Origin of the sequence: Levilactobacillus zymae, from assembly GCF_032190635.1 — a bacterium.
GTDB classification, from domain to species: Bacteria; Bacillota; Bacilli; order Lactobacillales; family Lactobacillaceae; genus Levilactobacillus; species Levilactobacillus zymae_A.
In genome coordinates this window covers 2534102-2645371 of the sequence record NZ_JAVLAS010000001.1, presented here as the reverse complement: position 1 = coordinate 2645371, position 111270 = coordinate 2534102, and the positions used below count along the sequence as shown (strand labels likewise).

The 111270-nt window shown below is 52.8% G+C and carries 89 protein-coding genes and 1 pseudogene (1 of these 90 running past the window's edge); 57 read left to right on the top strand and 33 right to left on the bottom strand.

Going from position 1 to position 111270, the window contains the following annotated elements; all coding sequences use genetic code 11:
• Positions 1-15086, top strand: a 15086-nt coding sequence (locus RI501_RS12490) for a DUF5776 domain-containing protein (protein WP_313823086.1), incomplete at its 5' end; no start/stop codon positions are given.
• 249 nt (positions 15087-15335) lie between these two features.
• On the opposite strand, the gene secY2 is transcribed toward RI501_RS12490, so the two are convergent.
• The gene (secY2, locus tag RI501_RS12485) at positions 15336-16571 is read right to left on the bottom strand and encodes an accessory Sec system protein translocase subunit SecY2 (protein ID WP_313823084.1); all 1236 of its coding nucleotides are present in this window, start codon (positions 16569-16571) and stop codon (positions 15336-15338) included.
• Positions 16572-17257: 686 nt separating this feature from the next.
• On the opposite strand from secY2, the gene RI501_RS12480 reads away from it, so the two are divergent.
• Positions 17258-18349, top strand: coding sequence for a hypothetical protein (locus RI501_RS12480; RefSeq protein WP_313823082.1), 1092 nt, complete (start codon positions 17258-17260; stop codon positions 18347-18349).
• A 288-nt stretch (positions 18350-18637) separates the two neighbouring features.
• Here the strand turns inward: RI501_RS12480 and RI501_RS12475 are convergent, their stop codons facing one another.
• Both RI501_RS12475 and RI501_RS12470 read right to left on the bottom strand, forming a co-directional pair.
• On the bottom strand, positions 18638-19486 hold the full coding sequence (locus RI501_RS12475; protein ID WP_313823078.1) for an aldo/keto reductase: 849 nt from the start codon (positions 19484-19486) through the stop codon (positions 18638-18640).
• Between the two features lie 112 nt (positions 19487-19598).
• Positions 19599-19757: a hypothetical protein gene (locus RI501_RS12470; RefSeq protein ID WP_313823076.1), complete on the bottom strand. Its 159-nt coding sequence runs from the start codon at positions 19755-19757 to the stop codon at positions 19599-19601.
• Positions 19758-19933: 176 nt separating this feature from the next.
• On the opposite strand from RI501_RS12470, the gene RI501_RS12465 reads away from it, so the two are divergent.
• Positions 19934-22285, top strand: a complete 2352-nt coding sequence (locus tag RI501_RS12465; RefSeq protein WP_313823073.1) for a cation-translocating P-type ATPase — start codon at positions 19934-19936, stop codon at positions 22283-22285.
• A gap of 90 nt (positions 22286-22375) precedes the next feature.
• On the top strand, positions 22376-22903 hold the full coding sequence (locus RI501_RS12460) for a DUF1836 domain-containing protein (protein WP_313823071.1): 528 nt from the start codon (positions 22376-22378) through the stop codon (positions 22901-22903).
• A 178-nt stretch (positions 22904-23081) separates the two neighbouring features.
• On the opposite strand, the gene RI501_RS12455 is transcribed toward RI501_RS12460, so the two are convergent.
• Positions 23082-24875, bottom strand: a complete 1794-nt coding sequence (locus tag RI501_RS12455) for a glycerophosphodiester phosphodiesterase (protein ID WP_313823069.1) — start codon at positions 24873-24875, stop codon at positions 23082-23084.
• A gap of 409 nt (positions 24876-25284) precedes the next feature.
• Between RI501_RS12455 and adhE the strand changes: the two genes are divergently transcribed.
• The 7 genes from adhE (at position 25285) to RI501_RS12420 (ending at position 33101) form a co-directional block, all read left to right on the top strand.
• Positions 25285-27900, top strand: a complete 2616-nt coding sequence (gene adhE, locus RI501_RS12450) for a bifunctional acetaldehyde-CoA/alcohol dehydrogenase (RefSeq protein ID WP_313823067.1) — start codon at positions 25285-25287, stop codon at positions 27898-27900.
• Positions 27901-28404: 504 nt separating this feature from the next.
• A complete protein-coding gene (apf, locus tag RI501_RS12445; RefSeq protein WP_313823065.1) occupies positions 28405-29007 on the top strand; it encodes an aggregation-promoting factor in 603 nt (200 codons plus the stop codon).
• Positions 29008-29335: 328 nt separating this feature from the next.
• Positions 29336-29467 carry a hypothetical protein gene (locus RI501_RS12440; protein ID WP_313823063.1) on the top strand — a complete coding sequence of 44 codons (132 nt, stop codon included), beginning with the start codon at positions 29336-29338 and terminating at the stop codon, positions 29465-29467.
• Between the two features lie 337 nt (positions 29468-29804).
• Positions 29805-30470: an aggregation-promoting factor gene (apf, locus tag RI501_RS12435; protein WP_313823062.1), complete on the top strand. Its 666-nt coding sequence runs from the start codon at positions 29805-29807 to the stop codon at positions 30468-30470.
• A gap of 257 nt (positions 30471-30727) precedes the next feature.
• Positions 30728-31051: an aggregation-promoting factor C-terminal-like domain-containing protein gene (locus tag RI501_RS12430; protein WP_396442527.1), complete on the top strand. Its 324-nt coding sequence runs from the start codon at positions 30728-30730 to the stop codon at positions 31049-31051.
• Positions 31052-31247: 196 nt separating this feature from the next.
• Complete coding sequence (locus tag RI501_RS12425) at positions 31248-32438, top strand: acetate/propionate family kinase (protein ID WP_313823059.1); 1191 nt, start codon at positions 31248-31250, stop codon at positions 32436-32438.
• Between the two features lie 162 nt (positions 32439-32600).
• The gene (locus RI501_RS12420) at positions 32601-33101 is read left to right on the top strand and encodes a hypothetical protein (RefSeq protein WP_313823057.1); all 501 of its coding nucleotides are present in this window, start codon (positions 32601-32603) and stop codon (positions 33099-33101) included.
• 207 nt (positions 33102-33308) lie between these two features.
• Here the strand turns inward: RI501_RS12420 and RI501_RS12415 are convergent, their stop codons facing one another.
• The 3 genes from RI501_RS12415 to RI501_RS12405 all read right to left on the bottom strand — a co-directional run bounded on the left by RI501_RS12415 (position 33309) and on the right by RI501_RS12405 (position 36817).
• Positions 33309-34109, bottom strand: a complete 801-nt coding sequence (locus RI501_RS12415) for a hypothetical protein (RefSeq protein WP_313823055.1) — start codon at positions 34107-34109, stop codon at positions 33309-33311.
• 183 nt (positions 34110-34292) lie between these two features.
• A complete protein-coding gene (locus RI501_RS12410) occupies positions 34293-35921 on the bottom strand; it encodes an ABC transporter permease (RefSeq protein WP_313823054.1) in 1629 nt (542 codons plus the stop codon).
• A 5-nt stretch (positions 35922-35926) separates the two neighbouring features.
• Positions 35927-36817, bottom strand: a complete 891-nt coding sequence (locus tag RI501_RS12405) for an ABC transporter ATP-binding protein (protein ID WP_313823053.1) — start codon at positions 36815-36817, stop codon at positions 35927-35929.
• Between the two features lie 564 nt (positions 36818-37381).
• On the opposite strand from RI501_RS12405, the gene RI501_RS12400 reads away from it, so the two are divergent.
• From RI501_RS12400 to RI501_RS12390, 3 genes and pseudogenes are all read left to right on the top strand, one after another.
• Positions 37382-38032, top strand: a complete 651-nt coding sequence (locus tag RI501_RS12400; RefSeq protein ID WP_313823051.1) for a TetR/AcrR family transcriptional regulator — start codon at positions 37382-37384, stop codon at positions 38030-38032.
• Positions 38025-38678: an HD domain-containing protein gene (locus tag RI501_RS12395; RefSeq protein ID WP_313823049.1), complete on the top strand. Its 654-nt coding sequence runs from the start codon at positions 38025-38027 to the stop codon at positions 38676-38678. The genes RI501_RS12400 and RI501_RS12395 overlap by 8 nt, the downstream gene beginning before the upstream one ends.
• 158 nt (positions 38679-38836) lie before the next feature.
• A pseudogene (locus RI501_RS12390) lies at positions 38837-40244 on the top strand (MFS transporter).
• A gap of 123 nt (positions 40245-40367) precedes the next feature.
• Here the strand turns inward: RI501_RS12390 and RI501_RS12385 are convergent.
• Both RI501_RS12385 and RI501_RS12380 read right to left on the bottom strand, forming a co-directional pair.
• Positions 40368-41564, bottom strand: a complete 1197-nt coding sequence (locus RI501_RS12385; RefSeq protein WP_313823047.1) for an MFS transporter — start codon at positions 41562-41564, stop codon at positions 40368-40370.
• Positions 41565-41627: 63 nt separating this feature from the next.
• The gene (locus RI501_RS12380) at positions 41628-42965 is read right to left on the bottom strand and encodes a gluconate:H+ symporter (protein WP_313823045.1); all 1338 of its coding nucleotides are present in this window, start codon (positions 42963-42965) and stop codon (positions 41628-41630) included.
• Between the two features lie 879 nt (positions 42966-43844).
• On the opposite strand from RI501_RS12380, the gene RI501_RS12375 reads away from it, so the two are divergent.
• From RI501_RS12375 to RI501_RS12315, 13 genes are all read left to right on the top strand, one after another.
• Entirely contained in the window at positions 43845-45482 is a 1638-nt protein-coding gene (locus tag RI501_RS12375) for a mannitol dehydrogenase family protein (protein ID WP_313823043.1), read from the top strand.
• 31 nt (positions 45483-45513) lie between these two features.
• Positions 45514-46392 (top strand): aldose 1-epimerase family protein, encoded by an 879-nt coding sequence (locus tag RI501_RS12370; protein ID WP_313823041.1) that lies wholly within the window; start codon positions 45514-45516, stop codon positions 46390-46392.
• 228 nt (positions 46393-46620) lie between these two features.
• The gene (locus RI501_RS12365; RefSeq protein ID WP_313823040.1) at positions 46621-47613 is read left to right on the top strand and encodes a D-isomer specific 2-hydroxyacid dehydrogenase family protein; all 993 of its coding nucleotides are present in this window, start codon (positions 46621-46623) and stop codon (positions 47611-47613) included.
• 148 nt (positions 47614-47761) lie between these two features.
• Positions 47762-49294: a gluconokinase gene (gntK, locus tag RI501_RS12360; RefSeq protein ID WP_313823038.1), complete on the top strand. Its 1533-nt coding sequence runs from the start codon at positions 47762-47764 to the stop codon at positions 49292-49294.
• Positions 49295-49654: 360 nt separating this feature from the next.
• Positions 49655-50557 carry a phosphogluconate dehydrogenase (NAD(+)-dependent, decarboxylating) gene (gene gnd / locus RI501_RS12355; protein WP_313823036.1) on the top strand — a complete coding sequence of 301 codons (903 nt, stop codon included), beginning with the start codon at positions 49655-49657 and terminating at the stop codon, positions 50555-50557.
• 325 nt (positions 50558-50882) lie between these two features.
• Positions 50883-51647, top strand: coding sequence for a GntR family transcriptional regulator (locus tag RI501_RS12350; RefSeq protein ID WP_313823034.1), 765 nt, complete (start codon positions 50883-50885; stop codon positions 51645-51647).
• Positions 51648-51661: 14 nt separating this feature from the next.
• Positions 51662-52732, top strand: a complete 1071-nt coding sequence (uxuA, locus tag RI501_RS12345) for a mannonate dehydratase (protein WP_313823032.1) — start codon at positions 51662-51664, stop codon at positions 52730-52732.
• A gap of 11 nt (positions 52733-52743) precedes the next feature.
• Complete coding sequence (locus tag RI501_RS12340) at positions 52744-53706, top strand: sugar kinase (protein WP_313823030.1); 963 nt, start codon at positions 52744-52746, stop codon at positions 53704-53706.
• Between the two features lie 216 nt (positions 53707-53922).
• A complete protein-coding gene (locus tag RI501_RS12335; RefSeq protein WP_313823028.1) occupies positions 53923-54930 on the top strand; it encodes a LacI family DNA-binding transcriptional regulator in 1008 nt (335 codons plus the stop codon).
• A 409-nt stretch (positions 54931-55339) separates the two neighbouring features.
• Positions 55340-56809: a glycoside-pentoside-hexuronide (GPH):cation symporter gene (locus RI501_RS12330; protein ID WP_313823026.1), complete on the top strand. Its 1470-nt coding sequence runs from the start codon at positions 55340-55342 to the stop codon at positions 56807-56809.
• A gap of 75 nt (positions 56810-56884) precedes the next feature.
• Complete coding sequence (locus tag RI501_RS12325) at positions 56885-58459, top strand: tagaturonate epimerase family protein (RefSeq protein ID WP_313823024.1); 1575 nt, start codon at positions 56885-56887, stop codon at positions 58457-58459.
• Between the two features lie 32 nt (positions 58460-58491).
• The gene (gene uxaC / locus RI501_RS12320) at positions 58492-59958 is read left to right on the top strand and encodes a glucuronate isomerase (protein ID WP_313823022.1); all 1467 of its coding nucleotides are present in this window, start codon (positions 58492-58494) and stop codon (positions 59956-59958) included.
• A gap of 342 nt (positions 59959-60300) precedes the next feature.
• Positions 60301-61548: a hypothetical protein gene (locus tag RI501_RS12315; protein WP_313823020.1), complete on the top strand. Its 1248-nt coding sequence runs from the start codon at positions 60301-60303 to the stop codon at positions 61546-61548.
• A 150-nt stretch (positions 61549-61698) separates the two neighbouring features.
• On the opposite strand, the gene RI501_RS12310 is transcribed toward RI501_RS12315, so the two are convergent.
• Both RI501_RS12310 and RI501_RS12305 read right to left on the bottom strand, forming a co-directional pair.
• Positions 61699-62604: a LysR family transcriptional regulator gene (locus tag RI501_RS12310; RefSeq protein ID WP_313823018.1), complete on the bottom strand. Its 906-nt coding sequence runs from the start codon at positions 62602-62604 to the stop codon at positions 61699-61701.
• 27 nt (positions 62605-62631) lie between these two features.
• The gene (locus RI501_RS12305) at positions 62632-63279 is read right to left on the bottom strand and encodes a histidine phosphatase family protein (protein ID WP_313823017.1); all 648 of its coding nucleotides are present in this window, start codon (positions 63277-63279) and stop codon (positions 62632-62634) included.
• A 193-nt stretch (positions 63280-63472) separates the two neighbouring features.
• On the opposite strand from RI501_RS12305, the gene RI501_RS12300 reads away from it, so the two are divergent.
• The 6 genes from RI501_RS12300 to ptsP are packed head-to-tail and all read left to right on the top strand — an operon-like array spanning position 63473 to position 68438.
• On the top strand, positions 63473-64246 hold the full coding sequence (locus RI501_RS12300) for a PTS mannose/fructose/sorbose/N-acetylgalactosamine transporter subunit IIC (protein WP_313823015.1): 774 nt from the start codon (positions 63473-63475) through the stop codon (positions 64244-64246).
• A gap of 14 nt (positions 64247-64260) precedes the next feature.
• Positions 64261-65166 (top strand): PTS system mannose/fructose/sorbose family transporter subunit IID, encoded by a 906-nt coding sequence (locus RI501_RS12295; protein ID WP_313823013.1) that lies wholly within the window; start codon positions 64261-64263, stop codon positions 65164-65166.
• 21 nt (positions 65167-65187) lie between these two features.
• Positions 65188-65601: a PTS sugar transporter subunit IIA gene (locus RI501_RS12290; RefSeq protein ID WP_313823011.1), complete on the top strand. Its 414-nt coding sequence runs from the start codon at positions 65188-65190 to the stop codon at positions 65599-65601.
• Positions 65602-65618: 17 nt separating this feature from the next.
• Positions 65619-66101 (top strand): PTS sugar transporter subunit IIB, encoded by a 483-nt coding sequence (locus tag RI501_RS12285; protein ID WP_313823009.1) that lies wholly within the window; start codon positions 65619-65621, stop codon positions 66099-66101.
• 23 nt (positions 66102-66124) lie between these two features.
• On the top strand, positions 66125-66673 hold the full coding sequence (locus RI501_RS12280) for a hypothetical protein (RefSeq protein WP_313823008.1): 549 nt from the start codon (positions 66125-66127) through the stop codon (positions 66671-66673).
• A gap of 40 nt (positions 66674-66713) precedes the next feature.
• Entirely contained in the window at positions 66714-68438 is a 1725-nt protein-coding gene (ptsP, locus tag RI501_RS12275; RefSeq protein WP_313823006.1) for a phosphoenolpyruvate--protein phosphotransferase, read from the top strand.
• A 185-nt stretch (positions 68439-68623) separates the two neighbouring features.
• On the opposite strand, the gene RI501_RS12270 is transcribed toward ptsP, so the two are convergent.
• The 6 genes from RI501_RS12270 to ybaK form a co-directional block, all read right to left on the bottom strand.
• The gene (locus tag RI501_RS12270; RefSeq protein WP_313823004.1) at positions 68624-68797 is read right to left on the bottom strand and encodes a hypothetical protein; all 174 of its coding nucleotides are present in this window, start codon (positions 68795-68797) and stop codon (positions 68624-68626) included.
• A 484-nt stretch (positions 68798-69281) separates the two neighbouring features.
• Positions 69282-70115: a carboxylating nicotinate-nucleotide diphosphorylase gene (nadC, locus tag RI501_RS12265; RefSeq protein WP_313823002.1), complete on the bottom strand. Its 834-nt coding sequence runs from the start codon at positions 70113-70115 to the stop codon at positions 69282-69284.
• Positions 70087-71292, bottom strand: a complete 1206-nt coding sequence (locus tag RI501_RS12260) for an MFS transporter (protein ID WP_313823000.1) — start codon at positions 71290-71292, stop codon at positions 70087-70089. Before RI501_RS12260 ends, nadC begins: the two co-directional genes overlap by 29 nt.
• A 105-nt stretch (positions 71293-71397) precedes the next feature.
• Positions 71398-72171 carry an NUDIX hydrolase gene (locus tag RI501_RS12255; RefSeq protein WP_313822998.1) on the bottom strand — a complete coding sequence of 258 codons (774 nt, stop codon included), beginning with the start codon at positions 72169-72171 and terminating at the stop codon, positions 71398-71400.
• Positions 72172-72241: 70 nt separating this feature from the next.
• Positions 72242-73048, bottom strand: coding sequence for a hypothetical protein (locus RI501_RS12250; RefSeq protein WP_313822996.1), 807 nt, complete (start codon positions 73046-73048; stop codon positions 72242-72244).
• Between the two features lie 3 nt (positions 73049-73051).
• Positions 73052-73555: a Cys-tRNA(Pro) deacylase gene (ybaK, locus tag RI501_RS12245; RefSeq protein WP_313822994.1), complete on the bottom strand. Its 504-nt coding sequence runs from the start codon at positions 73553-73555 to the stop codon at positions 73052-73054.
• 182 nt (positions 73556-73737) lie between these two features.
• Between ybaK and RI501_RS12240 the strand changes: the two genes are divergently transcribed.
• From RI501_RS12240 to RI501_RS12215, 6 genes are all read left to right on the top strand, one after another.
• Positions 73738-74463 carry a GntR family transcriptional regulator gene (locus RI501_RS12240; protein ID WP_313822992.1) on the top strand — a complete coding sequence of 242 codons (726 nt, stop codon included), beginning with the start codon at positions 73738-73740 and terminating at the stop codon, positions 74461-74463.
• Between the two features lie 525 nt (positions 74464-74988).
• Positions 74989-77376: a phosphoketolase family protein gene (locus tag RI501_RS12235; protein ID WP_313822990.1), complete on the top strand. Its 2388-nt coding sequence runs from the start codon at positions 74989-74991 to the stop codon at positions 77374-77376.
• A gap of 360 nt (positions 77377-77736) precedes the next feature.
• Complete coding sequence (locus RI501_RS12230) at positions 77737-78510, top strand: (S)-acetoin forming diacetyl reductase (protein ID WP_313822988.1); 774 nt, start codon at positions 77737-77739, stop codon at positions 78508-78510.
• A gap of 261 nt (positions 78511-78771) precedes the next feature.
• Positions 78772-79323, top strand: a complete 552-nt coding sequence (locus RI501_RS12225) for a hypothetical protein (protein WP_313822986.1) — start codon at positions 78772-78774, stop codon at positions 79321-79323.
• A gap of 35 nt (positions 79324-79358) precedes the next feature.
• Positions 79359-79922 carry a hypothetical protein gene (locus RI501_RS12220; protein WP_313822984.1) on the top strand — a complete coding sequence of 188 codons (564 nt, stop codon included), beginning with the start codon at positions 79359-79361 and terminating at the stop codon, positions 79920-79922.
• Positions 79923-80014: 92 nt separating this feature from the next.
• Positions 80015-80533 (top strand): zinc metalloprotease, encoded by a 519-nt coding sequence (locus RI501_RS12215; RefSeq protein ID WP_313822982.1) that lies wholly within the window; start codon positions 80015-80017, stop codon positions 80531-80533.
• A gap of 219 nt (positions 80534-80752) precedes the next feature.
• Here RI501_RS12215 and greA read toward each other — a convergent pair whose 3' ends face one another.
• On the bottom strand, positions 80753-81241 hold the full coding sequence (gene greA, locus RI501_RS12210) for a transcription elongation factor GreA (RefSeq protein ID WP_313822980.1): 489 nt from the start codon (positions 81239-81241) through the stop codon (positions 80753-80755).
• Positions 81242-81325: 84 nt separating this feature from the next.
• On the opposite strand from greA, the gene RI501_RS12205 reads away from it, so the two are divergent.
• The 6 genes from RI501_RS12205 to RI501_RS12180 all read left to right on the top strand — a co-directional run bounded on the left by RI501_RS12205 (position 81326) and on the right by RI501_RS12180 (position 87928).
• Positions 81326-81733, top strand: a complete 408-nt coding sequence (locus RI501_RS12205; RefSeq protein ID WP_313822978.1) for a hypothetical protein — start codon at positions 81326-81328, stop codon at positions 81731-81733.
• A 547-nt stretch (positions 81734-82280) separates the two neighbouring features.
• Entirely contained in the window at positions 82281-83036 is a 756-nt protein-coding gene (locus RI501_RS12200; RefSeq protein ID WP_313822976.1) for a response regulator transcription factor, read from the top strand.
• Between the two features lie 12 nt (positions 83037-83048).
• Positions 83049-84374, top strand: coding sequence for a GHKL domain-containing protein (locus tag RI501_RS12195; protein WP_313822974.1), 1326 nt, complete (start codon positions 83049-83051; stop codon positions 84372-84374).
• A gap of 1 nt (position 84375) precedes the next feature.
• Complete coding sequence (locus RI501_RS12190; protein WP_313822972.1) at positions 84376-85704, top strand: signal transduction protein; 1329 nt, start codon at positions 84376-84378, stop codon at positions 85702-85704.
• 16 nt (positions 85705-85720) lie between these two features.
• Complete coding sequence (locus RI501_RS12185; protein ID WP_313822970.1) at positions 85721-87040, top strand: signal transduction protein; 1320 nt, start codon at positions 85721-85723, stop codon at positions 87038-87040.
• Between the two features lie 444 nt (positions 87041-87484).
• Positions 87485-87928, top strand: coding sequence for a hypothetical protein (locus RI501_RS12180; RefSeq protein ID WP_313822968.1), 444 nt, complete (start codon positions 87485-87487; stop codon positions 87926-87928).
• 673 nt (positions 87929-88601) lie between these two features.
• On the opposite strand, the gene RI501_RS12175 is transcribed toward RI501_RS12180, so the two are convergent.
• From RI501_RS12175 to RI501_RS12165, 3 genes are all read right to left on the bottom strand, one after another.
• Complete coding sequence (locus tag RI501_RS12175; RefSeq protein ID WP_313822966.1) at positions 88602-89084, bottom strand: hypothetical protein; 483 nt, start codon at positions 89082-89084, stop codon at positions 88602-88604.
• The gene (locus tag RI501_RS12170; RefSeq protein WP_313822964.1) at positions 89017-89865 is read right to left on the bottom strand and encodes a hypothetical protein; all 849 of its coding nucleotides are present in this window, start codon (positions 89863-89865) and stop codon (positions 89017-89019) included. Before RI501_RS12170 ends, RI501_RS12175 begins: the two co-directional genes overlap by 68 nt.
• A gap of 179 nt (positions 89866-90044) precedes the next feature.
• Positions 90045-90314 carry a hypothetical protein gene (locus tag RI501_RS12165; RefSeq protein WP_313822962.1) on the bottom strand — a complete coding sequence of 90 codons (270 nt, stop codon included), beginning with the start codon at positions 90312-90314 and terminating at the stop codon, positions 90045-90047.
• A 218-nt stretch (positions 90315-90532) separates the two neighbouring features.
• Here RI501_RS12165 and RI501_RS12160 point away from each other — a divergent pair, with 218 nt between their 5' ends.
• A complete protein-coding gene (locus tag RI501_RS12160) occupies positions 90533-90952 on the top strand; it encodes a hypothetical protein (RefSeq protein ID WP_313822960.1) in 420 nt (139 codons plus the stop codon).
• Positions 90953-90967: 15 nt separating this feature from the next.
• Here the strand turns inward: RI501_RS12160 and RI501_RS12155 are convergent, their stop codons facing one another.
• Positions 90968-91240, bottom strand: coding sequence for a hypothetical protein (locus RI501_RS12155; protein ID WP_313822958.1), 273 nt, complete (start codon positions 91238-91240; stop codon positions 90968-90970).
• A gap of 303 nt (positions 91241-91543) precedes the next feature.
• Between RI501_RS12155 and RI501_RS12150 the strand changes: the two genes are divergently transcribed.
• Entirely contained in the window at positions 91544-91897 is a 354-nt protein-coding gene (locus RI501_RS12150; protein ID WP_313822956.1) for a hypothetical protein, read from the top strand.
• An 89-nt stretch (positions 91898-91986) separates the two neighbouring features.
• On the opposite strand, the gene RI501_RS12145 is transcribed toward RI501_RS12150, so the two are convergent.
• Positions 91987-92193, bottom strand: a complete 207-nt coding sequence (locus tag RI501_RS12145; RefSeq protein ID WP_313822954.1) for a hypothetical protein — start codon at positions 92191-92193, stop codon at positions 91987-91989.
• A gap of 304 nt (positions 92194-92497) precedes the next feature.
• Here RI501_RS12145 and RI501_RS12140 point away from each other — a divergent pair, with 304 nt between their 5' ends.
• A complete protein-coding gene (locus RI501_RS12140) occupies positions 92498-92728 on the top strand; it encodes a hypothetical protein (RefSeq protein WP_313822952.1) in 231 nt (76 codons plus the stop codon).
• A gap of 2 nt (positions 92729-92730) precedes the next feature.
• Positions 92731-92937, top strand: a complete 207-nt coding sequence (locus RI501_RS12135; RefSeq protein WP_313822950.1) for a hypothetical protein — start codon at positions 92731-92733, stop codon at positions 92935-92937.
• 63 nt (positions 92938-93000) lie between these two features.
• On the opposite strand, the gene RI501_RS12130 is transcribed toward RI501_RS12135, so the two are convergent.
• Complete coding sequence (locus RI501_RS12130) at positions 93001-93195, bottom strand: hypothetical protein (protein ID WP_313822948.1); 195 nt, start codon at positions 93193-93195, stop codon at positions 93001-93003.
• A 199-nt stretch (positions 93196-93394) separates the two neighbouring features.
• Here RI501_RS12130 and RI501_RS12125 point away from each other — a divergent pair, with 199 nt between their 5' ends.
• Positions 93395-93619, top strand: a complete 225-nt coding sequence (locus tag RI501_RS12125; protein ID WP_313822946.1) for a hypothetical protein — start codon at positions 93395-93397, stop codon at positions 93617-93619.
• Between the two features lie 55 nt (positions 93620-93674).
• Here RI501_RS12125 and RI501_RS12120 read toward each other — a convergent pair whose 3' ends face one another.
• Positions 93675-94565: an RluA family pseudouridine synthase gene (locus RI501_RS12120; protein ID WP_313822945.1), complete on the bottom strand. Its 891-nt coding sequence runs from the start codon at positions 94563-94565 to the stop codon at positions 93675-93677.
• Between the two features lie 73 nt (positions 94566-94638).
• On the bottom strand, positions 94639-95094 hold the full coding sequence (locus RI501_RS12115; RefSeq protein ID WP_313822943.1) for a universal stress protein: 456 nt from the start codon (positions 95092-95094) through the stop codon (positions 94639-94641).
• 478 nt (positions 95095-95572) lie between these two features.
• Between RI501_RS12115 and RI501_RS12110 the strand changes: the two genes are divergently transcribed.
• The 6 genes from RI501_RS12110 (at position 95573) to RI501_RS12085 (ending at position 102389) form a co-directional block, all read left to right on the top strand.
• Positions 95573-96292, top strand: a complete 720-nt coding sequence (locus RI501_RS12110; RefSeq protein ID WP_313822941.1) for an ATP-binding cassette domain-containing protein — start codon at positions 95573-95575, stop codon at positions 96290-96292.
• A complete protein-coding gene (locus RI501_RS12105) occupies positions 96279-97034 on the top strand; it encodes a hypothetical protein (RefSeq protein WP_313822939.1) in 756 nt (251 codons plus the stop codon). Before RI501_RS12110 ends, RI501_RS12105 begins: the two co-directional genes overlap by 14 nt.
• A gap of 20 nt (positions 97035-97054) precedes the next feature.
• Positions 97055-97828: a hypothetical protein gene (locus tag RI501_RS12100; RefSeq protein WP_313822937.1), complete on the top strand. Its 774-nt coding sequence runs from the start codon at positions 97055-97057 to the stop codon at positions 97826-97828.
• Positions 97829-97850: 22 nt separating this feature from the next.
• Positions 97851-98627: a hypothetical protein gene (locus RI501_RS12095; RefSeq protein ID WP_313822935.1), complete on the top strand. Its 777-nt coding sequence runs from the start codon at positions 97851-97853 to the stop codon at positions 98625-98627.
• 17 nt (positions 98628-98644) lie between these two features.
• Positions 98645-98827 carry a hypothetical protein gene (locus tag RI501_RS12090; RefSeq protein WP_313822933.1) on the top strand — a complete coding sequence of 61 codons (183 nt, stop codon included), beginning with the start codon at positions 98645-98647 and terminating at the stop codon, positions 98825-98827.
• A gap of 529 nt (positions 98828-99356) precedes the next feature.
• A complete protein-coding gene (locus tag RI501_RS12085; RefSeq protein ID WP_313822930.1) occupies positions 99357-102389 on the top strand; it encodes a YfhO family protein in 3033 nt (1010 codons plus the stop codon).
• A gap of 103 nt (positions 102390-102492) precedes the next feature.
• Here the strand turns inward: RI501_RS12085 and RI501_RS12080 are convergent, their stop codons facing one another.
• The 7 genes from RI501_RS12080 to RI501_RS12050 all read right to left on the bottom strand — a co-directional run bounded on the left by RI501_RS12080 (position 102493) and on the right by RI501_RS12050 (position 110617).
• Positions 102493-103482: a hypothetical protein gene (locus RI501_RS12080; protein ID WP_313822928.1), complete on the bottom strand. Its 990-nt coding sequence runs from the start codon at positions 103480-103482 to the stop codon at positions 102493-102495.
• Between the two features lie 50 nt (positions 103483-103532).
• Complete coding sequence (locus tag RI501_RS12075; protein ID WP_313819825.1) at positions 103533-104462, bottom strand: IS30-like element ISLpl1 family transposase; 930 nt, start codon at positions 104460-104462, stop codon at positions 103533-103535.
• Positions 104463-104691: 229 nt separating this feature from the next.
• Positions 104692-106500 carry an oligopeptide ABC transporter substrate-binding protein gene (locus tag RI501_RS12070; protein ID WP_313822926.1) on the bottom strand — a complete coding sequence of 603 codons (1809 nt, stop codon included), beginning with the start codon at positions 106498-106500 and terminating at the stop codon, positions 104692-104694.
• A 208-nt stretch (positions 106501-106708) separates the two neighbouring features.
• The gene (locus RI501_RS12065) at positions 106709-107659 is read right to left on the bottom strand and encodes an ABC transporter permease (RefSeq protein ID WP_313822924.1); all 951 of its coding nucleotides are present in this window, start codon (positions 107657-107659) and stop codon (positions 106709-106711) included.
• A 14-nt stretch (positions 107660-107673) separates the two neighbouring features.
• A complete protein-coding gene (locus RI501_RS12060; RefSeq protein WP_313822922.1) occupies positions 107674-108633 on the bottom strand; it encodes an ABC transporter permease in 960 nt (319 codons plus the stop codon).
• Positions 108633-109607 carry an ABC transporter ATP-binding protein gene (locus tag RI501_RS12055; protein WP_313822920.1) on the bottom strand — a complete coding sequence of 325 codons (975 nt, stop codon included), beginning with the start codon at positions 109605-109607 and terminating at the stop codon, positions 108633-108635. The genes RI501_RS12060 and RI501_RS12055 overlap by 1 nt, the downstream gene beginning before the upstream one ends.
• The gene (locus RI501_RS12050; protein WP_313822918.1) at positions 109604-110617 is read right to left on the bottom strand and encodes an ABC transporter ATP-binding protein; all 1014 of its coding nucleotides are present in this window, start codon (positions 110615-110617) and stop codon (positions 109604-109606) included. The genes RI501_RS12055 and RI501_RS12050 overlap by 4 nt, the downstream gene beginning before the upstream one ends.
• Before the next feature lie 425 nt (positions 110618-111042).
• Here RI501_RS12050 and RI501_RS12045 point away from each other — a divergent pair, with 425 nt between their 5' ends.
• Positions 111043-111270: the 5' portion of an RrF2 family transcriptional regulator gene (locus RI501_RS12045; RefSeq protein ID WP_313822916.1), read on the top strand. The gene runs 249 nt beyond the window's last position; 228 of the gene's 477 nt are visible here — the first part of the coding sequence; the start codon lies at positions 111043-111045; the stop codon falls past the right edge of the window.

Here is a 111270-nt window from a genome sequence, read left to right as displayed (position 1 = left end):
GTGCATCCGCTGAGCTTTCTGCTTCTACGGCGAGTGAAGCCAGTGACGCCTCGGCTGAGGCCAGTGCCTCGGCTGTTACGTCAGCACAAACCAGTGCTGAGATTTCGGCCTCTCAAGCCGCTTCGATCTCCGAATCTGACGCCAGTGTCAGTGCCAAGTCCGCTTCTGAAGCCAGTCTGAGTGACGCCATCGCGTCCGCGGAACAGAGCTTAAGCGATGCGCACGACTCGTCTTACGATTCGCAAATTAGTGAGTCGAACGCTAGCCTGAGTGCCCAATCCGTCTCCGACGCCAACGAACAATCGATGATGTCGGCTTCTGATCAAAGCGCAAGTAACGCTAGTCTCAGCCAAGTTTCTAACTCGATTGCTAGTCAGCTGTCCGCAGTCAGTGCTTCCGATGCCAGTGTCAGTGAGACCTCGCAAGCCTTGAACAGTCAGGCTTCCGAACTGAGTCAGTCCGAAGCCTCGATGAGCGATGCTTCGCTGAGCCTGATCTCCGCCAGTGAGGCTTCCCTGAGTGACGTCGCCAGTGCTGCGGCGTCCACGTCGGCTAGCCTGAGCGAACAAGCTCAATCGATCGCCAGTCAAAGTGCTGCGGCTTCGGCCTCAGTTGCCAGTCTGAGTGACCGGTCGGCTAGTGATGCCAGTGTTTGGAATGACAACTCCACCTCCCGGACGGTTTCGCAGGCGAGTCAAAGCACCTCGGCCAGCGTCTCGGCGAGTGCTTCTGCTTCCGATTCCGTCGCTACCAGCGTTGCGAATGCTAGTGCGAGCGAGTCCGCCACGGTTTCGGCCGCAGCGAGTGCTGAGGTTTCGGCTTCGCAAGCTGCTTCGTTATCCGATGCCGATATGAGTCTGAGCCAGAAGTCTACGGACCTGGCCAGTCAAAGTGAGTCCTTGGCTTCGCTGGAACAGAGTATCAGTGATGCCTCGACTTCTGAATACGATTCGCAAATCAGTCAAAGTAACGCCAGTCTCAGTGACCTTTCGGCTTCCAATGTCAGTGAGGTTTCGGCGATTTCCGAATCAGCCCTGAGCCTGAGTAATGCCAGTGTCAGTGCTCACCAGAGTCAACTTGACAGTCAGGCTTCGGCCAACAGTCAAGCCTCGGCGAGTGTGAGTCAGACGGTTGCTTCCGCGGCGAGTCAAGCGTCCGAGTTCTCCACGAGCGAAGCCTCGATGAGTGGGGCGTCTCTGAGTCGCATCTCCGCTAGTGAAGCCTCCTTAAGTGATCAATCAGCTTCCAACTCGGTTTCCGCAAACAGCGTCAGTCAGGTCTCCGAATCGTTAGCAAGCCAGAATTCATTAGCGTCCGCATCTGCCGCTAGTCTGAGCGAACGGTCAGCTAGTGATGCCAGCGTGGCGGCTTCCACGTCCCGGACTGAATCCGCGGCCAGTGCTTCGGCTTCGGCCAGCGAATCCGCGACGGTTTCGGCTTCTGATTCTGCCGACGCCAGTGCTAGTCGCTCCGATGCCGAACAATCGGCTTCCGAGTCGGCCAGTCAAAGTGCTGTTGATTCGGCTGAGGTTTCCGCATCGACATCCGCTTCGGATGCCAGTGTCAGTGCCAAGTCCGTCTCTGAAGCTAGTCTGAGCGAATCCATCGCTTCGTTGGAACACAGCTTAAGTGCGGCGTCCAACTCCGATTACAATTCTCAACTCAGCGAAAGTGCCGCGAGCCTGAGTAATCAATCCGTTTCCGACGCCAACGAGCAATCGATGATGTCCGAATCCGAATTGAGTGCCTCGAACGCCAGCCTGAGCAACGCTTCTGTTTCGACGGCCAGCCAGTTATCTGAAATGAGTCAATCGGATGCCAGTGCTAGTGTCGCTTCCGAGTCTGTCGCCAGTCAGTTGTCGGCGGCCTCGACTTCCGAAGCCTCATTGAGTCAGGTTTCCTTAAGTGAAATTTCGGCCAGTGAAGCCTCGTTGAGTGCCCAGTCGATCAGTAACGTCGATTCCGCTAATAGTTTGAGTGAGTACTCCGAAAGCGTCGCGAGTCAGAACTCCGCAACTTCCGAGTCGGCCGCGAGCCTGAGCGCACATTCATTGTCGAATGATAGTATCCTGTCGGCGAACTCGACGTCGCGGACCTCAACGCAGACCAGCCAAAGCGAATCGGCCGACAACTCGGCTAGCGTTTCGGCTTCTGAATCGGCTAGTGCCAGTGCCAGTCGCTCCGATGCTGAACAATCGGCTTCCGAGTCGGCCAGTCAAAGTGCTGCTGATTCGGCTGAGGTCTCTGCATCGACGTCCGCTTCGGATGCCAGTGTCAGTGCCAAGTCCGTCTCTGAAGCTAGTCTGAGTGAATCCATCGCTTCGTTGGAACACAGCTTAAGTGCGGCGTCCAACTCCGATTACAATTCTCAACTCAGCGAAAGTGCCGCGAGCCTGAGCAACCAATCCGTTTCCGACGCCAACGAGCAATCGATGATGTCCGAATCCGAATTGAGTGCTTCGAATGCTAGCCTGAACAGCTTATCCGCTTCGGCGGCCAGCCAGGTTTCTGCGATGAGTGCTTCTGAAGCCAGTCAAAGTGCGGCTTCCGAATCTCTGAACAGTCAGTTATCCGAATTATCGCAATCCGAAGCCTCGATGAGTGACACGTCCAATAGCTTTGCTTCCGAGAGTCAAGCTTCGGCAGTTGCCTCAGCGAATGCCTCAACCAGCCTCATTGCCAGTCAATTATCCAACGTCTCCGAGAGCGAAGCCTCCCTGAGTCAACAATCGCAAAGCATTGCTAAGTCCGAAGCCAGCTTGACCAGTCAGCTGGAGAGTCAGGCGAGTCAGAGTGCGAGTGCGGCGGCTTCGACGGCCAGTGTCAGTGACCGGTCGGTTTCCGACGCCAGCGTCTTGTCGGCCAACTCGACATCGCGGACTTCAACCGCCGCGAGCCAGAGTGCCTCGGCGAGTGAGTCGGCGATCGCTTCCGCCGATGATTCGGCCAAGGCCAGTGCTAGTCGGTCGGAGGTCGTTCAATCGGCTTCTGAATCGGCCGATACCAGCGCGGCAATTTCCGCGAGTGACTCGGCTTCCATCTCCGTTTCTGACGCCAGTGTCAGCGACAAGTCGGCTTCCATCGCCAGTCAAAGTGAGTCCTTGGCTTCGCTGGAACAGAGTATCAGCGATGCCTCGACTTCCGAGTACGATTCACAGATCAGTCAAAGTAACGCTAGCCTGAGCGACCTATCAGTTTCTAACGCGTCTGAACAATCGATGATCTCTGAATCCGAACAGAGCATGAGTAACGCTAGTGTCAGCGAGCACCTGAACTCCGTCACCAGCCAACTGAACTCGGTCAGTGAGGCCGAGACCAGCCTGAGTGCGGCCAGTCAGTCCGCCGATAGTCAACTCTCTGAAGTTAGCCAATCCGAAGCCTCCATGAGTGATTACTCCGTCAGTGAAGCTTCGAAGAGCACGGCATCCGCCGTTCAATCCGCGGCTGATTCGGCTTCCGTTTCGGCTTCTGATTCCGCTACCGTTTCGACGTCGGATCGTTCCTTGAGTGAGTTGTCTGCAAGCAACTCGGCTTCGGCCAACAGTGTCAGCGCGGATCAGTCCCTGCAGGCTAGTCAAAGTGAAAGCTTAGCGGCTTCCACGGCCAGTCTGAGTGAACGGTCGGTCTCCGACGCCAGCGTCTTGTCGGCGAACTCGACGTCGCGAACTTCCACGGCGGCCAGTCAAAGTGCCTCAGCCAGTGAATCGGCGACGGTCTCCGCGGCTGATTCGGCTAAGGCCAGTGCCAGTGAATCGACGGCTAGTCAATCGGCTTCTACATCGGCCGACACCAGTGCGACGATTTCTGCCAGTGACTCGGCTTCCATCTCCGTTTCCGATGCCAGTGTCAGCGACAAGTCCACGATCGAAGCCAGTCAAAGCGAGTCGTTGGCTTCGCTGGAACAGAGTATCAGCGATGCCTCGACTTCTGAATACGATTCACAGATCAGTCAGAGCAACGCTAGCCTGAGTCAACTCTCGGCTTCTAACGCGTCCGAACAGTCTGTGATTTCCGCATCTGAACAAAGTCTTTCCAATGAAAGCTTGAGTCAACTGTCCGCTTCGACGGCCAGTCAGCTTTCTGATAACAATGCCTCGACGGCCAGCCTGAGCGAAGCCGTGAACTCGCAAGGGAGTCGCTACTCCGAAATGTCGGCTTCCGAAGCCTCGATGAGCGACTTGTCGGTCAGCCTGGTTTCCGTCAGTGATGCCTCCTTGAGTAACGCATCAATCAGCAATAACACGTCCGCTGCCAGCCTGAGTGAACAGGTGGCCAGCGGCGCTAGTCAAAGTGCGGAAGCATCGGCCTCCGCCGCTAGCCTGAGTGAGCGTTCCGCTACCGATGAGAGCCGTTTGTCGGCCAACTCCACGGACCGGACCTCTACGGCGGCTAGCCAAAGTGCGTCGGCGTCGACTTCGGCGAGTGTTTCGGCTTCCGTAGCCACGTCGCAAAGTGACGCTTCGCAGGTCGCCAGTCAATCGGCTGCCGACTCCGCAAGCGATAGCGCGATCGTTTCGGCCAGTCAGTCGGCGTCAATCTCCGAATCTGATGCCAGTGTCAGTGACAAGTCCACGATCGAAGCTAGTCAAAGCGAGTCCTTGGCTTCGCTGGAGAACAGTATCAGCGATGCCTCGACCTCTGAATACGATTCACAGATCAGTGCTTCTAACGATAGCCTGAGCGTTGTTTCGGCTTCGGACGCCAGTGAACAATCGATGATGTCTGTTTCCGAGATCAGTGCCTCTAACGCTAGCCTGAGTGACCACTTGGCTTCCGCAGCCAGCGAAGCCTCGGCAGCTTCCAAATCGCTGGTCAGCGCTAGTGACGCATCGACGTCCATCGCCAGTCAGCTTTCCGAAGTGAGTCAGTCTGAAGCTTCGATGAGTGTCACATCCCAGAGCTTCGCGTCAATGAGCCTGGAATCGTTGAGTCAACTGTCAGCAAGTAATTCCGCTTCCACGAACAGCTTGAATTCACAGATTGTGAGTGGCGCTAGTCAGAGCGCGGTAGCTTCTGCCTCCGCCGCCAGTCTGAGTGACCGGTCGGTTTCCGATGCCAGTGCCGCAGCTTCTACGTCACGGACCACGGCGCAAACGTCGGCTAGTCAATCGGCCAGCGAATCCGCCATGACGTCCAGCTCCGTGGCAAACTCGAACAGTGTCACGTCCGCGACGGCCAGTCAATCGGCTAGCCAGTCGGCCAGTGTCAGTGCTAGCGTTTCGACTAGTCAATGGGATTCCGTCACAGCTTCTCTGAACAGCCTCAGCGAGGTTTCTGAGAGTGAAGCTAGCCAAAGCGATGCCTTGACATCGCTAGAAAATAGCTTGAGTGCCGCTTCCAACTCTGAATACAATTCAGAGTTAAGTGAGAGTGCCGCTAGTCTGAGTGCCCAGTCACAAGTCGAAGCCAGTCAGCAATCGCTGATCTCTGCTTCGCAGCTGAGTCTCTCTAACGCCAGCCTGAGCGCCCAATCGAATTCATTAGCTAGTCAGCAGTCCGCGGTCAGTGCTTCCAATGATAGCCTGAGTGCCGCTTCCGAAGCGGTTGCCAGTCAATTGTCTGAAGCCTCGGTCTCCGAAGCTTCCTTGAGTGACATCTCGACCAGCTTGGCTTCGATGAGTACGGCTTCGGCCAGTGCCTCCGCGAGTGTGTCGGCTTCGACTTCGGCCAAGGTTTCCGCCGCCGTTTCTCAAGCGCTGGATTCCCTGAGCGTCTTGTCGGCATCTAACTCGGCTTCGGCCAACAGCGTCAGCGCCGACTTGTCGGCACAGGCTAGTCAAAGTGCCAGTGTTTCGTTGTCAACTGCCAGTCTGAGTGAACGGTCCTTATCCGACGTCAGTCTCTTGTCGGCCAACTCCGCTTCTCGAACCTCTACGGCGGCTAGCCAAAGTGCTTCCGCGTCGACCTCCGCACAAGCTTCGGCCAGTGAATCGACCGTCGCTAGTGTCAGTCGCTCCACGGCGATCGTTTCGGCGAGTGCCTCGGCGGACGCCAGCGCAGCCATTTCGGCGAGTGAATCAGCATCCATCTCCGTCTCGATGGCCAGTGTCAGCGATAAATCCGCAAGTGAGGCCAGTCTGAGTGATCAGATTGCTTCGCAAATTCAAAGTTTGAGTGCGGAATCTAATTCCGACTTGAATTCCCAAATCAGTGAAAGCAACGCCAGCCTGAGTCAACTCTCGGCTTCCGATGCCACTGAGCAATCAACAATTTCCGCATCTGAACAAAGTCTTTCTAACGAAAGTTTGAGTCAACTGTCCGCTTCGACGGCCAGTCAACTTTCTGATAACAATGCGTCAACGGCTAGCCTGAGCGAAGCACTGAACTCGCAAGGGAGTCGCTACTCCGAAATGTCGGCTTCCGAAGCCTCAATGAGTGGGTTATCCGCTTCCGCTTCGGCCAGCGTCTCGGCGAGTGAATCCGCCGCAAGTTCGGCTAAGTTGTCCGCTAGTGATGCGTCCTTGAGTATCTTGTCCGCTAGCAACTCGGCCTCGGCCAACAGTACCAGCGAACGGGTCGCTTCCACGTCTGAAGTAGAAGCCAGCGTTTCGGCTTCGGCGGCCAGTCTCAGCGATCGGTCCTTGTCCGACGCCAGTGAGTTGTCGGCCAACTCCGAATCCCGGACGTCGATGCAGACCAGTCAAAGCCAGTCGGCCAGTGAGTCGGCGAAGGCTTCGGCGATCGCGTCAGCAACGGCCAGCACCTCAGCCGCAGAGGCGAGTGAAGCTAGCGTTGCCTCGGCTAACCAAAGTGCCAGCGTCTCGACGTCACAAGCCGCTTCCATCGTCGAATCGCTGAACAGTATCAGCGACGCGTCCATCAGTGAAGCCAGCGTCAACGCGTCCATGGCCTCCGTGGAACAGAGTGTCAGTGAAGCTTCCGATTCCTCGTTCAACTCTGAAATCGCTAGCGTCTTGACCAGTCTGAGTGCCCAATCACAGTCTGATGCGAGTCAACAATCGGCCGTTGCCAGTGCCCAATTAAGTGCTTCCAACGCCAGCTTGAGTCAACTGTCCACGGTCATCACTAGTCAACAGGCCTCCGTCTCAACCGCTGAAGCCAGCGTCAGTGCGGCTGCTTCGGCTACGGCGAGTGTCAACTCCGAGATCAGTCAGTCCGAAGCGTCCATGAGTCACCAGTCATTGAGTGAGATTTCCGCCGCCGATAGCAGCATCTTGTCGGCGAACTCGATGTCCAGAAACTCGACGCAAACGAGTCAGAGTCAATCCGCTAGTGAATCAGCCCAGGCTTCGACGTCCACGGCCATCGTGGATAGCACCGCGTCGGCTAATGCCAGTCAAAGTGCCACGACTTCGGCAACGACCAGTGCCTCGATTGTGGCTTCGCAAGTCGCATCCATCTCAACGGATGTCGCTAGCGTCAGCGCCAAGTCAGCTGCTGAAGCCAGTGCTAGTCAACAATTAGCTTCACAAGAACAGAGTTTGAGTGATGCGCACGATTCATCGTACGATTCACAAATCAGCAACAGCAATGCCAGCCTGAGTGAACAATCCGTTTCCGACGCCAACGAGCAATCGATGATGTCCGCATCCGAATTGAGTGTTTCGAACATGAGTCTGAGTCAGTTGTCGCAAGCCACGGTTAGCCAGTTATCGACGGTTTCCACGTCGTTGACCAGCCTAAGTGAAGCGGTCGATTCCTTGACCAGTCGGACCTCCGAAGTGTCGGCTTCTGAAGCCTCGATGAGTGACGCGTCACAGAGCTTAATTTCCGAAACCGAGAACTCCCTGAGCGTCTTATCGGCCAGCAACTCGGCCTCCGCGAACAGCCTGAGTGAACAGGTTGCCAGTGGGGCGAGTCAGAGTGCGGACTTGTCCGCCTCGGTTGCCAGTGTCAGTGACCGGTCGTTGTCCGATGCCAGTGTCTTGTCGGCCAACTCCACGTCTCGGACCTCGTTACAGGCCAGTCAAAGTGAGTCGGCGGTTGAGTCGGCTAAGGCTTCGGCCAGCACCGCAACGGAAGCCAGCTTAGCTTCCGTCACGGCTAGCGAATCGGCCTCGACTTCTGCACGTGAGAGTGCGGCGGTTTCCACTTCCGTTGCTGCCTCGATTGAAGAATCGATGACCAGCCTGAGTGACCGTTCCGCCAGTGAGGCGAGTCAAACCTCGCTGATTGCCTCGCAATCACAGAGTTTGAGTGCCGCTAATGATTCGTCTTACGACTCACAAATCAGTGAGAGTGCCGCCAGTTTGAGTGCGGTCTCGCAAAGCGATGCCAGTGTTCAATCGGTCGTTTCCGTTTCTGAAATGAGCTTGTCGAACCAGAGCTTGAGCCAGCAATCTAACTCGATTGCCAGTCAACAATCCGTGGTTAGTGCTTCGACGGTTAGTCTGAGTGCGGCGAGTCAATCCGCGGATAGTCAATTCTCCGAAGTTTCACGATCCGAAGAATCGATGAGCTTAGCTTCGATGGGTGATTCTCAACGGGCCAGTGTTTCCGCTAGTGTTTCGGCCAGCGAATCGGCCTCAGCTTCGGCGAGTCAATCGGCCAGCGTCTCGGCTGATAACTCCGTATCGGATGCTTCATTAAGTATCTTGTCGGCATCTAACTCGGCTTCGGCCAACAGCTTGAGTCAACAGTTGTCCGCCGATGCCAGCCAGAGTGCCACGGCTTCCGAATCGGCCAACAGCTTAAGCGAACGGTCGGCTTCCGATGCCAGCATCCTGTCCGCGGCCTCCGTCACCCGGACGTCCGCCCAAACGTCGGCCAGTGAATCGGCCGCCGCTTCCGCGAGTGCGTCGACCAGTGCTACCGTCGAATCCGCCGCGAGTGCCTCAACGGCCAGTGTCACGGCTTCGATCAGTGCTAGTCAGAGTGCTAGTGAGTCTGCCGTAGCGTCAATCAGCATCGCCACTTCGGCGGCCAGCCTGAGTCAACAACTGGTCTCCGATGCCAGTCAAGTCTCAGCCTGGACCTCCACGACACAAAGCCTAAGCAACGCCTCAGATTCGTCTTACGATGAGTCGATGACCAGCTTAGCCAACAGCCTGAGTGCTCAATCACAAATTAATGCTAGTGAACAATCGGCCATCGCCGACTCTGAACTGAGCGCGTCGAACGCCAGTCTGAGTGCCTTGTCCGAATCGACCGTTAGTCAATTGACGTCCGTTTCCGTTGCGGAAGCGAGTCAAAGTGCCGCTTCCGTCTCGGCGGGCAGCGTCACCTCCGAAGCTTCGCAGTCTGAAGCCTCGATGAGTAATTGGTCGTTGAGTCAAGTTTCCGCGAGTGCCGACGTTTCCGCCGCAAGTTTGAGCGAACGGATCGACAGCAACGCCAGTGAAACTTCTGAAATTTCTGCCTCTGCTTTGAGTTTGAGTGAACGGTCGGCTTCCGCCGCTAGCGGCTTATCCGCCAACTCCGAATCCCGGAATTCCACCCAAACCAGTGAAAGCGAGTCGGCCAACGTTTCGGCCAGCGAATCGGCTTCCACGTCCGTTCTGACCAGTGAAGCCCAAGCTTCTGCCAGTGCTTCGGCCGCTATCGTGGCCAGCGAGAGCGTCTGGGCTTCGCAAACGGCCTCGGCTGAAATGTCCAAAGCCGTAGCCAGTGTCAGTGCCAAGTCCGATAGTGAAGCCAGTCAGGTTTCCGCTTGGACCTCGACGGCACAGAGCCTAAGCGACGCTTCGGATTCGTCCTATGATGAATCGATGACCAGCTTAGCCAACAGCCTGAGTGCCCAATCGCAAGTCGATGCCAGTGAACAATCCGAAATGGCCGATTCACAACTGAGCGTTTCTAATGCCAGTCTGAGTCAGGTCTCCACGGATATCGTCAGTGAGTTATCGATGGTTTCGGCCAGTGAAGCCAGTCTCAGTGACGCCAACGAATCGTTGACCAGCACCAACTCCGAAGTTTCGGCTTCCGAAGCTTCCCTGAGTGATGGCTCCATCAGTCACGGGTCGATGAGTGTGGCTTCGGCTTCCGACTCCGCCTCGACCTCCGCGAGTGTTTCGGCTGACAATTCCGTTTCGGATGCTTCGTTGAGTACCGTTTCGGCGGCTAACTCCGAATCCGCTAATAGTCTCAGTCAACAATCGCAAAGTGACGCCAGTCAAAGTGCGGCGATGTCTGAATCGGCAGCTAGCCTGAGTGACCGGTCGGCTTCCGACGCCAGCATCTTGTCGGCCAACTCGACTTCCCGGACCTCGGAACAAGCTAGTCAGAGTGCTTCGGCCTCGACTTCAGCTGAACAATCGGCTTCCGACTCCGTCTTAACCAGTCAGTCCCGGTCGATTGCTAGTCAGTCTGCTTCGGTCGTCGCCAGCCAGAGTGCTTCAACGTCGGCCAGCGAGTCCGCTGAGGTTTCGCGGTCAATCGCTAGTGTCAGTCAGACCATTGATTCCGGTGAGAGTCAGGCTTCGGCGTTGACCTCTACGGAACAAAGCGTGAGTGACGCTTCCGACTCCACGTACAACTCCGAACTGAGTCAAAGCGCGGCCAGCTTGAGTACCGCTTCGGCTTCTGCGGCTAGTCAACAATCGCAGATCTCCGAATCGCAATTGAGCGAATCGAACGCCAGCTTGAGTCACGTTTCCGAGTCGTTGATCAGTCAGCACTCCGAGATGTCGGCGAGTGAAGCCAGTCAGAGTGTCGCCTCGACTTCCGCGTTGAGTGTGGCCTCCGCCGCTTCGCAATCCGAAGCTTCGATGAGTGAGAACTCGTTGAGTCAGGTTTCCGCAAGCAACTCGGCTTCTGCCAACAGTAACAGTCAACAATCGTTGAGCATCGCGAGTCAGAATTCGGTGGCTTCCACATCTGCCGCCAGCCTGAGTGACCGGTCGGTTTCCGATGCCAGTGTCGTGGCCTCCACGTCACGAACGGAATCGCAAGCCAGTGCTAGTGAATCGGCAACGACTTCCGCGAGTGCTTCGGCTTCGACTTCCGCCGACCTGAGCGTCAGCCAGAACTCGGTTGATCAGTCCGTTTCCGCGGTTGTCAGTCAAAGTGTTCAGACTTCCGTTGACACGTCGTTGAGTATTTCCACTTCCGACGCCAGTGTCAGTCAGAAGTCCGCGAGTGAAGCTAGTCAGAACTCGGTCATCGCCTCGCAAGAGCAAAGCCTGAGCGCTGAATCGAACTCCGACTACGATTCACAGATTAGTGAAAGCAACGCCAGCCTGAGTGAACAATCACAACACGATGCCAGCGAACAATCCGAGATTGCCGACTCACAACTGAGCATGTCGAATGCCAGCCTGAGTGAACAATCTGCCGGGATCGCCAGCGAGCAATCCGCGATCACGTCTGCTGAAAATAGCACCAGCGTGGTTAGCCAGTCCGCTGCCAGCGTGGCCTCCGAGGCTTCCAACTCCGAAGCTTCCTTGAGTCAGGTTTCGGCGGTCGACTCCGCTAGCGTTTCGGCTAGTGTCGTCGCCAGTCAATCCGCCGTTGTTTCCATGAGTGCGGCTTCTCTGAGTGAACTCTCCGCCAGCGAATCGGCTTCGGCTAACAGTAACAGTCAACAATCCATCAGCGATGCCAGTGTCAGTGCCGAGATCTCCGAGTCCGCAGCTAGTCTGAGTGACCGGTCAATCTCCGATACCAGCATCCTGTCGGCCAACTCCACGTCCCGGACGTCGGAACAAACCAGCGCTAGCGAGTCGGCTTCGACTTCCGCCAGTGTTTCGGCTTCGACCTCCGCACAAACGAGTTCGAGTCAAGCTTCTCAAAGCGAGTCCGCCTCGATCAGTGCCAGTGGTAGTGCTTCGGTTTCCGCATCGCAACAAGCGTCAATCGCTTACTCCACGGCCAGTCTGAGTGATCGGTCCGTTTCACAGGCCAGTGAATTGTCCGCAATCAGTGCCAGTGAAGCTAGTCTCAGTGAGGCGAGTGATTCCTCGTACGCTTCCGAGATTAGCGGTAGTGAAGCTAGCCTGAGTGCCCAATCACAATCGGATGCCAGTGAACAGTCCGTCTTGTCCGTCTCGCAGACCAGCGCGTCGAACGCCAGCCTGAGTGCTCACTCGCAATCCGTTCTCAGCGAACAATCTGAGATGTCGGCTTCCGATGCCAGTGTCAGTGCTGCTTCAAGCTCGATGAGTGGGGTGGCTTCCGAAACCTCACAATCCGAAGCTTCGATGAGTCAAACGTCGACCAGCTTCGCTTCCATGAGTGATGCTTCGCAGAGTCAAGCTTCCGCGAGTGCGTCAACCAGTGTCGTTGTCAGTCAATCCGTTCAGGTTTCTGAGAGTGCGGCTTCTCTGAGTCGGGTTTCGGCAAGCAATTCCGTTTCGGCGGATAGCCTGAGCGAACAATCCGAATCTGCAGCTAGTCAGAGCGCCTCAATTGCGGCCTCGACGGCCAGTCTGAGTGACCGGTCAGTTTCCGATGACAGTATCTTGTCGGCTAACTCGACGTCCCGGACTTCGACGCAAGCGTCACAGAGTGAATCGGCGATTGCTTCGGCCAGTGCTTCTGCGAGTGGGTCGGCTTCGGTCAGTGAATCCACGGCTAGCGCCAGTGCGTCAACGGCTTCCGTTGCCAGTCAGAGCGCCTCAGCCAGTGCTTCCGTTTCCGGCGAAGTCTCCGCTTCAATGGCGAGTCTGAGTGAGCGGTCGGTTTCCGAATCCGTTCAAGGGTCGACGATCAGTGAATCGATGGCCAGTCTGAGTGAAGTCTCGCAATCACAAGCCAGTGATAACTCCTTGATCAGTGCCAGTGAGGGTAGTTTGAGTCAAGCCTCGAACACGTCATTGGATTCACAGATCAGTCAGTCCAACGCTAGTCTGAGTGAGACGTCGCAGTCACAAGCCAGTCAATCGGCTAGCTTGGCAGAATCGACGGCCAGCCTGAGTCAACAATCGCTGTCCGATGCCAGCCATCAGTCCGTCATCTCGACATCACAACAAAGTGAGTCGAATGCCAGTCTGAGTGTTCAATCGACATCGACGGCTAGTCAGATGTCCGCAATTTCGGCTTCCGACTTGAGTGTCAGTGATGCGTCGCAATCGGCGGCCAGTCAGGTTTCCGAGTTGAGTCAATCCGAAGCATCCATGAGTGATCTGTCGGAGAGTCAAACTTCCGTCAGTGAGGCTTCCATCAGTGATGCTTCGAAGAGTCAAGCGTCGGCTGTAGCCAGTGCCAATGCCTCGACGAGCGCCATTGCTAGTCAATCCGCGCGGGTTTCCGAGTCCGAATCCTCGTTGAGTCAACGCTCCATCAGCATTACGGCTTCATTGACCAGCTTGAGTCAACGGTCGCTTAGCGATGCCAGTGTCAGTGCGGTTATCTCCGCATCGACGGCCAGCCTGAGTGATCGGTCGGTTTCCGATGCCAGCATCTTGTCGGCTAACTCGACATCGCGGACGTCCACGCAGACGTCGGCGAGTGAGTCGGCTACGGCTTCCGCTGCCGCATCGGCCTCCGATGCCGCGCAAGCTAGTGCTAGTCAATCAACGTCAGCTCAGTCCGCATCAACGGCGGCCAGTCAGAGTGCCAGTGCTTCGGCCAGTGCCTCGACGGTCACGTCGCAAGCCTTCGATAGCTTGAGTGCCCAATCGCAAAGTGAGGCCAGCGAGTTATCGACCATCAGTGAATCGATGGCCAGCCTGAGCGCAGGATCGACCAGTCAGACGTCAGACATCAGTCAGTCGTTGACCAGCTTGAGTGCCGCTTCGCAATCTGAAGCCGCCGTTCAATCTGAAATCTCCGCTTCGCAGATCAGCGAATCGAATGCCAGTCTGGTATCCGTTTCGAACTCCCTGCAGAGTCAGGTTTCCGAGATGAGTGCTTCTGAAAACAGCGTCAGCGCCGCTTCGGGTGCTACGGCTAGTCAATTGTCTGAAGTCAGTCAATCGGAAGCCTCAATGAGTACCCAGTCGGCCAACACATCCGCTTCGGTGAGTGCTTCGGTTGAAAAGTCCGAGAGTGTGGCTTCCGCCAGTGCCTCGGCTTCAACTTCGGCGATGACTTCGGCCAACGAGTCGGCTAAGACCTCTGCGAGTGTCTCGGCTTCAACTTCAGCGATGGCTTCGGCTAATGAGTCGGCTAAGGCCTCTGCGAGTGCTTCAACTTCGGCTATTGTTTCGGCGAGTGTTTCGGCTGAAACCTCTGCTAGTGAAGCCTCAATGAGTCAAGCTTCAATGAGTCAAGTCTCGATGAGTGAGGCTTCAATGAGTGAAGCTTCGATGAGCGAAGCTGCCAACAGCAACAGCTTGTCGGGTCACGCGGGTGATTCTGGTAATACGGGGAACACCGGCAACTCTGGTGGTTCCGGTAATACTGGGACGACCGGTGGCAGCACAGGGACCACGTCGACCACGACAACCGGCACCTTGAAGACCGGGAGCAGCGCCGATACCATTTCGACTGGCAAGTCGAAGATGATCGGTAAGAGTGTGACCGCCGTCAAGAAGATCGGTTTGTACAAGTCCGCCACCTTCTCTAAGAAGGGTCGGATCGTCTGGTACAAGAAGATGCCACGGGGTCGGCAACCACAATTCGTAATCATCGGCACGGCACGTTCCAAGGGCGGTCGTTTACGCTACAAGGTACGCGACGTCAACCACAAGTCCAAGACGTACGGCTTAGTCGGGTACATTACGGCCCGCAAGGCTTACGTTCACGAGACGTACTACGAGTCGCGGTCACGGGCCAAGACCAAGTACACGTTGAAGACCAAGATCAAGAGTGGCGACTTCGTCCTGAAGAACGGGAAATTGAAGGCCATGACGGTCACGGTCATCAATCCGAAGGGCATCAACGCCTACAAGACGACCAAGCAAACCGGCAAGGTCACGCACTATCGTCAAGGTCAGCAACTGAAGATCAAGCGAGTCGTGCACTACCACTTAACCACGCGCTTCCAGTTAACTAACGGGAAGTACATCACGGCCAACAAGCAATGGGTCAAGACGGGGATCGTCAAGACACCAAAGCACGTGACGGTTAAGCGCGGGGCTAACCTGTATAAGGACCACAACCTTCAGAAGAAGACCGGTCACCACTACAAGGCCAAGACAACCTTGAAGGTTCTTGGTTGGGACTTCTCGGATAATGGCACGTTACGTTACCGGGTTGCCGGGGGTTACATTACCGGGAATTCCGTGTACGTTCGGCGGTCATAGTCGATAAGTCACAGGAGCTTCACAGCTAAAAAAGCGATGAGCATCGTCCGTAAGGGAGCGGTGCTCATCGCTTTTTGGTGGTTGGGATGAAGTTGATCGTGAAGTTAGTCACTAAAGCGCGCTTAAACCCGGTTAACGGGCGATATAACGACGTAGAATGCTAGACGGGTAACTTTACCCACAACTGAAAACGGACCGCGAAAACCTCCATTTTTGAAGGTTTTCGCGGTCCGTTTTTTTAGATTAGGGTTAATCAAAAACGCGATAACGGTTTTTAGTTAGTAATGCGTGGACTTGATCGGTGATTCCGGAGGCCATCCCCACGAGGATCATGATGGACCCCAGGAATAACGAGTAGTTGGCGGCCGGTGCGTAGAACAGTCCCACGATCAAGGGACCCACCCCGATGATTAAGATGAAAACGTTCGAGACGGATGTGAGTAACGAGAAGTGGTGCATAATGTAGCGCTCCGTAGCGTCTCCCGGGGCCACCCCGACGATGTAGTCATCGCTTTCCTTGAGGGACTTGGTCTGCCGGGTCGGCTGAATGTTGATGTACCCAAAGGCGTAGTTTAAGACTAGAAGAACGATGCCGTAGACTAGAATACCCTGGGGCGTTCGATAGGAGAACCAACTGGCGATGAACCGTTGTACGTCGGTCGTTGGGCCAATCGACTGGTTAATGAAGTAGCCCGGAAAGGTAAAGATGGAGCTGGAGAACATGAACGGCATCCCCACGGAGGTGAGTAACTTAATGGGGAGGTATGAGTTGGAGTGTTCCCGGTCCAGCATCGGCCGTTCGATGGGGATGCGCAGCTCGGCGGCGTTGACCAGAACGCTGAGAATCAGGAAGATGAGGCCAATCACGACGGCAATTGTAATGGTGGTGGCCGTCATTTTCAACGGCACCGTGTGGTTGTCCCCAAACCCGCGCATCAGGTTGTTGGGGATGCCCCGAACGATTCCGGGAACGATCAGGGCGACGGAGCTCCCGATCCCGATGGCGGCGTTAAGGTTGGCTAGCCAGGCCACGAACATGGCCCCGGCAATCAGGATCAGCATGGTACCGGCAAAGGTGATATCGATTTGGGTACCGATCAAGTACATGGGGTCCAGTGAGGCCCGCATGAAGTAGACCATCTGAAAGGACTGAATGATGGCCAAAAAAAGGGTCAACAGGTACTTCCAGAAGCTGATCTGGCGAATGGTCATCCGGCCGACCTGCTCGTCGGCGACGGATTGAACGGCCTGCCAGATAATCATGGCACTCATGAAAGGCCCCATACCGACGGAAAAGAGGGCCTGGTTGCTCAGGTTGCTCCCGGTGACGTTGGCAAATAGTTTTAAGAAGGTCACGTTGCTTAAGGCATCTTGGGCGGTACCGGAATCCACGTTGGGTAGCGGCACCACCTGCCCGGCCACGAAGACCGCTAAAATAATGGCTGTCCAGCCAAGGCTGGTAAAAAACTCTCGATAACGATGCACACGAATCACCTTTCTAGCCCCGTCAGGCGTCGAGTTGTTGGGACGGTTACCTAACGAAATGGTCCGCTACCGTTGAAATTCGATGACGGCCCCGAAAAATTTAAAAAATAAACCATTCAGTTAAGGAATGGTTGGTGGAACAGGGGGTGGGGTTAGGTATCACACCACCCATGACCAATTTAATGTCCGATTAATTAACGGTAAGTCGCAAAACGGTGTAAAATTAAGGTAGCGACAACCGGGACGTCCGTACCGACGGAAAACTTAAAAAGTCGTTAGTTGTTGCACAATCTCGTCTGGGTGGGTAACGGTTCGTCAATTTGGGCCGTGATGGTCCGAAAAAGCCCTTCAAGATTGTTGCGCTTCATATGTTAGGACGGTTATAATTATAGCATTATGAGTAAGCAGAAGAAAGATTTGTTAAACCAGGATATCTCTTCTCGGATGCACCTTGAAAAGGGGTACGTCCAGGAGCCACCGGAGAATAAATCCTCGACTGGGAAAGGGTTGAACGTTGCGATTTCAGTCACGATCGCCATTGTGGTGCTCGCCGGAATTTTGTTCCCGTTACTTAATATTTTCCAGTGGTGACCAGCCGGACTAGGGCGGTAACTGTCAGCTAGTTCGCTAAGGGATGACCCGGAGCGTTAACGTTGTCGATTTTAAACCGAATGGAGAAACTCGCTATGAAAAAATGGATTACGGATATCGTGCAGGGACGAACATTTGATGCGACCCGGCAAGCGAAATTAGACATTGCCCGCATTGGGCAGGCGACCGGCTATCAGGTGGCCAACATTTTTCGGTATAACGACGTGGGGGAGTCGGATGAAGCCGTCACGTCGCGCATTGACGGGATTACTGCAGCCGTTTCACCCGGTGACTTTATCGTGTATCAGTATCCGTCCCTCAATAGTGGACGTTTTGAAATGTCGTTCGTGGATCAGATGCACCGGCGGCGAGTCAAGATGGTCTGCCTGATTCACGACTCGGAAACCCTCCGGAATCAGAAGACCCCCGAGTGGATCGACGAGATTGGCTTTTTTAACAAGTGCGACGTGTTGATTGTGCATAACCGCCGGATGGCTGCTCAGTTAAAAAAGGACGGCGTGACCACGCCGATGGTCTGCCAATACTTACTGGATTACCTGGACGATAATCACGATGATGACCGCTACTACACCAAGCCCGAGGATTTCCAGCGGGGCGTGGTCTTAGCCGGCAACATCTTGAAGTCCCGTTACTTAGCGGATTGGAATTTAAAGACGCCGATCACCGTCTTTGGGGTGACCGACGACGAGTTGGACGAAAAGTTGGCAGCGAACCCACAGGTTGACTTTCGCGGCCAACTCTGGCGCTGGGACCTGGTCCAAGCGCTCCCCCGGACGTTCGGTCTGGCTTGGGATAGTGATACGCCGAGTTACCGTTACAACGACTACACCCATTACAACCACCCCCACAAAGTGTCGATGTACCTGTCGCACGGGTTACCGGTGATTGTCTGGCGGCAAGCCGCGGTGGCCGACATCATCGTGCAAAACCACTTGGGGATTGCCATCGACAGTCTCGACGAATTGGACGACGTGGTTCAAAATATCAGCGACGAAGAGATTGCCGACATGATTCACCACGTCAACGAGTTTGGAAAGTTGATTCGGGACGGCTGGTTCACGCGTCAGGCCTTGCAAGCGGCCGAACAGATGCTGGTTTCACCAGATCTGACGATTCCGGTCGATTTACGGATTGATCAGGATCACCCGTTTTCGACTGAGGACTAATCTCGTGAAATTCACGTTGGCGGACTGTTCGCAAAAGAGGCCGGGTGACGTTCGATGATTGCGAGTTAAATTAGAATTTTAGAATGAAAAAATCTGGGACAAAAGTCTCAGATTTTTTGTGTCTCCGAATATTTAGTGTCGAAACGTGCGCCAAAAGGCAGCTGGTTCCGCTTAACCCCGTAAAGTCGCCAGCCAATCCAAGTTCAGGATTGTCCGGCTTACGAACCGTCGTTCATGCTCACCAGCTAACCGCCTTCTGTCCCACTCTTGGGTTTAATCAGGTTAATTTTAGTACTGTTTCCCGGTTTCGTAGACGATTTCCGGTTCGTTTCCGGTCCGTTGATGCTTGTTCAACAGGTCAATCATCGATAGTTCATCGGCGCTCAATTCGAAGTCAAAGACCTGGGCGTTTTCCACGATGCGTTCGGCGTGCTGGGACTTCGGAATCGGTAAGATGCCGTGTTGGAGTTCCCAACGTAAGATGACCTGAGCCACGGACTTTTGGTGGTGGTCACCGATCTTCTTGATCATCGGATCGCCCAAAACGACGCGACGCCCCAGGGGACTCCAGGCCTCGGTCACGATGTGGTTTTCCGTGTCGTGGTCCAATAAGGCTTGCTGATTCAGGTAGGGGTGGTACTCGACTTGGTTGACCACCGGCATTTCCTTGGCCCGGGTGGCTAAGAGTTCGAGGTGGGCGATGGTGTAGTTAGAGACCCCAATCGACCGCACTTTACCATCGGCCTTGAGCTGTTCTAGGGCGCGCCAGGTGTCGAAGAAGTGGGCACGCACCGGCCAGTGGATTAATAAGAGGTCCAGGTAGTCGGTTTGCAGCCGTTTCAGGGACCCGTCGACGGCCTTGAGGGTTTCATCGTAGCCCTGGACAACCTCGGCCACCTTGCTGGTCAGATACAAGTCGGGGCGGGGGAGGTTCAACGTCTGTAAGGTGTTACCGAGAAGGTCCTCGTTGCGGTAGAGCATGGCCGTATCGAAGAGCCGGTAGCCGGCGTCCCACGCGGCCTGAATGGTGGCGTCCATGGTGGCTTGGTCACTGAGTAGGTAGGTCCCAAACCCTAACTTGGGAATTTGGTGTCCGTCGGCGAGGGGCCGGGTTTCGGTGATGCTGGATAATGTCATGAAGATGTCCTCCTTAGCGGGCAAGCCCGTTATTGCTGTTGGGCGTCGAGGCGCCTAATAACCTAAGTTTAGATGATGATCGGTTAAATGACAACGCTTACTCTAACGCTGTCTAGTGTCGCCGAAACTGGTCGTAGAGGTTGACACTGGCCTCGAAGAGCATCCCCGCGGTCATCAGCCACATGGCCAGCATGGTTTGCTGCGCCAACATACAACCTAACAAGACTAGATATAGGATAAATAAAATCAATGATGTTGATTTATGTGCCATGAAAAGTTCCTCCCTCATTCATCGTTTCCCTCTCCATTTAACCACTCTGGGGCCGGTCTGTTAAACTGCTAGCGATTCGTTTAAGAAGCGAAAAAATTAAACAGATAACGGGTGAGCCGGCAAATAATCTTGTACAATATGGGTAAAAGCGGTACCAATCTAAGGAGGTCTGGGCCATGGCGCCAGTTGAACAAGTCGCACAAACGCCACCGTTGACTCGCGGGTTAACGGCCGCCGAGGTGACCAAGCGGATCGATCAGGGCTTAAAGAATGACCCGGTCCCGCCGCTCACCCGGAGTGTCAAACAGATTTTTCGGGATAACCTACTCACGCTCTTTAACTTAATTAATTTAGTCTTAGCCGGCCTGGTCCTGCTAACGGGTAGCTATAAAAACCTATTGTTTATCGGGGTCGTGGTGGTCAACACCGGGATCGGTATTTTTCAAGAAATCCGGTCTAAGCGCCAGGTGGACCACCTAGCGCTACTCTCGGAAGGCCTCATTCGGGTGCGGCGGGACGGGAAGACCATGGCGCGGCATCAAGACGAGATCGTTCAAGACGACCTGCTCGAAGTCGGCCGTGGCGATCAACTGCCGGTCGATGGTCTGATTCGCGAAACCACGGGACTCGAAGTTGACGAATCCCAGATTACCGGGGAGTCCACGCCAATCACCAAACGGACCGGCGATACGCTGATTTCCGGCAGCGTCCTGTTGGGCGGTAAAGCGGTGGTACAGGCCACTCAGGTCGGCCAAAACAGCTTCGTCAAGCAACTGGCCCATTCGGTCAAGCAACAGCACCGCACCGCCAGTCAATTACTCAATACGATCAACCGGATCATTAAAATTTTAACCATCGTGATCATTCCGTTGGGAATCCTGCTATTCATCGCGTCGCTGGTCAAGGGCCAGGGAACCAACCGGGCCATCTTGGGAACGGTGGCCGCCATGGGCGGGATGATTCCGCAGGGGTTAGTCCTCTTAACCTCGGTAGCCTTAGCGGCGGGGGCCTTTACGCTGGGTCGAAAAAACGTGTTGGTGCGCGAATTGCCGGCCATTGAAGCGTTAGCCCGGGTCGACGTACTGTGTCTGGATAAGACCGGGACCATCACCAGTGGCAAGCTGAAGTTTGAACGGTTGGACCCGCTGGGAACGACGAATGTCGCGACCGCGCAGACGATTCTGGCGCAACTGGTGGCTGCGACCGGTGACGATAACGAAACCGCCCAGGCGATTCAAGCGGCGCTGGGGACCCCGACCGTCACGGCGGACGCCGTCTTGCCGTTCTCGTCGGGGCGGAAGTGGAGTGGTGCTCAGTTAGCTGGGCAGGCCTACGTGATGGGCGCTCCCGAGTTTATTTATCAGCAGGTGCCGGAGGTCGTCCAACATCGGATTCACACGCTGGCGGCCCAGGGTTACCGGGTCCTGTTACTGGCGCAGGTCGACCAACTAACCACGCCTAAACCCGTTAACCCTCAAGCGCTGGCCTTGATTTTGATTACCGATGAACTGCGTCCCCACGCTGCGGACACCTTTGATTTCTTCGTGACCCAGGACGTGGCCCTAAAGGTCATCTCGGGGGACAATCCCGTGACCGTGGCCAGTATCGCCCAGCGGGCCGAAATCCCGGGATCCCAGGACCTGGTGGATATGAGCCAGGTGGGCGAACAGCCCGACTACGACCGGTTGGTGGCGACCTACAACGTCTTTGGTCGGGTCACGCCCCAACAGAAGGAGGGGCTGATCAAGGCCTATCAGGCGGCTGGTCACACGGTGGCCATGACGGGGGACGGGGTTAACGACCTGTTAGCCCTACGGCAGGCTGACTGTAGCATCGCCATGGCGTCGGGGAGTGAGGCCACCAAGAGTCTGGCCGACTTTGTGTTGATTAACTCGAACTTCGATGCCATGATTAACGTCTTAAACGAGGGTCGCCGGGTTATTAACAACATTGAACGGGTCGCGTCGCTCTTCTTGATCAAGACCATGTATTCGGTGGTCCTGACGTTGATCTTTATCTTCATGAGTCGCAGCTACCCGTTCGAGCCAATTCAGTTAACCCCCATCTCGTCACTCATGGTGGGGATCCCCACGTTCTTCTTAGCCTTACAGCCGAACTACACCCGGATTGCCGACCGGTTCATGAAGCAAGTCATGGAGATTGCGGCCCCGGCCGCGGTCTGCGTGGTGGGCTACATCCTAGTGATCATGGCCATCGGCACCCAGTTTCACCTGAGCTTCGCCACGACTTCGACGTTAAGCGTTCTAATGACCGGGTTGGTCAGCTTAAACGCGTTACTGATGGTGGCCCGGCCGTTGAACCGCTTCAAGATTGCCTTGGTGCTGGTGATGGCGGCCCTATTCGCGGTCATCTTCCTCTTCTTCGGCAACCTGTTCTCGCTGGTGAACCTCTTGAATTGGCAGTTAGCGTTGCTCTATCTCCCGTTGATGGTCAGTGTCCAGCCGGTCTTTTTACTGGTCCAAACGATCCTGGGTAAGCGCATCTTAAGTCGAATTCGCTGGCGTTAGCTGAAAGTGACAAAGTTAGTGGTTAGCTAGTCACAAAGACTAGGTAACGTGTTATAATGGTGCCAAACAACCGAAGGGCAGGGAACGACGATGGCAGACTTTAATCAATACACCCGCTGGGAAACGCAGATGCACGGGGTCAAGCTCCCCCGGTGGGACGACTTACCCAAGTTTGATTTGTACATGGATCAGGTCACCGCACTGGTCAATGAGGTGCTGGGACCGCTGGGCGTGGATACCATCACGCCGGCAATGATTAACAACTACGTGAAGCACAAGGTGATTTTGGCGCCGGTCAAGAAGAAGTACCAGACCATGCAGCTGACGGATATCTTGATGATTAGTCTGCTTAAGCCGATATTTCAGACGGACACGGTCCGCACGGGGATCGACCAGATCACGGCGGGCGATTACCCGAAGCAGGCCTACGATAACTTTATTGGTAGCTTAGAGGACCGGCTACACCACCTCGGGGAAGATCAGGTCCAACCGGCCGCCAAGAACCTCAACGAAAAGTTGATGCAGGTGGCGGTGGACGCCGTGGTGGCGCGGCTCCAATCGGCCAAGTTATTGACCATGATTAAACGGCCGCTCCGAAAGGTTGAAAAAACCAAATAGCTGTCCGGGTGCTTGCGCCTAGACACGATTAACGCATCTGAAAAAACGGTGAACTTACGTCGCAACGTGAGTTCACCGTTTTTAGGTTGGCTAACCATGTTTGATAGGATAAACGTGGTCGGGGCTAACGCTTAAGCGCTCCGGCTGACCAGATTTAGCCGCAGGGGCTGCCGCGAGGTTATTGCGTCTGGGTTTCCAGACTTAACTCGTTCATGAAGGTCAACAAGAGGTTGGCGTAGCTGGGATGATCCGTGTTGTTGCGGATTTCATCCTGCATCGCGTGGAGGTTATTCGTGATGATCCCGTTGACGCCCAGGAACATCATCTGGTCGAGCTGGGTGATGCTGTCGATATCCCAAGCGTAGACCTTCTGGTGGTGCTTGGCCGCCTGATCGATGAAGTTATCGTTGAGCGTCGTGGCCTCCATGGTGTAGGCGTTGGCGTCGGTGTACGGGAAGGTCAGGTTGTAGGGCAGGATATAGCTAACGAACAGCTTGGGATCTTCGCGTCGCAACGCCGTCATGATGCGGTAGCTGAGGGTGTGGACCTGGTCATGGTTGGCTAGGAGGGTGGCGCCGTAGCGGTCAACGAACCGTTGGGCCACGTCCGGCGTCGTGGCCGAATTGGTTTTGATTTCCACTAATAGTTTCTGATGGTGGGCGATGGCGGCCTTCAGGTAGGCGTCGAAGCTAGGAATTTTGGCCTGGTAGCCGTTTTCGGAAACCGTTATCTTGGTTAATTGGCTTAGTGTTAGGCTACCAACACGCCGGTTGACGTTCGCCAAAGCCTTGAGATTGGTATCGTGCATGACCACGAATTGATGGTCCTTGGTCTGCTGGATGTCCATTTCCACGTAATCCGGTTGTTCTTGGCTGGTCTTGACCAGCGCCGGAATCGTGTTCTGGACGCCGTTACCGTTGTCGACGCCACGGTGGGCGATCGTCAGGGGCTTGCTGATAGCCAAACCGTTAAGGTAGACCAGGTTGAACGTGACTAGCATGGCGGAGATGATGACCAGCCCGGCAATGATCAGCACGCGAGTCCGGCGTTTGGTGCGAGCCGGCTCGCGGAAACTCAGCAGCATCATGGGCGTGGGTTCGTGATCAGCGTGACTACTGAGGATGATGGACATGAACAGGATGGTGGCGTAGCACACCACAAACTCGGTCAGGACCTCCATCAAGAAGAGGTTGATCGTGGCGGCGACCAGGGCAATCTTGGTGGTATCGAAGTAGAGCTGTCCCAGATAAATGGCGGCGTACACGATGGCCACGACTAGGCTGACCATGGCTAACGTAACCACCATCCGGCTGAAGTAACGCCAGAAGTCGAAGCGGGTGGTGCGCCAACTTTCCCGGATGGCCGCGCGGCTATGGTATTGGTCGAGCATCATCAGGGGTAACACGGCGATTAACCGGATTCCCAGGTAGATGGCCAGCACGTAGAACAAGATTAGAACCGTTGCCCAAATGGGGTTGGCCATTAAGTATGTCGTGATGAAGCTGGGAATTTTGGCCTTATTCAACAGGGGCGTGGAAAACAAGATGCTGCCGAAGGGCATGATGATCAAAAAATAGCCGATGAAGAACAAGAAGGTGCTGGGAGAAGCCCCCGTCAGACTGGTAACGGTGGTTCGTAAGAGCTCGCGGGTGGTTCGCGGTCGGCCAAGGCGAATGTTACGAATCCCCAAAAGGAGGAAGGCAAATTGCCAGTAAACCAGGACCATGATGGCGAGCAGAATAAGTAATAGCCCGAGAATGGCAAGTGGATGCTTAAAGACGATGCTGCCTAAGTTGGTGTACGACACGTAGGGAATTCGTTGCCAGCGAAGTAGTGCGGCGGTGAGCCAACTAAAAATGGGGATAGCACAGTAACTGATAATGATGTTGGTGAGGAAGACTAGCGACACGTAACTTCCCCAATGTTGCCAGAAATGGCGGGTATTTTGGCGCCAAAAGGCCCAAGCTTGCATGATTGATCCAACTCCTCTTTCCCAGAGGCACGACTAGGCGGTCGCCTGTAGTGGTTACGCTAGTCGAGTGAGTGCCCCTTTATCCTTTCAATTTACCACAATCGGGCGGAGGGTTGCGGCTTTTCCGTTCTCAATTTATTGCCAGCTAATTGGAAAAACATGAAAAATGATGACGATGTGAGTGACTTCACACACGAAATTCTTAAAATTTTTGCCGTTAATTTTAATTGTTGTTGTATGCGCTTACAACCCTAAAGGCTTAGGCCATTGTCCTGACGCGAGTTAAACCGCTTGCACTGAAAATTGTGATATTTTGAGCACAAAGTGGTTGACGTTTGAAAGAATGATGGTAAACTAGGACTCGTGAATAAGTTAACAAGATGTTTTCAAGCATAATGGAGGCATAGAGATGTTAAAAGACGTAAACGTAAAATCAACCAAGAAAGACGCCAACACTGAGACCGTCGACCAAATGATCGACCGGTTAGTCACTAAAGCGCACACCGCATTGTGTGCCATGGACGACTTCACCCAAGAAAAAGTGGACCACATTGTGCACCAAATGGCAATTGCCGGATTGGACCACCATATGGAACTGGCCAAGGCCGCATATGAAGAAACCGGACGGGGGAACGTCGAAGACAAGGCCGTGAAGAACATGTTCGCGACCGAAGAGATTTGGCACTCCATCAAAAACGATAAAACGGTCGGCATCATTAAAGACGACCACGAACGCCAATTAATCACCGTGGCCGAACCCCTAGGAATCATCGCCGGGGTTACGCCGGTCACCAACCCGACGTCTACGGCACTATTCAAGTCCTTGATTGCCGTCAAGACGCGGAACCCGATCATCTTCGCCTTTCACCCGCAAGCCCAGAAGTCGTCCGTGATGGCTGCTAAGGTTGTCCGCGACGCTGCGGTAGCCGCCGGTGCGCCTGAAGGTGTGATTCAATGGATCGACAAGCCAAGTCTGGAAGCCACGACCGCGTTGATGAACCACCCGAAGGTTGCCAGTGTGCTGGCCACCGGGGGTCCCGGCATGGTCAAGGCCGCTTACTCCACCGGGAAGCCCGCCTTAGGGGTGGGACCTGGTAACGGCCCAGCCTATATCGAAAAGACCGCCAACATCAAGCGCGCGGTCTACGACATCGTGTTATCCAAGACGTTTGATAACGGGATGGTCTGTGCGTCCGAAAACAGCGCCATCATCGACACCGAAATCTACAACGACGTCAAGAAAGAAATGCAGGCGCGCGGCGTTTACTTCATTAAAAAGGCCGACCATAAGGCCTTAGCCGACGCCATGTTCCGGCCAGAAGGCGGGGTCAAGGGCCCAATCGCGGGGATGTCCGCCATCAAGATTGCCGACCTAGCCGGTATCAAGGTTCCCGCTAACACCAAGGTCTTAGCCGCCGAAGTTACCGGTATCGGCCCGAAGGAACCATTATCTGCCGAAAAGTTGTCACCCGTGCTGTCCGTCTACAAAGCCACGAGTCACGAAGACGCCTTTAAGAAGGCCGACGCATTGCTCCACTTCGGTGGGTTGGGCCACACCGCGTCCATCCACACCCAAGACGACGACTTAGCCACGGACTACGGCATCAAGATGAAGGCCAGCCGGGTGCTGGTCAACACGCCATCCGCGGTCGGGGGGATTGGGAACCTGTACAACGAAATGATTCCTTCCTTAACTCTAGGGACCGGGTCATGGGGTAAGAACTCCGTTTCCCACAACGTCTCGTCCTTCGATCTTCTGAACATTAAAACAATTGCAAAGCGGCGAAATAACATGCAATGGATTAAATTACCTCGGGTTTACTTTGAAAAGACGTCCGTACGGTACCTCGACGATATGCCCGGCATCAAGCGGGTCTTCCTGGTAACCTCCCCATCGATGGTTCAACTGGGTTACGTCGACACGGTCTTAAACGAACTGAAGCGTCGGCCAGACGGGATCGAATACTCCCTTTTCTCCGACGTGGAACCCGATCCAACCACGGACACGGTTAACCGTGGAGTGGCACAGATGCGGACCTTTAAGCCCGACACCATCATCGCTTTAGGTGGGGGGTCACCAATCGATGCCGCTAAGAACATGTGGCTGTTCTACGAAGACCCATCCGCTAGCTTCTTCGGTGCTAAGCAGAAGTTCCTGGACATCCGGAAGCGGACTTACCGGTTCAAGAAGCCATCCAAGGCCCAATTCGTGGCCATTCCAACGACTTCTGGGACCGGGTCCGAAGTGACGCCATTCTCCGTCATCACGGATTCTAAGACCCACGTCAAGTACCCACTGGCCGACTACGCGTTGACGCCGGACGTGGCCATCGTGGACTCGCAGTTTATCGAAACGGTCCCGAAGAAGACGGTCGCTTACTCTGGCTTAGATGTGTTGACCCACGCCATCGAATCTTACGTGTCGAACATGGCGTCGGATTACACCCGGCCATGGTCCCTGCAAGCCATCAAGCTGGTCATGAACAACCTGACCGACTCCTACAACGGTGACGTTCACGCCAGAGCCGAAATGCACAACGCCTCGACCTTAGCTGGGATGGCCTTCGCCAACGCCTTCCTGGGAATCACCCACTCAGTGGCCCACAAGCTCGGCGGCGAGTTCGGTCTGACCCACGGGTTGGCGATTGCGATTACCTTACCACACGTCATCCGGTACAACTTTAAGGAACCGACTAAGTTGTCCATGTGGCCGAAGTACGAATACTTCCGCGCCGACGAAGACTACGCCGAAATCGCGCGCTTCTTGGGCCTGCCAGGCACGACCAAGGAAGAACTGAAGGAAGCCTTGGTCAAGAAGATTATCGACCTGGCCCACTCGGTTAACGTCACGCTGAGCCTGAAGGCCAACGGGGTCGACAAGGCGCACTTCGATAAGGTGGTCGATCACCTATCCGAACTGGCCTTCGAAGACCAATGCACCACGGCTAACCCGAAGGAACCGTTGATTGCCGATCTGAAGCAAATCATGATCGACGAATACGATGGCAAGGGCGTCGAAAAGTAATTCTCGTCTCCTAATAATTTAACATCAAACCAGAAGTAGCACTGATCACCAATCGTGGTCGGTGCTTTTTCTGTGGGGACGTCGTAAATATTATAGGAAGAAACTCGCAGCTAGGTTTTCATGAGTGGTCGTGTTAGTTGAGAACCCAGCCCAGCAATTTTCATCGATTCTCCCGTAAAAATTGCGAGTTAGTGACCACATTTAGTACGGAAAACGGGACGATTTGAGAGAAAATCGCTAAATTATCATGGGATTTTCATTTTAAATGACAAATTTTACAAGTTTTTCTGGAAAATTGAGGAGGCAAATTCCGGCCAAATTGCGCTAAAAAGGCTAAAAAAGGGAAAAATAAAGCGTTTTATATAACAGCCAGGTTACAAATATGACAAAATGTCATAGTTAGTTGTTTTTCTTAACGCTGCCGTAATCAAACACCAATTTGCGTGTAATACCTATCAGTTATTCTAAGAGCCGTTAAGCAATCAAAGGAGGACATTTACTTTTATGAGTATTAAGAAAGCTTTAGTTATGACGTTAGGGACAGTTGCAGTGATGGGCGCCGGGCTCTTCGCTTCCAACGAAACGGCTAACGCCGACACGCGGGTAACGGTCAAGCAGGGGGATTCTGTTTGGGCCTTAGCCAACAACCACCAAACGTCTGTAAGTGCCATCGAAAAGGCCAACAACTTGCAAAACAGTGCCATGATCTACGTGGGTCAATCTTTGGTGATTCCATCTAACGCAGCGTCCACGACGTCTGCTAACGTGGCTAGCCAAGGTTACACGGCACCAGCAACGACTACGACAACGCCATCAACGCAAAGTCAAACGACTAGCCAAAGCACGACTTCGAACACGACTAGCGCCTCTACTGGCGTTTCTGGTTCCGAAGCCAGTGCCAAGGCCTGGATTGCCAACAAGGAATCCGGTGGGTCGTACTCCGCTACCAATGGTCAATACATTGGGAAGTACCAATTAAGCTCGTCTTACTTAAACGGGGACTACTCCGCTGCTAACCAAGAAAAGGTTGCCAACCAATACGTGGCTTCCCGTTACGGTTCTTGGTCCGCTGCTCAGTCCTTCTGGCAAGCAAACGGCTGGTACTAAAACCAGATTAATTTAACACGTTTAAACTCAAGTAAGCCGTTCGGATGCAGGTCCGAACGGCTTTTTGGTGTCCTGAATTTTTAGCTGGCAGGGTTAATGACTGGCATAGTAGATTTCTTCGCCGCCCAGAAAATGGTAAACTGAAAGACAAACGACGCTAGTGGCCGGTTAACGATTCAGCGTCAGGGCCATGTGGTTCGGTGAGGGGGCAACGCAGATGTCAAAACAAACGTGGTTTAAGGTGGGCGCCGGTGGTTATGGGGCGGCGACCTGGCTGGTGATCTGGTTGGTATTGGTCTGGCTACGAGCTTGACCGCATTGGCTCAACGTGATTCTGGCTTTTCTGATCATTCTGGGCAGTAATTGGGTCCTACGGTGGGTCCCGCAACATAGTCTGGCTCACGATTACTGGGCGGTCGGCTTCATCGGTTGCACGGGGCTCTTCATCCTGCTGACCTAGACGTTGGCTACATATTTTACATATTAATAGTAGAAAAAGGGGAAATTCGGTTGGCGTTGGCCGGCTGAATTTCCCGTTGAACGGTGGTCGTCCTCCCTGGTCGGCCACCATTTTTTGCGTCGTGGCCCCGCATTTTGATCAAAATCACGCCCGAAAGCGATTACTCACCGCCTGTATGTTTCAGGGGGATTAACCAGATTGCGAAATGTCACATTTCCCCGTTTTTCTTAATTCGTTCGTCATCTAACTTCAATTCGGGTGTAACGTCCAGCGGTTATGATAGTAATCGTTAAGTAATCACGACAGATTCACCAAATTCAAGGAGGACATTCATTTTATGAATTTCAAAAAAGCTTTAGTATCGACTCTTGGGACCGCCGCTGTTTTAGGCGCAGGGTTCTTCGCCAGCACCACTTCCGCTAACGCCGACGTCCGGGTAACGGTGAAATCGGGAGATACGGTTGCTAAGATCGCTAACCAATACAATTCAAGCATTTCGGCCATTGAATCGGCCAACAGTTTAAAGAACGTTAACATGATTTACGTGGGCGAATCCCTGGTCATTCCAAGTTCCGCTTCCACGACCACAACGACCCAAACCACGACGCCAAGCACCAGCCAAACGACTAGTGCTAACACGAACGCCGCAACGACGACACAGGCGGCCACGACGGGGACCACGAACTACAGTTCCCAACAAAACACCAGTGCCAACACGACGGCTAACACGACCAGTACGTCCAGTGCCTCGACTGGCACTTCCACGAGCACCTCGTCTAGCTCCGAAGCCGCAGCCAAGGCTTGGATTGCCAACAAGGAATCCGGTGGGTCTTACTCCGCCACCAACGGGCAATACATCGGGAAGTACCAATTAAGTGCTTCCTACCTGAACGGGGACTACTCCGCAGCTAACCAGGAAAAGGTCGCTAACCAATACGTTTCTTCCCGGTACGGTTCATGGGCCAAGGCTCAAGCCTTCTGGCAAGCTAACGGTTGGTACTAAACCAAGGTATCTTAAAAAACTAACCAGTCCGAAAAACGCCATCATCCGCGATGGCGTTTTTGGCGTGCCGTTGACAGGCCAAAACAGCAGAAAATGGGGAAAATCGGGGGCATTTGACCCCATATTACAAAAAATGGGGCGGACTGTTACGGTTTTGTAATCTCGCGACAACGACCCTGTAACTTGGACAAGTTAAGATGGTCTTAAGAATTCACTAGGGGGTTATTTCCATCAAAGTTAAGCATTTGTTCATGGTTATGTTAACAGTTATGGCACTAGCCTTACCTAGTGTCGCCGTTGTTGCCGGTAATACGGTTACCGCGCAGGCCAAAGTGACCTACGTGTCGAAGTTGTCGAAGACTCAACAGGCCGCTAAGAACTGGATCGCGATGCGCGAATCCGGCGGCAACTACCGCGCCCGTAACGGTATCTACTACGGCAAGTATCAATTAACCATCTCGATGCTCCATGGAGATTACAGTAAGGCCAACCAAGAAAAGACGGCTGACCGTTACACCCACAACCGGTATGGTACCTGGACCAAGGCCAAGCGCCACTGGGTGATCCACCACTGGTATTAAACGCGACATAAGCTGAGGCATTCAATCTGCAGATTGAATGCCTTTTTTGGTGACGCGGGCGAATTTTAGGCGGCAAAGATGAGTTTAATGAGATTTTTGCTAAGGATCTTCCAATTTAACCAATTCTTTCTTGAAAGCGGATACAGTTTTATTTACACTAGGAAGTAATCAATGCAAGATTGGGAGGGGTCATTGTATGACCAAAGTATTAGCTATAAACGCCGGAAGTTCCACCTTGAAATGGAAACTATTTTCCATGCCGGATGAAACCGTGATTGCATCGGGTTTGGTGGACCGGTTGAATCTACCCGGCTCAATCTTCAAGGTTAAGCTCGCTAACGGGCAGAAGCACACCGAAACGCAGGATAACATTACCAATAAACTCGCGGCAGCCATGGTGTTGACGCGCTTGAAAACCTACGGTATCGTGGATCACCTGGGTGAAATCGCCGGGGTGGGGCACCGGATCGTGGCCGGCGGGGAACTCTTCAAAGATTCCGCTGTGATCACGCCGTTGGTTTTGAAACAAATCAAGGCCCTGAAGGACTACGCTCCCCTACATAATCCCGTGCAGGCCTACTACATCGAGGTCTTTCAGCAACTCTTACCGGAGGCCCAAGAAGTCGCGGTTTTTGACACGTCGCTGTACGCGAACATGCCTGCGGTCAACTACCTTTACAGCATTCCGTACGAGTACTACGAAAACTTTGGCGCTCGGAAATACGGCGCCCATGGGACCAGTCACCGGTACGTCTCGGCGCGGACCGCAGAGATTCTGGGGAAGCCGTTAGAAGAGCTAAAGCTGGTCACCTTGCACCTAGGTTCCGGGTCGTCGGTCACCGCCTTTGATCACGGCAAGGCCCTCGACACCTCGATGGGCTTCACGCCGCTAGCCGGGGTGATGATGGGGACCCGTTCCGGGGACATCGATCCATCGTTAGTGGGTTATTTGGCCGAAAAGTTGGACGTGACCATGCCGAAGATGATCGATATCTTGAACCACAAGTCGGGTCTGCTGGGTGTTTCCGAATTGTCGCCCGACCAACGGGACCTGGAAAAGACGCAAGCTGAGCGGCCTAAGTCGAAGTTGGCCCTCGACATGTTCGTCAACCGGGTGGTCCGGTACGTCGGGAGCTACGTGGCCGAACTGGGCGGCTTAGACGCCCTGGTCTTTACCGCGGGTTCCGGGGAAAACGGCATTGCTATGCGTCAGGCTATCGCGGATAAACTTGGCTACTTGGGCGTGGCAATCGACCCGGCCAAGAACGATTTCCGCGGCGAAGAGCACATCGTCAGTCCCGACGATGCACCGGTCAAGGTGTTGGTCGTCCCGACGAACGAAGAGCTGATGATCGTGCGCGACGTGATGCGGTTAGGCCAACTTTAACCTACCGTTAAGGTTCAACGATTGAATATTTCAGTTCAATAACAACCATGACAATCTGTCATGGGAAACGATCTTCTTTAACCGAGCGGTAACTTGACGTTAACTCGGTTGTGATTTGGCGGCGGTAAGCTGTAGTCAATCAATAAGGAGGTCGTTTTTTTCATGACAATTCAGAAAACGTTAGTTACCGCATTAGGGTTGGCAACGGTGGTGGCCGGTTTAGGACTTTCCAGCGTGACCGCCAACGCGGCTACGACAGCGCCAGCGACCGCAACTCAACCAGCGGGACCAACGTCTACCGCACCTTACACCCAAAACAACACCTACAATTTAACGCAGGCTACGAGCAGCAGTACTGGGACGACGACCAGCACCAGCACGACTAGCAGTAAGGCGTCCGGGGCCACCATCACCGAGGCCCAATTTGAAAGCCAAGGGGTAGTCTACCTCAACGGCAACAAGTGGACCTACTATTCCGGCAGCCAGACCGCCGACGGGACTAGTATTAGTGCGAACGGCCTGGATTCTAACGGTTACCGGGTCGTGGCGGCGCCCGCCAGTGTTCCGTTTGGCACCAAAATCATGACGCCACTGGGCATGGGGGTCGTGCATGACCGCGGGACGGCCATCACCGGCAACCATTACGATGTGGTGATTCAGTAACGTAAAGCTTACCATCTGAATCTGGAACGAAGGGTATCACTGAATGGATGGGATTGCCGTGGGCGATCAAGGCCGCGACTTCCGCTGACCCCCGCAAGCCGACCTTACGTCACACGCGGTTACCATTCACCAATAACTGAAACGAGCATCAAGTGCGGTTAGCACCTGATGCTCGTTTTTTGTACTTGTAAGTTGATTTTTGGGCGGTTACATCAATTCCGAATTAGCGATTTCCGTGTACATCTTCTGACCGCCGACTAAATAATTGCTGTAGTATACGCTGGGAATATCGTCGTCAGACTGGCCCACGGTTAAGAAGGGTTTGTGCAGATTGATAACGTTGAGCCGGTATTGCGTCTTGCCCTGGTACTTGACCTTTTTAAAGGACAAGCCACTGAATTTTTTGCTTAGGAACAGTTCGCGCGTGTTGCCGTGGACCTTGGTGCGTTGGATCTTCACCTGATGTTGGGGCTTATCGTTGAACTGGTATTGGGTTCCGGCAGCGTACTTGCGATAGTCGACATAACCGTTGCTGGTGATGTGGAAAAAGGTCGTGTCGCGGCGCCGGGCATTCGCCAACAGTTTTCCTTGGTATAAACGTCCCGAACTGTAGGCCGGCATATAGGCTGGCCGGGCGACTCTTTTGAAGTCCTGAGGATTCTTAGCGTACTGCATGCCAATGGATGACGCGTAAGGCTTGTTCCGCGGCCGTTTTTGATTAAATAAGGAATAATTCAATTGCGCCACCATGACGCCCATTTCATGATTGTCCTTACTTCCTTGGACGATGGTTCCCTTAGGGATTTTGATGAATTTAAAGGAATTATCGTCAAATTGAACTCGGGCCTTGGTGGTCCGTTTGGCTTGATAATATTTGAATTTATAAAGTTGGCTGGCGGCTACCTGTTCGTTACCAATTTGGTAGGTTTTAGCCTGCGAGGGAGTTGAGAATAATGAGACCGCACCGGCAACGACCAACGGCACGATTAAGCATGTTTTTAGGCGCATAATTTTCTCCTTTTCTGTTGAGGTGTTTGGTCTTAATTCTACAAGCTTTAAGTTGCCGATGGGGCAGGACGCAGCTTTCATCTGTTGGCCGGTAGAACTTGAATTCAGACGGAAGTCCACTCGATAGTAAGGACGCAGAAAAGGGGTTCGGCCACCATCACAGATTACCGAACCCCTTTTTGATCAATGTTGTTGTAAATCGCGGTGTGTGTAGCCCCACCAGCCAATGAGACCTAGCAGGACGGCCAGGCCCAGTTCCCAGCCAAAGGTCCCCCACGCCACGTGGTGCACGGGGACGCTGGGGGCCCACCCGAACGGGCTGAGTTGCTTGGCCCATTTGGGTAGCTGCAAGAGGTTTCCCAGGTACTGACTGACGAAACCGTAAGCCAGGTACAGCCAGGCCAGGGTACGCCCCTGGGGCCAGATGCCAATCAGCAGGATGCCGAGGGCTAAGAAGAGGCCGATCACGGGCAGTTGGCCCCAGAACCCTTGCCAGAATTCGAAGGCGGTAATACCGTCACTGGCGTGCGTCAGACTCGCGTTGCCCGTCAGGACCATGCCGCCCCAGCCGCCCAGAAAGATCAGGGTACTGAGCAGACTGGCGGGTCCCACGTAACTCAAGAATAGTCGCGTGCGGCTCAGGGGCCGGGCGTACAGGGCTTCCAACCAGCCGTGGGTCTCGTCACCGTAGAGTTTGAAAATCAGCTGTAACCCGGGGATGACGGCCACGGCGGCCAGGATGATGGCCAGTAGCGCACTAAAGTTGACCAGCAAACTGTGGTTAGCCGAGTGGACCACGGCTTTGCCGAAGACCTGCTGCATGGTCGGGTTGGTCTTCAAGATATCGCCGATGGTGTTGAAGACGGTCCCGTAGGCCGCGCCCAGCACCACGACGCCTAAGAACCAACCCAGAAAAACGTTGTGTTGACGGCGCCAGAGTAAGGAGAGCGGTCCGCGTAACCAGGCCGAAGCGGTCCGCCGCCTCGGCCGCGTCGCGATGGCGCCCGAGCCCAAGTCGCGGTGTTGAGCCACCCAAAGCGCTAAGCTGATGCAAACTAGCCCGGTCAGGCCACTCAATAGGACCGGCATCCAGTTAGGCTGGTGGTAGGGGGCCAGCTTTTCCACCCATCCCAGGGGCGACCACCAGGTCAGGCGGGGCTGCTGGACGTCGGTGATCATGCGGGCCAGGTAACTCAGGCCGAACAGGGTGTAGGCCATGCCGGTCGCACTGGCGGCGTGATCGGCCAGCTGGGCCAAAAGTAGCGCCAGCATCCCGAACAGCCAGCCGGTCGCGGCCAACCCCAGACCAATCACCCAATTACCCTGGGTGGTCGCCCCGGGCATGTTCGCGAAGTTGAGCCCCAGGGCGTACAAGACGCCGATGCCCAGGTTGACCAAGGTCAGTTCGCTGGCTGCCGCTAAGAGCGGGGCTTGCGGCCCAATCGCGTGGGCCCGTAAGAGTTCGGTCAGCCCCTGGTCTTCTTCATAGCGGGTCGCGTGAACGGCCAGCCCCAGGTTCATCACGACCTGGATTAGGGCCATGAAGAGTAACATTTCGTTAGCGAAAATCTGGGCGGTCGTCGCGTTTTTCCCCAGTTGAAACGGGCCGAACATGGCCACGATGGCCGGACTCTTTAACGTCGCCACGATACCGGCGATTTCGGCCTTAGTGCCGTAGATGTCGACGAATTTAACGGCCACGGCGGCCATCAATCCGGCCAAGACCAGGACCCAAATCAAGAGACGGAAGCGGTCCCGACGTAACCCTAACCGGGTGAGACGCCCAGTCCCGGTGCGTGTAGTGAGTGTCATTTTGGTCACGCCTTTCCGTAGTAGTGCATGAAGAGGTCTTCCAACGTCGGTGGGGTGCTTTGCAGCGCCACGACCTGGTGAGCGGTCAACGCCGTCATCACCGCGGGTAATTGTGCGGCTTCCACCGAGAATTGCCAGCTATTGGGCTGCTGGCCGGCTTGAACGGCGTGAACGCCGGGTAACGTTGCCGGGTCCAGCGGCGTTTTGGTGGTGACCGTGATTACCGTGCGGGTCAGGTGGCGCATCTCGGCCAGACTGCCGGTCTCGATGATGGTCCCCTCCCGGATGATGGCGATACGGTCACACATCCGTTCGACTTCGGAAAGAATGTGACTGGATAAGAGGACGGCCTTGCCGCGGTGTTTCAGGTCTAAAACGGCTTTCTGGAAGATCTTTTCGTTGAGCGGGTCCAACCCGGACGTGGGTTCGTCGAAGATGTAGAAATCGGCGTCCTGCGAAAAGGCGGCAATCAAAGCCACCTTCTGGCGGTTCCCCTTGGAGTAGGTCCGGGCCTTCTTGGTGGGGTCCAAGCCAAACCGATGAATCAACTCGTCGGTCTGGGCGGTGTGGGCGTTACCGTTGAGCTTTAACAGCAGGTCGATGATCTCGCCGCCGGTCAGGTTGGGCCAGAGGTACACGTCACCGGGGACGTAGGCCAGGCGTTGGTGAATGGCGACGCTATCGTGCCAAACATCGTGTCCGAAGATGGTGGCCGAGCCACCGCTAGCGCGAATCAGGCCGAGTAAGGTCCGAATAGTGGTCGACTTACCGGCACCGTTGGGACCGATGAAGCCGAAGACCTCGCCGGCGTTGACGCTAAAGGTGATGTCTCTAAGCGCGGTAAACTTACCGAAACGTTTTTGTAGGTGGTTAATTTCTAGAATGGGTTGGGTCATGGGTAATCCCTCCTTATCAACTATTAAATCGCTATCATCGTAAGCCCGGGGATGGGGAAAGTCAACGAAAAAGTGAACTATTTTTTAAAAATAGTTCACTAAAAGTGGACGGCTAAATTGAACTGTTATCGTGTACTAAAGGTAGTTTTGAAGCGTTGGCATTAGTTCAATTTATAATTGGAAAGGTTACACGGAGGTTGGCATTAGCACTAGACGCTACCTTAAACTCAGTTATAAATCAGAATGACAATTCATTCTCGTTTAATTGAAAAATACATTTGAAATCATGATCAGTGTAAGCTGGAGAGTCAGTCAAAAATGGGCTCAGGGGGGAAATGGGCCTGTCTTGGTCAGTGTTTTTTGCTGGCCTAGACAAAGGTCGGTCTTCAAGACCTGGTTTGCGGGCTTGAAGCCGTGCCCACCCCGTTCCAGACCGTTTTTGACTGGCCCGGAAGCGTCTGACCTCATCGGCCTTAGAATTGGACGGTTGGTTTGGTCGGCGACCGGCCCAACCGTATGGTAAAATAAGCAACGATAAGGGGAATTCCGAGAGGTGATCAGGTCATGGCAACCAATCAACAACGCAAACACCAGCAACGGCAACACATCCTGCAAACGGCCCAGACGCTGTTCATGCGCGACGGCTTTAAGGCCACCAAGGTCAGCGCCATCGCGGCGGCGGCCGATGTTTCTCAGGTGACACTGTACAAGTATTTTGACAGCAAGCTCAACCTGGGTCACCAGGTGGTTTTAGCGATGGTGAACGACGGGTACGCCGCTAGCCGGGCCTACGCGACCGATCCGCAGCTGTCTTACCAGGAAATCGTCCAGAAGATGATCACGCTGAGTACCCAGATGACGGATACCATGCACCCGGACTTTTACCGGTTCGTGGTCCGCGACATGCAGGGCCAACTAGGCAACGACGAGACCATGCGCGCCTATCAAGCGCAGAAGCGTAATTTTTGGTCGGTCGTGATCCAGCGCGGTCGGGAGGCGGGGATGATTGACCCCGCCCTGACCGATGACGCGTTGATGCTCTACCTGGACATGTTTATTCAGTACATCAGCAGTCCCGCCGGCCAGAAAATCGTGGCCGGTGGCGAACAGGACGCGCATTTCAAAGCCCTGACCCGGCAGATCGATCACCTGTTTTTCTACGGCTTTATCGGGGTTCCCCCTACAGAAACGAAAGAAGGACTTTCCCATGACTGACACTTTAACCGCCGTGCACGACTTCGCCCGCAGCAAGATGCGTGACGACGAGACCGGCCACGGCTTCGACCATATTCAGCGCGTCGTCGATCTAGCCGACCGCATCTTAGCGGCGTATCCGGCCGCTGACCGGCTACTGACGCTAACGGCGGCCTACCTCCACGACGTGATTGACGAGAAATTAGTGACCGACACCCAGGCGGCCAGTGCCGAGGTTCGCGACTTTCTCGGGGCGCACGACTTCAGCTCGGCCCAGCAGGACACGATTTTTCTGATTATGGACAACATGTCGTTTCATAAGACCCTCGACGGGACGGCCAAGCCCTTACCGTTAGAGGGCCAAATCGTCCAGGATGCCGACCGTTTGGACGCCATTGGGGCCATCGGCATCGCCCGGGCCATCTATTTTGGCGGTCACTTTGGCGAAAAAATCTACGACCCGGCCGTGGCGCCGCGCACGCAGATGACCCACGCCGAGTACCGCAACCTGGGTGGCGAGACCATCATTAACCACTTTTACGAAAAGTTATTAACGTTAAAGGATTTGATGAACACGGCGGCCGCTAAGGACTTGGCGGCCCACCGGCAACAGGTGATGCTGGATTTTCTGGCCGAGTTCAAGGACGAATGGCAAGCTAACCGCTAGATGACGACAACGACGCCTTCACTTTCCCGGAGTGAAGGCGTTGTTATTTTGTGCGTGCGCAAATTTCCCCATGACATTGACGGAAAATGTGCGTATGATAGATGGAGTGTCTAAAAAATGGATCAGCTTTAAAGTTGATTGTAAAGGAGTGTTGTTGAATGGCTGCAAACGAAACGGAGCCGCAGGAACTGACGGGGCGGCGGCTGGTGGCCATCGTGGCGGTGGCCTTGATGGCGTTCATGGGAATCCTGGTCGAAACCTCGATGAACGTGACCTTTCCCACGTTGATGCGTACCATGCATGTGTCGTTAAGCACCGTGCAGTTGGGTGACCACGGGGTATTTACTGACCGTGGCGTTATTGATGATCACCTCGGCGTTTCTCAAACAACGCTTCACGAACCGGCAGTTGTTTGTGACGGGAGCGGGGCTCTTCATTCTGGGGGCGCTCATCTGCGCTCTGGCTCCCAACTTTCCCATTTTATTGTTAGGTCGATTGATTCAGGCCGGCTGTGCGGGGATCGCGATTCCGTTGATGGTCAACGTGGTGGTGGAAAGCGTGCCACGGGCCAAGTTAGGATTTTACATGGGGATGACCGGGTTAATCCTGATGATTGCGCCGGCGAGTGGGCCGACCTTTGGGGGCGTGATGGTCTCCCTGGCCAACTGGCGGATGATTTTCTGGTCGACGATTCCCGTAGAAGCGCTGGTCCTGATTTTTGGGGTCCGCGCGATTCAGCAGTATACGCCGACCAAGACCGTCAAATTCGATTGGCGCCAATTTGCCTTGCTAGCGGTGGCCTTTGTGGCCGTCATGTTGGGCTTCAATAGCCTGACCACGGCCGGGTGGCTCAGCTGGCAGTTTCTCGGTGGACTGCTCTTAGGTGGCCTGGCCCTGTGGGGGTACGTACGGGTGGCCAAGACCAGCGATCGGCCGTTATTGAAACTCGAAATCTTCCGTAATCCGATTTTTACGTATAGTTTTTTTGCCTACGTGATTTTGCAATTCTGTAATATCGGGATTAACTTCGCTTTGCCCAACTACGCGCAGATCGTGGTGGGGGCAAGCTCACTAGCCGGTGGGTTGATGTTACTTCCCGGGAGCTTGATTACCGCGATTCTCCAACCCTGGTTCGGCCATCTACTCGACGAACACGGGGCCAAGTTACCGATTTTACTCGGGAGTAGCCTGTTTCTGGTGGCCGCTCTGGGCTTTACGGTGTGGGGCCAACACCTTTCCGTGGTGGTGATTGCCATCTTCTATATCATTTATAGTATTGGGCGGTCGATGGCCTTCAGTAATACCATGACCAACGGTTTAAAAGAGGTTACCCTTGCGCAACGGGCCGATGCGAACGCGATTTACAACACCGGCCAACAGTTTGCCGGGTCGTTGGGGACCACGATTCTCGCGGCGTTGATGTCGTCGGTTAAGGGCGGTGGGTTGTCCTACGCCCACGCGACGGCGCTGGGGAGCCAACTGGCCTTTGGCTTGATTCTAGTGTTGAGTATCGTGAACTTTGGCTTTTACGCGATTGTGTTTCGGTACCAGAAGAATGATAACTGAAAAAGAGTATGCGCCAAGGTGTTTAGTTAGTGAGCCTTAACGTTAAAGTGACCATTATTCCCGAAGTTGGAATAACGGTCACTTTTGAGTTATATGGAAGCGTGGGGGAGGTTGCGTTGGCGATTAGGCCACCTTATTCAGGCGTTGAATGCCCAGAGCGCCGAGAATGGCGACCACAATTAACCCTACGTAGACCAGGTTCTGGGGGAGCCCGGTGGGATTCACCCGGAAGGCCCAGCCGTATAGCGACGGCCCCAGGGCGGCCATGAAGTAGCCACCGGCCTGCGCCATTCCCGATAGCCGGGCGGTGGTCAGGGGATCGGCGGTCTTGAGACCGAACATGGTCGTGGTGTAGATGAAGAAAAAGCTAATGGCGATGCCGACCAGGATGTTTTCGGTCAGCCAGAAGCCAAACGAGGCGGTATTTTGAAAGAACAACATCAGCCCGGCGATGATCCCGCAACTACCGGGGATGGCAATCAGCGTCTTCACGCCAGCAGGGCCTAACGCCGTTAAGAGGTGGGGCGTCAGGATGTACACGGGAATGCCGACCAGCGAATAGACCGCCATGATGATCCCGATGTGGCCGGCGCTGAGGTGATGGTAACCCATGAGGACGGGAAACCACGCGGCCATGGTGTAGTTCAGTAACGATTGACAGCCGAAGGTGATCAGAAACAGCCAAGCGTGTGGATTAGCCCAGATACTGCGGTGGGGAGCCCGCTGGGTTGGCGTGGTCGCCGTCGTTTTCATTTTTTCGGGCAGGTGACGGCTCATCAGTCCCCAGAAGATCACGACCAACAGCGGAACCACGGTCAGAATCACCAGGATGGCCTGCCAGCCCCAATGGGTGACGACCGGCGCGGTGACCAGGTTAAAGCCAGCGCTCCCTAAGTTCATCGAAAACGAGTATAGGGTGGTGTACAACGCAATTTTTAAGGGAAAATAGGCCTTGATAAACGCCGGCATGAAGACGTTTAGGTGGGCGATACTGATGCCGATGAAGATGGTTCCTAGTAGCATGGTCGGGAGCGTCACCACCAGTCGTAACGCCGAACCGGCTAAGAGGAGCACCAGCGCGATAGTCATGGCTGGCTTAATTCCCAGTTTCGCTAAGGGCACCGCAGCGAAGTTCGAGAAGAGCAGGAACATCACCAAAGGAAGGGTGGTGAGAATGCCCAGACTCCCGGTCGATACGGCTAGGTGGTGGGCCAGCTGGGTCAGGACTAAAGGAAGCGTGGTGATGGGGGAACGCATTAAAATCCCAATCGCCAGGACCACCAGTAGGATTTCGGTGGTGTGTTCAATTTTTTTCGCCATAGGGGCCTCCTTCACACAGAAAATGACTAGCCACAGGACTAGTCATTTTTTAAATTACGGTGTTTATTTTACAACCAAACTGAGGGCTAACACAACCAGCAACCCGACGAACGAGTTGACGAATTCTAGCACACCCCAAGTCTTGAAGGTATCCTTCAAAGAAATACCGAAGGATTGTTGGAACAGAAGGAACCCGGCGTCGTACATCAACGTCGTGGTGTTACTCCCACAGGCACAGGCCAAGACCATTAAAGCGGGGTTGACGTGGAAGGCGGCAATCATGGGAGCCACGATTCCGGCAGCGGTAATGGCCGATACGGCCCCTTGCCCGGTCAGCAACCGAATCAAGACGGTGATGATCCAAGCCAGGATCAGTGGAGAAATGTTGAAGTGCCCGACCAGGTTAACAATCTTGTTCCCGATCCCGGCGTCAATGATAACTTCCTTCATAACCCCACCAGCAGCGATGACCAGCAACACGTTGGAAATTCCTTCGATCGCTGAAGAGAGGTGCTTGGTGACTTGCGCCCCGGATTGCCCGCGGCGGTAACCGAAGACCCACATCGCAATGAGGACCGTGATTAGCATACTGATTTCGGCACTTCCGGTGAAGGTCGCAAACTTGTACAGCGTGGAATTTGCGGACGTGAATAGCTTAGCGACCGACGAAATAATCATTAAAATAGCAGGTAATAAAGGAACCAGGATACTAATTCCAAAGCTGGGAAGTTGGTCGGATGGCATCTTTGGTGCCGGCTTCATCACGTTACCTAGTGGCATACCGTCTAGGCCGGGGATGAACCGCCGAATCAAGACACCGGAACACAGAATGGTTGGCACAATCACGATGAACCCTAGGATGTAAACCTGAACGATATCGGCGTGAAAGGCGGTGACTAACGCCATTGGGCCTGGTTGGGGCGGGAAGATACTGTGCCCCATGGTTGCCCCGGCGATGGTGGGGATAATCAGGCGCATGTAAGGGATGTTGGCTTCCTTAGCAATACTAATCACCAGTGGTACGGTAATCAGGAAGGCTACTTCGTAGAACATGGACATCCCGAAGATGGTCCCGACGATCAGCAATGCGAACGGCAACATCTTGACACCCATGGCGTTGACGATGGTGTCGGCGATTTGTTGCGAGGCCCCGGATTCAGTCATCAGTTTCCCGATGATGGCCCCGAAGACCACGATTAGGGCCAGCGTCGATAGCACGCTACCTAAACCGCTTTCAATTGTTGGCACAATCTTGGTGAGCGACATGCCTTCCGCAAACGCGATGAACAACCCGGAAATTAATAGGGCGACCACGTTGTGCATCTTAAACTTAACAATCATCAGGACCAGTAGCACGATCCCGACGACAACCCACAGGAGGGCGAGAAAATCAGCACCCATCTATAAAACCTCCAATATGTAAAATCTTAAACTGATATGTTAGAATCTCGTTAATCCTAGCATCTTTGAAAAGCCATGTCAACGCTTACATTAATTAAAATATAATCATAGCTGGGTAAAATTTTAGGCAACTTTTTACTAACCAGGTGGGCTAGACCGGGAATAGTCGCGGGAAGCTTGCGCCGGGGACCGGATTAACTGATCGGATTGCTGAGGAGCGATGAGTGGCAGCATCGTTAAAATTCATGAAAACGACGGCTGAATTAACGGGGAACTAGCATACCAGTCGATTATTGATTGCTTATGATGAATCAATAATCAATCAAACTATTAAGTGGAAAGAATCTAAATTACCAAAAAATTTCGGGCAGCATGTGCACGCTAGTTAGGATCGCCAAGAGCCTTCGTTGCCAAGTTAGGTCATGGAGGAGAGTGAGTAGCCGCGGCAACTAATTCGTTGGGAGTAAATTGCGGGAAATGGGGATGTTTGGGGGTTCGCCGCGGGCGGGGTCCAAGAACGGAAGTAATATATCAGCTGATGGGATTGCAGATTTTAACAGACGTGTTATACTGGGTTTATAGAAATGTTCACGTTAACATTTTGAAATTACGCAAAATAACTAACGAATTTGCGGACTAAAAAACAACTAACATATTAGATTTGCAAATAAATTGATTTTATTTAAGCGGGGTTAACCGCTGATATTACAACGATTTGAATGCCCTTTCAAGCTGCTTCCTCCTAAATGCGACTTGACATTTGAGACGTGTATTGTAAGATGAAATCGGTTACAAGCCATTACTGATATATAAGTTCATTTAAACCGCAGAATAGTTAGGCTTAACGCAGGATACGGATAGAAGAAAGGATGCATCTAAATGGTTAAATTAAACGACGATTACTTAAACAATAAAGCCGCCTTTGAACAGGCTGGCATCAAGGTGCCAACTTATGACCAAGCCAAGATCAAGCAAGCAACTGCTGACCATCCTCGCTGGGTTCACTTTGGTGGGGGGAACCTGTTCCGGGCATTCCACGCCGCAATTGCGAACACTTTAATTGAAAAGGGCGAGCTGGATTCCGGGGTCGTCGTTGCTGAAACCTATGATGGTGGCGTGGTGAAGGACATCTACAACGCCTACAACAACCGGATCTTACGGGTGGTGACCAAGGCCGACGGGAACTTTGATAAGGAACTCATCGCGTCCGTTGGGGAAGCCCACTTCTTCAGTCCAGCCGATCAAGCTGGTTGGGACCGGATGTTTGAAATCTTCAAGAATGCTTCCTTACAAGTCGTGACTTTCTCCATTACTGAAAAGGGTTACAACTTACGGACGGTCGACGGTGCCTTAAACGACCTGACCAAGGCCGACATCGCCAACGGTCCCGAAAAGCCTAAGGGTAACATGGCCGGCTTAGTTTCCTTATTACTGGCTCGTTACCAAAACGGCAAGACGCCATTAGCTTTACTCAGTACCGATAACTTCTCCCAAAACGGGGACCGGTTAAAGGACAGCGTCTTGACCATTGCTAAGGGCTGGAAGGAAAACGGTTTCGTCGACGATGCCTTCTTAGCTTACTTACAAGATCCTAAGCAAATCAGCTTCCCAATCTCCATGATTGACCGGATTACGCCGAACCCAGCCGAAGCTGTCAGCGACAAATTAAAGGACAGCGGTTTCGAAGATTACCAAATCGTGCACACCGCGCGGCACACCAACATTGCGCCATTTACCAACACTGAAGAAGTGCACTACTTAGTGGTTCAAGACGCATTTCCAAATGGTCGGCCGAAGTTTGAAGACGCCGGCGTGATCGTCACTGACCGCGACACGGTGAACGATGCCGATCAAATGAAGGTTACCACTTGCCTGAACCCATTACACACGGCTTTGGCCATTTACGGAAGTGTTCTGGGCTTCACGGCGATTTCCAAGGAATTACAAGACAAAGACTTGGTCGCTTTGATTAAGCAAATTGGTTATGTTGAAGGCTTGCCAGTGGTGACGGATCCTAAGGTCATCAACCCCAAGGACTTCATCGACCAATTGGTCAACAAGCGCCTGCCTAACCCATACATCCCAGATACGCCACAACGGATCGCCACGGATACTTCCCAGAAGATCCCAGTTCGTTACGGCGAAACCATCAAGCAATACGTGGCGCGTGACGGCTTTGACCCAGCAACGTTGGAATTCATCCCATTGACGATCGCCGCATGGTTCCGTTACTTAATGGCTGTTAACGACGAAGGTCAAGCCTTCGAACCAAGTCCAGATCCAATGATGGATGACTTGAAGAAGTACGTGGGCGACATCAAGTTGGGTGAAGACACCGACGTGCACGCTCACCTGAAGGACATCTTGACCAACACGTCCATCTTCGGCCAAGACCTTTACGCCGTTGGGCTGGGCACTAAGGTTGAAGGTTACTTCAAGCAAATGATCGCGGGCAAGGGTGCGATTGTTGCAACGCTGGAAAAGGCGTTAGCTGACCACGCCAAGCCGATTGCCTAACGTCATCCCACTATTGGAGGAATGAGCCATTATGATTACGATTCAAAATGATCAATTCCGAGCCATTATCAACGAAGTCGGTGCCGAATTAACGCACCTGGTGGACCGCACCACTGACCGCGACCTGATCTGGAACAACGATTTATGGCCTAAGCACGCGCCAGTCTTGTTTCCCGCGATTGGCCGGTCCAACGATGACGCTTACCTGATCAACGGGCAAAGACACGAGATGCCCCAACACGGGTTTGTCAGCGGCTTACGGTTTGACGTCAAGGACCAAGCGGTCGACCACGTCACGTTAAGCACTAAGGGCAATGCGGAAACGCAACAATATTACCCTTTCAAGTACGAGCTGGACATTACCTTTACGGTCGTGGCGGACGGCTTGCACCTGAGCTTCACGGTCGACAACCAAGACACCCAAGACCTGTCGTACTCCTTAGGCTCCCACCCGGCGTTCAACGTGCCATTTGAAGACGGGGAAACCTTCGACGACTACGAGCTGGTCTTAGATCCCAAGCCGGCAAAGTTGGCACAATTTGAAATTGTAAAAACGCCAAACCCTTACCGTTCTGGTAAGCAGTTACCAGTTGCGCAAATGGATGGGGTGATCGCGTTGAACTACCAGATGTTCGACGCTGGCCTGATTATCTTGGACGACTCGGCCTTGAAGAGCATTACGCTACGTTCCAAGAAGAACGCCCACACCATCAAGTTAGACTTGACGGACTTCGATTACGTCACACTGTGGACCAAGGAAGGTGCCAAGGCCCCGTTCCTGTGTCTCGAACCGTTCAACGGGTTGCCTGATGTCAGCGGCGATTTACGGGAACTAGCGACGAAGGAAGCCAACCACCACTTAGCGGCTGGCCAACAAGAAACCATGCAGTACACGATTCACGTAAATTAAGAGTGTGACGAAGGGTGTTTAGCCGGTGAGCATTAACGTCAAGTCAGTGATTATCCTGAACTTTGGATAATGACTGACTTGGGGTTAAGCGGAACCGGTTGCCCGTCAGGAGCACGTTTCGGCGGGGATGAAACTGGTCGTCTTTCGGCAATCAGCATCGTCTACCTTAAGTAGTTAATCTATTATTAATATCTGATGTATCACCAAAAATATGGAGGTCAATTAAAGATGTCAGAATATAAGATTGCGGTTGTGAACTCAAGTAGTTTTGGTCAAGTTTTCACGGAACACTGGAAGGAACTCGAAGAAATCGGTGAAGTCAAGCGCTTCATGCTGCCAACCGACATCGACGGTAAGTCCTTAGCCGCTAAGCTGAAGGGTTACAACATCATCATTGCGTCCGTAACGCCAATGTTTGATCAAGAATTCTTCGATAACACGGAAGGCTTATTACTGATTTCCCGTCACGGGATTGGTTTTAACAACGTTGATATCAAGGCCGCTAAGGAACACGGAGTCAAGGTTGCCATTGTGCCACAATTGGTTGAACGGGACTCCGTTGCCGAAAACGAATTGGCTAACTTGATGACGTTGGTTCGCCAAACGGTCGCTGCTGCGGAACGCGAACGGGATGACCGTTACGAAGACCGGGCCGAGTTCATGGGTAACGAACTCAGCGGGAAGACCTTTGGGGTCATCGGCTGTGGGAACATCGGTAGCCGGGTTGCTGAATTATTCAGTGTCTTTGGTGGCCAAGTCTTCATCGCCGATCCAGATCCTAAGGCCCCAGAAGGCTGGTTGAAGAACCACAACGTGCAACGGGTCGATCTGGACACATTGTTGAAGAACTGTGACTACGTTTCCCTGAACGCTTCCTTGAACGATGGCAACTACCACTTGATCAACGCCGAAAAGGTTGCCGAAATGAAGAAGGGCGCTTACATCTGCAACAACGCCCGGGGTGCTTTAGTTGACGAAACGGCCATCTTGGATGGGATCAAGTCCGGTCAGTTGTCCGGTTACGCTGCCGATGCCGTTGAAGTTGAACCCGTTCGTGCTAGCCACCCATTCTTACACAACGACCGCGTCTTATTGACGCCACACACCTCCGCTTACACTTACGAATGCTTACACGGCATGGGTGAAAAGTGTGTCAGCGATGTGAAGAACTTAATTGCAAACAAGCCACTGGTTCGGGAATTAACGAGCACGTTGGCCTAATGACGTTACCGAATGGGACCATGTGCGTTCAACACGGCATGGTCCCGTTCTTTACCCTCAATTCGCCTAAATGACGGGAAATAAGCCCATTTGGGAGCTAAATTGGCGGGTAACCGCGGGTTAGTTAAACAGAAAGCTGGGAAACGAAATGGACTATTTAATTGGAATTGATGTTGGGACCACGAGTACCAAAGCGGTCATCTACGACAAAAAAGGCAAGATTTACGGCTACGCCAACAAGCTGTATCCGTTAATTCAAGAAAACGCCGACATGGCCGAAGAAGATCCAGACGTGATCTTTGACGCCACGGTCGCCGCTTTAAAGGAAGTTACGGGTAAAGTTGATGGCAAGATCTTAGGGGTTTCCTGGTCGACGCAACAGCACAGTCTGATTGCCTTAGACCAGGACCACAAGCCACTGACTAACGCCATCACTTGGGCCGATAACCGCTCCGAAAAGTACGCTTCGGCGATGGATAAGGACGGCTCCGGCCTGGAACTCTACAAGCGGACCGGTCTGCCGAACCACCCGATGGGCCCCGTTTACAAGATTCTTTGGTTGAAGAATGAACATCCAGACATCTACAAGCAAACCCGTTACTGGGTTGGCTTGAAGGAATACCTGATCTACCGCTACTTCGGTCAATTAAAGGAAGAATACGGGATGGCTGCGGCCACCGGTCTGTTCAACATCCACACCATGGATTGGGACGAAGAATCTTTGAAGTTGACGGGTGTGACCCGCGACCAATTGCCTGAGTTAGTAGAAGCCACTTACCAGGTCAAGGGCTTGAAGCCCGAATACGCCAAGGAAATTGGGTTTGACGAAGACATGCCGTTCATCATGGGGGGGACCGATGGGGCCCTTTCCGGGATCGGTTCCGGTGCGATTGGCGACGGCGAAGTGTCCGTCACCATCGGGACTTCTGGCGTGGTCCGGACCTTCGTGGACAAGCCACAAATCGACCCGAAAGGCCGGATCTACTGCTACCCAGTCATGGACGGCAAGTGGATCATCGGGGGACCCGTTAACAACGGGGGGATCGTCTTCCGTTGGGTTCGCGACAACCTCTTTGCGCCCGAAAAGGCGTTGGCTAAGGAAATGGGCGAAGACCCATACGACCTGCTGACCAAGATTGCCAGCCAAGTTCCTGCCGGTTCCGATGGCCTGATCTTCCACCCATTCTTGGGTGGCGAACGGGCCCCAATCTGGGACGGAAATGCCCGGGCTTCCTTCTTTGGCTTGACCCGGCAACACAACCGCTCCCACATGGTTCGAGCGGCGCTGGAAGGCATCGTTTACAACCTGTACACGGTTGAATTGGCCCTCAAGGAAGCCGCCGGTGAACCTAAGAAGGTCATGGCTTCCGGTGGCTTTGCCCGTTCACCACTCTGGCGGCAAATGTTAGCCGATATCTTCGAAGAACCCGTCACAATTGCGGAGTCCTTTGAAGCCGGCTGTTTAGGAGCCATGGTGATTGCCCAAATCAGTTTGGGACTGGCCGACAACCTTTCCGTGGTCAAGAACTTTATCGGGAAGACCAATACCTACCAACCCAACCCAGAAACTTACGCCAACTACCGGGAAATCATGCCGATTTACATCCGGTTGGGCCGGAAGCTGGAATCCGAATACACCGCCATTGCGGAGTATCAACGGAAACGGGAACCGAAGGAATAAACTTCGCTGGATGAAACTGGTCGTCAGGGGCTGGACCGCCAGTGGGCATAACTTTGAGCCTCGCTAAACCCGCAAGTCTCAAAGCTTGGCCTTATGGTAAGCCGACGAAAAACGCCGACTAACCATAATTTCACCGGCTGAGCCCCTGCTCGCCTCCGGGCTGAATACTGAACATGCCAGTTAAATTATCCGTTGTAAAACAGGGGTGCATTGGATTGCGCCGGTTTAATCACGAATCAATTTAGCGAAATGTAACATTTTTTCATCGTTTTTCTTGAAATATGTAACTTTTTTTAATATGATAAGGACGACTTAAAAAACGGACCTTAGCACTTTACCGAGAGAGAGGAAATTACACGCATGAAAATTGGATTAGTTGGATTAGGCAAGATGGGCTTGAACTTGGCCCAAAACATGATGGATCACGGCACCGAGGTTGTGGGGTTCGACTTGAACCAGGACTTTGTGACTGCCGCTTCTGGTTTTGGCGCCGAGGCCGCAACGTCACTGGACGACCTGCTAAGCAAGTTGCCATCCCCTAAAGTGGTTTGGCTGATGCTGCCAGCCGGTAAGCCAACCGAAAGCACGATTGCCACGTTAACCGATGTTTTGGCCGCCGGCGACTACATCGTTGACGGGGGGAACTCCTTCTGGAAGAACTCCGTAGAAGACGCCAAGAAGGCCGAAGCTAAGAACATCAACTTCTTCGATTGCGGAACGTCTGGTGGGAAGTCTGGCGCTCGTCACGACGGGCACTTCATGATCGGGGGAACGTCCCAAGAATCCTTTGACGCCGTTTTGAAGCCAATCTTTGAAGGTATCGCTCAAACCAACGGTTACCTCTACACGGGGGCTGCGGGTTCCGGTCACTACCTGAAGATGGTTCACAACGGGATCGAATACGGGATGATGGAAGCCATCGGTGAAGGCTTCGACGTGCTGGAACACAGCGAATTCAACTACGACAACGAAGCCGTTGCCCGGTTGTGGAATTCTGGTTCTGTGGTCCGGTCCTGGCTGATGGAATTGGCTCAAGAAGCCTTTGCCAAGGATGCCAACCTGGACGAAATCAAGGGAACCATGCACAGCTCCGGCGAAGGGATGTGGACCTTACAAGAGGCCATGGACCAACAAGTGCCAACGCCGGTCATTGCCCTGTCCTTAATGATGCGTTACCGGTCAATGGAAGACGATACCTTTACGGGTAAGGTCGTTTCCGCTCTCCGGAATGGGTTTGGTGGCCACGCGGTCGACAAAGCCTAACTTAAAGTTAATACCATCTGAAAGGCAGTACTTTTGGGTACTGCCTTTTTTGAAAAAGGGCTTGTGAATAAACATGACAAGATTTTCGGGTGTTAGGTGTAGGCATTTGGCGCAGACCGGGTTGAGCTGATAATTCGACTAACCGGTGAAAATTAACCGACACCTATGCTACACTAAAGGGACCCTAGGCACTTGGCCGATGACGACCAGGGGCCCCGACGCCAAAGCGTAAGCGCCGACTGGAGGGGAAAGTCGACCATGAAGATCAGCGGGTCGTAGGCAAAGAGACGAAGACGAAAAACTGGAAAAGGATGGTTCATTCGCGATGCAATTAAAAAATATGCGAAGCGAAGCGTACAGTCAACTTCGTTACCGAATTATGCACAATAAATACACGCCGGGACAGAAAATTTCCGAAAAGGTGATTTCTGACGAGCTGGGGATCGGCCGAACACCGGTCCGTGAAGCGGTGATTCGGGTGGAACGGGACGGGCTGATTGACGTGGTGCCGCAAAGTGGGACCTACGTTTCGCGGATTGACATGGCCATGGCGAACAATGCCCGGTTTGTCCGTCAAATCTTGGAGGTCGAAATCATGCTGGAAGCCACTGGCAAGATGAACGACGACTGGTACCGTAAGCTGCAACAAAACCTGGCGAACCAAGTGGTGGTGGCCCAACAGGGAGATCCCGATGCGTTCTTCGATCTGGACGAGGCCTTCCATAAGACTTTCTACCTAGCGGCGGATCGCGAAGTGGTCTGGGACTGGCTACAGACGCTAAACATGCACCTGAACCGGTTCCGTTGGATGCGCCTAAAGGTGACCAACCTGGATTGGCAGACGTTGTTGGATCAACACCAGGCCATTTTGGATGCGGTCCGGCGACGCGAGCTCGATGATGTGCGCTACAGCATCACCAAGCACTTACGCTTAATGCTGAGCGAGCGGAAGTACTTACTCAATAAGTTCCCCGACTATTTCGTGAACGTCCGACCCGAGGACTTGACCTCGGCAGATGTTCCGGCCCACGAACCGGGCACCCTGGACGTGCGGGGAATTTTAGCAGAAACACCAACGAAACACGATTAGAGGAGGTCGCAAACATGGAGATGGGATTTCGGTGGTATGGTCAACACGACGATGCCATTTCCCTGGCGAACATTCGCCAAATTCCCAACGTCACCCAAGTGGTGGGGGCGCTATTCGATATTCCGGTGGGCGACGTTTGGCCGCTCGATAAGATTCTGGACCTTAAACGTCAAATTGAGGCTGCCGGTTTGAAATTTACCACGGTAGAATCGGTCAACATTCACGATGATATCAAGATTGGCCGGCCTAGTCGGGATCACTACATCGCGAACTACCAAGCCACGATTCGCAACTTGGCTCAGGTCGGTGTGACCACGATTTGCTACAATTTTATGCCGATTTTTGACTGGGTCCGGACTAACCTGCACTATCCGCTAGCGGATGGCTCGACGGCGCTGGCCTTTGAGGAACGTTACACGCAAAAGGCCCCCGAAGAGATCATCCACGACGTGCAAAGTCAGGCGAACGGCTACGTCTTACCCGGGTGGGAACCCGATCGCTTGGCCGAGGTACAGCGGTTGTTTACCGCCTACGCCGACGTGGATGCGGCCCGGTTAAGTGCGAACCTCAAGTACTTTTTGGACACCATCATGCCGGTGTGTGAGGAGTGTCACGTTCAGATGGCACTGCACCCAGATGATCCGCCGATGCCGATTTTTGGCTTACCGCGAATCTACAAGAATGCGGCCGACATGCGGGCCATCGTGGCGCTCAATCCGTCGCCCATGAACGGCTTTACCATCTGTACGGGAAGCCTGGGCGAAAACCCCGATAATGACGTGCCGGCGATCATCCGTGAGTTCGTGCCCACGGGCCGGGTACCGTTCGTTCACGCCCGGAACATTAAACATATGGGGCAACACCAGGACTTTCACGAGTCCGGTCACCTGTCTAAAGACGGTTCGTTAGACATGTTTGCCATCATGCAGGCCCTACACGATACCGGGTTTGACGGGATTATTCGCCCCGATCACGGCCGTGATATCTGGGGAGAACAAGGGCGTCCCGGCTACGGGCTCTATGACCGCGCCTTAGGGATTGCCTACCTTAACGGGCTGTGGGAAGCCATTAGTAAGACCAAGTAGGAGGCGGTAGTGTGGGAACGATTCTAACCATTGGCGAACCCATGGTGGTGTTTAAGGCCCAAGAGGCTAATGCTAGCCTGACGGACGCCGCCAACTTCCAGAAGTTTTCGGCGGGTGCCGAGTTGAACGTCGCGCTAGGGCTTGCGCGGCTAGGGCACGCCACGGAGTATGTGTCGGCGGTCGGTCAAGACCCTTTTGGTGCCTACCTGCAGGCCGAAATGCGCCGTAACCACGTGGGGGTCACTAATCTGGTGACCAAGGCGGCTTATCCGACCGGCTTTTATCTGAAACAAAACGTGGACCACGGTGATCCGGCGGTCTACTACTTCCGACGTGGGTCGGCGGCGGCCCATTACGACCTCAACGATCTACGGGGCGTCGACCTGACTCAGGTTAAATTAGCCCACCTGTCGGGGATCTTTGCGGCGTTATCCGCGGAGAGCCTGGCGGTGTACCGGCAATTAAACCGCGAGCTCTTACAGCACAATATTCCGGTGACCTTTGACCCGAACCTGCGGCCGACTTTGTGGTCCTCCACCGCCGAGATGGTGCGGGTTACCAATCAGTTGGCCCAGACGGCTACGGTGGTACTTCCTGGTTTAGGGGAAGGCGAAACGTTGACCGGGTCGCGGGATCCGGCAGCCATTGCTGACTTTTACCTGCAGCAAAGTGAGGTCACCCAACTTGTCGTGGTTAAGCTGGGCGCACGGGGGGCCTATGCTCAACGGGCGACCGGCGAAAAACTGTGGGTCCCCGGTTTTCACGTGGCGCCCGTGGTTGACACGGTCGGCGCGGGGGACGGTTTTGCCGTGGGATTGATTTCGGCGTTACAGGAAAAGCAGTCATTACCTGCCGCACTCCGGCGGGCCTGTGCGATTGGCGCCATGGCAGTTCAGGTCATGGGCGACAACGACGGTTACCCGACGCCCGCACAACTGGACGCGTTTTATCGCAACCATCAGACGCAAGATTAGGAATCCCGCTTTCGGTCGTGGCCACTAAGCGAACGGGCCGCCGTGGGATTCCTTTTTAGTCAACTACATACGACGTTAAGTCAGGTCACCTATTCTGTGAGCAAATCTTGGCGCGGAACGGGCCACCAATGCTGAATCGCCGGTACCCAGGCGAGAAAAGCTAACTGATAATTAATTTATGCTGGCGTGAGATACCGGCTTTGGGAGGGAACCAATATGGAAGAAGTCACGATAAGAACCATTGCACAACGGGCCAACGTCTCGCATACCACGGTCTCGCGAGCGCTGAACGACAGCCCGTTAGTCAAGGCAGCCACCAAGCAGAAGATTCGGCAATTGGCCGATGAATTGGGCTATGTGCCAAACCTAAACGCAAAGGGGTTGGTAGAGCAGCACTCCTTTTTGATTGGGGTGTTCTTCTCCGACCTAGATACGGGGACTTCACCTAGTTTCTTGGTGGATGTGATTAAGCGGGCCCGGAACTTTTTGCCGAAGGGCTATTCGTTATCCCTCGATAGTGTGGAATCGCTAAGTGCGAGTGGTAACGTCTCACGGCACCAGTTTGACGGCGCCATTGTGGTCAGTCAATCCAAAGACGACGATGCGTTTATCGAAACCTTGATCCAACGGCACTTACCCGTGGTGGTCTTGAACCGGATCATTGCGCGTAACGATGTGTTCAACTTTGCCACCAACGAGTATTTGGGGGCCAAGAAGATCTTGGAGTACGCTATCCGGATGGGTCACCGCCGGTTTGGGCTGATCGGCGGGGCGGCGAGCTTCGTTTCTGCCGGGGATCGGCAACGGGGTTTCGCTGATGTCATTCGGGACAACGGGGCCGAGACGCGGTCGGAGTGGCAACGGGAAGGGAACTACCTACCCGAGAGTGGCTACCAGGCGATGCGGCAGATCTTAAGTGCCGCCGAAACACCGACCTGTGTCTTTGCGACTAACGATGATATGGCCGCTGGCGCAGTGCGGGCCTGTCAGGATCTGGGGTACAAGGTACCGGCCGATATTTCCATTATCGGGTACGATGACATGAGTTACTCGAAATACCTGGTGCCCCGGTTGACCACGGTGCGTAAGCCAACCGATGATCTGGTGCAAGAGGGCGTGAGCGCGTTGACGCAGCTACTAAACGATCCCACCATGTCGCCGGTGCAGAAGGTCGTGGAACCGACACTGATCGTGCGTGATTCCGTAAAAGACTTACGAGAATAGGACAACGTGCTGAAAAAAGCCGCCGTGACGGGTGGGCTTTTTTAATGGGACCGAGAATGGGCCTGATGAATTTTAAAAATTTAAAATTTATCCAGTCAAATTTGTGAGGGCCTTCGGGTTGCTGGGCCAGCCTTAAGCTGTTTTTTGAGCAAGCAAATTGATATATTTGTTGGGTCTTTTTACAAATAAATGTTAACGTGTGCAAGATTTTGTGATAAGATAAGCTTTGTTAGATAGAAAGCGCTTACGGAGCGGCATAACTAAACTTTTAAGAGCTGGCTGCTAATGACGTTTCGGGGTTGAGTTTTGGGCATTGACTGGTACGCACCACAAAAATGTGTTACCGTGTGTATTAGGGAATGAAACCGATTACGCAACCCCGCAGCGGATAATTCAAGGAGGTGCTCTCATGAGCGAGGCAGTAACTAGTCCCCATTCAGAGACCGAAGAAACCAAAGACGAAATGATTAATGATTCATCTCGTCACATTCCGATGCGGCAAAAGATTGCGTATGGGTTTGGGGACTTCGGGAACGGGTTCATGTTTGACTTAGGGCAAGCATACCTGACAAAGTTCTGGATTGATGCGTGTGGTATCGGTGCCGGTGCAGTTGCCGGAATCTTCGCCTTTACCAAGATTTTCGATGCGTTTATGGATCCCATCGCCGGTTCCGTCATTGATAACCGGAAGAAGATCGGTAAGGCTGGGAAATTCCGACCAGTCATGATGATTTCAGCTATTATTCTTGGGATTATGACAGTCGTTACCTTCACGATGCCTAGTGGGTTGAGTGGAACGCAAAAGGTCATCTACGCCTACGCGGCTTACATGATCTGGGGCTTGGTTTATTCATTTACTAACGATCCGTACGGGTCGCTAGCGTCCGTAATGTCCCGGAACTCCCAAGACCGGAGCTTCATGGCGACGTCACGGCAGGTTGGGTCCGTTGGGGCTCAATTCATCGCCGGGGTAGCCTTCATTCCGTTGATGGGGATGATTGCTAACGGCAACACCGGGGTCAAAGAAGAACACGGTTACTTCTGGGCAGCCGCCATCTTCGCCGTTATCGGGGTTCTGATGTTTGCCGTTTGTTACTTCGGAACGCGAGAAAACGTGAAGGTTCACCGAAACACTGGGGCCACCGCCGAAAAGGAAGGGTTCAAAGATTACATCAAAGTTATCTTTAAGAACGGTCCTTTGGGTGCCTTAATTCTGATGACCTTGTTCACGATTTCTGCCATGAACACCAACAACCAAATGATGGTGTTCTACGCACAATACAACTTAGGTAACATCGGCTTACAGCCATTAATCAACGCGATTATGATGGGCTGCTCGATCGTCGGGGTCTTCATGATTCCAACGCTGACGAAGCACTTCGGGCAAAAGCGGACGGCAATGTGGAGCTTCGTGATTGGCGCGATTGCCAACATTTTAAACTTCTTCTTACCCGAAAATGTCATCGTTTTCATCGTCCTGGTTACCATCGGTTATACGGCGTTAGCTATTCCTAACGGGATTACTTGGGCCATGGTGTCCAACGCCATCGACTACGGTGAATGGCGTTCTGGGAAGCGGAAGGAAGCCATCACGTACGCGGCGTTCAACTTCTCCCGGAAGATTGCGCAATCCTTGGCGGCTCTGGTGAGTGCCGGGGTGCTGGCTTTGACCGGTTACGTGGCCAACGCACATCAAACTGCGGGGGCCCTCCGGGGGATCAAGGCGGCGATGACGCTTTACCCAGGCTTCTGTCTGTTATTGGCTGCCGTGGTCATCGGCTTCTTATACAAGCTGGATGAAAAGCGGTTTGCTGAAATTGCCGACGACTTGGATCACGGTCGTTGGGAAGGCGGTAAGTTGAAGGGTAACATCAAGTAACATTTAGTTTCATGATTAATTCGGGTTTATGTTCCTTAAAACTAGGTACTTACAACTATATTGGAGGCAATATTGATGGATTTACAAAAATTAGTTTCAGACGTCCATGAAATCTTAGCCGCAAACGGCGACTACTCAAACCTGTCAGACAAAGACATTTACGTGAACTCAATCCAAGTTGACGTTCGTAACGTGTACTTTGACTTACACCAAACGGTTAACAAGCAAACGGTTAAGAGCTTAGTGGTTTACGAAGACCGCGACGATGTCAAGGACTTCGATGCCCGTGAAAGCATTGCCGATGCTGATAAGACGTTGATCGTCGGTGACTTGAACGAACAAAACTGGCACGCTTTGACGAAGCGCTTCAACTGGTTGAAGCCAACTTCTCGTCACGGCCACAAGTACACCTTTGGGTTAGGTGACCGTTTAGGCTTAGCTTCCAATGCTCACTTGCGCTTATTCAAGGGCCGCGGCATCATGCCTGTTCTGGCTCAACAATCCATCCGGGAACTCCTTTTGACCAACCGGACTGAAACCGACGTTCTGTTGGATGCCGGCTGGGCCGTCTTCGACGAAGGCTTCACCACTGGCTGGGCCGATGATGGTGACCACGTTAAGAACCCTCACGAAGTGGATTACGCCATCAAGGCTGGTTGCACCATGATCACCCTGGACTCCACTGAAAAGATTCACAACGAAATCGCTGACTTAACTGACGAACAATTGGATGCTAAGTACAACGCTTTGGACGACGACCTGGTTAAGTACTTCAACGATACTTACTTGGACAAGACGTTCCAAATCAACGACCAAGCTTCCGTTCACTTCAGCAAGAAGGACGTTGAACAATCCGTCTTAATCTTCAACGGGGCCGTTCAATACGCCATCTTCATCTACCACAAGTTCATCAAGCCTTACAACTTGGACTTCGAAATTTCCATGGATGAAGCGATCGTCCCAACGACGCCAGCTAACCACTACTTCTTTGCTAACGAATTACACGAAGCCGGCATCACCCCTGAAACCATTGCGCCACGGTTCTACGGTGAATTCCAGAAGGCCATCGACTACATCGGTGACGTTAAGCGCTTCGAACGTGAATTCGTGATTCACGAAGCCATTGCGGAACACTTCGGCTACAAGTTGAGTATCCACTCCGGTTCCGATAAGCTTTCCGTTTACGAAATCATCGGTCGCTTATCCAACAAGCACGGCTGGCACGTTAAGACTGCCGGGACCAACTGGTTGGAAGCGCTGCGGGTCATTGCCCACGCCGATCCAAAGTTGATGCAAGAAATCTACAAGTTCTCTTACGAAAACTTGGATGATGTGGCCGCCTTCTACGTCTTCAACGCCCAAACCGATGGCAAGGCACCAAAGCCAGAAACCATCAACGACAGCAATGTCATGACGTTGTTACAAGACGACGATGCTCGTCAGGTTCTGCACACCATGTACGGCTCCATCTTGAACTACCAGAAGAGCTACCGTTACGTCTTCCGTGACAAGTTCTTCAAGATCTTGAAGGAAAACCAAGCACAATACGACAAGTACTTGATTGCCCACATTGCCCAACACATTGACTTGTTACAAGGCAAGGCTAAGACTAAGGCTGAAGTTCAAGCTAAGTACGAACCAAAGGACTAATTCTGAAGACGTCTTAAAGGAGGACAACACCCATGGATTTGCTTGATGACGATTTCTTACTCGGCAATGAGATGGCCAAGAAGTTGTTTAATGATTACGCCAAAGACATGCCGATCATTGACTTCCACTGCCACTTGAACCCGGTAGAAATTTACGAAAACAAAAACTACCCGAACATTACGCGGATTTGGTTGAACGAAGGCACTTACGGGGACCACTACAAGTGGCGCCTGATGCGGGCCAACGGTGTCCCTGAAGAATTGATTACGGGTGACGGCGACGACTATGACAAGTTCATGGCCTGGGCTGGCACCATCGAACAATCAATGGGGAACCCGTTGTACGAATGGACCCACTTGGAATTAAAGCGTTTCTTCCACATCGACGACGTCTTTAACCGGAAGACGGCACCGGCCATCTGGAAGAAAGCCAACGCTTTACTCCAAACGGAAGCCTTCAAGCCACGTAACTTGATCAAGAACATGAACGTCAAGGCGGTCTGCACCACGGACGACCCTGCCGACGACTTACGTTACCACAAGTTGCTGAAGGAAACCGAAGCCGAAAACGGCTTCCGGACCTTACCAGCCATGCGGCCAGATAAGTTGATCCAAATTGATCGGGGCGGTTATGCGGACTACTTGAAGAAGTTGAGTGACGTCTCCGGCGTTAAGATCAACGGTTTCATGGACATCATGGCAGCGGTTAAGCAGCGGTTTAGCTTCTTTAACGACATGGGCGGTCGGTTGTCCGACCACTCCTTATTGACCTACCACTTTGTTGAGGCTTCGGACAGCGAGCTGGATGCCATTGTCAACAAGGGGATCAATAACCAAGACCTGACGCCGAAGGAATTAGACCAATACATCACCATGTTGTTGGAAAACTTGATGAAGTTTAACAAGGAATTCAACTGGACCATGCAATTCCACATCAACTCTGTCCGGGATCTTAACCGGCCAATGTTTAAGAAGCTGGGTGCTGATACCGGGTACGATGCGGTTGGGACGCAACCCGACATCGCGGGTGAGATCCAAAAGCTCTACACCAAGATGCGGGATACTAACGACATTCCTAAGAGTATCTTCTACTCCTTGAACGACAACGATTGGATGCAATTAGCAACCATGATGGGCTCGTTCCAAGAAGGCGGCAAGCAACGCTTACAATTAGGTGCTGGCTGGTGGTTCAACGATACGGCCGAAGGAATGGACAACCAATTGCGGATCTTTGCTCAAGAGAGTCTGTTACCTAACTTCGTTGGGATGTTGACCGACTCACGGAGCTTCTTATCCTACCCACGTCACGAATACTTCCGGCGAGTACTTTGCAACTTCTACGGTAAGTTAGTTGAACAAGGTCGGGTACCTAACGACGAAGCAACGTTGGGGAAGATCGTGCAAGACATTTCCTACAACAACGCCTACAACTTCTTTGGGTTCTTCCCAGACAAGACGCCAGATGAGTTATTTAACACGAGTTATTCAACCAGTAAGTAATTACTGATAAATAGACGACTAAAATTTCTCGGACGACTGCTTAGCGGTCGGCCGAGATTTTTTTTGAAATTATAAGAGTGTGACCCCAGGCGGTTAGCCAGTGAGCATTAACGTCATTTGGGTGATTATCCTGGGTTTGGATAATTACCCAAATGGGGTTAAGCGGAGCTGGCTGCCTGGGTGAACACGTTTCGGCACCAGGCGATTGGAGCGCAGGGATTAAGCGCAACTAGCTGCCTTTTAGCGCACGTTTCGGCCCCAGGCGATTGGAGCCGCAAGGGTCAAGCCGCTGGTGTCGGCGAAAGTAACGGGTCACTTAGTATCTAGTAGGAGGCGTTTTAGATGACTCAAAATCCTTTAAATATTCTACACACCATCGGGTTGAAAGAACTTTACCCGATTATTCGGTGTCAAATTCAACTGACCGGTCATTTCGACATTGATCGGTTCCGGCGGGCCGTGACCTTATCCGCCAAGGTCGTGCCCGAGCTCTTTTGTCGCTATAACTTGGCGGATAATAGTTGGACGCCCGTGGTGGACGACGCCACGACCATGGTGACCGTGGTCGACCGACTGACCCCGGGATTAGACAGCAATCCCGACTGGTTCACGCAGCCCCAACTCCGGGTTTTCATCGAACCCGGGTCTACGACCACCCTGGTGCTGACCATGAGCCACATTTTAACCGATGGGAGTGGGTTCAAGCAGTACCTCTATCTCTTAAGCGATTGCTATAACCGGGGAGCGGCGGCCGTTAAAGGCCAACACAATACGGTGGACTTAGACTGGCTCAAGGCGCTACTAAAAACGCATCCGGCACCGGCAAAGGGGGCCAACGTCGACCACCCGACCCATGCGTTGAGTTTGCCGCGTCTGGCGGCCACCACGGCTCAGCGTGAGGCCCACGTCAGCGGCGTGCGGTTGAGTGCCGCTTTGACTCACCAGTTGCTACACGCGACTCACGACCAGCACGTGACGGTCAACGACGTGTTGATGGCCACCTTCGGGAAGACCATTCAGGCCTACGTACCCGAAGTACCAGAGATTGCGATTGCCTGTCCCACGGATATGCGCCAGAGTATTGTAAACGATCAGGCTAGCTGGCGGATCGCCAACCATACGGCGCGGTACAATCCCGCGATTGCGGCGCCCTTGACCGAACCCATCCGGGACTCTGTACAGAAGATGCACGCGGGGATGGCGGCGTTAAAGGACCGGGACCAGTTCCTGGATTCCGTCCGGTCGCTAATGGCACAATACCAGCACGAAAGTATCGAACAACTGCAACAGATTGTGGAAGCCAACTATCACGTCCGGCCGATTGGCTACACCAACTTCGGCATTATCGACGATCAGCGGTTACGGTGGGCCGACACCGAGATGACGGCGGTGACCATGACCGGGTCCTTCCGGATTGCCCCGATGTATCAGATTGCCTGCAGTACGTTTAAGGGCCAATTGACCCTGGGCTTCAACATGGTGGGAACCGCCCAAGAAGTCCAGTTCGGTCGTGACCTGGCTCGGGCCATGGCGGGGCGCATTGAGGACTTCATTGACCCGCAAGCGGCCGCGACCCAGACGCTAAATTAGGCTGGTATGAACAACCGCCGCGTTAACGGCTGATTAGAGATAGCGAAACTGAGTGGCAGACTAAAATTTAATGACGAAAAAGGTGACCCGCGCGGAATTTCCGCTCAGGTCACCTTTTAGATTTTGGTGAAGGATTAACCCACCGGCGGCTTAGTGAAACAAAAGGCTGTCGTGGGCGTGATTATCTTTGAAGAGGGTTGATTTCATGGTCATAATTAACCGATTGAGGTCCGCGGAGCCCTTCTGCGCATCCCGGTTAACGGCGATGACCGGGAGCAGTGGGGGGTTCTCTAAGAGCTTGAGAATCCGTAAGGCCACGTGATGTTGCAACAGGTAAGCGGCGACCGATTCGGGAATGATGGCCCAATTGAGTGGCGACTGTAAGAATTCCCCCACCAGCAGACTGGAGTCCAGCTGGATTAACGGTGACTCTTGGGCGTCCCAGCAAAGCATGTGCCAATTGGCATACTCATCGTTATACGGGATGAAGAGTTCATCGTGACGGGAGAGGTTATCCGCCGATAGCTTGTCGGGGTAGGAACTATCCGGCGAAGCGATGACGACCAGGCGCTCCTGGCCCACACGGTGGGTCTCCAGGCCGTGACGGGCCGAATCCGAGAAGGAAAAGCCAACATCCGCGACCCCGTCGGCAACCCGTTGGTAGACGTCCAAGTTGTGGGTCAACGATAGGGAGAGGTGCAGCAAAGGATCGTCTGCGAGTAAGCGATTACAATTTGGTGTCAGGATCGTGGTGGTGATGTCGGTGCTGGCAACAACTCTAATCAGGTGGTAGTCCGCTAGCTTGTTAAGATGATTGAATTGTTGATTGAGCTGGAGCCATTGTTGGGCAATCGGCACCAGCTTTTCCCCATACTTGGTCAGCGAGATGGTGTTGTTCCCCTTGCCTCGGTTGATCAGTTTCACACCGGAGAGGCTCTCCATTCGTCTGAGTCGGTTACTCACCGCGGCCTGGGTGATGTACAGGGAGTCCGCGGCCTGAGAAATTTGTTTATATTCGACGATTTTTAAAAAGGTTTGTAGCAGTTCCGAATTCAATTAATCACGTCCCAATCAGCACATTTTTTAGAGCGGCTCCCCATTATATTGACTAAAGTCAAAGCCGGCGTCAGTCACCACAATTTTAGAGACGCTACCGTTTTTCGGGTAGTTGTCGAGGGTATTAATGCCCTTAAAATCGGCTAGAGTGCGAATAAATGTCCCGTGAGTCACCAACAGGACCCGTGAATTGGGTTGATTTTGCCGATAAATGGTTTGAATCCCCCGTTGCCAACGATGGATGACTTGGTCGTAGGTTTCGGCTAAATGTTCGGGATCTAGCTCGTGCATCAACTGGCGGGACGTACGGAAGTCATATTCTTGCATGATGGCGGTCTGGGTGGTCAGGTGTTTACTGGCGCCGACTTGCCGCCAGGTTTCATCGGAGTCTAGGCCCTCGAAGTACCCAAAGAAAACCTCCCGAAAGACGCGATCGGCCACAACACGGGCCACCGGATGGTCGAACTGCTGGGCGATGAGGTCGCGGGTGTTGACCGCCCGGTTAAGATCAGACGAGTAGAGACTATCAAAATGGACGGCATGTAATTCTTGACCGGTTTGAACGGCTTGTTGGCGACCCTTAGTCGTTAAATCAGCATCAATCCAGCCCTGCATCCGATTGAACCGGTTCATGAACGTTTCACCATGACGAACAATGTAGATTGTAGTACTCAAATAATTCACCTTCACTTTGTAGGATAATGACTTAAATATTTAAGTTAGCACGTCTTATCTCCATCATATATAAAGAATTTTTAATATTCAACCTTGTAATGAATCCGGTTTCATTTATAATAGAGCGTAGGAACTATATGTTATATATATAGCGACATTTATTATTAAATGTTATTTAAGGAGGCTGTACATAATGCATGTAACTTTAACAATTTGGCAAGCGTTGTTAATTGCCTTATGGGTTGCGCTGGTTGAATCTCGGATTTTAGGGTTTTCAACGTTAACGATGCGGTTTAGTCCGCTGATGACGGGGATGATGGTTGGGTTCATCATGGGTGATATTAAACAAGCCATGATTGTAACCGCTGCCATCCAACTGGTTTACATGGGATTCGTGGCACCAGGTGGTGCGTTACCCGCTGAGCCATGTATTGCAACGGCCATTGCCGTTCCGGTCGCATTGCTCGGGCACATGAGTCCACAAGGGGCCATTGCGATTGCCGTTCCCGTTGGGTTATTAGGAAGCTACCTGTATCAATTTAGATTCTTCCTCAACACGTTCGCGTTGAAGCCAATGGATAAGTACGCTGCTGAAGGAAATGCACGGGGCTTGAAGTTTTCCATTGTTGCGATTCCAACAATGATTTCTTTTGTCTTATTTATTCCACTGATGTTTATTGCTCTTTACTTCGGGGCACCCGTAATTTCCGGCGTTGTGGCTAACATCGAACACGGGACGTTAATTCACGTCCTTAACAGTGTTGGTGGCGGTTTAGCAGCGTTAGGGATTGCCGTAATTATGCAGGTTATCGGGAAAAAGCAACTGTTACCGTTCTTCTTCCTGGCCTACTTCATGAGTGTGGCTTTTGCCAAGTTACAGATCAACATGACGATTTACGCCATCTTTGGGGCCATCTTCGCCATTCTGTACGTCATGTTTACGTCCAAGGCATCCGATAAGCAGTAGAGGAGGTAAATTCAATGAGTGAAGAAAATGCTGTAGCAGCAAACGATGAAAATGTTGCAACGCCGGAAACGGATGAACCAAAACGCATCCCGCAACCGGATAAGATTACTAACAAAGATTTAATGAAGTCTTGGTTCGGTTGGTGGTGGACTAACGAAATTCCCCACACGTTCGATAGAATGTTAGCACCAGCCTTCTGTTTCGGGTTGATTCCAACCTTACAGAAGTTGTACAAGGACAAAGATGAATTAGCCAAAGCGTTCCAACGGCACTTACTGTTCTTCAACACCCAAGCAACTTGGGGTGGTGGGACGCTGACCGGGGTTACGATTTCTTTGGAAGAAGCGCGGGCCAAGGCCTTAGCTAACGGTGAAGAACCAATTTCTGAAGACATGATCAACAACACCAAGGTTGGGCTGATGGGCCCGTTAGCCGGGATTGGGGACTCAATTGACTCCGGGACCGTGCAATACATCTTTATCGCCATCTTCTTACCGTTCGCCCAACAAGGGAACTTCTTAGGGGCCTTGCTCCCATTCCTGTGTTTCGCGATTGCGACCTTTACTTACGGGTTCTACTTTACCAAGATGGGGTATTCACTGGGACGTTCCGCCGCTAAGGAAATTATGACGGGTGGTCGAATGGCCGGTATCATCGATGGTTTAGGGGTCTTAGGGCTCTACATGATGGGGATCTTAGCCGGGCAATACATTAAGATTCAAAGTTACCTGAAGTTTACGATCTCGCACAAGACCTTCGATATTCAACAGATTCTGAACACGATCCTGCCAGGGGCCTTACCACTGGTTGCCGTGTTAGCACTGTACTGGTACTTCCAGAAACAAGGGCTTAAGATTACCCGTGGGTTAGTTTACTTAACCTTAGCCTTGGTCATCTTGAGTAGCTTCTACATTCTGTAATTAATTAAGGTGGGATAAAACATGAAACGCGCATTTCTGGTAGTCACACACGGTGACATGGGAATTGAAACGGTTAAAAGTATGGAACTCTTGATGGGTCCCCAGGAAAATGTGAAGGCGTTAGGCTTGCATCCTGGTGAATCGGTTGATAGTTTAAAGGAAAGCATCAGTCAGGTCTTAGCGGACAACGCGAAGGACTATGACGAAACGGTGATCCTGGTGGATGTCCTCGGGGGCAGCCCATCTAACGCATCGTTAACGATGTTGGCAACGTACCACGATTTAAAGATGGTCACGGGGGTTAACTTGCCGCTGCTGATTAACTTGTTAAACTTCTCTGAAGGAGAAGCGGACACCGATAAATTGATTAACTCATCCATTGAGGTGGCCAAAGACGGCATTAAGTTGATCGACAAGAACTTTTTGAAGCATTAATCTAGGAGGACTAAATCATGGGAAAAATTAATTTAGCACGAGTTGACGATCGGATGATTCACGGCCAAGTGATGACTAAGTGGACCAAAGGGTTCGGCACGAACTCCGTTTACGTGGTGGATAACGCCACGGCTGCGGACGACTTCATGAAGGATATCTACGTCAGCACGAACTCGACCGGTGGGTTGAAGATCAAGGTTTACAGTTCGACGGAAGTTGCCGACGAATGGAAGAAGAACCAATTCGGTGACGATAAGGTCGTCGTGGTCTTCAAGTACATCAAGGAAGTCAAGGAAGCCTTGGATGCCGGGTTAGAAATCGACGCCTTAAACGTTGGTGGGGTCTCCAAGAAGCCTAACACGGACTTCGTGATCCCAACGGTAGCGGTCGGTGCCGACGAAAAGGCCCTGTTAAAGGAAATCCACGACAGCGGCATTGAAGTTTACTTCCAGACGGTGCCAGATTCTAAGCGGGTCGAATACGATTCAGTTATCAAATAATTAATGTGAATTAGGTGAAGTTTATGAACAAGAATCAGGACTATGAGATTTTCCCGGACAAGTTTCGGATTATCATGACGGGGACCACGTTCGCGTTCTTTGCGATTGCCATCGGGGCCATTACGTTATTAAGGACGAACTTTGTATGGAAGATCTTGGCGGTGATTTTTGCCGTACTATTCATGATCGCCGCGGTGCGCATCTTTAAGGAGTTGTGGGTGAAGACCCCGGCTTACGTGATCAACGCCACGGGGGTTACGGATAATACGCAAAAGGTCCCCGTCGTGGTGCCGTGGGCCGAGATGATGAAGATCGAGATGGTGCCCAACAACGCCGTGATGCAGATTGGTATTTTGGCGCAAAAAACGGTTACCAGTCAGACGGAGAAAACCCATGTCCTGACCAAAAACTTGTTTACTAACGGCAACATGGCGTTTTATTCGGTCATGATTGACGGGTTTAAATACAGTAAGAAACACTTCCTCGCGATTTTTGAAGAGTTACAACGACAGGGCGTGCAGCATAATCCTAAAATTTTAGTGAGCGGCTACAACGTGGGTCGAGAAAAGTAACGACGAGGGATGTTTACAGTTAGGTTGAGGTGAATCACATATGGCAACAAAAATTTCTGGCATCGCAGCGAGTGACGGTATCGGAATTGCGAAGGTCTACATGTTGACCGATCCCGATTTGAGTTTTGACGCCACCACGGTGCAAGATACCGAAGCAGAAAAGAAACGTTACGATGATGCTCGGGCGGTCACCGAGAAGGAACTGAACTTGATTCGGGCCAAGGCACTTGAAAACTTTGGCCAGGATGAAGCGGAGATCTTTGATGCGCACTTGGCCATGCTCAGTGATCCTGAGTTTATCAAGCAAGTGCAATCCGTGATCGACCAACAATCCTGCAACGCGGAACAGGCTCTCCAATCCGTCGCTAAGCAGTTTGCCGATACGTTGCGGGCCATGACGGACAATGCGTATATGCAAGAACGGGCTACGGACGTGGAAGATGTGACCAAGCGGGTGTTAAGCCACTTGTTAGATCGGCCATTGCCGAATCTAGCGTTGATTCAGGAACCGGTCATTGTGGTTTCGCACGACCTGACGCCATCCGTTACGGCACAAATTAACAAGCAGTTTGTCAAAGGCATTCTGGTTGATTTGGGCGGTCGGACCAGTCACTCCGCCATCATGTCCAGAACTCTAGAAATCCCCGCCATTGTGGGGACGGAAACCGTTACGAAGACGGTGAAGAATGGAGATATGGCCATTGTGGATGGGTCCAACGGGGTCGGCTTGATTAACCCGAGCGATGCCGAATTGGCGGATTACCAGCAACGGCAAGCGGACTTCAGTGCGCAACAAGAAGCCTTGAAGCAACTGAAGACCCAGGCCAGTGTTTCGGCGGACGGCCAGCACTTTACGGTGGCCGCCAACATCGGGACCCCTAAGGATATGGACGGGGTCACCAACTTTGGGGCCGAAGCCATTGGCCTCTTCCGGACGGAATTTCTCTACATGGATAGTGACCAACTCCCAACGGAAGATCAACAGTTCGAAGCTTACAAGACGGTCGTTCAACAGATGAACGGGAAGCCGGTTGTGATTCGGACCATGGACATCGGTGGGGACAAGAACCTGTCTTACTGGAAGTTGCCTAAAGAAATGAATCCGTTCTTGGGCTACCGGGCCATTCGGATTTCGTTGGACCGGCAAGACATCTTCCGGACGCAGCTGCGGGCGTTACTCCGGGCTTCGGCGTACGGCAAACTGGGGATTATGTTCCCCATGATTGCGACGCTAGAAGAATTGCGCCAGGCCAAGGCCATCTTTAACGAAGAAAAGACGAAGTTAGTGGAAGCCGGCGTGAAGGTGGGCGACGATATCCAGCTGGGAATGATGATTGAAATTCCTAACTCGGCGCTCTTTGCGGACCGCTTCGCTAAGGAAGTTGATTTCTTCAGTATCGGGACCAATGACCTGATTCAATACACGTTTGCGGCCGACCGGGGGAACGAACGGGTTTCTTACCTGTATCAACCTTACCATCCAGCCTTGTTGCGGTTGATCAAGCACGTGATTGACTGTGCCCACCGTGAAGGCACCACCGTTGCCATGTGTGGTGAAATGGCGGGTGACAAGATTGCGGTTCCACTATTGATGGGCTTGGGTCTGGATGAGTTCTCCATGAGTGCCACGTCGATTTTACGGACGCGGGGCTTAATGAAGACCATCGACACCAAGCAAGCCGCTGCTTTAGCCCAAAAGGCGATTGACACTTGTGACACCTGCGACGAAGTTAAACAGCTAGTTGAAGGGGCCACCAAAGCCTAAGCGACACTTAAATTTGTTGATTCCATAAAAACGACCAGTCGAACTCTCCTCGGCTGGTCGTTTTAAATTGCTGATTTTTGGGGGAACTCTCATGGAGGGTGCCGCGACGTGCAGCTAGTAAAATAGCCACCGCGGATGGGGGTCCACGGTGGCTAAGGGGTTCACATTGAAGGAAGCGTTAAAAACTACTTTAAAGCTTGCGTTTGCTTTTGAACCAACGCCGTGTAAGCAGATGAGAAGGAATGATTAGCCACGGCAGGGTTCGAGTTGGACGCAGCGAAAGCTTGGGTGCTGACAAAAGCTCCAGAAACAACAACGGCAACAACAACGATCAGTGCAATAACTTTAGATAAACGCATTTAATAAACATATCCTTTCAGCTTAACTCGCTTTAACTTTTTTAAGTTTCGTGTTTTCAACATTTGTTAACGTGAACATCATAATTCTTTCAGAAAATTAAATCAAGAATTAATTGGTCATGTAAAGGATTACATTTAAAAATATTTTATGTAATCGTTTTATTGCAAGGGGTTAGCGACTATTTTAGCTAATAGTTGACTATGAAAACGCTCCGACCGCTTTCATAACCGGTTGAGCAGGATTCATTCTGGGGACGTCCAACTATGAAAACGCTTAATCGAAGACGATTAAGTAAAAATGTGACCGGTAAACCTGAGAAGCCACGGGAAACTGATATTGTTCAGCGTGACTGTCGAGGGGATAAGTAAGAGCGCGCAACCAGCTGCCCTTTGGCGCACGTTGCGACACCCAATATTTGGAGACACTAAAGGGCCCGGGATTTTTGTCCCAGGCCCGAATGTTGACGGACTGATTCATCATAAATCAGTCGGTTAAGTTAAAGGAAATATCGAGTGCCTGAACGCTATTGGTGAGGTAGCCTAACGAGATGAAGTCCACGCCGGTCCCCGCATAGCTCGGTAATTTGGCGGGCGTAATGCCCCCGGACGCTTCAACTTGGATGGTCGGAGGCACCAACTGGCGCCATTCCCGTACCGTTGCGGGCGACTGGTTATCGAACATAATCATGTCGACGCGACTAGTGATGGCAAGTTGTAACTGATCTAAGGATTCCACCTCGACTTCAATTAACTTGGTGGGGCCGATCAATTGCCGTAAGCGCTGCACCGTAGCGGGCAAATCAGTAATCAAGCGTAAATGATTATCTTTGAGCATCACGGCATCGTACAATCCCATGCGGTGATTCAGACCACCGCCGCACTGCACGGCGTACTTGTCGAAGAGTCGTAGGCCGGGAGCCGTCTTGCGGGTGTCCAGAATGCCGATGGACGGGTCGTTGAGGGCGTCTACGGCTAAGTGGGTCGCCGTGGCGATGCCACTCATGCGCTGCATCAGGTTGAGTGTTACCCGTTCGCCAGCTAACAGGGTGGTTGCGGGACCGGTGGCGTGGCCCACGATGGTGCCGGCTTGGACCAACGTTCCGTCTGGGACCGTGGGGGTGTAGGTTGCCTGAGAACTTAAGCGCGCGTAAACGGCGCTGGGAATGCACTGGCCCACCAGGATGCCCGCGCGTTTGGCCGTAAAGTCGCCGTACACCACTTGGGGTGGTAAGGCGCTGGTACTAAGATCGCCGGTGGCTAGGTCCTCTTCGAGAAAGGTTGCCAGTAACTCAGTGAGTCGTTTCGGACTTAGCGTCATGGGTGACGGCCTCCTTTGAAACCACGGTGGTATCGGTTACCCCCACGGCTAAGAGCAAGGCACCGAAGACCAGCAGGACCACGAACAGGCCGAGGATGGTGCTGATTGAAAACTTAAGCTGGATCAACAGACCGACCATGTAGGGACCGATCGTGGCGCCGACTCGGCCAATGGATTGCGCGGAGCCCATCCCGGTTCCCCGGATGGCTTGGGGAAACTGCCCCGGTGTCAGAGCGATTAGCGTCCCCCAAGCTCCCAAGTCGAAGAAGGAAAGCCAAGCGCCGCTGACCAGGATCGCCAAGTTGCTGGTCGCCATACTGAAAGCCAGGACACTGACAATGGTTCCCCCTAAGTAGATTAGTAAGACAGTTTTCTGCCGGAGCTTCCCCATCAAGTAGGCGGCTAAGTAGTACCCTGGTAATTGGGCGAGACTCATGAGAAGGGTGTAGTTAAAACTATGCACGATGGGAAACCCACGTAAGACCAGAATGCTGGGTAACCACAAGAACATGCCGTAGTAGGTGAGCATCACGATGAACCACAGCGCACTCAGAAGCAAGGTTTGTTGCCGGTGTTCCGGTTGCCACAACACCTTATAGGAAGATTTGACCATGGGCTTGACCGGTGTCGTGGGTAAATGCTTGCGTAACGGCAAGGCGTACAGGACGGTCAGGGCCGTAATCAAGACGGTCCAGCGCCAACCGATGGCGGGCATTGCCCCAAAGGCCAATACCGACGCCAGGATCCAACCGATGGCCCAGAAGCTGTCGGCCATGACTAACATTCGAGAGCGCTGCGTGCCGTGGTAACTGTCGGCGATTAACGTGGCCGCCACGGGCAGTTCGCCCCCCAGCCCAATTCCCGTGATGAAGCGAATCAGGATGAAGACGGTCACGTTGGGGGCTAAGGTTAGGGCTAAGTTCCCCAGTGAAAAGAGGGCCAGGGTGTAAATCAGAACCTGCTTACGCCCAATCCGGTCGGCCAGGTAACCACACAGTAGGGCGCCAATAATCATCCCGACGGAAGTCGCAGCTCCCACGGTCCCCAATTGGACCGGTGAAAGTTGCCATTCAGCCTTTAACAACGGCATGATAAACGAGAGAATGGCGACGTCCATGGCATCAAACAGCCAGGCGGTCCCCACTACGAACAATAAGTGATATTTCGATTTCGACATATAAATCCTCCCCAGAATTATAATAAAAGTAATATTTACTTTTATTAAATTAAAATAAAAGTAGAAACGACTTTTATTTAACTTAGAGCTAAATATAGGCGGTTTCTACGCGTTTGTCAAGGGGAGATAGTTTAGCCGGTAAAGGGTTGCGGGGCGGCCCGCCCGCTTGGCCGCGGTGGTGCCGACGGCGGTGAATAGGTGACGGTGGTTCTTCTTGAAATTCGAGTTGTCGAGCGCACTTAGCGGGCAACGCAAGAAGGTCGCAAAGACGGTCCGGGCCTCACGAAGGGTGAAGGCCGTTCCCAGCGTCAGCAAGATATTGGGCTGGTAGTCGAGCTTGTTACGGATCCGTTGGCTAGCCACGGCAATCATCCAAGCGTGATCGAAGGCGAGGTGGGTTGTCGGTGCGGTCATATGGGTGGCGAGGGTGGCGTAGTAGGTCGCTGCCGGTACGGTTGGTGTGGTGAAGGTTGCGGTCCCGTGGTGGACCTGATAGGCGGCGGACTGGTCCCGAAATTCGAACCATTGCGCGGCCCGAGCGCCGTACCCGGGCGTCAGCGGGGGCATTTCTGGTAAGAAGGTCATGTAGGCGAGCGCGACGTGCCGTTGACCGGGCGTTCGGTGGGGCTGGGTAAAGGTCGCCAGTTGTTCGGTATGCAAGCTATCCAGCGCTAGACCGATTTTTTCACGGACCAGGCGTAAGGCCGCCGCATCGGCACTTTCGTCGGCACGCATGGTGGTTTCGGGTAACGCCCAGTAACCCTTAAAGGGGGCCTGATCCCGGGAAAGTAATAGGAGCTTGACGTGGTTAGTGGTCCGGTCAAAACTCCAAATCAAGTTGGTGATGGTAATGGTGCTGGTACTGGTGGCTGTGGACAAGGGCCGCCACCTCCTTTCAGTTCTATTTTACTGTAGTTGACGACAAAAAGCTCACCTCAAACGTGGTGAGCTAATGATGCCATTTAATGTGCAGGACGATGCGGACGAAGAAGTTCGTTGCCCCGGAGATGAGAAGTGAACAGGTCAACACGATGGTTAGTAGGGACATGACCGTGGCCACACCGGTTAGCCAACCCGCGGCGCCGTTGACCAGGGTCCAGCCGGCGGTGAGTACCATGATCAGCGTCACGAACCCAATCAGGCCCATCTGCGAATTGGCAAAATCGGCGCTGCTCAGGTCAAAGCCCCCGACGCTAATGTTCATGGGCAATACCCCCATGACCAACCACCGCCACCAACTATCGTGGGCCCCCACCACGGCTTCTCTGAGGCCTTCCCAATGCAGATCAAGGGGATGGCTGACAACGGTCATCAACCCACTAAACAGGTCGGGTAAGAGCCAGGCGGTCAGGCCCAATAAGACCAGACTGCAGCCGAAGATGGGGGCAATCCCGATAAAGAGATTGCCGGTGCTTTGGTACCAGCTATGTTGGTTCCAGGTGTGATTGACGTAACCGAGGGCCAGATCTTTCTCACCGTTAGCATCTCGTTGGTGGGGATGGGGCCGTTTGAGCAGCCGGAACTTAGTGATCTGGTGACCGAAAAGCAGGGCCACTAAGAGGTGACTGAGTTCGTGAAAAAAGATGCCGATGAACCCTAAATACAGTTCACTATTAATTCCAAACCCGTTGGCCAGGTATTGCTTAGTATTACGGTTGATCCCGGTCAACAGGGCAATAAAGGCCCCCGGAAGCACCAGGAGCCAAAAGACAATCAGGGCGAGGTTCTTGACGAGTAACGCGTAATCAACGGTCATCGGTTACTCCAGCAGGTCGGTGAAGGTGCCGTGAACCAGCGTGGCTAAGTCGTCAGCATTGAGCTCGACGGACCGCCCGATTTGTCCGGAAGAAACCAGGATCTGTCCCTGTTCGTGAGCGGTGTTATCCAGAAAAATTGGGAACTGTTTCTTTTCCCAGATGCCCACGGGGGTGTTGGCGCCGTGCTCGTAACCGGTGGTCTTAACCAGGTTCTTTAAGGGCAGCATGTCGACCTTCTTGTTGCCGGAGGCCTTGGCGAGTTTCTTCTCGTCGAGGTGTTCGTCGATGGGTAAGACGCCGACTAGGGGTCCGGTAACGTTGCCGCTGAGTACCAGGGTCTTATAGATGTGATGCTCATCGACGGCGGCGTGATCGACTTCCATTTGGGCGGTATCCCCGGCCATGTGGGTCGCAAATTCGTATTGCTGGTACGCAATTTTGTGTTTATCGAGGATTTGTTCGACGAGGGTTTTGTGTAACCGTTTTGTTTTTTTCTTCTTAGCCATAAAGGAAATTACCTGATTGACGGAATTAAGGTTCCGTCCCTTTCTTAAAAATATTTGTAATTGGACCGCACTTTAAAATGAACTGGAACGGTCAATTTTTATGAAAAAGCAGACACTGTTGCGAAAACCTGCTATACTTTACACCAGTGAAGCGTTTAGTGAATGAGTAATGAGGAGATATCATGGCAGATTTAGTTTATCGACAGGTCATGCGCGATTTAAAGCAGCGGATCCACCAGAATGAATTTCCCAATAAGCGGTTGCCCGATGAGCGGAGCCTTAGTGAAGCCTACGGGGTGAGCCGTAGCTCGGTAAAGCGGGCGTTGAGCATTTTGGCTAATCAGGGCATTATTTTTAAAAAACGGGGTTCCGGGACCTTCATTAATCCATTATATATGAAAAACCAAACAATTTTTCAATATGAGGGGTCAAATCTCGGAATTACCGACAGTATGAAGTCGGCCGGCAACACGCCGGGGATCCGATTATTAGGGTTCAATGTGGTGCCCGCGAGCAAGGAAATCCAGCAAGACCTCTTTTTATTACCGGGAGATTTTGTCTACGAGATCAAACGGTTGCGGCTGTTCAATGATCAGCCCTTTATGATTGAAACGGGGTACATTCCCATCAAGATCGCCCCGAACTTGTCTCAGCAGACGGTTTCGAGTTCCATTTTTAATTACCTGGAAAGTCAGGGCAAGGTGGTTACGAAATCGTTTATGTCGATTCAGGCGGCGCCGTCGACGGCGGACGATCAGGATCTCTTGAAGTTAACGCCGGTGGAACCGGTCGGCATCATGGAAGGGATTTTCTTTCTGGACGACGGGACGCCGTTTGAGGTGTCGAACATGCGGTTGCATTACCGATATTTGAACTATAACACCTTTGTGTCGTTGGATGAAGAATAAAAGCATGCGGACCCAGGCGCCTAGCCGGTGAGCATGCACGTTAAAAGAGCAAGTCTTCGGGTTGTGGAGGCTTGCTCTTTTAACGTGCGGCACTAGGGGACGGGCTGCCTCAAACGGTTGCGGGGAATAGCAATTATAGTAGACTCTCTTTCAGGTCCCAGACAAGCCGTTGGGGCCTTTTTAATTGGTCTACAATCGGTAATAATTGATGCGATTAATTTATCTAGACCATAAATCGAATTGGTATAGTTGTTACCCCGAAAAACCACGGGAAACTTCACGAAAATAAGGGGCTTTAGTCGCATTTTACGCCGATTCTTGGGATAATGAAGCTGTTGAGTGACTATGGCTCTATCTTTACATTAATTGGACCGTATCAATTTTCTAAAAGGTTGACTTTTTGCCAAAATACGGTATTATAGGAATTGTAAAAAGCGTCCCGGTAGCCACTACGAGATAAATTTTACGCCATTTTCTATCAACTAGATTATGCAGTGACGATTTCAAAGAAGGAGTGTTAATTACATGGCAGCAAATACAAACTTCGACTCCAAGGCTTACTTGGAAGGCGTTGACAAGTACTGGCGCGCAGCTAATTACCTTTCTGTAGGTCAATTATTCTTGCGTGACAACCCGCTGTTAAAGCGCGACTTAACTTCTGACGATGTCAAAATTAAGCCTATTGGGCACTGGGGAACCATTGTTTCTCAAAACTTTATCTATGCTCACTTGAACCGGGTCATCCAAAAGTACGATTTGAACATGTTCTATATTGAAGGTTCAGGTCACGGTGGCCAAGTTATGGTATCTAACTCATATCTTGATGGTAGCTACAGTGAAATTTATCCCAACATCTCGCAGGATGAAGAAGGCCTGAAGCGTCTGTTCAAGCAATTCTCCTTCCCAGGTGGTGTGGCTTCCCACGCTGCTCCCGAAACACCAGGTTCCATCCACGAAGGTGGGGAACTTGGTTACAGCTTGTCTCACGGGACGGGTGCTATCTTAGATAACCCCGACGTGATTGCCGCCGTTGAAATTGGTGACGGGGAATCCGAAACTGGCCCATTGGCCGCTTCTTGGTTCTCTGACAAGTTCATCAACCCAATCAAAGATGGTGCGGTTCTGCCAATCATCAACATGAACGGGTTCAAGATTTCTAACCCAACGATTCTTTCGCGCATGAGCGACAAGGAATTGACCGAATACTTTACTGGGATGGGTTGGGAACCTCACTTCGTTGAAATCGACGAAAATGATACTGACTACATGCGGGTGACTGAAGACATGGCCAAGACCATGGACGAAGTCATCGAAAAGATTAAGGCTATCCAAAAGAATGCCCGGGAAAACAACGACGAAACGTTGCCACAATGGCCAATGATCGTCTTCCGTTCCCCTAAGGGCTGGACTGGTCCTAAGCATGACCTGGATGGTAACCCAATCGAAGGGTCCTTCCGGGCTCACCAAGTGCCAATTCCAGTGGCTGCTGGTGACATGGAACACGCCGACTTATTGGTCAACTGGCTGAAGTCTTACAAGCCAGAAGAACTCTTTAACGAAGACGGTTCTGTGAAGGCAGAAATCCGTGATATGGCGCCTAAGGGTGACCAACGGATGGCCATGAACCCAATCACTAACGGCGGGATCAAGCCTGAACCATTGAAGATGCCTGACTACAAGAAGTTTGCCGTTGACGTTAAGGAACACGGCAAGACGATTGCCCAAGACATGTTGGTTTGGTCTGACTACCTGGCCGAAATGATGAAGTTGAATCCAAATAACTTCCGTGGTTTTGGTCCTGACGAAACCAAGTCCAACCGGTTATATGCCGCTCTGGATTACGGGAAGCGTCAATGGATGGAAGACATCCACGAACCAAACGACGAAAACATGGCCCACGAAGGCCGGATTATCGATTCACAATTGTCCGAACACCAAGCTGAAGGTTGGTTGGAAGGTTACGTTCTGACTGGTCGTCACGGGTTCTTCGCCACTTACGAATCCTTTGGCCGGGTCGTTGACTCCATGTTGACGCAACACATGAAGTGGTTGCGTAAGGCGGGTGAACAATCATGGCGTCATGATTACCCATCCTTGAACTTTGTCGACACTTCGACTGTGTTCCAACAAGACCACAACGGTTACACTCACCAAGACCCAGGTATGTTGACGCACTTGGCTGAAAAGAAGCCGGAATTAATCCGTGAATACTTGCCAGCCGATGCCAACACCCTGTTAGCCGTTGGGAACGTGGCCTTCCAGAGTCGCAGCAAGATCAACTTGATTGTGACCTCCAAGCACCCACGTCCACAATGGTTCACGATTGATGAAGCCACGAACCTGGTTAACAACGGGTTAGGCTACATCGACTGGGCTTCGACCGACCAAGGTCAAGAACCAGACATCGTCTTTGCCGTTGCTGGTACTGAACCAACTTGGGAATCCTTAGCTGCGATTTCCCTGTTGCACGACGAATTCCCAGAAATGAAGATCCGCTTTATCAACGTGGTCGACGTGCTGAAGTTGCGTTCGCCTAAGTTGGACCCACGGGCCATCTCTGATGAAGAATTCGACCGTCTGTTCACGACCGACAAGCCAATCATCTTTGCATGGCACGGCTTCGAAGACATGATCAAGGGTCTGTTCTTCGACCGTCACAACCACAACTTACACGTTCATGGTTACCGTGAAAACGGTGATATCACCACGCCATTTGACATGCGGGTTCTTAACCAGTTGGATCGCTTCGACTTGGCTAAGGAAGCTGTCAATGACATCCCAGAATACGCTGTTAAGGGCGCTTACTTCGTTCAACGGATGGATGACATGGTGGCTAAGCACACGGCTTACATTCGTGAAGTCGGGACTGACTTACCAGAAGTTAACAACTGGGAATGGAAGCCTTTGAAGTAATCTGCGGATAACTGCTGGGTAACCAAACCTGTTAAAACCTGAATAATTAAAGACGCGTTGATTCCACACGATGAAGTGGGGTCAACGCGTCTTTTTTGGCCCCATTTGGTGCGGGTTGAAAATATAATTTTCTTGTAATGATTACGCTTACATTTTTGGCAAAATATTGAAAACTAATGGCAATTAATGCCCGGAGTGACGGGGATTGTGGTCGCATGATGGATTAGCGGCACCCTTTCATTAATTATGACAATGAAACTTATTTACAGATTTTTCGCTTGATTTTTGAACAAAGTACCAGTATACTTTCGTTATTGAAAAAAGTTATCTAATTCACAAACAATCACGGAGGGCTTAAATATGTCGAAAAAAGTTGCGTTAGTGACCGGTGCCGGTCAAGGAATTGGGGAAGCCATCGCTAAGCGGTTGGCCAATGATGGATTTGCCGTTTCTTTAGTGGGTCGTCACTTGGACAAGGTTCAACGTGTGGCCGATGAAATCGTCAAGGCCGGTGGGGAAGCCATCGCCTTGAAGGCTGACGTGGCCAAGCGCGACGAAGTCTTTGCAGCCGTGGATGCCACCAGCGAAAAGTTCGGCGACTTCAACGTGATCGTTAACAACGCCGGCTTAGGCCCAACCACGCCAATCGACACGATTACGCCCGAAGACTTCGAATGGGTTTACTCCGTGAACGTTGGGGGTGTTCTGTGGGGCACGCAAGCCGCACACCAAGCCTTCAAGAAGTTCGGTCACGGTGGGAAGATCATCAACGCCACGTCCCAAGCCGGCGTTGTGGGGAACCCGAACCTGGCCCTTTACAGTGGCACTAAGTTTGCCATCCGGGGAATCACGCAGACCACGGCCCGCGACTTGGCCGAAGAAGGTATCACGGTCAACGCCTTTGCACCGGGTATCGTGAAGACGCCAATGATGTACGACATCGCCCATGAAGTTGGCCAAAACGCCGGCAAGAGCGACGAATGGGGGATGGAAACCTTCTCTAAGGACATCGCCATGAAGCGGCTGTCCGAACCAGAAGACGTGGCTAACGCCGTGGCTTTCTTGGCGGGCAAGGATTCCAACTACGTTACCGGTCAAACGTTGATCGTTGACGGTGGGATGCAATTCCAATAAAAATCAGCTAAACAATTAAGAGCCTCCGGGAACGGTTTAACCGTCCTGGGGGCTTTTTTGCGCCGATGGGAAAATTCAGCACCCAATGTTCGGAGAAACCAATGCTCCTGAAATTAGAGTGACACGCTTAGTTTTAAAAAAATTTTACCCGTGGGTCGCTCGCGCCAAATTATGTCATGGGGAATCGATATAATAAAGCTTGACCGTTAAGTTAATAATTAAGCAATTAACGGATGATAGATTTATAAGGAGGAAATACATATGAAATTAACCACGATTGCGGGCGCATTGGTTGCGGCCACAACGCTAGGGGTCTCGCTGGCGGTGACCACGCCGGACGTTGCCCAGGCTAAGGCTAAGAGCAGTTTAGCGGCAGTCCCGCAGAGCTTACGCGGCACTTGGTACCATTACCAAGAAGCTAACGGCTACTTTTACGAATCCCTGAATTTAGGGGCCAAGAAGATGACCGTCCGCAACGCTTATGATGCATATGGGCGTAAGCACGCTAAGAAGACCTACACGTTGCACGTCGCTAAGGATGTCAATAAGATCACAAACGGCGACTACATTACCAAAAAGACGGCTAAGTGGATGTACGCCGCGACTCGTAAGAACGGGTACACCGAGATTGATAACTGGAACTTTGGCTTTGATTCCGTCGGTCATGGTAACTACAAGGTGAGCCACCAGACCTATCAAGGTAAGTCGGTTAAGGTCTTAACCAACAAAACAAACTATGGGTTTACGGACCACTTCTACCAGACTAAGGCCCAGGCCAAGTTCTTTAATCCCGTTGGGGCACTACATAAGTAAACTTGGATGATCAACTATTGAGGAGGAATCTTTCCATGAAACTAACCAAAATTTTCGGTGCCGTCTTAGCCGCACTTAGCTTGGCGGCTGTGATGACCGTGGCCACCCCAGAGGTCACGGCGCAAGCCAGCACGAAGATGAGTCTAGCCCAGTATCCGGCCAAGTATCGGGGCACCTGGTACTATTACCAAAAGGGCCACTACAACCGGTTCACCGTTGCGGCGAAGAAAACGACCGTCCGGAATTACGTCAACAAAAAGTGGCAAACCGGAGAGGGACTGGTCAAGTCGATTGCGTTGAATAAGACGCCGAAGTCGAATAAGAGCAACCGCTACGATGAAGTGTTGTTCATGAGCCAAGGCTGGTTGATGAACGCGGACCGGGAAACTTATCGCAAAGGGGCCAAGTTCCATTCGATGGGGACTGAAGGCTACAAAGTGGTGACGCGACACTACCAAGGTAAAAAGGTGAAGTCACTTATTATTAATAGTATGTGGAACTATGGGAATGGGGAATGTCACTTATTCCACTATTACAAGACCAAGGCCCAAGCCAAAGCCTTTAACCCGACCGGCGCAGAAGAAGACTACCCGGGTTAATCAACGTTCCCCCCCGAGCGAAGCAGGCCTACTAGGGGCCCGCTTCGGTTCGGGGTACTGAGAGCTATCCAGGAAAATTGGAGGAATTAACCATGAGGAGTAAACACTTAGCTGGCTGGCAATGGGGATTGATGTTACTGGCCATCGTCTGGGGACTGGGATTCGCCGGGGGGACTTCGGCTCAAGCCGCTAACACGCACTTTGCTACCCGGAAGATCACCTATCATATTAATGGGAAATCGTCGTACTATCATCAGGTGTGGACCAACGCCGTCAAGGCTTGGAACAGCACCAAGGTGGTTAAGCTTAAGCCGACTACCAAGAAGAAGGCCAAGATCCAATTTGCCATTGACAAAAAATCGGCGGGGATCTGTCCGTATGTCTACACGTATATCTTATCAGGTAAACGGAAGACCTCGTGGGCGAAGGGGTACATGCACGGCGGTGTGATGTCGAAATTCCTTTATTCTAAGGAACAACGCACCAGTATTGCCATCTGTGTCGTGGGCCACACCTTAGGGTTGCGCGATAACGAAATTGACTGGGAGACGAACATAGTCCCGGCCACGGATCGCAGCGATTTAGCGCATGCCTATGCCCATATCAAATAACCAGTAACCGCTACGCCCACTGATGGCTAACGGCTGCTGGTAAGTCACACTATTTTAAGAATAATAACTAGCCCCCGCCATTTTCGGTATGTTGAAAATGGCGGGGGCTAGTTGGTTTCAATGATAAAAGTTGCGGGCACTTTCCGGCAGTCATTACCCCAGCGACAGCCATCGTTGGGACTGGTATACTAAGATGTAACGAATTTAAATTGCCGGACCTTACTTCTGCGGTGCGGTCAGGCTGACGCGTACCAGCTTAACCTGATAACTAGCTGCGGGGGCGTGCACCGTCACGACATCGCCCGCCCGGTGGCCCATCACGGCGCGGCCCAACGGTGAAACGCGGGTGGTCTTCCCCGCGTCCAGGTCGGCTTCGGCGGTTCCCACAATCTGGTAGGTGACCGTCTCGTGGTCGTCGAGAAACGCCAAGGTCACCCATTTGCCTAGCTCGACCACCGGATCGTCACTGGGCGTCACGATGCGGGCGTACTGGCGCTCTTTATTTAAGAAGCGTAACCGACTCTCTAAGTGCCGCAGGTCCCGTTTGGCGGCACTATACTCCGCGTTTTCGGAGAGGTCGCCGTGGGCCCGCGCCTCCGCTAGACTGGCGATCTTATGCGGTCGGTCGGCCTCCAGTGCCGCAATTTCCCGTTCGATTTGGTGGTACCCCGCCGCCGTGATAGGGTTAAAGTCTCGCTGATTAGCCATGTGCAACACCTCTGGGTAGAATAATGTGACGCCGGTGACGTCTAAGCACAGTTTAACGCAGTTTGTAGAAGGAAGGAAACCGTTGTGAAGTTAACTGGCCGATATTGGCTTCGTCAGGCAAGCATTGGTCTCGTGATGGGCCTCGTTCTGGGGTTGCTAGGGCACTTTAATGCGGCCCAGTTCCGGGTGATGCCCCAGGTAACCTGGGGGGATGTCTACTTGATCATCTGTTGGTTAGGCTTTCCCTTTGCCAAGTGGATTTTGTTGGAAGATCACCGCGCCGTGACCGCCCCAACTTTCCACCGCAAACGACACCGAGCTGCCGAACAGACGAGCTCCGTCTATGAACGTCATCAGCCAGTTCGCCGGGTCCAGGCCGCGCCCCGGGCACCATTGAAGGTTTACTGGCTAGTATTGATCGATATTTTTTTAGCACTGGGGAGCCCCTTGGTTTTAGTTGGTTTTGTGTCCTATCTAATAAGACACAATTAAATTGCTCTGAAATTAGGCACTTTAACGTGCATTTAACGACGTTTTTGCCTCTTATCGTCTGAATGGTTCATTCCATGATATTCTTAATGCAGTTGGAAGGGACCAACCACTTCAGGACGTGGGCCCTAACCAAGTGGGGATCATGCACCCCGCTTCATAGACACCTAGTTGAGGGACTTTTTGGAACGTCACAATGTGCTAAGGAGTAAGATTCACTAAATAACGGATTATTACCAAATGTAGTCAGTGATTAAAATTAAGAACTTGGGGGAGTGCTAAATTTTACCTACTAATTAATGGGATAATCTGCTTAGAGTATCGTCCGTTGGGGGCGGTACTTTTTTTGTCATTAAGGGGCTTGATCACGGTCGTCGCCCATGGTGGCGTTACCACATGGTCACGGGATTAAGCGATGAATTTGGCGTGAGCAGCGCTGGTCGCTGGTCACGATAATGTAAAGTATCAGTGCATTTTACCCACCAAAAGGATTGCAACGAATCCTAAATCACGTTACATTAAAGGTAATTAGTGAAGGGAGACGATGGCGGTGTTATCGGTCTATTTCTGTGAGGATAACCCTGAACAGCTGGCTCACTATCAGGAAGTTGTTCAGCGCTACATTATGATTAACGATTACAACATGCAGATTAAACTCGCGACGGTCAGTCCTAAGGAATTGTTGGCGGCACTGGAGACGGATGCACCAAAGTATGCTCTGCTATTTTTAGATATCGAATTTCCGGCTGAGGACATGAACGGTCTGGAAACGGCGATTGCGATTCGTCAACAGCTGGGGTTTGCGGAGATTGTGTTCGTCACCACCCACTCGGAGATGGCGCTATTGACGTTTGAACGTAAGGTGGAACCGATGGACTTCGTGGTTAAAGATTTGGGTCGAGAACAGATCGATCAAAAACTACGCGAAAACGTGGATTACGGCTTTCAACGGTATACCAACTACCTCGAAAATACGGAAAACTTGTTCCAGTACACCATTGGGGGGCGCACCTTTAGTTTGCCCATGGGGGACGTTTACTTTGTCTCGACCGCGGACACCCCTCATAAGGTTTCGGTGCACGCCGCCAACCAGTTGGTGGAGTTTCCGGGTTTCTTAAAAGACATTGCGGATCAGTACCCGGACCTGTATCGCACGGATAAGAGTTTTCTGGTGAACCTCGACAACGTGAGCGGTATCGATTCGGAGAACCGCCGGCTGATCTTTCCCAATGGCGATCAGACCGACGTTGCCACCCGCCGCTTTCACGAAGTCAAGACCCTAGTTCAGAAGCATCTCAACGAATGATAGGTGATAGACGTGGCTTTCCATTTATTTGATCAAAATTTCTGGGTCAACTTCGTGCTGGCGATGACCATGCAGTGGTTCTGGACCATCTGGATTGGGGAGATTCGGCCCCAAAACTGGTCGTTGCCCCTGAAATGGGTCCTCTGGGCGTTAATCCCGGCAGTCATCGGTGAGGGGTGGAGCCTAATCATCCCCCCGTTAGCGGCACTGACGTATTTGGTGCGCCACCGCCGTAACCTCGCCCTGATTTTTATGAACGCCACGATTATCATCTTTTTGATTGTGGTGTTGGTCAACGACTTCTCCTGGGAACTCATGCGACAACTGTGGGGGGATGGCGTGGCCCAAAGCGTGATGGGGGTGGCGAGTCGGCTGACGGTGCAGCTGATGGTCTACTCGATGATCTCACTAGGGGTCGCCGAGATGCACATTCAACCCGGCAACCTGGATCAATTGGCGTTGAGTCATAAGGAGCAGTGGACCGTTCTGGCACTCCTGTTAAGTCTAGCGTCGTTGGTCGGGTTGTCGTCAAGTATTATTCACCAGATGAACCTGAGCCAGGGGATGCTGACGTTTGCACTGGGGATCGAGGTCCTGATGATTGGCCTGATCGTGGTGAGTCTCTTCGTCTTCTTGCGGAGCTTCATGATTCGGCAGCGGGTCAAGGCCGATTACCAGACGGCGATGTTGCAGAGTCGCTACGACCGACGCATCTCGGATCAGGTGCAAAACATCCGGGACTTTAAGCAGACCTACCAGAAACAGATGCTGCGGCTGGGGGATTATCTGGACGCGGAAGACTATGACGGTCTAGAGCGTTATTACCAAACGCTCAACACGCGGTGGCAGACCACTAACCAACTGGCGGGGCTAGAAATCGATGGGTTGCAGCGGTTGAATGACCCGCCCCTCAAGAACCTGTTGTTCCAGAAGATTCTGGCGGCCCAGAATCGCCAATGGCATTTTCGCTTAGAGGTCCCGGACCCGATTCAAATGATTCCCATGAATAACGTCCAATTGTTGCGCATTCTGGGTATTCTCCTGGATAACGCCATCGAAGCGCCCCGGGTGGGGGAACTGCCCGAGATTTACTGTGCGATTCTGGATTATCCGGACGCCGTAGAACTGGCGGTGGCCAACCCGGTGTCGGCGGAGCATCCCCCGGCCATTACGCAATTTATGCGGGCCGGTTACACCACCAAGGGGGGCGGCCACGGTCTGGGGTTGAGTACGGTGCAGGAGATCATCGACCAGACGGCCAACGCCTCCCTCCAGATTATGATTAAGCGGCAGCATCTCTACTTTACGATCATTCTAACCAAGACGGGAGGCGAGTAGTGTGTTAGCCGTAACTGTCCCCAGCTTCTGGGTCGCCGACGTCATCATGGGCTTTTGGTTTATCTATTTTCAATACTACTGGTTGCCGCAGTTACGACCGCGGCATTTCCTCGCGTACGCTGGGGGGTTGGCCTTGGCCTATGCGAGTCTAGATACCTGGCTACGGTTAACGGCCCACCACGCGTTAGTTAGCTCGCTACCGGCCTTACTATTGGTGGGCGTCGAGGGAGCGGTCTTAGTGCGGCGCAACGGCCGGTACTTTCCGGCGTTTATCAGCCTAACGATTCTAGCTTACCTGCTGATTGAGTTCATTGATACCGTCAGTCTGACGGCCACCATGTTGCTGACGAACGTGTCCTTTATGGCCAGCTTTCCGGGCAGCGTGGTGACGTTAACCTTCGACTCGGTACTTTTCACCCTGATTCTGCTGGCCACTTTATCCACCCAGGCCCCCATTGAAAATCTCGTTCAGTCCCTGTTGGGCCGCGATGCGGAATACTTATTTCTGGCCCTGATGTCGGTAATGATGCTGGTCTTTAGCCTGTTCGAATACGCCCTGCAGGCCTTGAATTGGTCGGTTGAAGCCCTGATCTTTTTGATGGGCATCTCGGGGGTGTTCATGTTGGGCATCACCCTGAGCACCTACATCTTGGTCCAAAGCCACCTCCAGTCCGAGCATACCTACGCCCAGTTACAGGATCGGCGCTTTCACGACCAGTACGAAGCGGAGCTACACCGGCAGATCTCGCTGGTTCGGAAGTTCCAGCACGATTATCAAAACATGTTGTTGGGCCTGGGGGGCTACCTGGCCGATCACGACTATGCCGGATTCCAGCAGTTGTATGTGGATATTCGCTCGCGGTGGGTCACCAGTAACGCCGCTGACTTAACGATCGATGACTTGGCCAATATTCCCAAGATTGGGGTACGCTACGAGGTTTATCATCAATACTTAGAGGCCCGCCGGTTGGGTGTGGACATGTTCGTGAAGACGCCTGAACCGTTGACGTTGACCATGGAAGCCCTGCGGCAGTTGGCCCGGATCGTGGCCCGGACATTCCCCATCGTGTTACCTTACGCCGCGCAGCTTCAACCGGCCGTGGTAACCTTGGAGTTGATCGAAACACAGTACGACGTGCACTTTCGTCTGACCTTTCCGGTGGGCGATGACGCGCGCGTCCTGACCCAGCACCGGTTGACCAGCGCGCAGGGGAATCTGGACTTTAGTCGGGTAACCCGCCACTTGACGCTAGATACCAGTACGATGCTCCGAGTGAAATTACACTGGGGTCAATTAGAGATTGTCTTACCGAAGAACGAACAAAACTAGGGGGAGGCACGCCGGGATGTTAACGCCGAGCGGTAGTGATTTTTGGTTAACTAACTTTGTGATGTGTGCGTGGTTCATTTCGTTTCAATTTTACTGGTTTCCCAGTCTGCGCACCCGCTGGTTTCAGGGGGCTTACCTGGGACTAGCGGCCGGGTTTACGGGCTTAAACCTGGTCGCCAAACAGGTCGAGTGGGGCTGGCTGCGCGGTGCGTCCGTCCTGTTGATCCTTGCCGTGGAGTTAGGCTGGTTCGTTTATCGGCGTCAGCAGCGGCTGATTCCGGCCTTCTTATCGGTGTCGATCTTGGACTACCTGCTCAGTGCCTTCGTCAATAGTGTGGGGGTCACCCTGACCACCTTACTGACCTCGTATCGGTTTACCGTGTCGACCTGGGGGCTGACGACCATGCTGACCTTTAGTACCATCCTGTTTGCCATGATTTCGTTGGGGTTATTAGGCACCCAGGCGCCCATGGAAAACTTCATGGAAGCCGTGATTACCCGGCGGACACAGTACCTGTTGCTCCTGTTCATGACGCTGATGTGGGCCGTGTTCATCCTGTTTCTGTCGACCTTACGGCTCCTACACCGCTCGACCGGCTACCTCTTCTTTCTGGTCGGTATCACGGGGGTGGTGATGGTCGGCTTCTCGGTCAGCATCTACCTGTTGTTACAGACCCACCTGCAACAGGAACACGCCCGGATTCAAGCCCAGCATCAGGCCTATCATCAGCAGTATACGGCCGAGCTGCAACGCCAGTCGGTCCTGGTCCGGAAGTTCCGCCACGATTATCAAAACATCCTGTTGGGCCTAGGGGGGTACCTTAATGAACGGGATTACGCGGGTTTTCGGCAGTACTACATCGATATTCGCTCGAAGTGGGAGACTAGCAACGCGGCGGATCTGACCATCGACGACCTGCATAACATGCCCAGGGGCGTGGTCCAATACAGCATTTACCACGATTATCTGCTGGCCCAGCGTCTGGGGGTCAACCTGTTCGTCAACATTCCGAAACCCTTGACCGCGACGGTCGCGGTCGGTCGGCGAGTCGGACGGGTCCTGGAGCGGTCGTTACCGGCCACGATTCACGCGGTGGTGGCCTTAGAGCCCGCCATGGTGAACCTGAAGATCACGGAATCGGTGGAACTGACCTGGGTGGAGTTGACCTTCCCCCTGCCGACTAACGTGCAAATCATTCACGGCAATCGCCTGGTCGGGGAGGGGTTCCAACTCGATTTCTCGGAAGTTCTGAAGGGGTTACCGTCCGCCATTACCCTGCAACTAGAAACCAAACTCCACTGGGGACGGTTGTTGGTGACCCTGCCGATGGACTAACCGGCAAAAAAAGTTTCACAAACTAAGACATAACTTATTGTTTAATTTAGGGATTTATAATTGTAAAGAAAGCGCTTGCAATTGCGAGTTCGTCTGCTATACTAGGAGTTGTAATACCAATCAATCTTTCAGAGAAGCTGCAAAATCACCCTGATTTACGGTTTCTTGATTTTGTGAATTTATCCTAATTGTGACGATTAGAATTCATTCATACTTCGACTAACGGTGTGTTGGTCGAAGAGATACTGAACAAGCTCAATATAACATATTGAGGTTTTAGCTAATTTGAGCAACAACGTTTCCTGACTACAAACTTGATACGCTGAAACTCTAATGATGCTAGTGGGAACCGGAGTGTGGTTACTCCGGTTTTTTTGTTGTGTTCACAAAAAGGATTGTGATTCCCGCCCAAAATCGGTAAGCTGGGAGCGGGGAGGGGAACACATGCAAAATTTACGGGGAACATGGTGGTTACTGCTAGTGGGAATCATGCTTGGCTGTAGCTTACCGGCGCAGTCGGGCCAAGCGAGTCACGACGTTCGGGGACGAGTGACGTTAGAGCTGCGCGGACGGCCCATTCGGGTGACCGCACACAACCGCTCAGAGGTTAGCCGGCTGTTACGAATTCGAAATGGTCATTTGCGATACCATTATATTCGGCACCGCCGCTATATCGTGTTGTCGGACCACGCGTCAACCGCTGGCCTGCTGGTCAAGGCGGGCCGCCACCGAGCCGTGGTGCGTCACGGCCGTTACCACTTCGCCGCCGGAGTGGTGCCGCGGCGGTTGGCCATCTATTCGCCCCACGGTAAGCTCAAGACGGTGCAAAATCCACACCGTCACCGGGTGGTTAACGTTCATTTGATCGACGAGGCGAAACTGGCGTAAACGCAGTTAGCTGGCGGGGGGTCAATCTAGCCACCACCTTAGCGCACGTTTCGTCATCAAAGAGTCTGGGATTTTCATTCCAGGCTCTTTTGCTGGGGCGGGCAAAGAAGGCCCGCCACGTTGCGGTCGTCAAAAATAATGGTCATGGCTCCGAGAAGTGAGGGCGCGCGAACGAGGACCGGTCTTACTTAATCAGGGGGAGTAGACCCGGACTTAACGCGGATTGACCGAAATCGGTCTAGGCAGATTGCCTTCCTTTATGACAAATGTAATATTTAAAAGCTTGTCACCGGGACCAATGAAGGCTATAGTGAAACTGTTCTATTCAATACATAGTTTTTGGGAGAAAACAATGACGCCGTCGATAAGCGCGCCCCTGTGGGGTTACGCCATTGCGGCCAGCCGTACCGAACACCGGGGGGATGTCGGACGGGTGGTCGAGAACCACGTATGCCGTGGAGAACGGTTGTGTCATCGATAATTGTTGCCCATCAAAACTGGATTATTGTATTTTGTGCCGAAGAGTAAAGTTGGTCATCGGAGACCATTCTAAAAATAGCGTTGTCGTCGTTGACGGCAACGCTATTTGGGGTTTTTGGAGTGATTCCGGCCGGGGGCGGGATAACATCGGCGGTAAAAAAACAGGCTTGGCCGGAGCCAAGCCTGTTGAATCTTAGTGTTTACCGTCGGCGACCTTGGTGTACAACAGTTGGAACTCTACGGAGAGATCCGTATCGGTGTTGTAAGTGGTGTACCCCATGCTAGCGGGGTAACCCACAGCGGTGTTTAAGTAGAAATTCTTCATTTTATGCTGCGTCAACGTCTTTTCTAAGTACTTCGCGAGATCCTTAACCAGGGTCTGCGTTTCACCGGTCTCGGCATCGACCTTGGTACCTAACGTCTTTTCAATGCCTGCGGGGAACCAAGGGTCCATGTTGGCGGTGAGCTTATCGTCGCTCGAGCCCACCCGACCAGCCGTGCTGGAATATAGGTAGTGGATGTCCTTGGCTTTGAGCTTGCCGGTGACTTCGTCGTAAGGATCGAAATTATCGGCAAAGGCATCGGTGGTTAAAGCGCCATCCCAGTCGTCAATCTGGGCTAAGCCCTCGTAGGCGCCCTGGAGATCCTGACTGACCTTGAAACCGTCCTTGACCATTTGGGCGGTGACCAACTTGGTAAATTGCCGGTCTTGGCTGGCCGCTGCTGGTGGTCTTTTGGACCGTAAAGTTAGCAGCGGATTGGGTGGTGGAATCGTCGGTCGTGGTTTGATCTGCCTTGCCGGCCTTCAAGTAACCGCGCCAGATCCAGCCCTGTAAGGTGCCATCTTCGCTGGTAACGTGGTAATAGATGGCTGAGTTGCCCTTGGCCTTGCGGTAGAGTTTCTCGTGAGCGTCGGTTAACCAGGTCACGTCGGCCGTATCGGCGTTGTTGCCGTACTTGGTCCCCAGGTGCTTGGAGTACCGGGCGCCGGTGGTGGCGGTGTAGGCGTGTTGCTTCATGCTCTTACGCCAGACCAGCTTGACGGAATTCGACCGGGCCTTGGAGTACTGTCCCTGCGTGGTCGTGGTGTGGTCCGTGGTGGCCTTGAGGTAACCGCGCCAGATCCAGCCCTGAAGCTTCCCGTCACTGCTTTTGACGTGATAGTAAATGGCGGACGTGCCCTTGGCCGGCCGGTAGAGCTTTTCGTGGGCATCGGTGACCCAGACCACCGCTTGAGTGGCCGAGTTATTGCCGTACTTGGTTCCCAGGTGTTTGGAATACCGGGCGCCAGTGGTGGCGGTGTAGGTCTTTTGTCCCATACTCTTGCGCCAGACCAGCTTGACGGATTGACTACGCGTGGCCGAGTAACTGGCGGCGTGGGCGGTGGTGGCGGTCATACCGAACCACGCGCCGAGCCCCAGACCGCAAACCAGCGCGCCTTGAACAATTTTGCGCATCTCAAAATTCCTCCTTTAGACTTACTTTCAGTGTAGCACCGGGAGAAATTCCACACTAGGCTAAATCGCCAAACGAATTGGTATTGTAATAATTGTTAGGGACGATTAATCCGCTAAGCAGCGGTTTCCAGACAAAAAGGATTGGGCAATCAAGCCCAATCCTGGGTAAATCGGTCGAGTTAAGCGGGGACGGCGGTGACCACGAAAAATTTACAGAGGAGAAACAGGAGTGTGAGGAGCGACAACCAGATATCCAACCGGTTCACCCAGTTGGTATCGCGGGTGTCTTCGAAGACGGTGAAGTGGGACTGCACACCAATCAAGCCACAGAAGAAAACGCCGGATAACCACAGGGCGTCGTGAACGGCGAGGCCCGCGACTAAGATGGCTAGGTTAAATAAGATCATGACAATTTTCGCAACGTTAACGGGATAATAAATTTTAGTCATGGTGCCCATCCTCCTATTCTCAAACCCAAACTTAGCTAGTCCTGAAAGTGAGCTTACCTACAGCATAGAAGAAGGTGCCCAAATGTGCAGCAATTAAGGCTCTAAATCCCTGAGTATGTTCACCAAATGGGGTTACTGAAGAAACCCGCGCTTTACCGCGCAGCTTCCCATTGTGGGGGAGAACGCGTATGATGAAAGAATATCGAGGGGGATTAATGATGCAACGACTATACTTATATTTAAAGGGTTTATTGCCAGCAGCCTTACTGATCTTTTTTAGCGGGATGACGCTTACCCCCATGTCGTTTAGCTGGGGCCTAAATGGGTGGGACGGTTACTACCTGTTGAGCTATCTACTAGTTTTTCCGGCGGCTTACCGTCGCACGGTCGGGTCGTTCAACCAGAGCAAGGACCCGGGGCGTCAGCTACAGCATCCCCGGGACAACGCAGATCAAGAGGCTGTGCGCACCGGATCAGCTTATGCCAATACCGGGCACTTTGGGGTGGCCCGAATCGGGGATGCCGGGGAGCATGAATTTGCCGTGATCCGCTGGGGCACCAGCTTGATTTATCGCCTATTTCTGGTGGCAGCCGGCATTTTTGTGCTGGGGTATCAGTGGGGGAAGCACCGGCGCTAACCGGTTAATGGTGAGTCAATCGAGTAAAAAGAGACAATCCTCCAAGGCGGCCACGTCTAGCGGTTGCCCCGCTTGGGTGGCCCGTTCGTCGAGGTAGGTTAACCATTGGCTGCGGGCCGCTTCATCAATCCCCGGATCATCGAAGGTATCGTTGAGGTCGGCGGCAATTTCTTGGTACGTCAGTAAGTCGGCAAATAGGAGTCGTTGCGTGGCGGGAATCAAGAGAAGCGCACCACTTTTCTGTGGTAGGGCGAAACATTCGTGGCGAGCCGGTGGTTTAAGCATCATTTGGTCACTTCCTTAGCCTTAGTGTACCATCGAAAATGAGAAGAATCTAATTAATTGGTAACGCTTAAAAAAAATTCCGGGATTTATTTAATCATTAATCGATTTAAGTGATTAGTCGAAAAAAGATTGACCGCTACGTTTCTAACGATTTACTTAGGATTTGACGAGCGCTTTGGTAAACGTTGCCGGGAATGGGCGGATAGGTTAGTCTAGAAATGAGGATTGACCGGTCAACCACGGGGAACCGCGGCAGCGGGTGGCTGACGGGCCGATCCACCATTGATGACCTTGGGGGAACTGAATTTGAAAAATTTCATCGGACGATATTGGGGATGGCTAGCGACGGGCTTGTTGGTGCTGGAAGGGTTAGGCTTAGCCGGCTGGAGTGTTTATCGTTATGGCGGGACGACCTATGACCTGCGCATCACCCACAGGGTGGGGACGCGGCCGTTAAGTCAGCCCGTCAACTATCCAATCACGGGATCCGTTTACCAGGGCCGCGCGGTGAACGCGGCGGGCCATTCGCGGATGGTGACGCTAAAGACCAACAGTGACAATCCGGGACCGTTTCGGTATGGCCAGTGGGTGCGCGTGACGGTGAACGCCCATTATGGGGTGACCCATTACCGGGTACTCAAATCTGCTCAGCACTATTAGAATTGAGCGTGCGAAACGCCTAACTTTTGGGTTGGGCGTTTTTGAGTGCATTGAAAAACGACCGTGGAAAGATTCCCACGGTCGTTAGATTAGGCCCGATGAGGCGTGATTAATTTTAGAAAATGACGGACGGTTCCCACGACACTTAAGCCCATGGCAATGATGAGCAGTAGGCGTAAGGCCAGAGCAATTCCGGACCAGCGATCGGTGATGAGGTTGGTCATGAAGTGAGCGAACAGGCCAGTCAGGTTGGCATAGCAGATTGTGAGCCACAAAGCGCTAAGTTTAGCTTTCATTTAGTGTCATTTCTCCAATCCAGTTAGATTATTGCCGGACGCAGGCCCGACAAAATCAACTATAGCATCCAGGCTAGATTGAACCGGTCAAAACGTAAAAATCGTTGGGAAATAGGGTGATTTTGAAACGACAGAGAACGGTAAATAAGGCGTTTATTGGTCGCGAGGTATTAGTAGTTGATCTTCCTTATGATGAATCGCTCAATAGGATTATTTATTTATGATAACTATTAATCGAATGAGTGACTAATGGTCTATACTTAAGGCGTATTTGGCTGACAAACTGACTGGGGAGGTCAAAAATTTGCGTCGAAAAACAGGGTGGTTACTTGTCGGGTTATGGGCCCTTTTGATTGGAAACTTTGTCTGGGCGGGGATGACGTTTGGCTGGCGAGTGGTAACACCCGTAATTGCCTATAATCGGCCGCGGGGACCATTTGGGTGGCCGTTTCTGATTTTGTTCTGGATTTCGGTGATTCGGGGTGCTTACTTTCATGGCGTATTACGTTTATTTACGGGTCACCACGGGGGTTGAACTTGCAGGCTTCAGCAGAACGGATCATGGTACCTTGGGGCAGCCTATTGATGATGGCAGAATTGTCGCTACCAGTCTGGTTTGTGGGGGCCTCATCGTTGGTGGTGTTAGATGGACACCGGGATGTCAAGGTGATAATGACTCAACAACGCGTGGTGCCATTGGGGTTGCGCGTACGGTATCAGGTCATTCGCATAGAACTGGATTAGTCGCTAGTAAAAACAGATTAGGAACGTTTACGATTGGTAAACGTCCCTAATCTGTTTTGGTTTTCATTTTAATGACCGTTTTTCGGCGATCGACTGATGGTTAACCTGCCATAACCCGAAGCCTAACAGCGCCACGCCACCTAAATCCACGACTAATTTCGGACCTACCGGTAGCGTTGTGGCCGTGTGTAAGCCCAGGCCTAAAACCAGCAGCAAGCTCAAGCTGTTCCCCCAGCGAGCTAAAAATTGACGAAACATTCGCACCCACTCCTAACAAGGTGATTGATAAATTGTGAAGACTATATCTAATAATTTTAGTATACGCTCATCTGTTGGGACGAGCAAACGATGCTGACAACTAGTTGAGTCCCATACTAGTGTCTGGTATTTAACAACTAAAAACTGCCGTGGTAGACTGAAAATAACAGTATTACCTTGCTTGAAAGGGGAAATTACCATGCGGGTATTGAAGCTGGTTAAATCGGTACGGTTTTGGGTTGCGTTAGTATTGTTGGGCAATCTACGGGGAATTTTTCAAGCAACGCCCGCGCAGTTCAACTGGTGGTTTAGTCTAGTGGTTGGTGGTGGGGCCATCATTCTGCTGGTTTCGGTGGTCTATGATGTTTGGTTGGGGACGGAACACCGGCCAACCCACGTTAATCATCGGGGGTATCTGCATTAAACAATTGAAATTAAAAGTGGCCTTCCCGGATTAACCAGCCGAGAAGGCCTTATTTTTAACCTAAATTCAATTCGTCGAACTCACTGGGGACCGGCGCCGTGACCGTGGTCAACTCATCGCCCAGGGTAAACGGCTGCGGAAAGGCCAACCGCCAGCAATGCAGCCGTAAGCGACGACCGTCACCCGGGCCGTAGAGCGGGTCACCCACCAGGGGATGACCGCTGGCGGCCAGGTGAACCCGCAGTTGGTGGGTCCGGCCGGTCTCCAACCAGAGCTGAACCAACGTCGCGCCCGGCTGGTGGTCGACCACCCGGTAATGGGTGACGGCGCGTTGGGCGTGGTCGCCGTTGACTTGACGCTTGCGCTTATCCAACGGGTCGCGGCCGATCGGGGCGTCAAAGGTGCCCTCGTCGGTCAAAGTACCGTGGACCCAGGCCAGGTAGGTGCGTTGCACGCGCTTTTCGGCAATATTGCGGACCATGAGGGGCACCACGGCCGGCGTCTTGGTCATCAGTAATGCGCCGGTGGTTTCCTGGTCCAGACGGCTCAGAATGTAGGGCCCCGGCTGGTCCGGCCCCAGGTAGGCCGCCACGTGGTTCAGTGTGGTCCCCCGTTCGCCCGGTTGGTTGGGGTGGGTCTTACTGCCGCGGGTCTTATTGATGACCAGCAGGTCGGCCGTTTCGTACAGCACGCTGACCGTGGCCGCGCTGTCCGGGTCGACGGCCGGAAACGGGTGCGTGAAGTCGGTCGGCACGAAGGTCAACGTGAGCCGCTCGCCGGGGTAGACCAGTTGGTTCATCGAGCGGTAGCGGTCGTTGACCAGCACCCGTTGGCCCACGCGTAGGCTGTGAATCAGGTGACTAGGAATCAACCAGGCGCTTAGTAACGCCCGCACGGTGCGGGCGGGTTGGTCTAACGGGTAGTGACGGGTGTACGTCCAATGCATGATTAGGGAGTCCTCCTTGGGGATAACAAAAGAACCTGCCGTCCGCGGATGGCAGGTTCCGTCATTAGAAAGATTATTTCGTCGGTGTTGGCTTAACAATCAGCACGTCGCAGATGGCGGAGCGACTGACGTAGTTGGTGACGGAGCCGACCATCAGGCGTTCCACGGCGGTTAACCCGGTGGAGCCAATCACGATCAGTTCCGTATCGTGGTCCGCAGGGAATTCGCGGGCGATGACGGGCTTAGGATTCCCGAACCGAACGTGGATGCTGACGTCGGGTACCCCGGCGTCGATGGCCTTTTGCTTCAGCGCATCTAGGCGGTCCTGGACATCTTGCGATAACTTGTAGATGACGTCGCCACTAACAGCGCCACCGTAAGTATCGCTGAATTGGTTGACTTCCAGCACATTTAAAATGTCCAGGTGCGTTTTGTTCCGCTTCGCGACTTCAATTGCTTTTTCGAGAACTGGTTGGGTTGCTTTTGAACCATCAACGGGAACCAGAATATTTTGATATTGTTGTAACATAATGGATGCCACCCCTTCACGATGCATGTAGAAACCTTACTTATACTATATCATTTATTATCGACCATGTAAGCCCTTAATTTCCTAGCGACCAGCATGAAAATGATGAAAACAAGCCCTGGTGCCCCTAAGCGCCAACACCTTTTGCCCGTGGGTTTCCATCATTACTTTTCGGAGTTCATTATACCGCACTTTTCTCCGAAGGGGCACCCGAGATTCGGGACCAGGCTCTAGGATTGTGCACGTTCACAATCACGCATTTCCCGGTGAATTGGGCCAGGGGGGTTGGCACATCAGAAATCGTATGTTATTGTGTAATAGAGAAGTAGAACACTAGTTGAGTGGAGCTCGTGACGATGATCAAGTGCGTTGGTTACGGCGTAGGGAACTTGGTCGTGGATTCGGCAGCACCGCCCTGAGGCCCAGGTTGCACGCAGCCAGTTAAGCCGATATACCGGCAAATAAGGAGGAGTAGCGGATGACTAACGCCATCGAAATTACGGATTTAACGTACCGCAAGAACACCAAAACGATTTTGGAACACGTCAACTTACAGATTGCGACGGGGAAGGTGGTCGGCCTGTTAGGGGAAAACGGTGCCGGGAAAACCACCTTGATGCGCCTGATGGCCGATGTCGCCAAGGGGGCCAAGGGCACCATCGCCATCAATCAAAAGACCGACGGGACCCAACGCCGCGGGTTGATCAGCTTCACCGAAGCCTTACAGGGGTTTCGGCCGGGGAGCAAGCTGAGTCAGATTCGCGACGTCTACGCGACGGTCTACCCGGATTTCTCCGCTAAGAAGTACATAGATTTAGTGACGTTCTTACAGATTGACGACGACTTGGAATTGAACAAGTTGTCCCGCGGGACCCGCGAGAAGTTCATCATCGCGTTGACCCTAGCGCGCCAAGCCGCCGTTTACTTGCTGGACGAACCCTTTAATGGGATCGACAGTATGAGTCGTAAGCGCATCATCAGCAGCATCATCAAGTGGAAGGCCGACGACGCCACCATGCTGATCAGTGACCACTACGTCACCGAGATTGCGGCGTTACTCGACGAAGTGGTGATTATCAAGGACCGCACGGTTTGCACGCATAAGAGTAGCGAGGAGATCCGCAGCCAGTTCGGCATCGGGGTCGAAGACTTCTACGAAAGCGTGTACGGAGGGGATATTCACGATGACGAGCTTTAGCGAAACCTTTCGGAGCATGTGGCGGTCGAAATTTCGCATCGTCAACATTTTATTGGTGATTTATCTGCTGCTTCTGGCGGTGACCTTGGGTGGTCAGTTGTGGAGTGACGGCTGGGCTAATCTGGACTTCACCAGCGTTAGTGGCGGTGTCGGCTTTGGCTGGGGCTTGGTGGCCTTCATCTGGTTAACGGTGCAGACGGAACGCGATTACGTGAGCGACACCTACCGGCTGTTTCCGGCGACCAACGCGACGGTCTACCTGGCCGGCTTGGCCACGACGGTCGTCGCCTTTGCTTATCTGGCAGCAATTCGCTTAGGGATTTTGGGCCTTGGGCTAATCTTTGAGCACCGGGACAGCGGTTTGGGACAGATGATCCACGAAACGACGCGGCACATGGGTGCGGACGAGTGGCATTGGGCAATCTTGGTGGGCCTGCTCCTGGTGGCCTTAACGATTACCGGCTGGATCTCCATTACCCTGATTCATTTTCTGGTCAACGTTGCGAGTGCTTTTCTGCCCAACGGTCGTAATCGGGTGGTCCAGGTGATCATCGCCATCGTGGTGATTGGTTTATTGACCCTCCTGAATAAATGGCTGGGCGCCTTGCAGACGCAATTGATGGCGCACCAAGCCTTACAAACGAGTCTGATTTATCTGTTGGTCATTGCCGTGATCGGGGCGGCCGTCGAAATCTGGGTGAACATTTACCTGCTCCGGCGATGGGTCGAAGCCCGGTATTAAGGGGAAGGGGAGTGACACACGTGACGGGATTTAGAACCATGTTTCGGGCCCTGTGGCGGCCCAAGTTTCACGATATGAACTCGATTCTAGGCTTGTATCTGCTGTTTATGGTGATCTCACTGGTACTACAGGGATTCCATAACGGTTTAAGCGGGATGAGTCTGGCGAATGCGGCGGTCGGTAGTGGCTCGGGATTCGGGCTGTTGGTCTTTGTCTGGCTGGCGTGGCAGATGGAAAAGGACTATACCAGTGCGACCTACCGGCTAATGCCGGCGACCAACACCAGCTTTTATCTAGCTGAGTTGGTCGCGACCACACTCGGGGCGTTGTATTTCTTGGTGGTGCGGTCGGCCATCATGTTAGTGAGTTACTTCGGGTTTCGCGGTGGCAATGTGCATCAACTGCTGGCCGAGTTATTTCGCGGCGCCCATAGTGACTATTCACCGCTACAACTCGGGGGCATCGTGGCCTACATCGTGGCGCTGTTCTTTCTGGTGGGTGTCCTGGCCTGGATGCTCATTAGTACGATTCACTTTGTGGTGACCACGATTAGCGCCTTCTTGCCCAACGTCGCACAGTGGTTGATTAAGCTGGTACTCGCCGTTCTGATGATTGGGCTGATTATTCGCGTGATGGTCTGGCTGTTTGAACTACAACACACGCTCTTTAACGGCTTAACGGAACAGCTGGTCCCCATCATGGCGTATAGTTTTGTCGCGGTGGTGTTGGCGGCGATCGTATTGGGAACCCTTAACGTTTATTTGTTGAAACACTGGGTGGAAGCTAAGTACTAAATTTTTAGGGGAGGCGTTGGCCATGGCCACGTTTCAGGAGAGTTTACGGGTCCTTTGGCGGCCCAAATTACATCGAGCTAATCTGTTAGTCGGATTGTATTTGATTACCGTAGCAGTCAGTCTAGGGGTGCAAGTCTGGCTGGACGGGGTTACGGAGATGGATGTTCCCGGCACGTTTTTAGCCTTCGCGGGAGTCTGGGGTCTCGTGACCTTGATCGACTTGGCTCGGCGTGGCAGCCAAGAATTGGTGAGTGTGACGTACCGGTTAATGCCGGTACGTGAGTGGCAACTGTATCTGGCGAGTTTAGTCAGTTCGTTTATGGCCGACGTCTATGTGCTGGTCGTCGGGTTAGGCCTCACGGTGATTGGGTTTAACTGGCCGTGGTTGGATCAGCACGAACGGGACCAAGTCCGGAATTTCGTCCTCAGCAATAGTGGTGCTAGCAGCTATCGGGATACCAGCTTATATTTGACGCTGGGTTATCTTGCCGCGATGGTGGTCCTGGTGACGCTATGGGTGTGGGCGGCCGTTATTCTGGTCCAGTTCATCGTAACCACGATTAGTGCCTGCTTACCGAACTTCCAGCAAAAATTGGTCAAGATTGGGCTCGCCATCCTGCTGGTTTACGCGGGAATCATGGTCGTGAGTTGGGGGCTGGACGTGCAGACCCGTATCGTGGGGCACGTGTCCGACACGGCGCAAGATTGGATCAGTTTAGGGGTGCCCGTCTTTTGGACGGTTGTGATGAGTGGCGTTAACGTGTATCTGATGCGTCACTGGGTGGAAGCCCGGGTTTAGGAACGGGGGAAGCAAACATGTTAAGATCCGTGAAATTTTGGTTAGCCATGATTTTGTTGTTGAATTTTTATAACTTATGGCGAGATACGTTCGGTGGCGTCATGTGGGAGTGGCACCTGTGTCTCGGGCTGAGCGGCATCGTCTTACTGGTGATGGCACTGTGGGACGCTTACGCGCGGCGGAAATATTTTAAGGTGTAGGAAGCGGGCACCGTCATTCGGGGAGGATGACGGTGCCCTTTTAATTTTATGGGTGGACCACTGGCGACCCACCCATTTTGTGATGCCAGTGAGATTCCGAGAGGTTAACGACATTATTTTACCCACATTAAATTTGTGTACCGTCAAATTAGATTGTCGCTGCGGCGAGAATTAGGGGGTCTTGTCATCATTTGACACTGAACTGTCATCTGCTGGTTATAGTTTTGTGACGGATGACTAGTAAACTTGCTCACTAATCAGGGGAAATCATCAGGGAAACTTAAGAATTAGGCAGATCAGTGAACTTAGGGGCGTTCAGCGCGGTTTCAGTGCCGCAGTGCCCCCCGTGGGCGTGGTACCATTGACTCATTGATAATCAATTGTTTAATATTGGGCGATGGTCCGGCGATAGTTAAGCGCCTCAGTGACCACGCTGCTTAATGATGCCGTTAGCCCACCAACTTTTAGGCCTCTGCGGGAGGGACCGGGTTGGCAGATGATCTTACCCAGGGGAGGGCTTGTTCGTCTTATGTTTAATTCCACCAAAAAATTCAAACTCGCTTACGGAGCCTACACGTTAGGCTTCCTGGTCTTAGCGGGACTCATGTACGGTATTTTTATCCTGACCGGTAAATCCTTTATCTGGCAGGGAGATGGGTTAGCGCAACACTATCCCATCCTAGTTCGGTTCTACGACTGGCTCCACCAGGGTAACCTGGGTGGGTGGTCGTGGAATCTGGGCCTGGACGCCGATAAACTCACCACGTTTTCATATTACGTGTTAGGCGACCCGTTTAGTTACCTCATCGCGTTTTTCCCTAAGCGGCACTTAGAAATGGGCTACAATTTGCTCATTCTAGTGCGGCTCTATTTTAGTGGGTTGGCGTTTATGTTGTTTGCCCGGCAACGGGCCTTCAAGCCTAGTAGCCGGCTGATCGGGACGCTGGCTTACACGTTTACCGGCTTTTCGCTGTACGTCAGCATTCGTCACCCATTCTTCCTGCTGCAGATGATCCTCTTTCCCTTGCTGGCTTACGGGATCGATCACGTGTACCGGGGACAATCGTGGTTGCCGCTAGCGGGGGCAACGGGCTTAGCGCTTATCAGTAATTTTTATTTTGCCTACGTGTTAGCGCTGGGGAGCCTGGTATACGCCCTCCTGCGTTACGGCGCCGTTAAAGCCACGTTGACGCTGAAGTTAAGAACCCTGCTGGCCCGATTGCTGGGCGCCGGAGGGCTAGGCTTTTTACTGGGCAGCATCCTGTTCATTCCGTCCGCATTAGCCGTCGTCAACTCAACCCGGGCCACAACTGGGTTTGCGAACGGTTACTGGCTTTACCCGTTTAACTACTATCTGCGGCTGCCTAATGCGCTGGTGACCACCGGAAACCCGATGAGTTTTTGGGTCAACCTGGGGGTCAGTGGGCTGACGTTTTTGGCGTTAGTCTACACGTTGCGGCACTTCAAACGCTACCTCTGGTTGAACCTGGGGCTGGTCGTGCTGGGCATCGGGTTACTGTTGCCGGCGGTGGCGGCCGTGATGAACGGGGGGACCACCCCGTCACAACGTTGGCTCTTGCTGGGGTGTCTGGCCTTTGGCCTGGCCGTGATGACCTTTTGTGACCACCTCGGCGATTTGACTCAGCGCGATCTGCTGACCTTGGTCTTAGCCACGGTGGGGCTGGTAGTCGTGGTCTGGGCGGCCAACGGCTTCATCTTGAACAACGATACGCACGACTTGGTCCTCTACGGGTTCCTGTTCTTGACGCTGGGGGCCATCTTACTGAGTGCCCTGTTTCACTGGACCGTCCGCCAACAAATGACCTTGTTAGTGGGCATTTTGGGGCTGAACCTGGTGGCCAATAGCTACGGTTACTTCAGTCCGAATTCCGGTGGGGCCAGTCAGCAATTGGTGCCCCGCGGGGTAGCCACTAAGTTTCAAAAGGACTACTATGACGGGGCCCAGGCCTACGTGAAATGCCAAAAGGGGTTCGCCCGTAGCAGTCTCAGTCGCCAGTACTATTACGCCAATGAGGCCAAAACCAACCTGGGGATGAACCTGGGAACCCACGACATCATGTCCTACTTCTCGGTCCAAAATGGTGCCGTGGGGGACTTTAGTACGGCCCTTGAGAATTCGCAATTTAAGATGAATAAACCCATCAATCAGGCGGATAGTCGCACCGCCATGAGTAATCTGTTAGGGGTTAAGTACCTCTTCGCCCGGACCAACCAGCGGCACCTACAGGCCTTGCCGTACGGGTATCATCCGGTAAAACGCAATGGTAAGGTACTGACCTATCGGGATCGGCCGGTCCACACCTTCGGGAACAACTACGGGACCCTAATCTTAAAATCTAAGTACGCGTTACCGTTGGCCTACCTGCAGACCCACCAACTCAGCGCGCGGCAGTTCGCGCGGCTAAACGGGGTCGACCGCGAGCGGGCCCTGACCACCGGCGCGTTACTCGACGGGGCCACCACGGCGGTGCCGACCACGACGTACCACAGCCCGGCGCGGCAACTCGCTTACCGGGTCCACCCCAGTGATCAGACGGTGATCGATAGTTTCGACCAGCTGGTGACCTACCGGCAACAGGGCAATCAGCTCGATCCGGACTTGGCCACCACGGCGCAACGAGCGTTGACCCAGAAGAACCAGGATCGGTCGGTCAGTGTACACACCGACCGGCACCGGCTCAGCCAGTTAATTCACCAGAACCGGCAGATCTTAAAGCAAAGCCGGCGGCAGAATCGCACCGGGTTGAAGGCGGTAACCAGTGATATTCAGGCCCAACCCATCACCTATCAGCTGCGCTTGACCCAGCCGCAACGAACGGCCAAGACAGAGCTCTACCTGGAGCTCGACGGGATTCAGGCCCAACGCTTGTCGGTACGCGATAAGTATCACGCTAAGCGCAATACCGAGATTTTTCAGAATCAGGCGTTTACCGGGATTCAGCGACTGAACACGCTGCGCAGTGCCATCTGGCGGCAGAGTGACGGGGCCTACACGGTGAAAGCCACCAGCTTCAAGAACGTGACCGGCTACAGTCAACTGGGGCAGACCAACCTGTCGGACTACCAACCTAAACGGAAGGTTCTGCTCAACCTAGGCTACTCGAAGGCCCCGCGGCGCAAGGTCACGGTCAGCTTTCAGGGGGTCCAAGGCTTGACGTTTAAGTCGGCCAAGCTAATTGCCGTCCCGTTCGGGTCAGCCTACGCGCGGCAGATGACCCAGCTGAAGCGCCAAAATCTCCAGCAGTTGCGAGTCAACAACGGCGTGGTCACCGGGACGAGTCGGTCCCCGCAAGCCACGATTCTGACCACCTCGATGCCGTATTCGGCGGGGTGGCACCTGACCGTGGATGGGAAGACAACGCCCGTTAAGCGGGTCAACGTCGGCTTCGTGGGTGCTCAGTTGCCCGCGGGAACGCACCGAATTCGCCTAACCTATCACACGCCGGGCTTCCGGTTGGGCGTCGGCCTGACGGTGGTGGGCCTCATCGTGACGGGCTTAGTGGGCGCTTATCAGTTCAGTAACCGCCGACGAGAAGATTAGCCGAAGTCACCTAACCAGCATAGGATGAACGCCAAAACGCCCCTTATTCCGCATCCGGAATAGGGGGCGTTTTGAGCTTGGTTCACGAGTACCAACTCGGGACTTAGTTGTCGGCGTGGGGCCCGTCAGGCACCGCCGTGTAGAGAAAGTCGAAGTTTAGAGCATCGTGGTTGGCGGTGTGCGTCGGATTGTTGTAATCCAGGTCGAGATTAAAGTAGCTGGCGTGATGTTTATCGAGAATACTTTCGAAGTAGCGGGCTAACCGGGGCACCAGGGTTCCCGTGGTGCGCTGTTGCTGATCCAGTGCCGCCCCCGTGTTACGAGCCAGTTCGTCAGTGGTCCAATCGCTCTTGGTCGGTTGATTGGCATCCTTGAGGTCACTGCTCCCAAGGGTGCCCCCCTTACCGGAAAAGGCAAAGTGGACGTCGCTGGGCTGCAGCTTTCCGGTAATCAGATCGAATTCGTCCCAGCTCTCGCGAGTAATCGTCTGGGAGGTCATGGTGCCGGACCAATCGTCAAAGTACAGATTAATACTTTGTTCGACTTCGGCGAGGTTGCGACTGGTATGGTAGCCATCGTGAGTCAGCTGATCCGAGACGGCTTGGGCGAGCTTGCCGCCAAACCAGCGGTAGGTGTCCCCATCCTTGGTGGGAAAGGCCAGGGGAGTCGTCCGGGAACTGGAAGTTGACGTCGTGGTCGGGGTAGTGGTCGTGGTGGTGGTGGCGCTACCGCTACCGGCCTTCAGGTAGCCGCGCCAGATCCACCCCTGGAGGGTGCCATCCGCGCTGGTCACGTGATAGTAGATTGCGGATTTATACTTGCCTTTTTCGTACAATTTCTCGTGGGCGTCGGTGTACCAGGTGACGTTGGCCGTTGCCTGGTTGGCACTATAACGAACGCCCAGGTGTTTCGAATAACGTGCGCCCTGGGTGGCCGTGTAGGCATGGCGGCCCATCTTGGCGCGCCAGACCAACTTGACCGAGTTAGCGCGGGCGGTCGAATAGTGCTGGCTGGCCGCAGCCGTGGTGGTGAATCCGAGACTTAGCGCTAGGCCCATCCCCAGGGCCAGTGCGACTTGTGCAGTTTGCTTCATGTGTTTTCCTCCTCGATTAACTAAATTTAGTGTAGCGGTAGATTGCAAATTTAATCCGAATTTTTGGACAAATTGGTCAGCATAACCTGATACGGTGTTTGCCAGTCGAGTATTTTAAGCGGTCGCTGGTTAATTTGGAGTAACGTCGTCGTTAAATCTTGAGCACTAATGTGCTCAAAACGAGTCCCCTTAGGATAAAAATAACGTAAATTCCGATTAAAGCGTTCATTACTACCACGTTCAGCTGGCGTATAAGCATGACAGTAATAGGTCTTAATACCATATTGTGATTCAAATGATACTAGCCCACTAAACTCAGTACCACGGTCCACAGTAAAACTGTGCACCGGTCCATTAAAAGTTGTTAGGAACTTAGTCAGTGCTTCATTAACACTCGCTGTCGTTCGATCTTTTAACCGGTATGCCCAAAGGAACCGTGATTTTCGATCGATTAAAGTTAATAAAACTGCCTTACTATGCCCACGAGGACCAACGACTGTATCTAGTTCAAAATCGCCGATGCGATTACGTTGATTAATCATCATGGGACGCTGTTCAATTGATCGCCCCAAAGATTGATTATATTTGGATCGTTGGTCAACGTTACGCCGTTGGCGTACGCCATGTTCAGGTAGATCATTCAAGGAGAAATCAATTCTCCCCTGATTTAGCCAATTATAAATAGATTTAGTAGCTAGTTTAAATTCGTGAGCAATCATTCCTGGTGACCAGCTTAGACGTAAATGGTTGAGAATTTTTTGCTTTAACTCATCGCTCAGCTTAGTTTTCCGACCACATCGTGATCGCTTGTATTCGGCATCTGTTTGTGCTAATTCAGCCTGATAAGGTTGACATCGAGATAATTCATAAGAAATTGTTGACGGTGATCGGTTCAGCCGAACGCCCATTTGGATATTGGACAGCCCTAGTTCACAAAAGGTTTCGATTTTAATTCGTTCGGAATAGGTTATACTAGACAAAAGATCAGCTCCTAAAAGATGGGTTTGTGGTAAACACCATTTTAAAGGAAGCTGATCTTTTTTGTCCGAACAGCGTTCGGATTAATTTTACAATCTACCTAGCACCTTTATCGTTTCTGAACTAGATTAATCTAGTAATCGGGGGACGGAACCTGGCGACACAAAAAAATTGGTCAGCAACCTCACGGGATTACTGGCCAATTTTTCTAATGATACAAACGAGTTAAACTTATTGCACGTTGGTAGACGTTAACGACAAGTTACTCCAGAAGTCGTTGTTAGCTGGGCTAACATCGTACCCCTTGACCCGCTTGTTGACGGGGCTCCAAGTGTAGGCGAAGGAACCTGGGGCAACGGCGGCTTGGTCGTTCATGTACTTCTGCCATTCCTTGAAAATCTTGGTCCGGTAGGTGTCGTTCCAAGCCTTGCTGCTGTTCATGTCGTTGATTAGTTGCGTGTTCTTCTTCGAAACGAAGTGGCCCATGTTGTAGGTTGCTTCTTCGCCATAAAGTTGCGTTGGCGTTGGTTCGGAGGACAGGCCCCATGCAGCGGCGTAGACGTCGATCTTGCTTTGCTTTGGTGATTGCAGGGTGGAGTAGAAACTGTTCATTTCCATGGTCTTACCACCGGTGAATTGAACGTCCAACCCAATTTTGTGCCATTGTTGCAGGTAATCTTGGTATTCGGCAGCTTGGGCGGAGGTCCCGGTCATGGCACCGAAGTAGATCTTTAATTTCTTGCCATCCGGATCAGACCGCCACTTGCTACCGTTACGTTTCTTGTAACCGGCTTGGTCGAGCAACTTGTTGGCCTTCTTAAGGTTCAATGGGAAACCTTTAGCGCTAGAATCCCAGTACTTCTGGAAGACTGGTGGGATTAAGGTGTTGGCCCGCCAAGTCATGCCGTTACCGAACTTCTTGGTGATTTGGTCAAGATTCAACGCGTACATCATGGCCTGACGTAAGTTCTTGTTAGCCATCTTACTGTTCTTATCCATGACGTTCTTACCCGTCTTGGTGTCGTAGTGCCCCACGTTAAAGCCGAAGTAGTCGTAACTTAAAGCGGCTTGGCCGACGACGTGATAGTTCTTCAGACCCTTTAATTGCTTGTAATCGGTTCCGTGCATAACACCAGTCGGGGACGTGAAGTCGTACTTCTTGGATTGGATCGCCTTATCAATGTTGTTAGAGGAAACCACGTTGATGTTGATGTGCTTGATTTGGGCTTTCTTACCCCAGTAGTACTTATTAGGTGACCAAGTCGTAGATTCGCCTTCAACCACCTTATCCAGTTTGTAGGCCCCAGTAAAGATAGGGTTTTTCCGGACTTGCTTAGAGGCGGCTAACTTAGCAATGGGAACGTTTTTGATGTATTCGTAAGGTTCCACGGTGCCCCACAAGAAAGAGTTTCCTAAGAACTTCATTGCCGGTGTTACGTGAGTGTAATGAATCACGGCTGTCCGGCCGGTTTGACCATCGGGATAGGTGATGCCCGAAATTGTCTTGGACTTGCCGGTGTGGTAAGCGGTCATGCCCTTGATGGCGTTGAAGTCGGAGGAATATTGTTGTGAAGTCGTGTTCTTGTTAGCGATGACTTCGTAAGCGTACTCAATATCCTTGGCAGTTACCTTGGCGCCGTTGGACCACTTAGCGTTTTTGCGGAGCGTGATGGTTGCGGTGTTAGTCTTACGGCTCAAACGTAGGTTGGCCATCCCACCATCGATGATCTTGTAATTCTTATCGACGTTGAAGAGTTGGTCTTGACCACCAGGAGCAAAGACGTCGGCGTCTTCTTGGTTAGTCGACAGAACGGAATCAGAAATTCCTTGGAATGGCGAATCGTTAGGCTCCGCGACCTTCAACGTGGTGTTGTTGGCGGCAGTGGTACTCTTCGCAGTGTTCTTATAGACCGATGACAGTTTGACTGAAGCACCGTTATCGACGGCGTCAGACGTACTCTTCTTACTGCCGCAAGCGGCTAAACTCAACGTGGCTAACACGGCCATCGCTGAGAGAACGAGTTTGTTCTTTTTTACCATTGGTTGGTTCCCCCTTATTATGTCCTTGTATGTGGTTCCTCAAAACTGGGCCAATCGAGGTTTCTCCTCAGGAACGGGGACTGGTCTAAAACCGATGTTGCGATGTATCGGTGACTAGGTAAGCACCATCGCCTCAAATGGAAGTTGTCACGTGGACCGCTCGCTGCTGGATAAACGGGTCTAGCAGTGTTCGGCCAATAGTTATTGATTAGTCGGTCGCACCGTGCCGTTGGGAGGCATCGGCGGCCCGCCGGATGACCTGGCCAATGTAGCTGATGGAAAGACACAACACAATAATTTCCAAAGCCGCGGGTAACCAGGTCCACCAGTATTGGGTGATGTTGTTGGGGTCGTTGGCGTTAGAAATCATGGTCCCTAAAGACGGGGTCTGATTGGGTAACCCGAAGCCCAGGTAGGACAACCCGGTTTCAACCCCAATGTTTTCGGCGAAGGACAGGGTGGTGTCGACGATAATCAGCGACGAGACGTTGGGCATGATTTCTCTAAAGATGATCTTGAGGTGGCTAGTGCCGGACGCCTTGGACGCGGCAACGTAGTCCTTCTCGGATTCGGCTAGCGTACGGGAGCGAATCAGCCGCGACGTGCCTTCCCAGTAGAAGATGGAGAAGATTAACGTCAGGGTGACGGCGTTGTAGTTCTTGATGATGGTGACCAGCACGATGATCATCATGGTCATCGGCAGCATCATCATGAAGTCGTAGACCCGTTGCATGCCCCAGTCGATGTAGCCGTTAAAGTACCCGGAGATAAGCCCCCAGCAGATCCCAAAGGTCGACGAGATCAGGGTCAGCCCGATGGCGATGCCAATCGAGTTACGCGAGCCCACGATCAATTGTTGCGCCACGGACCGGCCGGCGGAATCGGCGCCCAGCCACAAGCCGTCGGTGCCGGGTTTGTCGAAGTAGTCCATGATGTTGGTCTCCATCATCTTTGGCGTGTTGATAAACAGCGTGGCAATCATCACGAAGAGGATGAAACCCACCACGATGATGAGGGCGGCCATGGCCGGTTTGTCGGCCTTGAACTCGCTCCAGATGATCTTGGCGGAAGACGGAGTGGCTTCGGCGTTGGCTTCTTGGGTAAGGCGATTCAGGTCGGCCGCCGAAATATCAGAATGTTGATTAAAATTTGCTGCCATAAGTGAACGACCTCCTATTCAATCCGAATGCGGGGATCGACGACACTCAGGATAATGTCGGACAGTAACGTCCCCAGTAAGTTGAGAATTCCGTAAATCAGGACTAGCGCCGTGATGACGGTGTAGTCTCTGTAGCTGATCGAGTTGACGAATAGCAGTCCCATCCCGGGGTAGGAGAAGACGGTTTCGGTGAAGATCGAGCCGTTTAGTAACCCGGTGATGGAGTACCCGGCAAACGCCGCAATCGGCAGTAGGGAGTTACGGAAGATGTGATGACGGTAGATGTCCTTACTCGGGACCCCCTTGGCCCGGGCCGTGCGAACGTAATCGGAACGCTTGGCGTCGATGACTTCGGAACGCAGGTACTGGACGATATTGACGGTGCCGAATAACGCCCCTAATAATCCCGGTAAGAGGATGTGGTAGAAGCGCGACCCCAGGGTTTGCGCCCAACCGTTAGCGTCCGACGAGATCGACCCGGTCGTGGGGAACCACCCCAGCACGTAGCCGAAGATCCAGATACCAATGACCAGGATGACGAAGAAGGGGATGCAGTAGGTGACGTAGGTGTAGATCCGAATCACCGTATCGGGCAACTTCCCTTCGTGCCGTCCGGCGAAGACCCCCATGGGCAGGGCGAAACAGTAAGTTAGCACCATGGTGAAGAGGGCCAACCATAGGGTGTTGACCGCCCGGCCGCCGATCAAGCGGGTGACGGGTTCTTGGTACTGGTAGCTGTTCCCTAAGTTACCGTGGAACAGGTGAACTACCCAGTTCCAGTATTGCTGGTACCAGGGGTCGTAGAGACCATTGATTTTCATTAAATGGTGAATCTGAGCGGGGTCCGCCTTGGGGTTAATCGAGCCGGTAAACGGGTCACCGGGCATCGCCTTAGCCAGCAGGAAGACCAGGATACTTAGGATAATGACTTCCGGGATCATGATGAGGACCCGGCGAAGAATTGTTTTCCACATTAGGCCTGCACCTCTCCTTCTTGACGGGCGATTTGATCAGCCGTATCGCGGGGCAGGGCCACCGCGTGGGTCTTGGTAACGGGTACCAGGGGAAAGGCTAAACCGTTAGCGTCGTAATACTTGGCCTGTTGTTCGCGGTAGGTCTCCTCGACGGCCTTCCGGGCGGCTCGGTGGGCGGCGCGTTGGTTAACGTTGGTTTCGGGAATCGCGGCTAAGAGGCGCTTGGTGTAGATATGTAGGGGATGGTTATAGATATCGTCCCGCGTGCCGATTTCCACTAAGCGGCCCCGGTTCATGATGGCGATGTTGTTGCACATATGGCGCACCACGCCCAGGTCATGGGAGATGAAGAGGTAAGAAATGCCGAATTCGCGTTGGATCTTCTTCATAAAATTCAGGACCTGTGCTTGGACGGACAGGTCCAAGGCGGAGACGGGTTCGTCGGCGATGATCAACTTAGGGTTGGTCGCTACGGCTCTGGCCACGCCAATCCGTTGGCGTTGGCCCCCGGAGAATTGGTGGGGGTACTTGTATAACGCGTCGGCGTCCAGTCCCACGATGTCTAGTAGCTGTAAGACCCGCAACTTTTCATCGTCTTTACTTAAGTGTTCGAAGTTACGGAGTGGTTCGGCGATGATGTCCTCGATGCGCTTGCGGGGATTCAGACTGGATAGGGAGTCTTGGAAGATCATCTGCACGTCGCGATTGTAGTCTAGCGCGCGGCGATTGGCTTTCTTGGTGATGTCCTTGCCCCGGTACAGGATGGACCCGCTGGTGACGGCCTCGAGACCGACCACGGATTTACCGGTCGTCGACTTGCCGGAACCAGATTCACCGACCAAGCCGTAAGTCTCACCGGCCTCGATGTTGAAGCTGATACCGTCGACGGCCTTGACCGAATCGGTGACGCGGTTCCAGAATCCGGACCGGATCGGGTAGTGGACCTTTAAGTCCTTGATTTCAATTAAACTCATGCGCGTGTGCCCCCTTGTTGATCGGGAAAGTTAAAGTGTTGGTAGCAGGTGCACCGTACTTCGTGGCCCGGTGCCACCTCGTGCATGGTGGGGTTAGCCTCGTGCGCGTCCGCGGGGACCCAAGGAATCCGCGGCGCGAACCGGTCACCGGTCTGCGGCATCTTCTGCAGGGAAGGCACGTTGCCTTGAATCACGTAGAGGTCATCGTTTTGGTTGTCGAGTTGTGGCATCGACCGAAGCAATGAACGCGTGTAGGGATGCTGCGGCGTGTTGAAGATTTGTTCGGCGGTACCTTCCTCCACGATTTGCCCCGCGTACATCACGGCCACCCGGTCGGCGGTTTCCGCCACCACGCCCAGGTCGTGAGTGATCAGGATGATACCGGCGTGGTTTTCCTTTTGAATCGCGCGCAACACGTCTAGGATCTGTGCTTGGATGGTGACGTCTAACGCCGTGGTGGGTTCGTCAGCGATGATCAGGTCGGGCTTGCAGGCGATGGCGATAGCGATAATCACCCGTTGCCGCATCCCACCAGAGAGCTCGTGCGGGTATTGGCGCGCGGTTCGTTGGGGGTTCACGATACCGACCTGATCCAATAATTCGAGGACCCGGGCGTGTTTTTGCGCGGTCGATAAGTTAGTGTGGTAGTCCATGACCTCGCTGATCTGTTCGTCGATCCGCTTAAGCGGGTTCAACGCGGAGAGGGGGTCTTGGAAAATCATGCCAATCTTGGCCCCCCGATAATCGTTGTAGCCGTCCTCGTCCAAATCCAGCAGGTTGGTGCCTTCAAAGTCGACTTCCCCGGAAATCTTGGTTTCGTGCGGGTCGTGTAACCCCATGATGGTCGTGGCGAGGGTACTCTTCCCACAGCCGGATTCCCCGACAATTGCGAGAATTTCGTCGTGATTCACCTGGAGATTAATGTGGGAGATGGCGTCGTAGAACTTTCCGTTGATCTTAAAAGCCGTACTGACGTCTTTAATGTTTAAAAAGTTAGATGCAGTAGCCACGAAATCCCCTCCATTTTAATTTATCTCTCATTTATGAATAAAGTGATTTGAATAGATATGCTGGTATTCAGTCGCTTGTCAACTAATCACTGCGTTCGATTATAATTAATCAAATTCTCATTTTCAAGCCTAATTTATTAAAAACAGCTATTCGAAGTTCACAGAATCTTCATAATTACCGCCACATCAATCATGCGCGTTAATCGTGATTAGCAAAAAGTTTTCGCTTTAAATTTATTTGGTTAGAAAATATGTTTACCAAACATTGAATTGAGCAATAAATTCTATGCAGTTACCGCAAGATTATACATGCATATAAAAATGAGAGAATTCCGCGCGAACGGTCAAAATCGTCAAAAATTCGTTAACGGAGTGTGTTATCATAGAATTATGATTACAGAATTTTGGAAAGCGATGGCGGAACCATGAGACTAGACTTTTCCGTTGCCGTGCACAGCTTGCTTTACCTGGATGAAAATCGTCCCCGGAAGATTGCAAGCCGCGAACTGGCAACGTCTTTACAACTGAACGCGGTGATGATCCGTAACATCTTATCGGTGTTGCATAAACAGGGTTACATCGAAGGGTCGGTCGGTAAAAATGGGGGGTACCAACTGATTCGTGATCTTAGCGATATCAACGTGGGGGAATTG

What these genes read in the sequence shown, in the direction of transcription:
- RI501_RS12315 (WP_313823020.1), top strand. Translation starts at nt 60,301, where the DNA reads ATGACTCAAAATCCTTTAAATATTCTACACACCATCGGGTTGAAAGAA.
- RI501_RS12235 (WP_313822990.1), top strand. Translation starts at nt 74,989, where the DNA reads ATGGCAGCAAATACAAACTTCGACTCCAAGGCTTACTTGGAAGGCGTT.
- RI501_RS12180 (WP_313822968.1), top strand. Translation starts at nt 87,485, where the DNA reads ATGCAAAATTTACGGGGAACATGGTGGTTACTGCTAGTGGGAATCATG.
- RI501_RS12375 (WP_313823043.1), top strand. Translation starts at nt 43,845, where the DNA reads ATGGTTAAATTAAACGACGATTACTTAAACAATAAAGCCGCCTTTGAA.
- RI501_RS12295 (WP_313823013.1), top strand. Translation starts at nt 64,261, where the DNA reads ATGAGTGAAGAAAATGCTGTAGCAGCAAACGATGAAAATGTTGCAACG.
- RI501_RS12070 (WP_313822926.1), bottom strand. Translation starts at nt 106,500, where the DNA reads ATGGTAAAAAAGAACAAACTCGTTCTCTCAGCGATGGCCGTGTTAGCC.
- RI501_RS12095 (WP_313822935.1), top strand. Translation starts at nt 97,851, where the DNA reads ATGGCCACGTTTCAGGAGAGTTTACGGGTCCTTTGGCGGCCCAAATTA.
- RI501_RS12405 (WP_313823053.1), bottom strand. Translation starts at nt 36,817, where the DNA reads ATGACCCAACCCATTCTAGAAATTAACCACCTACAAAAACGTTTCGGT.
- RI501_RS12455 (WP_313823069.1), bottom strand. Translation starts at nt 24,875, where the DNA reads ATGCAAGCTTGGGCCTTTTGGCGCCAAAATACCCGCCATTTCTGGCAA.
- greA (WP_313822980.1), bottom strand. Translation starts at nt 81,241, where the DNA reads ATGGCTAATCAGCGAGACTTTAACCCTATCACGGCGGCGGGGTACCAC.
- RI501_RS12080 (WP_313822928.1), bottom strand. Translation starts at nt 103,482, where the DNA reads ATGAAGCAAACTGCACAAGTCGCACTGGCCCTGGGGATGGGCCTAGCG.
- RI501_RS12055 (WP_313822920.1), bottom strand. Translation starts at nt 109,607, where the DNA reads ATGAGTTTAATTGAAATCAAGGACTTAAAGGTCCACTACCCGATCCGG.
- RI501_RS12430 (WP_396442527.1), top strand. Translation starts at nt 30,728, where the DNA reads ATGTTAACAGTTATGGCACTAGCCTTACCTAGTGTCGCCGTTGTTGCC.
- RI501_RS12175 (WP_313822966.1), bottom strand. Translation starts at nt 89,084, where the DNA reads ATGGTCAAGGACGGTTTCAAGGTCAGTCAGGATCTCCAGGGCGCCTAC.
- RI501_RS12385 (WP_313823047.1), bottom strand. Translation starts at nt 41,564, where the DNA reads ATGGCGAAAAAAATTGAACACACCACCGAAATCCTACTGGTGGTCCTG.
- RI501_RS12425 (WP_313823059.1), top strand. Translation starts at nt 31,248, where the DNA reads ATGACCAAAGTATTAGCTATAAACGCCGGAAGTTCCACCTTGAAATGG.
- RI501_RS12335 (WP_313823028.1), top strand. Translation starts at nt 53,923, where the DNA reads ATGGAAGAAGTCACGATAAGAACCATTGCACAACGGGCCAACGTCTCG.
- RI501_RS12170 (WP_313822964.1), bottom strand. Translation starts at nt 89,865, where the DNA reads ATGCGCAAAATTGTTCAAGGCGCGCTGGTTTGCGGTCTGGGGCTCGGC.
- RI501_RS12090 (WP_313822933.1), top strand. Translation starts at nt 98,645, where the DNA reads ATGTTAAGATCCGTGAAATTTTGGTTAGCCATGATTTTGTTGTTGAAT.
- RI501_RS12420 (WP_313823057.1), top strand. Translation starts at nt 32,601, where the DNA reads ATGACAATTCAGAAAACGTTAGTTACCGCATTAGGGTTGGCAACGGTG.
- RI501_RS12280 (WP_313823008.1), top strand. Translation starts at nt 66,125, where the DNA reads ATGAACAAGAATCAGGACTATGAGATTTTCCCGGACAAGTTTCGGATT.
- RI501_RS12060 (WP_313822922.1), bottom strand. Translation starts at nt 108,633, where the DNA reads ATGTGGAAAACAATTCTTCGCCGGGTCCTCATCATGATCCCGGAAGTC.
- RI501_RS12330 (WP_313823026.1), top strand. Translation starts at nt 55,340, where the DNA reads ATGAGCGAGGCAGTAACTAGTCCCCATTCAGAGACCGAAGAAACCAAA.
- RI501_RS12155 (WP_313822958.1), bottom strand. Translation starts at nt 91,240, where the DNA reads ATGATGCTTAAACCACCGGCTCGCCACGAATGTTTCGCCCTACCACAG.
- RI501_RS12115 (WP_313822943.1), bottom strand. Translation starts at nt 95,094, where the DNA reads ATGTTACAACAATATCAAAATATTCTGGTTCCCGTTGATGGTTCAAAA.
- RI501_RS12185 (WP_313822970.1), top strand. Translation starts at nt 85,721, where the DNA reads ATGTTAACGCCGAGCGGTAGTGATTTTTGGTTAACTAACTTTGTGATG.
- RI501_RS12270 (WP_313823004.1), bottom strand. Translation starts at nt 68,797, where the DNA reads ATGCGTTTATCTAAAGTTATTGCACTGATCGTTGTTGTTGCCGTTGTT.
- RI501_RS12325 (WP_313823024.1), top strand. Translation starts at nt 56,885, where the DNA reads ATGGATTTACAAAAATTAGTTTCAGACGTCCATGAAATCTTAGCCGCA.
- RI501_RS12145 (WP_313822954.1), bottom strand. Translation starts at nt 92,193, where the DNA reads ATGAAAGCTAAACTTAGCGCTTTGTGGCTCACAATCTGCTATGCCAAC.
- ptsP (WP_313823006.1), top strand. Translation starts at nt 66,714, where the DNA reads ATGGCAACAAAAATTTCTGGCATCGCAGCGAGTGACGGTATCGGAATT.
- RI501_RS12300 (WP_313823015.1), top strand. Translation starts at nt 63,473, where the DNA reads ATGCATGTAACTTTAACAATTTGGCAAGCGTTGTTAATTGCCTTATGG.
- RI501_RS12350 (WP_313823034.1), top strand. Translation starts at nt 50,883, where the DNA reads ATGCAATTAAAAAATATGCGAAGCGAAGCGTACAGTCAACTTCGTTAC.
- RI501_RS12465 (WP_313823073.1), top strand. Translation starts at nt 19,934, where the DNA reads ATGGCGCCAGTTGAACAAGTCGCACAAACGCCACCGTTGACTCGCGGG.
- RI501_RS12370 (WP_313823041.1), top strand. Translation starts at nt 45,514, where the DNA reads ATGATTACGATTCAAAATGATCAATTCCGAGCCATTATCAACGAAGTC.
- RI501_RS12475 (WP_313823078.1), bottom strand. Translation starts at nt 19,486, where the DNA reads ATGACATTATCCAGCATCACCGAAACCCGGCCCCTCGCCGACGGACAC.
- RI501_RS12460 (WP_313823071.1), top strand. Translation starts at nt 22,376, where the DNA reads ATGGCAGACTTTAATCAATACACCCGCTGGGAAACGCAGATGCACGGG.
- RI501_RS12220 (WP_313822984.1), top strand. Translation starts at nt 79,359, where the DNA reads ATGAAACTAACCAAAATTTTCGGTGCCGTCTTAGCCGCACTTAGCTTG.
- nadC (WP_313823002.1), bottom strand. Translation starts at nt 70,115, where the DNA reads ATGACGCTAAGTCCGAAACGACTCACTGAGTTACTGGCAACCTTTCTC.
- gnd (WP_313823036.1), top strand. Translation starts at nt 49,655, where the DNA reads ATGAAAATTGGATTAGTTGGATTAGGCAAGATGGGCTTGAACTTGGCC.
- RI501_RS12130 (WP_313822948.1), bottom strand. Translation starts at nt 93,195, where the DNA reads ATGTTTCGTCAATTTTTAGCTCGCTGGGGGAACAGCTTGAGCTTGCTG.
- RI501_RS12215 (WP_313822982.1), top strand. Translation starts at nt 80,015, where the DNA reads ATGAGGAGTAAACACTTAGCTGGCTGGCAATGGGGATTGATGTTACTG.
- RI501_RS12410 (WP_313823054.1), bottom strand. Translation starts at nt 35,921, where the DNA reads ATGACACTCACTACACGCACCGGGACTGGGCGTCTCACCCGGTTAGGG.
- RI501_RS12400 (WP_313823051.1), top strand. Translation starts at nt 37,382, where the DNA reads ATGGCAACCAATCAACAACGCAAACACCAGCAACGGCAACACATCCTG.
- RI501_RS12285 (WP_313823009.1), top strand. Translation starts at nt 65,619, where the DNA reads ATGGGAAAAATTAATTTAGCACGAGTTGACGATCGGATGATTCACGGC.
- RI501_RS12480 (WP_313823082.1), top strand. Translation starts at nt 17,258, where the DNA reads ATGAAAAAATGGATTACGGATATCGTGCAGGGACGAACATTTGATGCG.
- RI501_RS12120 (WP_313822945.1), bottom strand. Translation starts at nt 94,565, where the DNA reads ATGCATTGGACGTACACCCGTCACTACCCGTTAGACCAACCCGCCCGC.
- RI501_RS12085 (WP_313822930.1), top strand. Translation starts at nt 99,357, where the DNA reads ATGTTTAATTCCACCAAAAAATTCAAACTCGCTTACGGAGCCTACACG.
- RI501_RS12250 (WP_313822996.1), bottom strand. Translation starts at nt 73,048, where the DNA reads ATGACCGTTGATTACGCGTTACTCGTCAAGAACCTCGCCCTGATTGTC.
- RI501_RS12395 (WP_313823049.1), top strand. Translation starts at nt 38,025, where the DNA reads ATGACTGACACTTTAACCGCCGTGCACGACTTCGCCCGCAGCAAGATG.
- RI501_RS12415 (WP_313823055.1), bottom strand. Translation starts at nt 34,109, where the DNA reads ATGCGCCTAAAAACATGCTTAATCGTGCCGTTGGTCGTTGCCGGTGCG.
- apf (WP_313823062.1), top strand. Translation starts at nt 29,805, where the DNA reads ATGAATTTCAAAAAAGCTTTAGTATCGACTCTTGGGACCGCCGCTGTT.
- RI501_RS12365 (WP_313823040.1), top strand. Translation starts at nt 46,621, where the DNA reads ATGTCAGAATATAAGATTGCGGTTGTGAACTCAAGTAGTTTTGGTCAA.
- RI501_RS12290 (WP_313823011.1), top strand. Translation starts at nt 65,188, where the DNA reads ATGAAACGCGCATTTCTGGTAGTCACACACGGTGACATGGGAATTGAA.
- RI501_RS12125 (WP_313822946.1), top strand. Translation starts at nt 93,395, where the DNA reads ATGCGGGTATTGAAGCTGGTTAAATCGGTACGGTTTTGGGTTGCGTTA.
- gntK (WP_313823038.1), top strand. Translation starts at nt 47,762, where the DNA reads ATGGACTATTTAATTGGAATTGATGTTGGGACCACGAGTACCAAAGCG.
- RI501_RS12240 (WP_313822992.1), top strand. Translation starts at nt 73,738, where the DNA reads ATGGCAGATTTAGTTTATCGACAGGTCATGCGCGATTTAAAGCAGCGG.
- RI501_RS12160 (WP_313822960.1), top strand. Translation starts at nt 90,533, where the DNA reads ATGCAACGACTATACTTATATTTAAAGGGTTTATTGCCAGCAGCCTTA.
- uxuA (WP_313823032.1), top strand. Translation starts at nt 51,662, where the DNA reads ATGGAGATGGGATTTCGGTGGTATGGTCAACACGACGATGCCATTTCC.
- RI501_RS12105 (WP_313822939.1), top strand. Translation starts at nt 96,279, where the DNA reads ATGACGAGCTTTAGCGAAACCTTTCGGAGCATGTGGCGGTCGAAATTT.
- RI501_RS12165 (WP_313822962.1), bottom strand. Translation starts at nt 90,314, where the DNA reads ATGACTAAAATTTATTATCCCGTTAACGTTGCGAAAATTGTCATGATC.
- ybaK (WP_313822994.1), bottom strand. Translation starts at nt 73,555, where the DNA reads ATGGCTAAGAAGAAAAAAACAAAACGGTTACACAAAACCCTCGTCGAA.
- RI501_RS12225 (WP_313822986.1), top strand. Translation starts at nt 78,772, where the DNA reads ATGAAATTAACCACGATTGCGGGCGCATTGGTTGCGGCCACAACGCTA.
- RI501_RS12470 (WP_313823076.1), bottom strand. Translation starts at nt 19,757, where the DNA reads ATGGCACATAAATCAACATCATTGATTTTATTTATCCTATATCTAGTC.
- RI501_RS12380 (WP_313823045.1), bottom strand. Translation starts at nt 42,965, where the DNA reads ATGGGTGCTGATTTTCTCGCCCTCCTGTGGGTTGTCGTCGGGATCGTG.
- adhE (WP_313823067.1), top strand. Translation starts at nt 25,285, where the DNA reads ATGTTAAAAGACGTAAACGTAAAATCAACCAAGAAAGACGCCAACACT.
- apf (WP_313823065.1), top strand. Translation starts at nt 28,405, where the DNA reads ATGAGTATTAAGAAAGCTTTAGTTATGACGTTAGGGACAGTTGCAGTG.
- RI501_RS12110 (WP_313822941.1), top strand. Translation starts at nt 95,573, where the DNA reads ATGACTAACGCCATCGAAATTACGGATTTAACGTACCGCAAGAACACC.
- RI501_RS12065 (WP_313822924.1), bottom strand. Translation starts at nt 107,659, where the DNA reads ATGGCAGCAAATTTTAATCAACATTCTGATATTTCGGCGGCCGACCTG.
- uxaC (WP_313823022.1), top strand. Translation starts at nt 58,492, where the DNA reads ATGGATTTGCTTGATGACGATTTCTTACTCGGCAATGAGATGGCCAAG.
- RI501_RS12230 (WP_313822988.1), top strand. Translation starts at nt 77,737, where the DNA reads ATGTCGAAAAAAGTTGCGTTAGTGACCGGTGCCGGTCAAGGAATTGGG.
- RI501_RS12260 (WP_313823000.1), bottom strand. Translation starts at nt 71,292, where the DNA reads ATGTCGAAATCGAAATATCACTTATTGTTCGTAGTGGGGACCGCCTGG.